The sequence below is a fragment of the Lacibacter cauensis genome, assembly GCF_007830055.1.
Lineage (GTDB): Bacteria > Bacteroidota > Bacteroidia > Chitinophagales > Chitinophagaceae > Lacibacter > Lacibacter cauensis.
This window is the reverse complement of the sequence record NZ_VLLE01000003.1, coordinates 230687-346029: the sequence shown is the minus strand read 5'-3', so window position 1 is coordinate 346029 and position 115343 is coordinate 230687. Positions and strand designations below refer to the sequence as shown.

Below are 115343 nucleotides of genomic sequence, written 5' to 3'. Positions count from 1 at the left end.
TGCTTCCGTTAAAGTCTCATTAATATGCTTTCTGCATAATTCAAATTGGACGTCATTGTCACTTCTTGATTGTAACAGGTCAAATGAATTATTTATTTTGTTGATAATTTTGATTGCATAGTCTATCCGTGAGGATAAAATAGCTAGTCTTACCAGTCTTGCATAATACTTTTGGTAAACATCAATATTCAAGGGTGTAACTACAAAATCAAGTGAAAGATCAAGAAATTTCGTTAATCCGTCTTTCCAGTAATGTGCATTTAGCGAGTGAACAATTGCTTCAAAGTTTCTTAAATGCAAAGCGAATTTTAGGCGTTGAATACTTAATCCATCTGACTTTCTGATTGAATTGACGTGTTCCGAACTATCGGTTGTTGGAGAAGCCATCTCTTTTGTTAACGCCTCCAGATCCTTATCTGTATCAGGTAACATTCTCCATTCACTACTGTTTTCATTAATAGAGTCCTGTACGCTTTCAATAAATGCTTCGCCGCTTTTTCCGGCTAATACAAAAAATCTTTGCTTTTTTGGAGAAAAAATAACCTCGCTCTGTTTACTATAGTATATACTTAATTTATAGTTATCCTCATCAATAACTTTCTCTATTTTATCTGTTCCAATTCTTTTTTGAATAAAATTCCAAAAATCTTCGCTATTGGTGATTTCGCCTGTATTGTTAATAATTAAAAAAATATCATCAACATATCGTCCGTAATAAGGCGGGTCAATATGCTTTTCAATTAATTTGTCAAATTCAAATAATAAAAGATTGGCAATTATCTTCGATGCACTATAACCAATAGGAATTCCACAATGCCGAATTCTCAACATATCAAAATCAAAAATTCCTTCATCAATAACTTTCTTTGTCCATATTTCAAGCCTCTTAAGGAGTAAGATTGTGTAAGGATCGTTGTACAAATCAGCTTCCCCAATCAAATCAAGGAACTCTTTAGAATTAATAAAATCAGGATTAACCCTGTGATAAAACCTCTCAATGTCCAGTGTAATGGCTATTACATCTTTGCCGTTACGAATTTCATGCTTCAGAGTATCTATCCCTTTGTTCTGCCAGCTTTTGTAATCTACAAAATAGGGTCTGAAGTTGCCCTTATCAAATTCGCTGTATTCCGTTGAGCCTGGTTTAAAAAAACACTCCTTTTGATTTGTTCTCCTAAGCCTGCAACCATAACTATTCTCGCTTAAATGTCTTTCCAGTTTATGCCCTGTTTTCATTATCCATAGTGAAGCAATTACATGCATTTCTACTTCAAGTTGTCCAATAACTCTATACTGAATTTCGATCTGCTCATTTTCAAGGTTATTCCAATCTTCATCAGCATTTGAATAATAAAAATTTGTTAGTGACTCCTTGTCTCGCTTTATTGATTTAATCATGTAAGTGAAAGAACCTACACTTTTTTCAATATCATTGTCAGCTTGATCTAATAAAATATTCAGTAAAAGACTATTCAGGTTTTTATCCAACTGAAGTTCATAATCAATAAACTTCCTGACGCTATTATCGCCATTTTCGTAATACGCATCAATTTTAGCTTTTCTGAATGCTAAACGTAAATCATCTAATGTTAAATCCATGATGTTATTCATATAGTTCTTTTTTACCCCTCCGCCACCATCCTCAACTCCTCATCCTCATCAATCTTATAACTCTTCCTACGTTTGGCTTTGAGGGCAATAGTTTTGGGCTGTTTAGAAATAGTATGTTTTTCTTGTTGTATACGTTTCAATAATTCACTTGCCGGTTCATCACTTTCATCCTGCGGCACAAGTTCTCCACGAAATGCTTTCGCAAGTATTGCCTGTGGTAATTTATCAAACCACGCTTTGGCTTTTTGGTAACGTGCTTCAATGCTGTCAGCAAAATGAAATAATTCTTCTACTTTTCGGACGATTTCATTTTGCTCTTGGATTGGTGGCAATGGAATCGGAAATACTTCAACTCTACCCAGTGCTAACTTACCTTGAGCTGCTGATAAAATTGTTTTCTGTATAAATCTTTGTGCAATTGGAGACTGCAACCAAATAGATAAATAAAGATTTATTACTCCATCAAGGTTACACATTTTTAAAGCATTCTCTGTAAGATTTGCGCCATCCATATCATCTGGAATAACACCTGCGTCACCAATTTTCGCACCTACATTTGTTATATACACATCCCCTTTTGAAACTATATATCGCTTAATTATTTTTTGTGTTTCAGGTAAAAGAAATTCAAGTTTATCTTTTATAACTGTTCCTTTCTTTAAATCTCCTGCTTTAATGTATGGGAGGCCAGTATCATAAGAAACTAACTGATGCCCTTTTGGAATTCTTTTACCGCCTTTTACGTCTGATATATCTGAAATTGTTTTCCAATTCCATTTAGCAGGCAATTCAAATAACTCGTAATCGTCAACCTTGTCATCAAGTATATTCTTCCGTTCTTTTTTATTAGTTTTTGTTTTTGCTTCGGTTATATTATCATTCTCCTCCCTCCATTCCTTTGTCAACTCTCCATTTACTGCATCAGCCAATACAGACTGACGGAAATTTTTAAGCAGTGTTGGTATTTTTTCCAGCCTTTCTTTGCTGTTATTAATTCTGGTCATCAATGCATCCAGCTTTTCAACTATGCGTTGCTGTTCGGGAAGTGGTGGAAGAGGAATTTGTATTCTCTCTAGGTCATCTTTATTGAAACCATCTTGTGCACTTCTTTCATTAGCCAGTATAGGTCTTTGAAATATTTCAGACCTCAATAAATGATATACAAATTTCTTATTAATTTCTTCGGGAATGACAACTTTAGCAAGAGCAACATTGTAAGCTCCTTCCATTCCTGTTACAATTCTCCCTAATGATGCTCCATATCTTGCAATAAGTATGTCTTCTTTCGTGCAAGTTTTTAATTGTGTTCTGAAGGGAATAAATGTTGGATGAGGTTTTTCTCCAAAATCTCTAATTTGTAGCAATCTTATGTAATCTTTCTTTGGAACATATATAAAAGTGCTTTTAGGAGGTTGAGTTCCTCCTTGCACATCTAACAATTCAGTAAATGAAATTTCAATCCAACCTTTAGGTAAGTTACTATCCATGCTCAATAAAATTACTGCAGTACAAGAGTGCAACGCAACTGAAGCATCATAGTAGTCCTGCAGTTAAGTACATAATTATTCTTCACTTTCTGTTTCCAGTAAATTCAAAATTTCTTTCAATTCATCTACTACAAATTCAAGCTCAGTAATGGCTTCAGTTGCCAACACCTGTGGTTCGGGCAGGCTATCACTGTCTTCCAGCGTTTCATCTTTCAGCCATGTAATATCCAGCTTGTAATCCCGTTCTTTTATTTCACTAATATGAAATTTGCGGAAGCGGCCTTCAGGCCCAAGGTCTTTCCGTTTGCTTTGCCCGTTTGGGTCTTTACCATAGCATTGTTCAAACTCTTCAAAATGTTTGGCAGTGAGTGGCCGGTCCTTTTTGGTAATCCCTTCCACATTACTCCGGGCATCATAAATCCACACATTTTCAGTAGGCAACCCTCTCTGGATAAACACCACATTCGCCTTTACACCTTGTGCATAGGGCGTAAACGTACCTCGGGGCAAACGTAAAATGGTATGCAGGTTACAATCCTGCATCAATATCTTAAACACTTCGGCAGCCTTGTCTTCAAACAACACATTATCGGGCAACACAATGGCAGCCCTGCCTCCGGGTTTCAAGGCACTTAAATAATGCTGCACAAAATTCAACTGCTTGTTACTGGTGGCAATGGTAAAGTCTTCCCGTTCCGGTGCCTGGTTGGCACCCTTGGTACCAAATGGTGGATTGGTAAGAATACAATCGTATTGTTTTCCGTCAAACGGTTCATAGATGGTATCACCAATTTTTATTTCGGTGGTTACGCCATGCAGAAACAGATTCATCATCGCCAAACGGGCAGGCCGTGGCACCAGCTCATTACCAAAATAGGTTTTGCTTTTTATACGCTTCGCATCTTCACGGTCTAAGGCACCGCCCTTCGTTACATCCATCAGCCAGTCGTAAGCCAGCACAAGAAAACCACCGGTACCACAGCTGGGGTCGCAAATGGTAAAATCTTTTTTTGCTCTCGGGTCGGGCTTCATCACCCTGATAATGCTGCGGATCAGTTCCCTTGGTGTAAAATATTGTCCGGCTCCTTTCTTCCCTTCATTGGCACTCTTTTCCAGCAAACCTTCAAACGCTTCTCCTTTTACATCCACGTCCATACTGCTCCAGTCCTCCTCATCAATCATATTAATGAGGCGCTTCAGGTTTACAGGGTTGGTAATACGTGGCATGGCCTGTGTAAAAATTTTCCCGAGTATACCCTTGCCTTCACGGAGTTTGCGTAAGGTTTCTGCATAATGGTCGGTCAGCTCTGTACCACTCAAATCTTTTAAACTGTTCCAGTTGTATTTCTTATCAACATCAATTTCTTTTTCATCGGCCATTTTCAAAAACAGCAAATAGGTTAGCTGTTCAATATAATCGCCATAGTCCACACCATCATGCCTTAATGTGTGACAAAACCCCCAGAGTTTATTTACAATATCTGCCATAATATCCTTATTGTATTCTTGTTTTACTTCTTGTATGTGCCTTTAAAAACTGTTCAACTTTAACAGATAAATCATCCTCGCTATCAAATGCAATAATATCCATATTCAGCAATCCAATGCTGTTAATTCACCCGCAGGATAAAGATTGGTAACAAACAGGAAGTATCTTTTGTCATTTTCGTTTGTGTTAACGTATTTCCTGAATCCATTAACATGCGGTTCATTAGTTGAATAAATAAAATTCAATACATACTCTCTGCCATGAATATAAAAAGTAACTCCCCGCTTTAAATCGTTGTCAGGTTCAGCGGCTAGAGGAATAATAAAATGTTTGGCAAGTGCATCATATACTATTTTTTGTGCCCTTAGTTTTGCTGCACTAAAACTTAATTGCGGCTCATTTTTTATAAAGTATTCAATGGCATTATGAATAATATAGTAGAATAGAATCAGAAGTCCCAGTCCGATAAAAAAATACACATATATTTCATTGGGCCAGTAAATATAGGCGCCTGTTAAAAAGAAGATAAATAATGAGGCAGTGTATAATTGCCAGATGTTTTCAATAAAACTGCCTTTCAAGTCGATTATTTGTTCTTTACTTTCTTGATTTGAAAAAATATCGACGATACTATGAAATAAACTGAAGTTTTTTCCTGGCATTATTTTTTTTATTGTTTCATCGTATTTAATAACGCCGGTAATCTTAAGTATCAGGTTTAACTCCTGCTTTTCAACTTTTGCAAATTTGATTTTACTTAGCAACTCAGGAATAAATGAACTGATCGGGCTGAATACATGAAATAAAAAAATCTCGCATACAAAATACAGGAAAAGATAAACAAATAATTTACCCTGTTCAAAGAAGCTGATCCAGTTATTCGAAAGCCGGATATCAAAAAATGGAGTACTGTGAAATAAGTACCTGTAAAGAAAATCGGTCAACAGGATGCTTAGAATAATTTTAAATAACCGGATAAATATTTTGGATATTTTTTCTGGCTCATCAGCTAATATTTTAAGAAGTTCTCCAAGCATGCTTAACTAATCATTTGGCTGTTTTCGATTGCTTTAAATAAACAGTATAAGGCCTTAGTTTCATAGTCGCTAAGAATATGTTCGTTCTTTACATAAAGAACAGCCTCGCCCGCATCTTGTATTTCAGGCAAAACACTTCTTAGCTCAGGCAATTCCTTATTGTTAATATAACTTGATATTGCTTTTTGCTCCAATAGTAGGGGCATAAACTGCAAAAAAGCCAACACTATTTTATTTGTAAAACCCAGGCTGCTGAAAAAAGCTGCCTGTCTGTCAATTTCTTCATCAATCAACCCTTCAGAAATCGTAAACATTCGCTTAGCCCAATCCGTTTTTAATTCTTGAGTGGCTGCAATATCAGCCCAGATATGTTGAGGTAAGTAAGTCATGATTATGCAGCAATGGCAGTATTTATTTCACGTATAATCGTTTCCGCTTCAGCACTAAACACCTTCTTAAACTTACCCCAGCCACCATGCCTTTCAAGAATTGGCGAATAATCAAAATCCTCTTTATCCAATGTAAGGTTCTGGATCAAATGCTCTTTAATATACGCTATCCATGCATCCTGTTCTGCATTCAGTTGCTTGACGGCAAACAGTTTTTCAATAGCCTTGCCCACACGTTCATGCACTTCTAAAAGCTCTTCCTTATTGGCGGCTGTTTTTATCAGCGAAATAATATCCGGCAAATGCTTCTTGTGTACCAATTGAGCAGCATGCTTCAGACTCGCCTCGGGGAAATGATGCCGAAGCAACTCTGTTCGTAATTCCTTTAATACTTCCGTTCGCCATTCTTTTGGTTTCTCCAGTACAATCTTCATAGCCTCAATACGCTCTTTGTTCTCTTCCACAAACGCTGCAAAGGCTTCCAGGTATTCCACCGGCTTCAGGTATTGCTCACCTGCTTCAAACACCACTTCCGAACTTACTTCATCCTGCACATTATGCGCCACTACAAAATAAGGTTTCGACTTTTTATAATTGTACAGCAGCTTCTGAAATTGTTTGTCGTTCAATATACGCATCGTATCACCGAATTGATTGTCGAGCAGCTTCCGGAAACCACCGGCAAATTTGCCAATATCACCATCCTTGATCCACGGTTCAAATTCTCTTCTTCCTTCACTGCTGATGCGTTTTTCAATTCGTCGCAGCCGCTTAATGAATACAGTTACATGATGATCACGGTCTTCATTATTATCAATCCGTCGTATCACTTCCTCAATTGGTAGGGGATCGCTGCCGGGTTCATCAAAAGCAAAATTGCTCACATTTTTAAAGTACTTGATGAGTGTGCCATCAAAACAATCAAAGACCGTAAACTTTTCTTTATTGATATCCGGACAAAGTCTTGTCCCACGCCCAAGCATCTGTTCCCACAAAATTCTCGACTTAACAGGCCGTAAAAAAACAATAAACTCCAGTTGCGGTATATCCACACCCGTACTCAGCATATCCACCGAAATCACCACCTTTGGTTCAGGCCGGTTGCGGAATTTCCGGATCTTTTCAAGTGGCCGGTCAACATTTGCATTACCAGTGATCTTCATCACGAAATCATCACCCCGGTTAAAGGTTTGTTTGCAAAACGTAACCAGGTTATCGGCATGCGAAATATTATTGATATCGTTACTCGCAAAAATTAATGTCTTGGGAAAACGGCCATACTCTTCCTCAAATGCAAAACAATACTTCGCTAGCTCCTCCACAATTTTTTTATTGGTATCGGGTACCGTTATCTTGCGTTCTACCTGGCTCGCATCAAATTGCCGTTCATCTTCCAGTCCTTCAATGGTAAGCTGTCCGCTTAGCGTATCTACTTTACCTACTTGCTCGCCCTCTTTTAAAAACACCCCATTGATGAGTACCCCCGATTTAATTTTCACGGCATCATAACCAACGAGGTATCCATCCAGCTCAGCTTCTTTCACAGTGTATCTGTAAACAGGCTCACCAAAATAACTTACCGTATGCATAGCCGGCGTAGCGGTTAAACCAATTTTTACCGCATCAAAATACTCCAGCACAGCCCGCCACACATTGCTTTCTTTCGAAGTATAACCACGATGACATTCATCTGCTATAATCACATCAAAAGCATGTACAGGTATATCCAGTTTTGCAGCATCGCTCTCATCATCGTTATCGTTATCATCATTTCCCATCACAGCATCTTTGCCTAACAGGTTAATCGCCATCCGCTGAATCGTGGCAACATACACAAATGTTTTGCTGGCATCAGGTTTGGTCAGGTATTCATTGGGCAATACATTCACATCAAACTTCTCGTTCTCATCAAGATCTTCTTTTTTAAACCGTTGACTGTACAGTTCATACTCCTGGTTCAGTTTAAGACCGGAGGCCGTTTCAAATGATGCAAAAGCAGTTGCTGCCTGTGCAGCCAATGCCTTACGGTCAACAAGAAACAGAATACGCTTTGCCTTTTTTGATTTCAGTAGCCGGTAAATCTGGTTTACAGTAGTAAAGGTTTTACCTGTACCGGTTGCCATAGCCAGCAGCATTTTCCGCTTTCCGGCAATTATTTCTTTTTCTACCGCAGCAATAGCTTTTATTTGATAAGGACGCAGGCGGGGGTTATCAATCGGAGTTTGTTGAAACCATTCATTGGCAGCTGTTTCATTTCGTTGAAAAAACTCCGAAAGAGCATGTGGCGAATAAAAATCCTGTAAAGACCTGCTAAGGTTTTGGGGCTGTCGTACATCAAGAAAATAAACCTGTTCACCACTCGAAGAAAAAAGAAAGGGCACCATGTACTCACCCCACCGCCCGATTGAGTGCACTACACCACGGGCATAGCGCTTGGCCTGCTCTAAAACATTCTGTGCACCGATTCCGTATTTTTTGGCTTCAACAATACCGAGCAGCTGCCCGTTTACAAACAAGGCATAATCAGCAGGTCCGTTACTGGTAGGGTATTCTTCTACTGCGTGTTTTGTAAGCGTACTCGTATTTAACCCGGCTTCGTAGGGCACAATATTCCAACCCAAATTTTTCAGGTTAGTATCAATGCGCTTTTTGCGGGTTACTTTTTCGGGTTCGTTGTGGTTCATGGGCGTTAGCTCGTCGCTAAAAATAAGAAAAGAAACCTGATTTTGTAAACCATTGCTTTTATCTGTATCGATTCAATGAGCTACTGCGTTATTTCAACAATAGCTGCTCTTTTCGCTTCAATACAATCTGCGGTTTCTCCTTATACAATTCCACCTTTCCAACAATACAAACTTCTTTGTCTTTGAATAATTCCTCAGGCGCCTGTTCAAACTGCTTACGCACATCACCCCAGATAACAACGGTCAACTGTTGATTCGGAAATGCGGCACCGATATTTAAAAGTGTTGGACTGTTCTTCGCCTGTTCCAGAAAACGCCCTCCCCGCACAACACCACAAACTTTTACACTGTCACCAATATGCTTCGATACCTCTTCTAAAGAAATAGTTTGCTGTGCATAAGCAGTACCGGTTAAGGCAACAAAAAATAAGAATACAGTCAGTAATTGCATATCATAAGTTTTGCTGAAGAAAAGAAGAAATATCCGAAAGCAACTTGACAAACATCAATTTATCTGAGAAGAAAAAAAGACAACAAAAGCATTCCCGGTTCAATAGTCCCAAGCTTCGCCTTTAGTAGTACAAGCCCCCTCGCCTTCTGCGCCTTCACCGTACTTACAGCAATGCCCATCTCATCAGCTGTTTCACGCACCGTTTTGCCTTCAACATAAAGTTGTGTAAACACAGCTTTGCATTGTGCAGGTAAACTTTCAATAGCTTGGTATAAATGCCGTAAGGTTTCACTCTTAATCAGTTCAGCATTGTAGTCAAATGCATCAATAGCTTCAGACGGCAACTCATCAGGTATGGCAACCTGTTTTGCTTTCAGGCAATCATGGTAAACAATCTTATACAGGTAACTCCGGAAGTGAGAAAGAGAATTGAACATGCTGCGTTTCTCCCAAATTTTATAAAAGGCTTCATTTACAATTTCTTCTGCTATTGCCTTGCTTGTAAACTTACAGGCAAACACTACCAGCACAGGATAATACACCCTGAACAGGAAAGCAAGTCCTGCTTCATCACCCGCAGTAAATGCGGCTAAGGCGCTCTCTTCGTTAGCCGCCATCCCCTTCAGCATAGCTTCAGGTTTAATGGTGAACAAAAAGAGTCTCTGTAAGGAAGAAAAAGGCGTAGGTCTCCGCTTACCGTTCTGAGGCCGTCGAAAGCCCGTACACAATAAGGGAGCCCACGCCGGAACGTGAGCCCTTGCTTATCATCTTGTGTACATGAAAATTTCGACGTTTCAGAACAAGACTCAAAGCGAAAGCTTCAAATGCGTTGAAGAATTCGCAAATTATTTTAACGTTAATAAAAATACATAAAAATGTACGTTTTGTAAGTTTTAATTTACGTAGTGTAATTATTAAAAGACATTTAAAATTCTCCAGAATAACTTTCGGTACAATACATTATTAACTTGCCGAAAGCTTCCAAAAATAATTTTATAGCTGTAAGAGCAATGTTTCTTGCGAACACAGTTTCTAAGATGAAAGACATCGAAGAAATCGAGCCAACAAACATAGCAAAGGCTTTAGGCATTAATCACAGCCGGTATATCGCCAAACTAAATAATCCGGAGGAGTTTAAATTTAAACACATCCAGGGCTTAGCCAATCTGCTAAACATTGATATCCAGATCATCATTGATGTAATCAAGAAAGAGTTGGCGCAGGTAAAGAAAAAAGCTAGGTAAGAACCTTTCTACAACGTCCGTCCTATTTTATAACTTTTGATATAAACAGAAAGTGGCCTAAGGTCTTGCATTTGCACGCTACATTAATTACCTTAATGCTGTAAAAATCAAAACCCAATTTTTCGTCATTATTTACATGTCAAAAAAAAGACCGTCTTACTTCGCATACCTATGGAAGTCAACTAAATGGATTATTTTAAATGCCGTTTTTGCAACCGCTCCTCTATGGATATTATGTGTTCTTTATTTTGCTTCTGAAAAAAAGATTGGAGGAGATGAAATTGATTTATTGATATACGATGGAGCAATTTTTTTCGTTTCTATATCGTTGGTTGGTGCAGTTCTTGTAGATTATATTCTTTCGGGATTTAGACCAATGGGCGTAGCAAGATTCGTTATTTACCTGTTCCCACTGGTTGTTTTATTTGCAGCAGGTACAAATTTTTTGTTAATTAAATTTAACATAATAAGTAATTCGAGATTTCTATTAACATCCAGTACAACTTTATGGACAGTTTCGTTGTCTATCTTGTACATACTATTCGTAAAAACTGATTTATACATAAAGGAGGATTTAAACAATGACCCCCGATTATAACATACTAATCGCTCTGGTAATAATTTCAATTGGAATTTTTATTGGATATTTTGTAAGCAAGGAGTCTAGGCGAAGCTTACGTTCACTCAATAAGAAAAAAGAGGAATTTGAGAAAAGTGGAAAAAACATGCACAGGGAGCCGAAAAGATCCAAAGAAGTTGTACATGCATAATTTCTCTTAAACCTTTCTAATAAAAAAGGGCAGTACATAATACTGCCCTTTTTTATTTCTACGCCGTTGTTGGTAGCCTTACCAATCAACAAGTACATCACACAGCAGCAAAGTATTTTCATTCGTGCTTGTCTTCCGTAGCGTTAAGCAAAGGAGGTATTCGTCGCTAATACCATCAAAAATCGTCTGTGTTATCTGTTAGCAACCTTTCCAATCTGCTAAATAGATATCCAAATCATTATAGATGTAATTTAAGAAAGAGCGGACGCAGGTAAAAAAGAAAGTGAGGTAATAAAACAGCCTAATTTTCTACAATAGTTGTTAGTTTCTCTTCAAATAGAGCCAACTGTTCTTTAGTACCACTATACACTGCTGTATTAAACTCCTTATCAAGCTTCATTGTTTGTACATCATAAAGCCGCATCTTGTCAGTTAAAACAATGTCGCAAAATGGCAAAGCTGTGCAAAGTCGTATAATATCAACATGATCATTTACTTTTTCAGCTTGTTGTTTAACCATCATCATTGCTTCAATAGCAGCACGTATATATTGAGTAGGCATAACTTTTTTTAATCCCTCCCTTTCAAATAACAAAACAGCCTTTTTAGCCTCGGCCTTTGTAAGCTGGTACTCACCTATCATTAGTTCCATAAGCACATCTGCCCAAAAGTGTATGGTCTTAAAACTGAATTCTATTTTCCGCTTCTCGTAGAATCCATAACGGCTATATTGTCTAAGGCGTAAGACCAAGTTCTGTTCATAGTTTGCAATAAGCATCTGCAAAGAGGTTTCTACCAAGTTCTTATCTGGCTTCTTACCATCTCTGGTTATAGTACGAAAAGCATTAAGCTGGGAAGTGCCTTCATTAATCATTCGCTCATAAGTTGCCCTTCGTTCAGCAAATTGCTCTTGGGCTTCTTTTGTTCCGAAAGCTTTATGGGATGCTACTTTTTTAAAAATCGTAACCCCAATCCTTTTACACCTGACAAGGTGCATGATATACTTTGCCGCAATCTTCGCTTCAACATCAAACATAAAACCGCTGCTTAAATTAAAAAGAAAAGAATCTTCCTTTTCAGCAAGCTCCATATTAGAAGTAGAGGAATCCATCGAATGGTCAAGCGAATAAGGCACAATGATTTTCTCCTGCTCAACGCCTTGCTCCAACAATTGTCGTAACCGCTCCCAAATTGTTCCAGGCTCAGATGTTACCAGCCTGCTCAATGCAAACTGATCAAGATAAATAAGATGTTTGTCAGGAATATATTTACCCATAGCAGTTACAAAACAATAAAACTCCTGGTAAAATACAGTAACAGAAGTTCTATATTGGGTATTAATTTTGCAGTACGTAAATATGACGACAAAGACCAGACATGTTTTTGCCTCCATTAAGGGTGAAAAACGAGAAATAAATAAAGATAACTTGCTCCTGATAGAAGAGCCGGATTACAACGTATTTGCAGTCTTTGATGGAGTAAGTTCAGCCATCGGTGGCGGTGAAGCTTCTAAAAATGCAGCCGACTTTATAAAAGCAAATCATAAAAAATACCTCGGCAATGAAATAAAACTGAAACAGCTCATGTATGATACAAATTCCCACCTGTTAAAAACAGGCACCAAAGAGCCGTTTACAACTTTTTGTTTAGTATACCAGAATAAAACAAACAGCAGCTTTACGTACTCCTGGTTGGGCGATTCAAGATTGTATATCATTAGTAATCAGTTTATGGAGCAAATAACATTAGATGATAACTATTCAGAAAATGTACTCACGAAATATTTGGGAGACCCCCAGTTGCATATAAGCGATTTTAGACAGGAAGAAAAACTGAAAAATAACCTGCATCTGTTACTTTGTACGGATGGCTTTTCACGTGTATTGGAAAAAGATAAGCTTGCTTTTTTTGAGGTATTCCAGAAAAAATCGCTGAAAACGATAAGCGAAAAAATAAATTCTTTGATAAAAGGCAAGAACATTGATGATTCCACGTTTATTTTTGTGAAATAACTGCCATGTTCACATCCGAAAAAGAGCTTGTTAACTCACTGAAAGCCAATTACGCATCAATTTGTGATTGGAAAACAAAAACTTCCAATACCAGCGTACTGGAGGAAGTTGATTTGGGTTTTGGAGTGGCTGATTTGGTAATTGCAAAATTGCAGAAACAGGCAGCACAAACAACGGAAAAACTGACTTATTTCGATACCGTTATCTACAGAATTATCGAAACTAACAGAACTGTAACTTTAAATCAGTTAAAAGAAATAACGAAAGCCGATACGGTTGCGCTGAATAGATCACTGAATAAATTGATCAAAGACAGCTATATCAACAAAACTGATTCATTAATTAAATTCCGTAAATCGTATAAGGGTATTTCTACAAATACGATTGCAATTGAAGCAAAACTGAAAAATTGGAAAAGAGCCTTAAATCAGGCCTTTCGGTATAAATGGTTCGCAGAAAAATCAATTGTCGTTCTCGACAGTCACTATATAAACCCTGCACTTAAAAACATTCAGGAGTTTAAACAATTGAACGTAGGCCTTGCAGAAATAAATAAAGATGGAAAGCTCATCCTTCATTTTAACCCGCAAAAGAGCAACCCTGTCGACATGAAAATGTGGATTTTATTGAATGAAAGTCTTAAGAAAAATTTACTGTGTAAGTAAAAATGATTTCCACATGCCGAGGTGGTAGTTTTTACTTTCATCTGTTAAAGTGATATGTAACCGTTCAAGTTGCTCATAATTTTTTACAGCCTGATCAATCTTGGCAATCAACAATTTTTTCCGTTTTTCCAGGTCTTTTTCAGAAGCGAGTTCTTTTAACAACCTTGTTATCGTTAAAAGATAATTCTTATGCACCTCAGGCTTTTGATTACTCCATGGATACCCTTCAACAAGTATTGCATCTGAAAAAACATTACGCTCATTTTTTATAATATCAATCCCTTTCTGATTACGAATCAGATCCAGGAACTGCGCCTTTACAAAATTGAGTAATGCTTCAGAGAAATACCAGCCTTTTGAAGGACCGCCGTCTTCCTGTGTTGTAAATCGTTTAATAGTAAAATTCCGTAAGTTCTCATAAGTACCGATTGTGATATAGTCAATATCAGTTAATGACAGAAATACCAAGGCATCCCAATTGGCATAAGCATAAATAGTTTCAAACTTTTGCTTTTTTAAAGTCTTGAAAATGGTTGCAAGATTACGCAGGTATTTGAAATCGGTGCTTATTTTTTGCCTTGCATCGGGCTTAGCTTCACAAACAATATAATACCCATCAAAAACAATTGGAAGATCAGTTAAATGAAATAAAAGTTCATCAATCTTTGCCTCATCGATGATTGTATGGTTAGCTATTGGTAAGGTCATAAAATATTTTATTCCATCAACCTTATTAGCTGTCAGCCATTTATTGATACTTTTAATTATTGCAATGAAATCATTGGGTCGCTCATTTTCATAATAATTTGGAATGATAACATTCTTTAACCCAAGGTTGTCAATTTGATAAGTTATCCCCTGCTTAATCAGGCTTTCGATTAAAACGTTTGTCTGCTCTTCACTTTCAGCGTTTGCTGTAGGGTGAAAAGGATAGGTTCCAAGCTTTCCCTTTTGAATATTACCGCCTTCCTTCTTTCCATAATATTGCAGATCAAAAAATGAATGTGCCAAAATTTCATCGGTTACATAGCCGTTTACCTTGTCCTTTGCAAAAAAACCTTCTTCAAAGCTATAAGCGCAGAATACAAATCCATCACCAATTGAATTTTGAAAATAAGAATCCAGATTCCATTTCTGAAAATGGCCGGTCAGGTGCAGTACTTTCATTTAAATAAGTTTTACAAGTTCTTCAATACTTCTGGGGCGGTTTGCAACTTTAAAGTGTAAGGTTTCAATTAAAAAGTCAGCAAATGTACAGTTCGCATCATGATTAAATGTTTCATCACCACTTGTGAACTTTTGGTTGATTTCATCAATTGTTTTTCCAAACGGAAGGGCTTGATGATATAGGTAGTAGGCTAAAACGCCCAAACTGAAAAAGTCTGTCCTGTAATTGATCATCTCCTTTTTAGCTGCATATTGTTCGGGAGCTGCCCATTTCCAAGTTCCTGGCTGCAAACCTCCGGCAGCGGTGATTGATTCCTCATTTAAATCCCGGGCAACACCAAAATCAATTAAAACAGGGGTTCCATCAGGTCTTACAATAATATTTGCGGGTTTTATATCTCTATGTACAACTCCATCTTTCCATATAGGGGTCATCAAATCAAAAATTGCACGTAAAAGTTGTTTAATCTTATCATTATCGCCCTTGTAAGTGCTTTCAATTTCATCTAAGCTATGTCCTTCGATGTATTCTTCAAAAATCACAGTTTCCTTTTGATACTCATGTACTTCATATACGACTGGTATACATGGATGCTCCTTGTATTTTTCATATATTTTCATTTCACGGGTAAATCTTGCATCAATACCCCCAACAAGTATCTTCATTACTTGCTTGCTGCCATCTGCTCTTACAACAAAATAGACGTTCTTTTGCCCGCCACGTTTTTCGTTCTTAAAAAAGGATTGTATACCAAAATGGGTTAGAAATTCAAACGTCAGAGAGGATGATCCCATAAGCAGGTGTTTTCGAAAATTGGGTAATTATGCTTTTCACTATTATAAGCAAGTCAAATATAATTTATTCTTATTTAACTTATAGCATCTTCTAACTGTTTGTTACATTTTTTTGAGGCTTATAATTGACCTTTATCAAATTCCAACGGCACCGTACACACGAAATAAAAAACCATCCTGATTTTTTTCTATCTTACCCAAAGAATAGAAGGTCCACTTGCTTATGACCATCAGCTATGAAGCACGCAACCTGGGAATACTTGCACCCGCTACAGCTTTACCCAACAACATCAAAGGAACCCTGCTGTCGGAGGCAGCACTATATACATTCACCAACGCAGAAACTTCAATCGTTGTACAGCAAATCAAAACCACTTCCTGTACCTTCCTCCTCAAACAATGCAGCTCAACTGTTCCCGTTCAGCTGTATACAGCACAGCATACGCACAACTGGTTACTGCAGGCCCTCATCGAAGGCGATAAAACAATGACAGAACAACTGCAGCACCCCGGTACTCTTTTAAAAAATCAGGTATGCTTTACACCGTTGCTGCAACAGGCTTACATTACTTCCTTTCAAACACCCGGCAATTACACACTGGTAGAAATCCTTCCGGCTGAAACATTGGTCAACGAATTCACTGCACTCTTCCCCTCAATCATAAAACAGGCTGCTGAACAAACAACCGCAATCGATACAGAATTGCAGCAGAACATACACGCAATACGCACTGCAAGAATGTCGGGTAATCTATGGAACTACTTTCTCCAGGCCCGCATCAGAGATATACTCTTTCATACCTGCAACAACCTTACTGCTGCAACGCATAAGCACCACCACATAAAAGAGGCCGATATCATAGCCATCAACAAAGCAGCAGAAATAATTACAGCCGATCTGGCTGTGCACCTAACCATACCCGAGCTCGCCAGAAAAGTACAGCTCAACGAATTCAAACTGAAAAAATACTTCCGGCAGTTGCATGGTAAAAGTATCTACGAATTCCTCGTGTACCAACGGATGCAGAAAGCAAAAGAATTACTGCTGCAGAATAAAAGCGTAAAAGAAGTAGCTGCAATTGTTGGCTATCGTCCATCTGATCTAACCATGGTCTTCTTTCAGCATTTCAACATGTATCCCAGCGAATTTCGAAACAGCAATAAATAACAGGCCCGTTATCGAAAGAGATAATCCCGTTATCAAAAGCCTTTCATTTGGAAGCAGGGCAAAAATTATAGCAACTTAGTGGTAACAAAAAAACACTACACTAACCGTTACGACTAAACGCTTTATTGCAATAAACAGGAGATGCTGAACACCTGTAGAAAAAAGTAAGCACACACATCATTTAAATTAAACAAAATGAAAAAATTACTGTTGGGCATCTTCGCCCTCTTATTCGTCATCTCACTCAGCGCCTGGCACCTGGTGAACAAACCAAAACCGGCAGCAAAAGAAACCGTGTACACCTGGCACAAATACAATACAGCAGGCACTGCGGAGTTATCTCCGGCAGTTGTATACACGGGCTCCGATGTACAGGCCCGCAACTTCTTCGGTTGTCCCGAAGACAATGAAACAATCTGTGCCCGGGCCTACGATGAAGAAGGCCAGCCACTTGATATTTATATCATGAAGGCGTTGCCTTAAGTAAAACAGGGTGGACCGGTGCAATCAACAACACCGGTCCTTTTTTTATCTGTCCCTGATAACCAAAATATCAACCAATCTTCGTTCAAGACTTAACGTAAAGCCATAGCGTTCTAAACTTTCCTTTACGGATGCAGCATTAAGAAACCGGCTTTCCTTACCACTACCTTCTTTGATAGTTACGTCCAGATCCACATTGTAACCAATGCCCGTTTCATTCACTACAGGATACTCCAGGTTCCAGTTAAAATAATCACACACAACTTCCATAGGCTGGTTGATGAATGCCTGCACAATTCCCTTCTTCCATTTTATTCCTTCAGTTCCTTTTGATGCTGTCGGGTGTTTTGTTGCATCAACAGCTTTCACTACCCAACACAAGCGTTCTCTTTTTTCAATACTTCCCTTATATGGCAGACATCGGTTCAGATCATTGAGCAGCCACGGAAAAAAGTCAGCAGCAGTTACTTTCTCAGGCAAGGTCAGTTCAAAACAATACAGGTATGGCTCAATCATCACCCTTGTTGCATCTTCCGCTCTGTAAGGATTCACCGCCATGCTGTCTTTCACAGATAACTCTATTCGTTGCATCTGCACCGAACCCGATCTTCCTTTGGAATAACAGTAATAATAATAGGATACCACGGGAGTATTAATGCCGATAAACCGTTTGTAAACCGCTCCCTTACTGTAAGCGGACGTATATGCCCCGATAATAGACTGCAGCCCCGGCTGGTATTTTGTAAGAACCGATCGGTACACATAGCTACCCTCTTCCACCGGCAAAGGATTTTGCGGATTATAATCCACATTGTCTTTCTTCTCCCTTAAAACAGGTAGTCGGTTATCAGCAAAGGCTGTTAAGTTAACTGCATTCATTTCCTCGGCATACGTAATCGCTTGCACAACTCCATCCGTACCAATCCACACCGCATGAGGCAATGTCCGGAAAGCAAACAGCTTACCCATCAATACATCGTCACTAACGGCAAAGGGCAAACGAAGTCCTTGCATTGATTTCTGCCGGCCGATAAATCGTCTCACCGTTGCTTCATCTTCATACGTAATCGGCAACACGTTAACAGCAGCACCGGTACGTTGCAGCAACGAATCCGCCTTCGTCATACCCTTAATACAGGCCGCACACCAGCTCGCCCAAAAGTCAAGGATCAATGGCTTCTCCCGGTAGTAGTCAGCAAGCTTCACTGTTTTCAATCCGTTTGCTTCCAGCAAGTGTAGGCGAACGTCAGGTACTGTATCACCAATACCCAATGGCTTTATTGTTTGTGCTGTACTGTTCACATAAGCAAACAATACACACATGGCAAAGAATATCCCTTTCATAAAAAATGAATTAAAAATTTTAAGAATAAAAGTTGTTGAAACCCTGAGCGACCTGCTCTCCGTAACGAAGTGCAGAGTAGAGTCGAAGGGTCGCTGGTTATTGATTTAAATCAGACTCCATCTGTGGACTATAAAAATTTATCTGTGCGCATCTGCGTTCATCTGTGTTAATTCGTGGCCATAAAATCCTGAGCGAAGCCGAAGGATCGTGTCTATTCGTGCAATTCGTGGTCATAAAACCCTGAGCGACTTGCTCTCCGTAACAAAGTGCAGGGGAGAGCCGAAGGGTCGTGTCCATTCGTGCCCTGCCCTCAGAAGTTTTAACGAAGGAGGGAATTCGTGACCTAAAAAATCTGCGTTCATCTGTGTTAATTCGTGGCTACAAATCGTTCGTGTCTATTCGTGCAATTCGTGGCTTAAAGAAGTCTGTGTGCATCAGTGTTCATCTGCGGCCATAAAATCCTGAGCGAAGCCGAAGGGTCGTGTCCATTCGTGCAAATCGTGGCTATAAATCGTTCGTGTCCATTCGTGCAATTCGTGGCTACAAAACCCTGAGCGACTTGCTCTCCGTAACAAAGTGCAGGGGAGAGCCGAAGGGTCGTGCCAATTCGTGGCACTAATACCCCGGGTTCTGTACCAGGTTCGGATTATTCAATAACTCATACTGTGGCAATGGAAACAAAGCAGCGGATGATTTCCACCCCGGCTTCAAAACACCCAGTACAGCAGTTAATCGTTGTCTTCGTTTCAGGTCAATAAAACGTTCGCCCCATTCACAAAACAACTCCAGCGAACGTTCCTGTTCAATGGCAGCCAACAAAGCTTCACCTGCCTGTAGCGATAAAGCCGTTAAACCGGCCCTGCTGCGTACAACATTAAGATCAGCGAGCGCATCAGCAAGAGTTCCCTGCATGGCCCTGGCTTCACTCCGGATAAGATATAACTCAGCCAACCGAAGAAAACCAAAATACTCGCCGTTCGTTCCGCTGGTACTCACCCGGTTCTTATACTTAAATGGATACAGATAACTCTGCCCGTTAATCACAGCTGTTTTAATCCAGTTGCTCTTTCTGGTATCACCTGGTTCAAATCGTTCAAGAAGTTTCGGATGTAGCAGGTACACAGGTAAAGCCGTTCCGCTGGGAATACAGGAAACACCCATCTGTGTAAAACCGTTTTGTGTCCAGAATTGCAAAATCGTCTCACTACTCCCTTTAACAAAAACAGAACCGGTAGTGGAAGCCAGTGAAAACAACCCCGATGAGATCACCTCGGTTGCATGTTGTTCAGCAGCTTGAAAATTTCCGCCAAGTAAATACAACCTGCTCAGCAGCACACAGGCTCCCCAGTAATTCACCCGTACACGTTCTGCATCACTGTAGGTTTTGGGCAACAGCAACTTGGCTTCCAGCAAATCAGTAAGCAATCGGCTGTGGATAGTACCCACCTGCATACGTGCTGCAATCGAACTGTAGCGCACATCAGTAGTTGTCAGAAAGGGTACATCATCATACAACTGGGTAAGATAATAGTAGCACGCAGCACGTATAAAAAGTAACTCACCTTTAAAACCGTTCTTCGCTTGCTCACTCATCCCTGTACCTTCTTCTAGTCCTTCAAGAAAATGATTGCATTGATAAATCACACCATAAAGCCCCCGCCAGATATTTAAGTTAACCCCATTACTTACACCAATGGTACTTTGTGCAAATTCAAGTGTTGGTTGCGAGGCACTGCTTGTCTGCAGTTCATCAGCATACAGTCCGCCAAACAAACTGATGTTTAATCCGATGGAACTGTTAAACTGACTGTAGATTGCTGCCATTGCTGCATTGGCAGTTTCAGCATTGGAGAATAGTTTATCTGTACTCAATTGCGTTTTAGGTGCATCAACATGTATAAGTTTTTTACAGGCGCTGAATCCTAAAACGATGCTTAGTAGAAGTAAAAGACCAAACAGGATTTTTTTCATAATAGCAGTTTTAAAAAGTGAATTGAAAGCCGGCTGCAAGTGTACGCAGCGGTGGTATACCCGTATTCGCCGTTTCAGGATCATACAGATTGCCTCGCTTTCGCCAGGTAAATACATTTTGCCCCTCCGCATAAATTCTTCCGGTGCCAAGCTTCATACGCTGCAACAGCTTCTCAGGTAAACGGTACGAAACATGCATCGTTTTAAAGCGCACATAACTGGCATTGTAAAAAGCAGCATCCGATAGAGAAAGTAAACTGTAGTTGCCCGATGGCACAGTAGTGGCCTTTGGAATCCATCGTTCTTCACCGGCCTTCGTCCATCTGTCAATGGCTGTGCTGAATTTATTACTTCTTGTACCGGGTATGGTACTTGTTCCCTGTGCAGACTGACTGCTGTATTGAAAGAAAACAGAAACCTCAAATTGCCGGTAACGCACATCGCAGCCAAATCCACCGTAACAGATGGGAGAAACTTTACCGATGATAACATAATCTTCAGGTAAGCTGATAACACCATCACCATTAACATCTTCAAAACGGGGCAGACCGGTTTGCACATCAGCGCCGAGATACTTCAACCCTTTACGGATCGAGATATCTTCGCCTTCAACATAAGTGTTCGCAAAACTCGATGCCGCTAAACCCGGATAACTGAGCAGTTTGTTTTTCGGCAAACTGATATTGCCATGAACCTGTACCTGCATCGCTTCTTTTTGCAATACAGTTCCGCTGAACTCAAACTCCCATCCATAATTCAAAACCTTGGCAGGCAGGTTAGCAAGGTAAGAGCCAAACGGACCGCTCATATAAGGAAGCGGATAATCAATCAGCTGGTTACCGCTTAATTGATGATAATAAGCAGCGGTAAGCAGCAACCGGTTATTCAAAAAACCTGTTTCAAGCGCAAGCTCCGTTTTCTGATTGCTTTCCCAGCCAAAAGCAGCGTTGGCAATTCTCGAAGGCGTCAAACCCGCAACTCCCTGATACAATACGCTGCTGTTGCGGTAAGTCGATAAATATTGATACTCGGGTATCTGGTCATTTCCGGTAATACCAAAACTGCCACGCAGCTTACCAAAACTCATCCACGCAACATCCTGCAGGAAACGTTCTTTGCTGAAGATCCATGCTGCACCAACAGCTCCAAACATGCCGGTCCGTTTACCAGGTCCAAACCTCGAAGAACCGTCAAGCCTTCCCTGCATATTCAATATATAACGTTCACGATACGCATAAGTAACTCTCGTAAATGCAGATGCATATTTATAAGTGCTTAGCTGATTACTGCCGGTAACCGTTCCCGCTGCACCGATCGACTCAAGCAATCCTTCATTACTGTAATTTCTGCCCGTAAATAAATTCCGCCGGTTGTCGTTCTGTTGCCAGCTGCCACCGCCCAGTACATCAACACGTTGTTGCTTTCTGCTGAAAGAATATTCTACCTGTGGCTCCAGCACAATCCCCTTGGTGCGCAAATCACCATAATAAGCATAACTCTCACTCGCACTGCTGGGGTTCAGACTGGCTTTCGGAAACAGCATCAGTTGATCCATATCAGTCATGGTATAACCGGCACTGAATTTTAAACGAAGTCCCGGAAATAATTGATAACGTATTTGCAGATTACCAACATAGTTCATCGTTTCATTGCTGGCTTTACGTTTTAAAACCGCTTCAGGGTGCACATCCGAAATCCCTGTCCAGTTCGTGTTGCCGGCTGCATCATACAATGGAAAATTAGGAGGCAACGTAAGAATGCTGAAGATCGAAGAACTCAGCGTACGGTTTTGATCAGCACTCAGACTGAATGTAAAATCCATATTGAATTTATGATTCGCACTTTGCTGATGAAGTGATACATGTAGACCGCCACGTTGGTATTGTTGCTTCCCCGGAAGGATAGAACCTTCTTTGCGGTAATTACCACTCAGTAAAAATTGAACAAGAGGCCCACCGCCGCTGATACTGATCTGGCTGCTGATAAGTCCTGCTGTACCGCCCAGCATATACCTGCTCCAGTCTGTATGCTTGGTCGTATCCCATACAAGAAGATCAGGCGCATTCGTTACGGTTGGCACTAAATTATCATTGAAGAAACCTTCACGTCGCAGTAAAAGATACGCTTGCAGATCAAGCATTTCAGGAAAATCATTCAGCGTTTGAACACCACCGTAAATGCCAACATCAACCTTGGGTTTTCCCGCCTTTGCTTTCTTGGTTGTAATCAGCACTACGCCGTTTGCAGCACGTGAACCATAGATAGCTGTGGCATCAGCATCTTTTAATATCTCAATACTTTCAATATCACTGGGGTTAATACTGTTCAACGGACTGATACTACCCGTAATAGTGGTGGTCAGACTCCCGAAACTGTTGTTCAGCGGAGTGGAATTAAAAGGAACGCCATCTACAACAAACAAAGGTTCTGTTCCGGAATTAATAGAACCCTTTCCCCTGATCAATACACTGATATTGCCACCGGGTAATCCGTTCTGTGTGGTTACAAACACACCGGGTGCTCTTCCCTGGATGGCAGCAACAGGATTCAGCACGGGTTGTTGTTCAATTTCATTGCTGCCAATCTTACTTACACTTCCTGTATTCAATCGCTTTGTTGTACTGCCATAGGCAATCACCTGTACTTCATCCAGCTTATTTACTTTTCGTTGCAGCCTTACCGTTAGTTCAGTAGCACCTTTTAGCGCAACACTTTTCTCTTCCACATTCACACCGCTGAAAACAAGTACAGCATTGGGTTCAACAGCTTTCAATTGAAAATAACCTTCTGCATTGGTGCTCACCGCAACTGTACTTCCCTTCACCTGTACTGTAATTCCTGCAGCAGGTTCTCCTTCTTCATCCACTACATAACCCGTCACATCATGCGTTACAATAGTAGAAGTAGTTACGGACTGGTTGACTGGTTTACGCTTCACAATAACATACGTTCCTTCGATCACATAGGTAAACATCTGCTCCGCAAAACATAAATCCAATACTTCTTTCAGAGACGCATCTTTTACATCGATGCTCACAGGTTTTGCCTGTTGCAGTTCGTCACGTACATAAATAAACCGAAAATCTGTTTGCTGTTTAATCCGCTGAAATACCTCGATCAGCGATACATTCGAAACCTTCAACCGGATGCTTTGGGCATATCCTCCGGCATTCACTTTAAAAAGAAAAACAAAAAGAAAGAGAGAAAGCAGTCGCATGATGAAAAGTGTTTTTCGTACGGGCACTACTTTCCTGTACCACAGGAATAAAAGCGGATACATTTCCATAACTTTACGTTGTTTGGGTTACTAAACAGTTTTTGCACACACAAATAATTGATTGGGTTAACCCAGACCCCGCTTTGCGGGTTGCAGGAAGTGTTCCACCACTTCCTGTTTTGTTGGGTAACCGCCTTAGTTAGCCGTCACGGTAATACATAAATCGTTTTGTTTTTAATCGTAAAATGAACACCGCCTGTTTGTTCAAGCAGCGATAATAATTTTTCAATCGATTCACTGCGCAACACTTCTGCATCAAACTTCTTTTCAATCGCAGCAGTGTAAACAACACTGTCAATGTTATACCACCGCTTTGCCTGTTGCATAATTTGCTCAATCGATGCATTCTTAAAATCAAACCATCCGTTCTTCCATGCAACAATTGCTTCTGTTGATTGCACTCGCTCAACACGTAGTCTTCCTTTTCCGGCAACAGCCTGCTCGCCTGGTTGTAAGATCACTTCATCCTGTTCCGATCCCCGCACAACCTTTACTTTCCCTTCAAGTAAGGTTGTTTTAATCGCCGCTTCATCTGCATAACCATGTACATTGAAATGTGTTCCCAATACTTCCACTTCAACATTATTAATACGCACAATAAAAGGTTGCAGTGATGCTTGTTTGCCTTCTGCCAACAGCTTTGCGGCCGGTACAATTTCAAAATAGCCCTCTCCAATCAATTCAACACGTCTTTCCGGTCCATCAAACCGAACTGGAAAACGAAGCGAGGAGCCTGCATTCAGCCAAACAAGACTGCCATCAGGTAACACAAGCCGGTACTGTCCGCCAACAGGTGTGCGTAAGGTATGGTACACGGTCGCAGAATGTTGATTGTCCAGATAGCTTAATTGTCCATCCGTTGTTTTTAATACTTCAACGCCATCCAGCGAATCAATCAATCCGTTTTTTAAACCGGCAAGTGTTACACGCTTTCCGTTGTCAGTAATCAGCTCTGCATAATTTCCACCGGGGGTAATCCCTTCAGTAACTGCAACAGGCATCAATGGTTTGGTTTTTCTGTAAGTCATTTGATAAAACACAAGAACGCATACAACGAACACAATGGATGCGGCGATAGAAATAAGCTGCATGCGCCTGATGCGTACTGTCTTTGGCGCAGAACTTTGTTGTATACGTTGTTTTAATTGATGATAAGCTGCTTCCGCATCAACAGAACGATAGGCAGCTGTTCCTTCTTCAATAAAACCAGGTGAAAGAAGTTCTTCAAATAAACGCTGATGATCATCCGATGCTGTAATCCATGCATCAAGCTCATCCCGCTCCGCTTCGTTCAGCCGTTGCTGTATAAAGCCTGCAACCAGCCAGCCGATCCGTTGCGCCTCTGCCTCTGTCTTGAAGGTGCTCCCGCTTTTCATACACTTAAATTATCTTTTTTTCAGCGCCTGTTATAATCATATAATCCACAAAACAGGTAAAAGGACTAAACAAGTAGAAAATATTTTTTTTTGACGCTGTTGATCTCTGTCAATAAATAGGTCACTTCAAAATTACTCGCACCGTTACCCGGTCGGTCATGTTAAAGAAAATAATCCCGATATCAAATAAAAAAATCCCGTTTACAGATGTATTGAAAAGAATTGCTCCCTTTCTTTCATTGATCTTTGTAACATGAAAGAACTTCTTTCATTACTCAATAGCATCTGTCCATTATCCCTTGCGCTCCAGCAATACCTGTCAGCAACCCTCAAATCAAAAACAATTACCAGAAGAGATCATTTGCTGACAGCTGGAAATATCTGTCGCCATATTTATTTTGTCAAGAAAGGATTATTTCGCTGTTATTATTTCGAAGCAGGCCATGAAGTATCTTCTAAATTCATGAAAGAAGGAGATATACTTGTGTCCGCAGCCAGTTTCTTTTTGCAGCAATACAGCAATGAATATGTGCAGGCATTGGAAGATGCAGTGGTCTGGTATATCTGTTACGATGAACTGCAGTATATCTATAAAACATTCCCCGAGTTCAATACAATTGCTGCTACCTTAACTACAAAATCATATTTGCTGAGTGAAAACCGGGCAAAGCTGATCCGCATGAAAAACGGAACCGAAAGATATTACTACATGCTCCAGCATCATCCCGATTTGGTATTACGTGTTCCTGCAAAATACCTCGCAACCTATCTCTGTGTAACAGAAGAAACCTTAAGCCGTATTCGTGCAAAACGTTCCTGAAGATTGATGCAAGGCTGAAGCGGCAGTTAAAGACAAAAAAATTGATGTTTATCAAGTTTATCTTAACGCATTTCGATTAGTTTAGTGAAGAAGTAATGCAATGTAGATCCATTCCTGTTAAAAAAACACCCAACCATGAAAGTAAACTCCAACCGCATCCCTGCACGTGTTGTGCTCTATCCCAAAGATGTCGAAAACATTACAGGTCGTCGTGGAAGCACCGCCCGTAAACTGATCCAGCGCATCCGTGAAGCACTCGGTAAATCCAAACACGAATTCATCACCATCCAGGAATTCTCCTACTTCACCGGCATCGACGAAGAACTCATCAAAGACTTCCTGCAGTCCTGAGCGGAGTCGAAGGATGAGGTAGCAAAACACTGAGCGCAGTCGAAGTGTGAGCACAATCCCATAGATTACTTCATCTGTGTTCATCAGCGTCTATTTGTGGCCTTAAACAATCGTAAGCGCAGCGCACGATCCATCTGTGTACATCCGTCCCATCTGTGTCATCCGTGATTCTATTTCTTCATTGCAAGCGCAGCGCAGCAATCTTTCGTGTCATTTCGTGTAGTTCGTGGTACAAAAAAGCCCCGAATAATCTCGGGGCTTTCAAACCGGCTCACTTCTTCCTCCCAAACATCTTCTTCAACACAAACGATACAACCAAACTCACCGTTGCACCCACAGCAGCAAGTACCACTGTCTTCACCAAATCATCTGTGTGAATGTTTGCAAAAAGAATCGTCAGCGTTCCGCCGGCTGTTCCTGTTTTCAAAAAGTACGAGTCTTGCATAGGAATAATTAATTCCGCTCGTTGGTAACAGCCGTCTGGCTCACACTACCGGCAACAGCACCTGCTACAGCTAAGTAACCGGCTACCTTAATCAGCACTGCAGGTAATGCAACAGGCGCTGCAAGAACTGCAGCACTCACACCAGCCAGTGCCACACCAATAGTCCGCACCTGTTTAAAAAACTTTGGTGTGCGTCGCTTCGCACGTTTCAAAATCTTTTTCATTTTTTGAAAATTGTCTTGTAAAAAAATCAGGAGATAAAAAGGGTAATACAATTCCCGTCCGCTCAGGAGTAATGTTATTAGTGCAATAAATGATTGCGTGATTTCTATTAAGAAAAATGGCTCCGTCAGAGAAGAATGAATACCCTTTTTTGACTAGCCCTCTCCTTCAGGAGAGGGTCGGGGTGAGGTTAAGACCCACTCACCTTAACAAGGCTCAACGCATTAAACGCACCATTCTTCAAACTGTATTGGTTACCATTCACCTCCTGGTAAAACTCAATACCCATTGCAAGAAACAAAGGCTTCGTGCTGTTCGCTGTTACCTGGTGACTGAGATTCAAAACAGCCGTAGCAGTAGAGTTAATCGGCAACGAGTTACTGTTACCAAAATCAACCACGTACGTTTTGTTTTCAAAATCAATTTCAACACCTGCCGTAACGATTTTAAAATGCGTGGCACCGCTCGGCGCAGCCACCATGTTCACCGGAACAAAAGAGGGAATGGAAATACTCAGTGCACCACTTACACGATCAATGTTGGTCGTATACGGTGCAAACAATGAAGTACTCAGTTTACTGCCGGCATTAAAATCAAAACCTTCCAGCAGTGTTGCTTCACCATCAATCACATTGCGTAAACCACGTTCATTCACCGCATCTGCCTGGATCACCTTCATCATCTCACGGGTAAGTCGACTCAGCATACGACTGTCGGCGGTGTTCAGTAATAACGAGCGCAGGGCCGTACGCAACACCTTACCTGCTGCCCCTGCCCGGCCAAATTCCGCACCGTTCTCACGGGTACGGGCAAAAGCAGGATCATTGGCAATACGGTCTTTGTTCACGCTTGTTTTTTCTCGGGCGAGGTAACCGTCTTTCGTTTTGTAAAAATTAATGTTACCGATCGTTCCTTTTAATGGCAGGATACCTTTTTGTTGTGCCATCGGATGAAAATTTAAAACTGGAAAAATGGAAATGTTTTCAAAGCTTGTTAAAAAGCTCTTGGGTACATCTTGGTAAAACCCGTCCGTTGCAACGACACTACAAGAGTACAAACACAAAAAAGCGAATGAAAATCAACCGGGCGTTTTTACCGCTTTTGAGCAATTAGAGCGTTTTTGATGGCTGGTAGCAAATAGAGCGAAAAATACATACTGCGTATATAGAGCGTATATACAGGCACCGCTAAATACAACAACAGGACAGCATGCACCACCAGTCAATGAACCACCATTCCCTTACTGTTCATGCGTGGTATTCGCTGCTTAATTTTTCCCGTTATTTTTCACTCCGCAAATACACTGCGATGTGGCCTTCTACTTTCGATGCATAAACTAAAATGTTATGCTCTTACTTGTACAACTCACCGCCGCCACACCCGAACTGAAACTGCTGGTACCGGGTGCAACCGTTAACGCCGTTTTGCTGAGCAGCTTGCTGCAAACAACGGCTAAAGAACAGGCGCCGCTCAGCATCGGCTGGCGCATGATCGACCGTTCGCACACAGCTGCTTCACCCGATTGCCTCGTACTGGCCGATGCCGATGCAACCGACCCGGTATACCAGCTGCAACCACTCACGGCGGTACAGCAAAAGGGCACGCACAACCTCAAGGAAATTTGTGTACACACGGGCAACTATGTGTTACAGCCCGATGAACAGGTAACGGTGTTGCTGGAGATTGATACGCCTGCCTGACGACACGGTATAACCGAATGAACTGTTGCGTAACTTGCCGCCTGCGGTGTATGATTTATTACCAACATTTTTACCCGGAGTTCATTACCCCTGCCCTGCTGGATGCTTACCTCAGCAAAGGCTGGTACCGTATTCAGCAGATGTTGATCACCACCGATCTCATTACCAAAGAAAATGAGTTCCTGGCTGTGTTCTGGCTGCGGTACCGCCTGGCAACCTATGCACACAGTACAAAAAGCAAAAAGCTGTTGAAGGCGGCTGCACATTTCAGCATTGCGATAGAAGACCTGCAGCTGAATGAGGAACTGGAAGCATTGTTTACCCGTTACCGCAGCGCCATTGCTTTTGATATGAGTGATACGGTGCAGGGCTATTTACTGGGCGACCGTTCGGCATCGGTGTTTCCCACCAAGGCAATTACCATCCGCCACGAAGGAACATTGATTGCTGCCGGCTGTTACGATGAAGGGGAACAAAGCACCATGGGCATCCTCAACATCTACGATCCGGCGTATAAAAAATACAGCCTGGGCAAAGTGCTGGTGCTGCTGAAACTGGAAGAAACACTGCGGCAGGGCAAAACGTTTTTCTACCCCGGCTATATCAGCATCCACAACAACAAGTTCGATTATAAATTATTTCCCGATCTGCAGTGTACCGAAGTATACAACCGGTTAGCCGATGAATGGCTGCCTTATGGTTCGATGGATTTGCAGCAATTGCATGCAGAAATGTTGCAAGCGTTTTTTAAGGCACAAAGTGAATGATGCAGATGTGTGTTGGTTGGTCGGCGACCAACAACGGCGGCAATGGATGCGGCGCTGCGCTTGCAATGTGATTGCTCACGGATTACACAGAGAACACAGATGGATCGTGCGCTGCGCTTACAATTTTAGAGGACGCAGGTGGTTGCGACCGGACTTAACTTGTGGACCACGAATAGCACGAATGGACACGAACGAGATACAGATAAGTTCTCGAAGAAAATTTGTGTTGGTCTAAAGACCAAAAAAGATGAAGAAGATTTAGCCACAAATGGACGCAGAAAAACACAGATGAGGAATGAACTGAATGGACCACGAATAACACGAATGGACACGAACGAAATACAGATGAGGTATTGAAGGAATTGTTTGTTGGTCTGCAGACCAACAACTGCTGCAGTGTCCAGAAGCAGACGTCGTCGTTCCTCCTCCGTCGCTTCAGGACACAGTGAAGCGAAAAGCCCGGATAAACAAAAAGCCTGAACGAAATTTCGTTCAGGCTTTTCTGCTTCACTGTGGTGTGGGCCGGGATCGAACCGGCGACACAAGGATTTTCAGTCCTTTGCTCTACCGACTGAGCTACCGCACCATTCCTGAAACACGCTATTTGGTAAGTGGAAGCCTATCCTCCTTTTGTGCTTCGGGGTTGCAAATATAGAGGTATCTCTGCAAACGATGAAATATAAGATTGAAAAAAGACCGCTTAATTTTGCTAACCTTAATTTAAAGTAAGGTTTTCGCTTTCTTTTCTACCTTGCAATACCTTTGCCGCCTTGTAAAAAAAACTGCTAACGTATAAAAATGCCCGGCGGCAGCATCCCATTACCCTTCAGCAGTACAAATGCGGGGTAGTACCTGCCGGCCACTCATTTATTATTCAACCAAAAAACGTAAACATGAGAAAATTGAGTGTTCTCTTTACACTTGCTTTCAGTTTCTTCCTGTTGCTTGCAAATGCACAGGTAACAACCAGTAGTATTACCGGTTTGGTAACCGGCGATAACAAAGCACCGCTTGAAGGTGCAACGGTAACCGCCCTCCACGTTCCATCGGGCACACGTTATGTTACCACCACTACCAAAAACGGACAGTTTATTTTACCCAGTGTACGGGTAGGTGGTCCTTACCGGATTACGGTTTCGTACACCGGCTACAGCGAAGGGGTGCAAAATGATGTGTATGCTTCGCTGGGTAACACGGCCAACGTAGAGGTAGCGCTCAGTGCCAGTGCACAGGAGCTGAGTGCCATTACTGTTACGGCCAACCGCAACCCGGTGCTGAATACCAAAAACACGGGTGCATCGGCCACCATTAACAAAGAAGCATTGAACCGTACGCCTACCATCGGTCGTACAGTCAACGATATCACCAAGTACAATGCGTACAGCAACGGCCGTTCTTTTGCAGGTCAAGACAGTCGTCTGAACAACTTCACCATCGATGGTTCGGTGTTCAACAATGGTTTTGGTTTGGGTAGCCAGGCACAGGCCGGTGGCCGTACCAACTCGGGTGCTATTTCGCTCGATGCCATCGAAGAACTGCAGATCAATATTGCACCGTACGATATCCGCCAGTCGGGTTTTGTAGGCGCAGCCATTAATGCGGTTACACGCAGTGGTACCAACGACTATTCCGGATCGGTATTTCACTTCCTCAACAACCGTAACCTCGCCGGTAAAAATGCCAAAGGCGGTAAGGTACCGGCTACACCGTTTGAAGTAAACACAACCGGTTTCCGTGTGGGTGGTCCCATTATTAAAAACAAACTCTTCTTCTTTGTGAATGGCGAGTTCAGCAGCAGCACCCGTCCGGCTCTCGACTGGGTAGCCAACCGCCCCGGCGCAGCAGGTAACGTAAGCCGTACCACCGCTGCCGACCTGGAAGATCTGAAGAACTTTATGAAGACCAACTTCGACTGGGATATGGGCGCTACCGATAACTTCAACAACGAAGCTTTCAGTCGCAAGTTTCTTGCCCGTATCGATTACAACATCAACGATAAACACAAGCTTACCGTGCGTTACTCGCATCACAACTCACAGAGTGATGTGATCATCAGCAACAGCAGCTCGGGTAATACAGCAGGTAACGGTAACCGCCAGAACCTGGCCCTGGCTATTTCGGGTCAGAACACCGGTTACAAAATCCAGGACAACACCCGTTCGATTGTAGCCGAGTTGAACTCAAGCTTCCGCAAACGTGTATCGAACCAGTTTTTGATTACGTACAACAAACAGATCGAAGACCGTGCTTACCGCACAGGCGTGTTTCCAACGATTGATATCTTAAAAGATGGCAGTACGTACACGTCTTTAGGTTTCGATCCGTTTACGCCGAACAACCGTCTCGATTATTATACGTTCAACATCACCAACAACCTCACGTTTGTCAAAAACCAGCATACGTTTACAGCAGGTGCATCGTTTGAAGCATTCAAATCGAACAACCTGTTCTTCTATGCATCCAACGGTGTGTGGACGTTTAACAGCATCGACGATTTTAAAACAGCAGCGTTGGCGTACAAGACAAACCCTAACTTAACAACATCGCCTGTTGTACTCAACCGTTTCAACTATCGTTATACCCTTTTACCTGATGGTAAATTGCCCTGGCAGGTATTTAAAACACAAACCTACAGTGTGTATGGCCAGGACGAATACAAGATGACCAACCGCCTGCGTATTACTGCCGGTTTCCGTTTGGATTACATTGCGATTCCGAACACCGCTACCGATTATACCAATACGTATGTGGCCGGTTTAAGTTTCCGTACACCGGAGTACAGGGAGTATAAAGTGAATACCGACCAGATGCCGAAATCACGTTTGTACATGTCGCCCCGTTTAGGTTTTAACTGGGATGCGTATGGCAACCGTAAGTTGCAGGTGCGTGGTGGTACAGGTTTGTTCCTTTCACGTATGCCCTATGTACTCATCAGCAACCAGCTGGGTAATAACGGTGTAAATATTGGTTTGGTGAATGTAACCGGTACCGCAGCCAATGCGTATCCGTTTACGCTCGACCCTACCCGTTACACACCTACCTCTACGGATGTTACGTTGTTACGTGGTTACAACGTAAACTATGGCGATCCGAACCTGAAGTTCCCGCAAACATGGAAGAGCAATATTGCGGTTGACTACAAATTACCATGGGGTGTTGTGGCAACTGTAGAATACATCTACAACCAGAACGTAAATGCCCTGAACTATGTAGATGTGAATATGAAACTGCCTTCGGGCAAATTCAGCGGTGCCGATAACCGTGATATTTATCCTGCACTGGATTTAAGCGGAAGTGCTGCTACCAATGCACGTTTCTTCAACAGCGGTATTGGTAACGTATTTGTGTTAACCAACAACAATGATGGTTATTCGTATTCGTTTACCGGTAAACTGGAAAAACCCATTACGAAAAACTGGGGTGGTTTGTTAGCATACACGTATGCGAAAGCAACGGATGTAGCTTTTGTAGCCAGTACGGTAAATGCCAACGTGCCTTCTGTTTATGGTTTAAACTATGTGCGCAACAGTTTCAGCGATAACGATCTCCGTCACCGTTTTATCGGTAACATCAGCTACCGCATCCTGTATGGTAAAACATACGGTGGCGGAACAACCATTACCCTGGGTATGGTTTCTGCAAGCGGCAGCAAATTATCGTACACTGCCAGCAACGATATGAATGGCGATGGACAGATCAACGACCTCATTTATGTTCCGGCAAAAGGAAGCAACCTTACCTTCCAGGATTATACCACCAGTGGTGTAACCTTTACAGCTGCACAGCAACAGGCTGCTTACGATACCTACATCAACAACCATCCTTACCTCAAAACACGCAGAGGTACGTATGCAGAACGGAATGGCGCACAACTGCCCTGGTTAACCCGTTTCGATTTAAGTGCAGAGCAGGATTTCTTTGTGAAAGTGGGTAAGTCGAAAAAGATGAACATCATCCGTGTGCGTGCCGATATCTTAAACTTCGGCAACCTCATCAACAGCAAATGGGGTGTAGGTTATGCGTCTACTACCACACAGCCTTTGAACTATCGTGGCAGAACTGCAGGTGGCGAACCCATCTACCGTTTAGCTACACAGGTGGTAAACGGTTCTACTGTTTTGCTGCGTGATGCGTTCATTAACTCCTTAACCATTGATGATGTGTACCAGGTACAGCTTGGTATCCGTTATATCTTCAATAACTAAGCCTTACGCTGTTGCATACTGCAACACATAAAAAAACCGATCGTTATTACAGCGATCGGTTTTTTATTTTCAGTTGGGTTTTGCACTGTTAAGGCTGTACGTCTTTGCCAAACTCAGCCAGCAGTTCATCGTCTTTATCGGGTTTGCTGCTCAGGATCTGCCGCACAATAAAATACCCCAACAAGCCGGAGAGTGGTCCTAAAAAGAATAACGCCATTTGTTCAACACCGTTGAGGGTAAGCAACACCGCAACAGTAATTTCTGTAATGAGCCAGGCAAGCACCGCCATTACTTTCCAACCGGTAGCGTTGACGCCTTTCCGATCGGCAATGGGACCGATCTGGCGAGTAAAATAAATAAGTCCGAGAATTTCAAGCATACAGTTAAGTTTGGTTTCGTTACTAAATATAAAACTCCGCTGCATAAAAAAAGCAGAAGGAAAGAACCTTCTGCTTATGTGTGTTGATTTACTTGATAACTGTTCGGTTCTGCGAGTAAAGAGCTGGTGTCTTTTTTCCTGAAGCTTGTTCATTGGCTCGTTGCGCTAGTGCTGTTGCTCACAGATTGCACAGATTTACACAGAGAAAATTCGCTTCGCTCGTTTTTGTTACACGCAGAGGTTATAGAGAACGCTGAGCTTTACTCTTGTACCTTGGATTTTGGTACTTGGGTTTTCAACCTTGTACCTTGTTCATTGGCTCGCTGCGCTCGTGCTGTTGCTCACAGATTGCACAGACTTGCACAGACTTGCACAGAGAAAATTCGCTTCGCTCGTTTTTGTTACACGCAGAGGTTATAGAGAACGCTGAGCTTAACTCTTGTACTTTGGATTTTGCTCCTTGGGTTTTCAACCTTGTACCTTGTTCATTGGCTCACTGCGCTCGTGCTGTTGCTCACAGATTGCACCGATTTACACAGAGAAAATCTGCTTCGCTCGTTTTTGTTACACGCAGAGGTTAGAGAGAACGCTGAGCTTTACTCTTGTACCTTGGATTTTGCTCCTTGGGTTTTCACTTTGTGCCTTGTTCATTGGCTCGCTGCGCTCGTGTTGTTGCTCACAGATTGCACCGATTTACACAGAGAAAATTCGCTTCGCTCATTATTGTTACACGCAGAGGTTAGAGAGAACGCTGCGCTTAACTCTTGTACCTTGGATTTTGCTCCTTGGGTTTTCAACCTTGTACCTTGGATTTTGTGCCTTGGTTTTTCACCCCTTGTGCCTTGTACTTTTCCTTCGGGCTTACATGCCGTATTCACTCAAAAACTTAATGCGCATAATCTTCAGCTGCTCCCAGTTATAGCCACCATCTTCCAGTTCCTGCTGCGCTACTTTTAAATCGCTGGTGCTGCAGGTTTTGAAGTAGTCCATAATTTCTTCCTGCTCGTATTCATCCAGCCATTCATCTATCGCATAGTCTAAACGCAGCTTGGTACCGCTGGCTGCAATGGTTTCCATTTCTTCCAGCATTTCATCCATGCGCCAACCTTTGTTTTTGGCAATGGTTTCGAGTGGTATGCGCTTATCGATATTCTGGATGAGGAATACTTTGTTGCCGCTCTTGTTCACCACACTTTTCATCACAAACTCATCGGGCTTTTCAATTTCGTTCTCCTCTACATACTTCGCCACCATTTCAACAAACGGTTTGCCGTAACGGATGGCTTTGCCCTTGCTTACACCCTGGCATTTTTCCAACTCTTCTAAAGTGGTTGGATAAAGGGTTGCCATATCGAGCAATGAGTTTTCGAGGAAGATTACAAAAGGAGGTAAGCCTTTTTTCTTGGCCTCTTTCTGGCGAAGCTCTTTCAGCATCTCAAACAATTTCTCGTCCGATGCCAACCCGCCAGCACCTGCATCTGCACCTTCATCATCATCGGCATTGGCTTCTTCGTATAAATTGTTGAGTACAATCTTAAAGCTCTTTGGTTTTTTCAGAAAGGCTTCACCTGCTTTGGTAAACTTGAGCAAACCGTATTCTTCAATATCTTTCTGGATCAACCCATGCAGCAACATTTGCCTAATGATTGAGTTCCAGTAATGCTGGTCTTTTTCTTTACCGCTGCCGTACTCTGCCAGCTGGTCGTGGCGATACATCTGTATTTGCGGAGTAAGCTTACCCATGATTACAGGGATCACATACTCTGTAGCAAAACGCTCATCGAGTGCTTTGATCACTTTCAGTGCAATCACCGCTTCGTCTTTTGCTTCGATCTGTTCTTTCGGGTGCAGACAGTTATCGCAGTTGCCGCAATTCTCTTCCTGGTATTCTTCACCAAAATAGTGCAGCAGTATTTTACGGCGGCACACCGAGCTCTCGGCAAACGCTACGGTTTCCTGGATCATCTGTGCTGTTACTTCCCGTTCGCTGAGTGGCTTATCACGCATCAGGTGTTCAAGTTTGCTTACATCTTTATGCGAGTAATACAGGATACATTTTCCTTCCATACCATCACGCCCTGCACGGCCTGTTTCCTGGTAATAGTTTTCAATACTCTTGGGAATATTGTAGTGGATCACAAAACGGATATCGGGTTTATCGATACCCATTCCAAAGGCAATGGTGGCCACAATGACCTGCACATCTTCGTTCAGAAACTGATCCTGTCTGTCGGCCCGCACTTTGCCGTCGAAACCGGCGTGGTAAGCAACGGCCTTGATGCCGTTGGCCATCAGCAGATCGGCCAGCTCTTCGGTGGTTTTACGGTTGAGGGTATAGATGATACCGCTCTTGCCTTTGTTTTGTGCAATGAACTTTACAATATTTTTTACCGTCTGATCTTTTTTGATCTTGGGTTGAATTTCGTAGTAGAGATTTCCCCTGTTGAAGGAAGAAATAAAAATATCGGGATTACGTAAGCCCAGGTTCTTCACAATATCGCTCTGCACTTTGGGTGTAGCTGTGGCCGTTAGTGCAATGATGGGAATATCTGGATTAATCTGGTCCATCATTTCTTTCAGTCTCCTGTATTCCGGACGGAAATCGTGTCCCCACTCACTGATACAATGTGCTTCATCCACAGCAAAAAATGAGATCTGCAGATCGCTGAAGAATTCGAGATTCTCCTGTTTGGTGAGTGTTTCAGGTGCTACGTAGAGCATTTTGGTTTTGCCCGTAAGCAAATCATCATGCACTTCTTTGATTTCTTTTTTGGTAAGAGTGGAGTTGAGGAAATGCGCCACATCGTCTTTACTGCTGTAGCTGCGTACCAGGTCTACCTGGTTTTTCATGAGGGCAATCAGCGGGCTAACAATAATGGCCACCCCTTCGCTCACCAATGCCGGCAACTGGTAGCACAAACTTTTACCGCCACCGGTGGGCATAATTACAAACGTATCACGGCCGGCCAGCAGGTTGGTAATCACCTGTTCCTGTGTGCCTTTAAACCCATCGAAGCCGAAATGCTCGTTTACGGCGGCATACAAGTCGATGCCTGCAGTGGTAGCTGCTTTTTTCTTACCGGTTGATTTAGCGGGGGCTTTTTTAACGGTTTCCTTCTTCTTTGTTGCGGTTGCCTCTTTTGCAGGGGCTTTTTTCTTTGCTGTTGCCATCACTTAATTTCCTTCACGCTTGGTTTAACTAACTGGATTTCTGAAAAGCAAGTAGTTGCGAAAGCACAGACTGTGCTTTTTTGCTAAAGGGGCACGAAGTTACTGAATTGAACGGGGTTTACCTTTTGCAATTCGCCAAAAACCTGCTAAAAAAGTTCAACAAATAAGATAAATCATTTTTACGGATTTGCCAGACCGAAATATGCACAAATGGCCGGGTTTCGTTTTTTGCAGTTTAGCTTTTCTGTTCTGCTGAATTGCACTAGGTTTGCCCCGCTGATGGAAGAGAATAAGCATATTGACCCCCTGCAGATTGCCCGCCGCACCATTGCACTGGAAGCCGGTGCTATTGAAGGACTTGTGGCCTTACTGACCGATGATTTTACCCGTATCTGCAGTACCATTCTTGCTGCCAAAGGCCGCCTGATTGTGAGTGGTATCGGCAAAAGTGCCGTCATTGCGCAAAAGATCGTGGCTACACTCAACTCTACCGGTACACCCGCCGTGTACCTGCATGCAGCCGAAGCCATTCATGGTGACCTGGGGATGATTTTGCAGCACGATGTGGTGATGATCATCAGCAAAAGCGGTGAAAGTCCGGAAATTAAAGTGCTTGCCCAGCTGGTGAAGAACTTTGGCAACCCGGTGATTGGTATGGTTGGTAATACCGAATCCTACCTCGCCAAGCAGAGCGATTTTGTACTCAACACTACTGTCAGCCAGGAAGCCTGTCCGAATAACCTGGCCCCCACCAGCAGCACCACCGCTCAAATGGTGATGGGTGATGCCCTGGCTGTAGCGTTGATGGAGCTTCGTGGATTTAAGAGTGAAGATTTTGCCAAGTTCCACCCCGGTGGTGCACTGGGCAAAAAACTCTACCTGCGGGTGGCCGATCTGTACATCCACAACGAACAGCCGAAAGTAGCGGCCGATACATCGTTAAAAGAGGTGATTGTTGAAATATCGAAGAAGCGGCTCGGTGCCACTGCCGTGGTGAACGAAACCGGCGAACTGCTGGGTGTGATTACCGATGGTGATCTGCGCCGTATGCTGGAAAAAAACAGTTCGTTCAACGACGTACAGGCCCACCAGATTATGACCCGCAACCCCAAAACGATTGAAGCAGAGGCCTTGGCCATTGATGCCATGGAGTTGATGCGGAAAAATAATATCAGCCAGTTATTGGTGGTTCAGCACAACCAATACCTGGGCATCATACATTTGCACGATTTAATTAAAGAAGGATTGATCTAAAAGGTGAATGGTGAATGGTGAATGGTGAATGGAACTCACCACTCAGCACGCACTACTCGCCGCTCAGTATGCACCATGAATAAGAATCATTTTGTAGCCATCATGGCCGGCGGTATCGGCAGCCGGTTCTGGCCCATGAGCCGCACCGCTTACCCCAAACAGTTTTTAGATATTTTACATACCGGTCGTACGCTTATCCAAAGTACCTACGACCGCTACCTGCAGTTTATTCCCAACGAGAATATTTACGTGGTTACATCGGCAGAATATGCTTCTATTGTACAGGAACAGCTGCCCGATTTACCGGCAGCCAATATTTTGTGCGAGCCCAGCCGGAAAAACACAGCTCCCTGTGTGGCGTATATTGCCCACAAGCTGCAAAAGATCAACAACGATGGGTTATTGATTTGTGCACCGGCTGATCATCTGATTCTCGATGCACCTGCTTTTACCAAAGTATGTACCGATGCGTTCGATTTTGTCAACAACATCAACGCACTGGTTACACTGGGTATTAAGCCAACCTACGCCAATACCGGTTACGGTTATATACAGCATGAAGCCATGCCTGTTGCCGACAGCGTGTACAAGGTGAAGACCTTTACCGAAAAGCCCAATCTTGAACTGGCGAAAACCTTTTTAGCCAGCGGCGACTTCTTATGGAACGCCGGCATTTTTGTGTGGAAGGTGAAGAACATCATCAAAGCATTTGAAAAGTTTTTACCGGAAATGAACGAAGTGTTTGTTGCCGAGCAGGAGCATTTCAACACGGCTAATGAACAGGAAGCTGTTGAACGCATTTATCCGCAGTGTACCAATATTTCCATCGACTATGGCATTATGGAAAAAGCCGATAATGTGTATGTGATGCCATCGTCTTTTGGCTGGAGTGATCTCGGTACCTGGAACAGTGCGTATGAAAACATGGAGAAGGATTACTTTGGCAACGCCGTGGCCGGTAAAAATGTGATGATCATTGATGCCACCAAAAACGTAGTGCATGCCAACGATAAAAAGTTGGTGTTGCTGCAGGGTCTCGATGATTTTATTGTAGTAGATACCGCCGATGTATTGCTGATCTGTAAAAAAGAAAAAGAACAGGAGATTAAAGAATACGTAGCCGAAGTGAAGCGGAATAAGGGTGATAAGTTTCTTTAAAGAAGAATATAGAAGCTAGCATTTAGCAGATAGAAAAGGGAGATGGCTTACCATCTCCCTTTTCTGTATTCTATCTTCTATATTCTGATTTCTTAGTTCTTATTGTTGATGAATTCGAATGCTTTGAAATCCCTGCGGAGCACCGCCATCTTTACCTTACCGGTTTGCCTGTAAATTTTATACCGGTTCAAATCAATTACCTCGTGTGCCTTGCAGAAGTTTTCCAGTTCTTCCACATGGTACAACAGTTCGTGTAACCATTCCACTTCGTGATCGATGGCTTCCTGGCTGCGTTGGTGATTATTGAGCAGCACCAGAAGATCTCTCCGCTGATTCCTCTTCATAACTAACAGATAACAATTTGTTTAATAACCCACCATCCCTTTTTTGTTGGGACAGCCGCAACTGTTTTTCTTTGATGCACTACATCCTGTTCCGAAAAACAGTGCCACAGTAACTAACAATAGAAAAATAATTTTAGTTGAACGCTGCATCTGCAAACTCACAAAATTTTTACGGATCATTGGATATTTGTTTAATCGGTGATTTGTAAAATAACTACTTTCCCGCACAATTATTGTTTGGCACCCGATGAACGGTTTAAAAAATACACGGATTCTGCTGTCGCCCCTCGATTGGGGGCTGGGCCATGCTACCCGTTGTATTCCCCTCATCCGTTTTTTACAGGAACTTGGCTGCGAGGTGGTGCTGGCGACCAGTGGTGCCCCTGAAAAACTGCTGCTGCAGGAGTTCCCCAACATCGAAGTAAAACAGCTGAAGGGTTATCATATCCGTTATGGTAAAGGTGCTTCCCTGTTTCTGAACATTGCACAACAGCTGCCGTCGATTTTCAACAGCATTCGTTACGAACAGCAATGGCTGCAAAAACTGTTGCAACAGGAACAGTTTGATCTTATCATCAGCGATAACCGGCCAGGCTTTTACAGCAAGGCTGTTCCTTCTGTTTACATCACGCATCAATTACTCATTCATTCGGGCAAAGGCAAATGGATGAACCGTATCCTGCAGCGCTTGCATACGGTGTACATGAAAAAATTTACTGCGGTATGGGTACCCGATACAGCCGCTGCCACCAATCTTGCAGGCGAACTTGCGCACCCTGCCAAACCATTGGTACAACCTGTTTACATGGGTTTGCTCAGCCGCATGCAGCGTGTAGAGGTAAAGGAAGAAATTGATCTGCTTATCATGCTTTCAGGCCCCGAACCGCAACGAACAATTCTTGAAACACAACTGCTGCAATCATTACACAGCTTCCAGGGAAAGACGGTACTTGTTCGGGGCTTACCCAATGAAACAACTTCCTTCAACGTTCCTGCTCATGTAACGGTGCATGCGCACCTGTCTGCACAACAGTTACAGGAAACCATCTGTGCTGCAAAGTCGGTTGTGTGCCGCAGTGGTTATACGAGTTTAATGGATCTTGTTCATCTGCAAAAGAAGGCGGTGCTTATTCCAACACCCGGCCAGCCCGAACAGGAATACCTTGCACAACACATGCAGTTGCTGCAGCTCTTTCCTTACCTGCAACAAAAAGAAGTTACACTACAACGTGTATTACAAACGGCTGCTGCATTTAACTATCAACACCCTTTTGCCACTACCAGTTTTGAAGAATTTAAACCAGTTCTTATCAGACAACTGGATTTGTTGCTTGCAAAGCAATAATCACAGTTCACATGGTGTTGCATTCTTCTCTGTTTCATTTTGCTTTCCGTTACTTTTGCAGCTTCATTCTTCAACCAGGTTAATGAAGCAGGAAACCATCAAAGCACATTGGGCAGTATTAACCACCAACTTATTGTTTGGCATTAATTTCAGCGTAGTAAAATATATTTCACCTTCGTTGGTGAAACCGTTTGGCCTCAATCTCATTCGTGTAGGTGTAGCCGTTTTGTTATTCTGGTTATTGTTTGCATTAAAGCCACTCAAAGCCGGTATTGAAAAAAAAGATATTGGTCGTTTTTTGTTGTGTGCATTTACCGGTGTTGCTGTTAACCAGTTAATGTTTATTAAAGGACTGACCTTAACCACACCTATTCATGCAGCACTGCTAATCCTTGCAACACCTGTTTTTATTTTACTGCTGGGGTTTGCTTTACGATCTGAAAAGATTACTGTTCTGAAAATCACCGGTCTGCTGGCAGCCATTGGCGGAGCTGCCTTACTGATATTAGGCAGAGAACAGAACGATATCGGCAGCAATATGCTGCTGGGTGATATTTATATTCTCATCAATGCTGTGTTTTATGCTTTCTATTATGTGCTGGTAAAACCGCTGATGCAAAAGTACAGTCCTGTACATGTGGTACGCTGGGTGTTTACTTTCGGGCTGGTCATGATTTTTCCTTTTTGCTGGAACGATTTTGCAGCCATTGCCTGGAGCAGTTTCAACGTATCGCATTTTGCTGCTCTCGCCTTTGTGGTGATCGGCGCAACCTTTCTTGCTTACTATTTTACGGTGTATGGTTTGCAGCATCTAAGCGCTTCTGCTGTTGGTGCCTACATTTACCTGCAGCCGCTTTTTTCAGCTGTTATTTCCATTCTCTATTTTCACGAAGCACTTACTGCAGCCAAACTCATTGCAGCAGTACTCATTTTTACCGGCGTATTTTTCGTGAATAAACGAAAAGCAACAACCGAATAATCTACCTGCTACCGCTTGTTTAACCAATACCGGCGTTCGAACAACCAACGGAACGGCCGTTGTTTTTCCGGACGAAGATGGAAACGTTTGATACTTTTTTCTTTCAGCACCTGTATGGCTTCTTCTACCGAGTCTGTAACAACAAAGAGTTGATCATCATCGGGAGAAATGGTTCCCCGTTGCTTCATTAATTGTACATGCTCCATCATTTCTTTATGAAACTCTTTACCCATTACAATTACCGGAAAGTCTTTGATCTTTTTTGTTTGAATAAGTGTGATGGATTCAAACAACTCATCCAACGTACCAAACCCACCGGGCATACAAATAAAAGCGTAGGAATATTTTATGAGCAGTGTTTTACGTACAAAGAAGTAACGGATATCCACCCAACGGTCGAGATATGGATTAGGCTCCTGCTCGTGTGGTAATACAATGTTACAGCCAACACTTCGTCCGCCAACATCTTTTGCACCACGATTGGCTGCTTCCATTAAACCGGGGCCACCACCTGTCATCACCGTAAAACCCATCTTTGCAACTTCGGCACCTACCTTGCGGGTAAGGTCATAGTATTCATGTCCCTCGTTATAACGTGCCGATCCGAAGATGGTAACGCATGGACCTACAAATGTGAGGCTGCGGAACCCTTTTACAAACTCCATCATTACTTTCCATGCAAAGCGGAATTCACGTAAACGGCTTTGTGGACCTTCTAAAAATTTTATTTCGCTGATTGACTGCTGAACTTTCGGTTTTTCGTTTGTTGCCATCGTTAATGCTTTTTAGGTAACCAATTCATCTCCGGAATCAAAGCCGGTTCTTTAAAATAATTTGTGCGCAAGCTATCGTTCCATCCGTTTGGATTTTTATTGAATGTTTTACTGCTGAAGAAAATCATACCGTGCATATTGGGTGTGTTGCGCAGCAGTTCGATCTGTCGTGGAATAAGCGTACTGTCTTTCCATGCATCGTTACTGCCTGCACGATAAATACCCAGTCCAATGTAACAATGTTTACCATAGGTATGTTTACTCCACCAATCAATTAACACTTCGTAAGGAGCTGCTTTATGACCAAACTCCCAATAGAGTTGCGGTGCTACATAGTCGATCCATCCGTTGCGCAACCATAAGAGAATATCTGCATACAGATCGTCGTAGTTGGTTTGTCCGGCATTGGTAGCACTGCCCAGCGGATCTTTATCCTTGTTGCGCCAAACACCAAACGGACTGATGCCAAACTTTACAGCAGGTTTTGTTTGTTTGATCATCCGACTCAACGCCACAATGATCGAATCGACATTGCTTCGTCGCCAATCGTCTTTCGACAAGCTGTTACCAGATTGTTTGTATGTAAGTGCATCGGGAAATTCCAAGCCTGCAATACGATAGGGATAAAAATAATCGTCGAAGTGAATAGCATCTACAGCATAACGCTCTGTTATATCACGAATCACTTCCACCACAAACGCCTGTGCTTCTTTATTCCCGGGATCGAAATATTTCTTGCCTCCGTAATCTACAAACCAGGCAGGATGCATGCGTGTAATATGCGAGGGTGCAATAGAGGCTTTGCCAATACTGAAATCGGCACGATAAGGATTGCACCATGCATGAAACTCCATTCCACGTTTGTGTGTTTCCGTTATCATAAACTCCAAAGGATCGTAATAAGGCGAAGGTGGTTTACCCTGTACACCGCTTAACCATTCGCTCCATGGTTCGTAAGGCGATGGATAGAATGCATCCGTTGCAGGACGTACCTGCATTACCACAGCATTCATACCATTGCGTTTGTGCAGATCGAGTATGCGGATGAACTCTGCTTTTTGTGAATCGACAGGTAATCCTTTTTTCGAAGGCCAGTCGATATTGTCAACAGTAGCGATCCATACAGCACGAAACTCCTGTTTTGTTTGTGCAGAAAGATAAAGAGCAAAGCAAAGTGCTGCGAACGATAAAAGGCATCTTAGCATGGTTAAATTTAAACAGAACCACGCACTTTATCGAGCAGGCGGTTCAATTCTCTTGCATCTGTTTCAGAAACATTCTTCAAAACGTTGTCGATGTTGTTCGCCGTTTGATCGAGTTTTTGTAACAGCCGTTTTCCCTTTGCTGAAATTTTCACATCAACCAATCGCTTGTCTTTTTTATTAATGCTTTTGAGTGCCAGGTTTTTTAAAATCAACCGGTCTACAATACGGCTGGTATCGCTCATTTTGTCGAGCATACGTTCACGTATCTGCAAGGTTGAAAGGGGTGTATCGCTGCCACGTAAAATGCGCAGGATATTGTACTGTTGTAATGTAAGTTCTTCTTCTTCCAGAACCAGTTTTAACTGTTCGGTTACCCAGTTGTGTGTGTAAATAAGATTCACCACGCATTTATGATGTTCGTTCCGGAATTTCCGGGTTTGGAGGATGTCTTTTTCAATGCTCATAAGCAAGTATGGTTAGTACGTTGATGGTTGGTTTACTACTCGGATAAACGTGGTTTTGTTGCAAAGATTGTTTTAATTGCTTGTACCATTTGTATTTAACAAAGACAACTCATTTTGGTTTTCGATTGTATCTGTTTTATGCGGTTGGCAGCAGATTGATCATGTTCAACAGGTACAAGAGAACATGCAGTTGCATTAATTGCCTGCAAATTTAGAAGCGCCTACCAATAAAATTCCGGTAATGGAGTCGAGTTTAAAGTTTTTCAGCTGCTCATCGCTTTCGAAGCCTTTGCCGAAGATGGTTTTGGTACGCTGACGAATCTCCACATCCCTGGTGGTATAGAGTTTATGCAGGTTCTGCTCCCAGAACAGTTCATCTGTTTTTAAGGTATCGCCATCAATACTTATTACCACCACACTGTCACGCAAAATAACACGGCCCTGCTGCTCGTAGTATTCGGCCTTTTTGGCGTTGAGGTAGCTTTTAATGCGGGTGCTGTCGTCGTAAAAATCTACATGCAGCGAACGGGGAAATTCAACCCTCGGCACGCTGTCGAAATAACGGAGCATATAGGGCGCCGTTAGTTTTGCTTTTACCACACCTGCCTGGCTCAGAAAACTGGTTACGCCTTTTACTTCATCTACCGACAGCTTTTGTTGCTGCATCTGGCGAATCTGGTCGAGACTGTTTTCGCAGGCCATGAAAAAAAAGCAGCCCATGATTAGTGCTGCTGCTTTTTTTAATGCGGTGATATGGTGTAAACGATTACTCATATTTACGTTTGATGAACCAGATATCGCTGAGTGAGAAACTTACCGAAAAACGGAAATAGTTTTCACGGAGCAACATGGTACGGTTACCACGCTGGCCAAACTCTACTGCTGCATTGACAATGTTATTCTTGTTGTATTCAGCATACGAATAACGGCGGATAGGTAAGCCTACGCCGAACGTAATACCATAGCTGTTCATATCGCCATTTACCTTGTATGGCTCAAGACCATAATTGAAACCGGTACGGTACATTACCTGGTTCCAGTACGATTTTGAACGGCCTGTAATATCGGGTATAAACTGTGCACCGGTTTTTACCTGCCATCCGTTCTGGAGGTTATTATCCTTTGCACCATTGTATTGGTAATCGGCCCATTTGCTCAAGACCAGATCGGCACCAATACGCAAGCTGGTCTTTCCTTCAAACTCGTACATGGCACCAAAACCATAAGTAGATGGATACAGCTGCGTAGTAGGCATATTGGCTTTTGAAACAACCGTATCGTTACCAACAGAAGTACCAATTACAAAAACACCTTCCAGTACCTCGTCTCGGGTGCCTCTCATTTTACCTTGTAAGCTTGTATACGCACCCAGTTGTAAAAAGCTTGCACGTTTTCTGGCAGTATCGAGACCGAGTTTAATGCGGTATTGCAGACCCACTTCTAAAAATGCTGCACCAAATTTATTACCGATTTTCTTTTGACCGTTCCGGTACCTGTCGGGTACGGTATCGTTGAGTATACTTACTCTTGTAATGTAATCGGCTGTACCAAAACGGTAGCCGGTATTGAAACCAATGCTTAAGTTTTTAATACCGATAGCCGAACCAACAAAAGCCTGGTAGCTGCCGCCACTTCCTTCGTAAATGGAAAGAACGCTGTCGCCTGCATTTAAACGGCTGCCCGAAACAATATTGTAACTCACTTTGGTTAACGGTCGCAGACCAAAAGCCAGGCCCCAGTCGTATTTTGCCTTGGGAGGTTTTATTTGAAAACCGGCTGCGAGGTAAGGAACCACCGCATTGTTAGAGGTATAGGAGCTTCCTTTGTTATCGCTCAGCTTACGGCTGTTGATGTCGATACCGATATCGAGAATAGAGCGCTGCAGGCCAAAACGACTGTAGGATGCGGGGTTTACGAAGTTGATAGTTTGGTAATCGCTGTATGCAGCACCAATGTGGCCCATGCCTCTGTTTACAATGTTACCTGACGGAACAATATCGCCTAAACCATAGCGGCTCCAGGGCGAATTATCCTGCGATTGTACCTGAGAAACGATTGCTAATGCTAGCACGAACAACAACGAAACACGCTTACCGATTAAACTCACTGATTGCATACAGTCCTTTAAAGATTAGTTGAGGGTCTGCAAATATCTGGTTTTTGAGCAGAGGAGCAAAATGAAGCGTATCGCCCCCGGTTAATTGCACGTTAAAGTTCCCGTACTTTTCGGCGTAGGCATCAATGATACCATCAATTTCCTTGGCCATACCCCAGGCCACCCCGCTGAGGAGGTTGGTTTTGGTATCGTAGCCAATTAGGGGGAAATTCCACTCCATATTTACCAATGGCAGTTTGGCTGTGAGGCCATGCATGGCTTTAAACCGCATTTCGAGCCCCGGCGATATACTGCCGCCTAAAAACTGGTTCTGGTTATTGATGAAGTTGTAGGTAATACAAGTGCCCAGCCCAATAGCCAGGTTATTACTGTTGGGAAAAAGATGTACGGCTGCTGCACAAAGTGCCAACCGATCGGCACCAATGGTTTCGGGCTTACCCACCGGTGTGGTAAACGGCAGCTTCGTTACATGCGATAATTTATGGAAGTTGCTGTAATGCGCCAACACATGCTCCACTGTTTCGCTGTGGTTGATGACCGATGACAGAATGGTAAACTGCGGCTGGTATTTCTGCAGCAGGGCTTCGATTGTTGTACGCTCGTCATCCGGAAGAATGCTGATTTCTTTGAGCTCCCGCTCATGGAACACTGCCGCTTTTAAACGGGTGTTCCCGAAGTCGAAACAAATGGTGGTGGACATAGAGCGAAGTTACAGGTCAAAATCGAACGACTGCAAATTCCTGAAATGGCCGTTGAGTTTTACTTTTTCTTTGAGGCCTTCCATTTCCGAAAGCAAGGGAATAACCTTGTTGAGGTGGCGTTTTAAATATTCCTGCCGTTGTGCTTCTCTGAAGAGGCCCAACAGTTCGTATTCTTCATTTGCGTTGAGGCCAATGTGGTGTGCTACGTCGAACGACTTTAACTCGTCTTCCGGCTTTTTAAAATCTTTACTTACCTGTAAAAGTTTGTGCAATTCCTTAATGCCCTGCACTACTTTTTGCATTTGCAGGCGGCTGCCATCATCAAGATCATCGGGGTAGGTTACTATTGCTCCGCTGTAGAGTTTATCGGGTATAGTCCGCACCAGCTCCAGTGTACGAAATACTTTTATACCACGTGTTGTAATATCCATCTTGCCATCGTCGTACACTTTGCGTATTTCACTTACTTCCACCAATGTACCCAGCTCTTTCAGTTCTTTGTTTACCACTGCCGGTATACCAAATGGCTTCTTTTGTTCGAAGCACTCGGTAATAAGCTGTTTGTACCGGGGTTCAAAAATGTGCAGGTTTAAATTTTCGCCGGGAAAAACAATTATACTTAAAGGAAAGATGGGAATAAAGTTGGTCATACAAGTGGTTCTCTGTACAAAATAACAAAGAAACGCATTACGGTTTCTGCTGCTTTTGTAAACGCTGCAGTGTTTTGTATTTTATTTTGGTGTATTTCGAATTGGTAAGCGCAATAATCAATCCTTCTCTGCCATCCAGTATACCCAACCGCAGAATGTAATTATGAAAGAAGTTAAACAAATGCGAGAACAGGAGTTTAAACGAAACGCCTTTTACCCCATCTTTAAAATACTGCTCACCACTTTTAACTGCATAGTTGTTCATCTTTTCCCTGTACTGCTCTACCGTTTGTACTGTTTTATGCAGCAGGGCCCCTTTCAGCTTTTTTACTTCACAGCCTTCTTCATAAATCAGTTTTTCATGTATCGCATCTTCATTCCAAATGGCTTGGTTGCGGTTAAACAGCCTTATCGGTTCATCGTGCCGCCATTGGCCAAAACGTATGAGCTTTTCTGCAAAAAAGTTTTTCCGCCGTACAGTAAACACCAGTTTTTCATTCGATAAATCAAGATGCAGCAACGAATCGAGCAGTTGTTGATCTACGATTTCATCGGCATCAATCTGCAATATCCAATCATAATCGGCCTGTTCGTTGGCAATGTTTTTGGTAAGCCCATGCCCCCGCCACTTTTCTTCAATTACCCTGGCGCCGTTTTTTTTGGCAACGGGTATGGTCGCATCATTGCTGCCTGTATCGCACACAATAATACTGTCTGTTAACTGCCTTACACTTTGCAGTGTGGGCGCTAACAGGTGTGCTGCATTTTTTGTAATTATTACAACGGAGATGGGTTGCATTTCAGTAGTTCGTTTTTCTCAAGGTTGATCGTACAATTCCAATATAGGATAAAAAAACAATATACAAACACACCCAACTGATCATCAATTGTGCTTTCGTACAAAAACACCAGATTCATGAACAGTACAAAGGCCAATGCCTGTTGATGTTGTTTCCATTTTTTTAAAAAGAAAGGCAGTAATGCAACAGTACCAAAGAGCAACAAAGCAGTAATACCGGCACCACTTCCGCTCATTAGCCATTGGTTAAGCGGTAAAAACTGTTGCGTTGCTGCAACAGCAGGTGCATGTGTTGCATACCACGCAGCAGTCTGCGATTTTACATCGCCATAACCCACGCCGGTAAGCCAGTTGTGTGTAAACAAATACCAGCCGCTTTGTATACTTCGCCAGCGGTTTTCGTCGCTGAAGTTTCCTGCAAACGCCTGTGTACTCCAGTTCAACCGTTCAAACAGCACATAGTGTACACGCAAACGAAATGTAGGGAGAACTGTATAGGCCAGTAGCGGCAGGAATAATCCCATCGTGGTTACAAGGGCTGCAATTTTTCGTTTACCTGTTTTATACAGTTGCGTAATCAACAAAGGAAGTACAACCACGTACAGCCCAAGTAACCCTGTTTTAGCGCCGAGCAGATGTAAATAAACAATAAACCACAATGCAACAGCACGTACCAATAGCGTAAGTAACCGGGTAGTTATTTTCTTTCCTTCTTCGAGTTTTAACCAAAACAACAAAGCTATAACAATACCCATACTGAAACGTATATGATCGTTTGCCGCAGGCGTGGGAATTGTTTGCGAAAACCGGTACGCTTCATTGAAATGCGTCAATGCTGTCAGGTACTGTATAGTGCTCCATACCGAACCTGCAAACATCGCCCCTATCCAAAGCAGTTTAAACCATACAAGCTGTTGCTGTTTTATTCCTTTTTGCAGTACTAACGCAAACGGAAGTAATAATAACGGGAGCTTATCCTGCATCATTGCAGCCCATTCTTCTTTGTTGCTGCTCCACAAACCGGAAAGAAAAGGCAGCACAAACAAACAACTGATGGCGACAGATAGCTTATCGGAACTGAATTTGCGGAAACGTTCGTTTAAATCGCCCTGAATAAATGCATTTGTAATGAGTACAATTGTACCAATACTGAGTAAAGCACGGCTGCATAAAAAACCAATTACCATGAGTAATACGGCAGCACAAAAAATGAACAGATGTATGTTGGTTCGGTTAAACAGCATGCTGGTTGTGCAAATAAACAAACTTTACGTTGTTTCACTGCTGATCTTTCTAACTGCGTGGTTCAGTAACATAAGCGTGTGAGTGCCGATGATACAACTACAGACTTTTACTTAGTTTGAAGGAACCATTATTTCATTTAGGTTTGTAACATGTGGACGACTTTACAGGAGGAATTACAAAAAGGCAATACAAAAAGTCTTGCCCGCATTATTTCATTGATTGAAAATGAGGTAGCGGGTTATGAAATTTTTTTGCAAAGTCTGCCTGCAGCCACAACGCCTGTTATTGGTATTACCGGACCACCCGGTGCAGGAAAAAGCACACTTACCGACAGCCTGATTGGATTACTGGTGAACAAAGGCAAAAAAGTGGCGGTGCTTTGTGTTGATCCATCATCTCCCTTTAACCTTGGTGCATTGCTTGGCGATCGTATTCGCATGAGCAATTGGTACAATCATCCCGATGTCTTTATCCGTTCGTTAGCCACACGTGGTTCGCTGGGAGGATTGCATCCGAAAATTTTAGAGATCACCGATACCTGCAAAGCAGCAGGGTTTGATTATGTACTTGTTGAAACAGTAGGTGTAGGACAAAGTGAAATTGAAATTGCAGGGTTGGCTGATGTCACAGTTGTTGTGTTGGTGCCTGAAGCCGGCGATGAAGTGCAAACGATGAAAGCAGGACTGATGGAGATTGCTGATATTTTTGCAGTGAACAAAGCCGATCGTCCAGAAGCAGATTTGTTTGTGCGTAATCTCCGGTTAATGTTAGCTCCTGCTTTTGCCACACACAGCAATGAACTACCGGTGGTGAAAACCATTGCTACCCAACAAAACGGTGCCGCTGAATTACTCGAAAAAATTGAAGAACTGTTACAGCAGCAACATACCAACGAACGCAGAAGCTGGTTGCTGGCAGAAAAAGCCTATTACCTTATTCAGCAGCAACGCATGAAAGATGTACAGAAGAACAGCATGAAACTGCAGATTGAAGAAGAGCTGAAGAAAGGAGATTTTAATTTGTACCGGTTTGTACAAAGGTTTAATTGAGTTTTTGCCACGAAGACACCAAGACGCAAAAATGCACGAAGAGAAAATACAAGAAAAAGAAAGGAGAGCAATGCTCTCCTTTCTTTTTCTTTGCGCCTTAGTGTCTTTGTGGCAAATCAATCCTCACAACCAATCGGTGCACCCGGCGGGGCTTCTTTGTGAATGGTTGGTTTCGCAGCAGATGGATTCTTCATGCGTTCGGCTGCTAATTGCAAATGGCCGGCATACGTACCCGTTGCTGTTTTGCTTTGCAGATCGATATACTTTTTCAAATCGTTTAACACTTTAGTTAATACCGAGCGCACTGTATACGAATTGTTTTCATCAACCGATGCAGCCAATAAATACGTTAACAACACCTGTTCTGTTTGTTGTTGTATCAATGCTTCCATACCGGTGCGGCGTGGCGCTTTAAATGTTTTATCAATCAACACACGCAGCATTTCTTCTACTCCTAATCCACCCTTCAATTCCAACTGCACCATGCGGCTCAAGCGTTCGCTGTTGAATAAAAACGAGAAGGGAAGATCAGCTCCTGTTTCTGCAGGTGACAACTGATCGAATGACAACCCTGTGCGTTTACGGAACAATTCTCTTGAACCAATATAACCCGATGGCCGTGGTGGAATTAACGCAGCAATACGATCGGGTATCTGCAATACTTTCGGATCAATACAATCAACAATCGCATACAATGCCGCCAGCTGTTCGGCTTTGCTCATTTGCTTGGTCACAAGCTGTCCATCGCCACGCAAAGCATAGGAGTAATACATACCCCCCACTAATTTCGTTGCGGCTTCAAGTTGATAACGATGATAAAAGTACACCGGCACCAATGCATCTTCCAGCATGGCCATGGGCATACCCACCCGAATATTCTTCTCTCCAAAATCATTCAAGGCTTTGGCCCGTACTTTCATTACTTCTTTCAATTCTTCGGTTGCGCTTACACCGTTATCCCACAAATGCGCCTGCGGATGCAAACCACCCGGTGCACGTGCATCCCGATCGCTGATGAACTGCAGACCACGTTTATTCGCATCAGCTAGAATGTTATTTAAAGCAGTTGCTTCATTTGTGCCGGCAGGAAAATCCTGGTAGCCCCAGGTAACGGCTACTTTATCCCACTCCCCAATTTTATCATCATACACATTCGAAAAATCCATTTCGCCTTGTGCGTTGAGATGAATGGTTGGATGCGGATAATCCATTACACTGGCACGGTTACTTACGCTGGCAGCATAGTTGTGCATCAAACCAATTGTATGACCAATTTCGTGTGCCGATAACTGACGTAAACGAGCCAGTGCTGCTTTCAGCATCTGATCATTTGCGGGAATACCTGTTTCGTAGGGCGATAGTAAACCGGAGAAGATGAGATAATCCTGGCGCACACGTAAGGAACCAAGCGATACCTGTCCTTTAATAATTTCTCCTGTACGTGGATCAACGACTGAGGCGCCATAACTCCAGCCACGAGTGGAACGATGCACCCAGTTGATCATGTTGTAACGGATGTCCATCGGATCTGCACTGTCGGGCAATATGCGTACATCAAAGGCGTTGGTATAACCGGCTGCTTCAAAAGCCTGATTCCACCACTTGCCACCTTCGAGCAAGGCCGAACGGATGGGTTCAGGTGTGCCATTGTCTAAATAATAAATGATGGGCTTCACTGCTTCACTTTTAGCAGCAGATGGATTTTTCTTTTGCAGGCGATGGCGGATGATGTAATATTTTTCGATGGGGTCACTAACGGGTGATGCATAGTCGTAAAATGAAATAGGAATGTAACTGCTGCGTGGATCGAACACCCGTGGTTTATAATTATTATCGGGCAGCTGCACCAATGAATGATGAATACGCAATGTAATTGCTTCAGTAGATGGCGCAACAGCCTGCACGTAGTTGCCTACTTCACCATCGTTGTTTACATAGGTAACTGTTACTTCCAGTTCGGAGTTAAGCGGAAAGTTTTTGGTACGTGGCAAATACATGGCGCTGCGTGTTTTATCGAGTGCATAATTACCCTGCCGCATCCGGCGAATGGTATTGCTCACCTTCATGGCATCACGCAACAGGAAATCAGTTGCATCTACCAATACACTGCCATTGCTTTCTGCTTCTACGGTAAAACCAAATACGGTTGTTTGTGCAAAGGCCTGTTCTACTGCACGGCGCTCGGCTGCATCGTTCGATAATGCCCGGTAACCGTAGTTGGGCTGAATGAGTAATACTTTGCGCCCTGTTTTCGTAAACTTCACCACACGGTCTTCGCCGAGTAACCCACGATCAAGTCCAATATCATTACTGCCTAAGCCTGCAGGCAAGGATACCACATATAGAAACTCTGTATCGAACTTATCTACTTCAAGCCAAAGTTTGCCCGTGTTTTCATCCCAATAAAAAGGAAAGTACCCTTCGTACTTTTTTAACCCGTTTGTTTTTTCTTCAATGGTTGGAAGTTTTTGTGCTGTTGTAAATAAAGGGAACAGCAAGAGGACTACTACTAATTTTCGCATATGCAGTTGATTGATGCATACAAGTTAAGCAGTGCTGTTGATTGAGAAAAGAGAATGTGATTAGTGGTTTTGAAAACCCTGAGCGAAGTCGAAGGGTTTTTGGCGAAATGTCGAGCGCAGTCGAGATATGCGCATTTAAACTCTACTGAAGGACCTGACAGGTTGATGTATCTATTGCAGATTGTGAATCTTGCAACGATCGGCCTGATGGACTTAACCTGTCAGGTCGTACATACAATTTATTGCTGCTCTTCTGTTTGCTGACTCTTCCACCAACGCCAGCCAACGAAACCAATAATGAGCAGGGGAGCACTCATGAGGTAAATAATAGCGCCATTCAATGCCTTTGCGGGCTTTTCGCCTAACTGCGATGCTGTTTTGGTACAAATAGCACATTGTGCCTCTGCATCAACAGTACCCAGCAACAACAAAAAAGCTGTAAAAACAAATAACAGTCCCCACTTTTGCATAACGAAAGATTGAGCTGCAAAGGTAAGGCAGGAATAAAGATTAAATCCAGATTCAAGTAAAGCCTTGCTTATTTATGCTTTCTCCAACACAACGGCGTAGCCTTGTCCCACACCAATACACATCGTACACAGCGCATATTTACCCTCCACTTCCTGTAACTGCTTCGCTGCAGTAAGGATAATACGTGCACCACTCATGCCCAACGGATGACCAATTGCAATGGCTCCGCCATACCGGTTGATCCTTGCATCATCATCGGCCAAACCCCATTGCCGTATGCAGGCGAGCGATTGTGCTGCAAACGCTTCGTTCAGTTCAATCACCGCCACATCGTTCCAGCCAATGCCTGCTTTTGCCAAAGCTTTGTTGGCCGCTTCTACCGGGCCAATGCCCATAATACGTGGCTCCACACCTGTAACATGCGAGCTGATAACTTTTGCCAAAGGCTTTAATCTATATTGTGCAACCGCTGTATCGCTGGCCAACAGTAAAGCTGCAGCACCGTCGTTTAAACCCGATGCATTACCGGCAGTAACGCTGCCGTTTGTACGAAAGGCAGGTTTGAGCTTTGCCAAAATCTCGGGTGTGGTAGAAGGCTTTATAAATTCATCTTTTGTAACAACAACTGCCTCTCCTTTCTTTTGTGGAATCGTTACGCTGCAGATTTCTGTTGCCAGCTTTCCGTTGGCTGTTGCAGCTGCTGCCTTCATTTGGCTGTTGTACGCAAAGCGATCTTGATCTTCACGTGCAATGTTGTACAAATCAACCAGGTTCTCTGCTGTTTCGCCCATGGCATCGGTACCATACATTGCTTTCATTTTCGGATTCACAAAACGCCAGCCGAAACTGCTGTCGAACAGTTCCTGGTTACCATCAAAAGCAACACTTGCTTTGCTCATCACCAAGGGGCTTCTCGTCATGTGCTCTATACCTCCGGCAATCAACACATCTGCGTCACCACTTTGTATAGCACGTTTGGCCTGCACCACTGCACTCATACCCGATGCACATAAACGGTTCACCGTTTCACCGGGAACGGTATAGGGCAATCCCGCCAGTAACAGAGCCATGCGTGCCACGTTGCGGTTATCTTCTCCTGCCTGGTTTACACAACCGAGAATCACATCTTCCACTGCCTGTGCAGGAAGTACAGCTTTATACTTTTCCATCAGCCCGGCTAACGGCACAGCCGCCAGATCGTCGGCACGAAGACCCGAATACATTCCTTTAAAACTTCCTACCGGCGTGCGCAGACCATCAACTATAAAACACTGTTTCATTTGTAAAACTTTAAAAAGCAAGCAATCGTTAAAAAACGAATGTAAAGAAGAACGCCGACAACTGCTGCATCATTCAAACGCTTCATTACAGCAACCACAAAAAAGATATGATGAGTGGAGTTATTACATCCAATCAATTTCGGAACTTTAAAAGCACACATTTTTTAACCCTTATCTTTTTTGTATGAAACATGCAATCAGCTGGTTTGAAATACCGGCAACCAACATTGACCGTGCCCAAAAGTTTTACGAAGAAATTTTTCAAATACAAATGCAGCCGCTGGATATGGACCAGATGAAAATGCGGATGTTTCCGCTCGATGATCCGATGGAAGGCGTTGGCGGAACAATCATTCAAACCGATGGCTTTCATATTCCTTCGGCTACTGATGGGCCGTTGCTATACCTCAATGGTAACCCGGATGTAAATATTGTACTGAACCGTGTAGAAGCGGCGGGAGGTAAAATTATAGTTCCGAAAACAGAGATTGGCCCGGAGTATGGCTACATGGCCGTGTTTATTGATACAGAAGGCAACCGTATTGCCTTGCATTCGGTTCCTGAAAAATATCTGCAGGGATAATTAAAAAAGCAGATCGTGGAAACGACCTGCTTTGTATTCTTAACCAAAACTAACTCGGTGTAGAAGGCCAGCTCATCATCATGAGAAAATCGAACTTGTACAAACTATCAAAAAGTTTATTGTTCTGTCAGGGGTAAAGCAAAAGGGCCTTTTTTGTGTACTGTTAACTGCAGCAGATCGTTTTCAACTGATGCCGATATACGTATACAGGCATCGGTGGTTTGTACAATCTCGTTGAGTACAATTCTTTTTACTGCAGCAGCAAGCTTTTCAGCATCGGCAGATAACTGCAGCTCGGGCGAAACATCGTTTATAAAAAAGCTATGCTTTAAAACGGCTACGGGTAACAATGCAGCTGTAACATGGCTTACAATGGATTTCAGGTAAATCTGGTTTTTCATACGAGAATGTTTTAACTGTTTGCACAATTGTTTTCAGCACTTATAGCTGTCATTTCGGGTACGGATTAAAATGCGTTTGTTTCATGTGGTTGGATAATGGATTTTGGGTAAACAGCTTTCTGCGGGGTTCGGATCAAAAACGGGCTTTTCGTTTACAAAAATGGATTTGGATAAACAAGGTTCCAGTGGGTACGGATTAAAATCTGGTTTTCATCGGGATCATGGGTGTTTCGGTCAACAGGGTTTTCAAGGGTTTGGGCGTTCGGTACTTTTCATTGGGTACGGATCAACTTTGGTTTTCATCAGGATCGTTGGTTTTCAAGGTTGATTTTGGGTGTTTTTTCAATGGGTTCGGATTAAAAACGGGCCTTTCTAAATCTGGATCTTGGATTAATTTGTTTTCAATGGGTACGGATCGTTTTTGGTTTTTTTTATTGGATCTGGATTTTTTGTCTTCAGTTTTTCATCACCGTTGACAACACAAAGAAACAACCGAAACAAGCCGTAAAAAATAGAAGACGATGGCATTCGATTGTACATTTTTCCTACTCGTTTTTGTAGTTTAAATTCGGTAGGCATTAGCAGAAACCTTTAGTTTAATTTGTTCCTGTTAACAGGCAATAAAGCAAAACCCTTACAATATGCAATCGAAAGCAACGACAGTAGAAGAATACATGGCAGCATTACCTGCAGACAGGCAGAAAGCAATGGCTCAACTACGAAAAGTAATTAAGAAAAATCTGCCCAAAGGGTTTAAAGAAACCATGAGTTATGGTATGATCGGGTATGTGGTGCCGCACAGCAAGTACCCTGCAGGCTATCATTGTAAACCCGAAGAACCATTACCGTTTCTCAACATTGCTTCGCAGAAAAACTTCATCTCCATTTACCATATGTGTGTATATGGCGATGCAAAACTGCACAAATGGTTTGCCGATGAACATGCCAAACGATCGACCAAAAAACTGGATATGGGCAAGAGCTGTATTCGTTATAAAAAGGAAGAGGATATTCCTTACGATTTAATTGGTGAGCTGGCTTCGAAAATTACACCCGATGAATGGATTAGTATTTATGAAAGCAAGTATGTACGGTAACTGCGATTTGAATCAACAAGGTACATTCGTTTCAAAAATGTCTTTACACATAAACAGAAGAGTTGGCTGTTAACATGGTCAACCTTTTTTACTACCTTTCTATCTATATTATCAAAACCAACTGTTATGAGTCCTTTCAAAATTTTCAGCACAGCATTGCTGCTCTTTTGTGTGTTTACACTACAGGCACAAAAGAAACCAACAGCCCCTGTAAAAGAAGCACCGAAAGATTTACTGAGCAGCGGTTTGTTAAACGGTCTTCAGTTTCGCAGTGTTGGCCCTGCTATTACATCGGGCCGTATTGCAGATATTGCTGTAAACCCCGACAACACTAGTGAATATTATGTAGCATCGGCAGCAGGTGGTGTTTGGAAAACAAACAATGCGGGCATTACCTATTCGCCTATTTTTGATGGTGAAGGTTCTTTTTCGATTGGCTGTGTTGCAATCGATCCAACCAATACCAATGTGGTGTGGGTTGGTACCGGCGAAAACAATAACCAGCGTGTGGTTGGTTACGGCGATGGTGTGTACAAAAGTGAAGATGGTGGCAAGAGCTGGAAAAATGTTGGCTTAAAAAATTCGGAACATATTGGTCGTATTGCAATTGACCCTAAAAACAGCGACATCGTTTATGTTGCAGCATACGGTCCTGTTTGGAACAGTGGTGGCGAACGTGGTATTTATAAAACAACCGATGGCGGTAAAACATGGAAGCAGGTATTGTTTGTAAGCGAACACACCGGCTTTAATGAAGTAATGGTCGATCCCCGTTATCCCAACATTGTATATGCAGCAGCCCATCAACGCCAGCGGAAAGTGTTTACATATATTGGTGGCGGTCCGGAATCTGCCTTGTATAAAAGTACAGATGGTGGCGCTACCTGGAGCAAGATGATGAATGGATTACCAGGTGGTGATCTTGGCAGAATTGGTTTGAATTATTCACCTGTTAATCCCGATGTATTGTATTGTGTTGTGGAAGCAACCGAAGGTAAAGGCGGTGTGTTTAAAAGTACCGATCGTGGTGCCAGCTGGGAAAAGCAAAGCAGCTATTCCACATCCGGCAACTATTATCAAAAGATTTTTTGCGATCCGAAAGACATCAATAAAATTTTTGTTACCAATGTATACTTTGGTGTAAGCGTCGATGGAGGAAAAACATTTTCAATCGTAGGCGAAAAGAGTAAACATATCGATAACCATGTTATCTGGATCAACCCAACAAACACATCGCATTATTTAGTTGGTTGCGATGGTGGTGTGTACGAAAGTTTTGACAGTGGTGAAAACTGGAACTTCAAAGCTAATTTGCCGGTTACACAATTTTACAAAGCAGCAACCGACAATGCATTTCCGTTCTATCACATACACGGTGGCACACAGGATAATTTCAGCTTGGGTGGACCATCACGTACACTCAGCGCCAACGGTATTATGAATTCTGATTGGTACTTTACCAGTTTGGGCGATGGTTACGAATCGCAGATTGATCAAAGCAATCCTGATATTGTTTATTCGCAGGCCCAGTATGGTGCATTAACACGTTACGATAAAAAGAGTGGTGAGTATTTATTCATTCAACCGCAGGAACCCGAAGGCGAAGCCTACCGCTGGAACTGGGATGCACCATTGGTGATTTCGAAGTACGATAACAAACGGCTTTACCATGCAGCAAATAAAGTGTTCCGTACCGATGATCGTGGTAACACCTGGAAAGTCATCAGTCCTGATTTAACAAGACAAATTGATCGTAATAAATTACCGGTAATGGGTAAGGTATGGAGCATGGATGCAGTGGCGAAGAATGCTTCAACAGATATTTATGGTAACATCACCACTATTGCAGAATCGAAGTTTGATGAGAACACGATCTATGTTGGAACTGATGATGGTTTAATACAGGTAACCAACGACGGCGGTACAACGTGGATGAAGATCGATAATATTGCCGGTGTACCTGAACGTACGTATGTCAATCATATCATTACATCGCAGCACGATAAGAATGTAGCGTATGTCACCTTTAATCATCACCGCTATGGCGATTTTCACCCCTATGTTTACAAAACAAGTGATGGCGGTAAAACATGGAAAGCCATCACCAATAACTTACCCGAAAGAGGAACATCGTACACCATTGCAGAAGATCATGTAAACAAAGACTTGTTATTTGTAGGCACTGAGTTTGGTTTGTTTGTAAGTATTGATGGCGGTGCAAAGTGGGTGCAGATGAAAGGCAACCTGCCTACGATTGCTGTAAAAGATTTAGAAATTCAGAAACGTGAAAACGATTTGATTCTTGCAACATTCGGTCGTGGTTTTTATGTGCTGGACGATTATACGCCACTGCGCAATTTAAAACGTGAAGACCTCGAAAAAGAAGCACTCATCTTCCCCGTGAAGGATGCATGGATGTTTATTGAATCGAAGCCCTTGGGCGTAAGAGGCAAAGGTTTCCAGGGCGAAAGTTTCTTTACTACGCCTAACCCCAAAGTAGGTGCAGTGTTTACCTATTATCTCAAAGAGGATATTAAAACCATCAAAGAGAAACGTAGAGCTGCAGAAGCGGAGAAAATAAAGAAAGGTGAAGCACCAACGTATCCTTCTCCTGATTCACTGCGTTTGGAAGATGAACAACCTGCACCGCATTTGCTGTTTACTGTAACAGATGAAGCAGGTAATGTTGTCCGCCGCATCAAAGCTCCGGCGAAGAAAGGATTGAAACGCATTGTGTGGGATTTCCGCACTGCTCCTTTCGGTCCAATTGATTTTACACCGTTTGATGAATCGATGGCATTCAGCGAACCCGATCAGGGCTATCTGGCGTTACCCGGCACATACAAGGTTTCACTCAGCAAATTTGAAGATGGTGTGTACAGTGATTTAGCAGAACCGCAAACATTCAAAGCAATGTCGTTGAATGCAGCAACGCTTCCTGCAACAGATAAAAAAGCATTGGATGAGTTCTGCAAAAAGCTGGGCGAGCTGAGCAGAGTTGCAGCCGCTGCCGATCAATACCGTGGCGAGTTGGTAAACAAAGTACGTTATATGAAACAGGCCATTATTGAAACTCCCAAGCAATCGCTTGAGTTGTCGAAAGCATTACAGGATGTTGAAAAACGATTGCATGCAGTAAACCGCCAGTTGAATGGTGATGCATCGTTGGCAAGAAGAGAGTTTGAAACATCGCCTTCTGTTAACGGACGCATTGGTTACATTACGGGTTCGTTGTGGAATACCACAGCAGCACCAACGCAAACACAAATCAACAATTACCAGATTGCTGCCAAACAGTTTACACCTGTTTACAGCGAACTGAAAGTAATTGCAGAAGAAATAAAACGCATTGAAAGTATTTTAGAAAAGAACGGCGCACCTTATACACCGGGCAGGTTGCCGGACTGGAAAGGGAATTGATAGAATAGAATCGTTGTGACACAAATTGAAATAACCTGTACTGATTTCTCTATTCAATAATTAAGGAGCCGTTTTAAAAAGCGGCTCCTTTGTTTTATTTGTTTATATCTGAATAAACCATTTCAATCTGTATTCTATCAACTCATTCCTGCAAACAATCTTTCTGCATCTGCTTTTTTAAACAGCTGCGTGCCTTCGTTCATGGTTGCAGCACTGCCACAGGCAACACCAAATGCAATTACTTCTTTGAGCGAACGGTTCTGTTGCAGCATATACGTCATACCCGCCACCATACTATCGCCTGCACCAACTGTGCTTTTCTTTTCAACCTTTGGAGCTGCAGCATAATGTTTTTCATCGCTGCTCATCAGCCACGCACCATCGGGGCCCATACTTACTGCAATCAATTCTGCAAAACCATCACGTATGGCCTGTTGTGCCGCATCGGGTACTTCTTCTTTATCGAGCCATTCTACATTCAGCATCTTGCACAACTCACCAATATTGGGTTTAATGAGATACGCACCTTTGCCCTGCAGTGCCTGTAATGCCGGACCACTTGTATCAACAATACAACGTGCACCAACCGCTTTTGCATTCTTCACAATCAAACCATAAAAATAATCGGGTAAACCCGGAGGTAAACTACCGCTTGCAATCACATAACTCGGTGTAAAACTGCGGATATGTTCTACCAATGTTTTAATCGTTTCTTCCTGTACTTCTCTGCCTGGAAAGGTAAAACGGAATTGATTATTGGTGGATGTTTCCAGTACTATCCAGTTTTCTCTTGTTTCTACCTGCGTATCTACAGCGTGGTAGGTAATTCTTTCTTCGGTAAGTAAACTGCATAACATATTACCGTTGTGGCCGCCGGATGGAAACAACGCCACCGATGCTGTTTCTAAACGCTGCAATGCTTTGCTTACATTAATACCGCCACCACCGGGTTCGTTCACCACTTCGGTACAACGTAATTTGCTTTCGGGTTTCAGTTTATCAACTTTCGAACTTTTATCAATACAGGGGTTCAGGGTTACTGTAAGTATCATGTAATTCGTTTGTGCTAATTGTAAGAGTTGTTTTCTGCTTCGGTTAAAACAAGATGTATGCGCTTGGCCAGTGTTTCATAATCAGTATAACCTTTTGCCAATAAATGAAACTTCGTTTCGGTGATCTGCATTAACACCTGCGGAAACCCTGTTACCTGTAGTTGTTTACAGAGTTGAAATTCATAGTATGCTTTCTCTTTGTATTCTTCCGATGCCAATTTGCTGTAAAAATCATCTGCAGGAATAGTATATTTTTCCAGCAAATGACGGTAGGCTTCGTTATCGGTTAAATCTCTTCCTTCGTAATGCAGACTGTACTGCAAATCGGAAGCAAAACTCACCTGCTTATCGGGAAACAGTTCTTTAAAGATACACAGTGCAATGGCAGGTTTTTCTGATGAGGGAAACCAATCGCTTTGATCGGGATTGTTAATGTGCCAGAGATAATCTTCGCCGAATTTTATACCGGTATACTCTTCTACTGTTTTATAAGCGCCTTTAATGTATTCGGCCGTTGCGCCAATGTGTACCGGCTGTTCAGGCAATACCATACCGCCGCTTAATACTTCAATCTGTAAACGGTCTTTGTACGCTTCTTCAATTTTTTTCATTACAGGGCTAAAGCCATAACACCAACCGCAATATGCATCGTAACAATAAATTAGTAAAGGTTGCATGCTGCAAATTTATGCAGCCGATTGCTTATCTGTACTCGGATTTACAGATACCGGTAATTTTACTTCCAGCAGGCAACCATTACCCCTGGAAGAGGTAATGCTGACTTTGCCGTTATATTGTTCTGCACGGCTGTAAATATTTTTAAACCCGAGACCCCATTTGCTGTTTTCTGTGTCAAAGCCTACACCATCATCTTTTACACTTAACTCTACCATATTATTCACTACAGAAAGTTTTAGGTATGCATATTCTGCGCCTGAGTGTCGGATTATATTCCGCACTTTCTCCTGAATAATACGCAACAATGCAAGTTGTACAGGATAATCAATTTCTACTTCGTAATCAAACGCACTCAAATCGAGATGAAAGTGAATATCGGAAGTGATAGATACGCTTTCAATAAAATCGGTAATGGTTTGTGTAAGCCCCAGCATTTTTAATGAAGAAGTATTGATATTCTGACTGATGAATTTGAGTTCGTTCACCACCTCTGTAATTTTTTCGCTTACTATACGCAAATCTGCAACCGCATTTGCAGGATCATTCGTCGCTCTGTCTAAAACTATTTTTACAGAAGCCAGCACCTGCGCCACACCTTCGTGCAGCTCGTTGGCAATATGCTCCCGTTCGTTTTCCTGCGCCTGTAAAACTGCCTCCACAATGTCTTTTCGTTTCTTCTCTTTTTGTGCCATCAACTCCAGTTGCATTTCTTTTTCTTTACTTACATCGGTATGGGTTCCTACTATGCGAACCGGTTTACCATCTGCATCCCGTTCTATAACCACACCTCTGTCAAGTACCCACCTCATCGTACCATCTTTATGAAAAATGCGGTATTCCAATGAATGGCTTTCTCTTATACCTGCACGATACTCTTCATCATTTTTAATCAGCAGAAATTTATCATCGGGGTGAGTTTGCTGCCACCATTTGTCATGATTTTTAATTTCGGTTAAATCCTCAGTTGTATAGCCGAGAAAATGATTATTAGTGGCAGAAAACCATACAGAGTTGGTTTTAAAATTATACTCCCATGCATTATCGCCTGTTTTATCCAACGCCAAACGTATTCTGTTTTCCGATTCGGATAAACTGCGAAATGCATTGTGTTCTATTGTGATGTCGGTAAAAATGGTAACCGTAGCAGCAACGGTATCGGAGTTTGCCTGTTTTACCGGATTGGAGTTGATGTTGATCCATGTTATTTCTCCATCGGGTTTGTAAACACCCATAATCACATTGCTAACAGCCTGGCCGGTCTTCAGGCAAACCATTGCGGGATGTTCACCGCCTGGAAAGGGCGAATAATCTTCCCGTACACAACGCCAGCTTGCATCTGCCGAGCTTACACCAATCATTTGCTCTTTGGTTAAACCCAGTATTTGCTCAGCTGCCGAATTACAAAACAGTATTTCGCCTTTGTTGTTTTGTATTACAAGGCCTTTGGCAAAAGCTTCGAGGTAGTCGTCCTGCACATGATGTGTAATAAACAGGCTCTTTTCATCAGCTCTTAAACCGGTAATATCCCTGTTTACAGCTACGTACCCAATTACATCATTCTGTTCGTTGCAGATGGCGGTTACGATGGAAAGTAAATTGATTTTCTGCTGATCATTTTGCCGAATGAAAAACACTTCGCCTTCCCATTTCCTGTTTTCGAGCAATTGTTTTGCCGCCAGCTCGGTACTGGTTTGCTCAAACTGATGCAGTAGAATATCGGTACGCTTACCAATTGCATCTTCCTTTTTAATTTGATAGATCTTTTCAGCCGCTCTGTTAAAACTTACAATACAAAAATTGGCATCTGTTGCTATTACTGCATCGCTTATCTGTTCCAGTAAGCCCGATTGCAGATACGATTCCTGATCGTTCTGTTTCGCAACCGTAGTATGATTTCCCAAAACAAAATAACCTGTTATTTCTGCCTGTTCGTTAAGTATGCCTGTAAGCTCCCACCGGATGGTACCGATAGCAGAGTAATCGTTGAGGACGATTTTAATTTCATTGGCGGATTGCTGTTGCAATGCAGTCTGCTTAAATAAATTCTTCGATTTAAAATAACCGGTTGCGTTTTTACCTAATGTTGACCGGAACAAAGCGTTACATTTAAGAACATTCAGTTCTTTATCCGTTAAAGCAAAAAGGAACAATGCTGATTGCAACAGTTGATGTTCTACATCCACATTAAAACCCGGGGCCTGCATGTACTAAGTATTATTAATGATAATCTGTGCAGGTATAATTCATTTAGAAAGAGAGTGAAAGCTATTACTTTTTTGCGATTTGTAAAAAAATTGTCACAAAAACTATTTACCAAAGAAGCACTCCCTGCTTTACCCGGAGCTGAATATTGAAAAGTTGACTGAAATCTGCAGTTGGGTCTGTCTTTAATAACAAAAAACTTGCTTCATAACCTTCCTGCAATTTTGCAATTTTTCTTTGCGGAAAAACAGCAGCAGGCGTCAGTTCACACCACATTTTCAATAATTCCAGATCGCTGTAAACTTTCAGCGCATGCAGATATTCCATTTCGATTTTAGCAGTAAGGTTATAACTGTCGCAGCCAATTGTTACGGGTACTTTGTACTTACGTAACAGTTGCAGATTATGGATTTGTACATTTACCTGTGCCTGGTACTGCTCACTGCTCATGGGTTTCAGTTCTGTTTTCAACAACGAGTAAGTAGGATCAACATGTACCCGCTTTTTCTTGAGCAGGCGTACCAGTTTTTTATCGATTTTATAATAATCGGCTGTGTAACCGCCCCGCCAACGCACCTGGTAACCCGGCAAGTGATTTATTTCATCCACACCTGCCTTCAACGCTACTTCCAAATCATGCGGTGTTTCTGCATGCGCACTTACCAACAATCCTGCTGCGTGTGCCTTCTGTACAATTATTTTAGCCAAAGCAGGATCAATGCCTTTCTTTCCGTTAAAGGCAGTATCATCTTTTCGCTCTTTATACTCTTCCGAAAAAATTAAATAGAATTTAATGAAGCCCGGTTTTTGTGCAAGGATGAAGGGCCATTTCTTTTCCAGCTCTTCTTTGTTGTTGATGAGATAATAAGCTTCACCTTCGAAGCTTTTTCCAGTCCACCCGGGTAATGCTTTTTTATAGGTGGTTGTAAGCAGATAATTATACAATGTTACCGGATGTCCTCCATTGGCTGTTATGCCGCCATTGGCAAACAACACATCCACGCTGTTTGGTTTGTTTAAGCGGTGTTTGATTTTATTGGTTGCAAACGGAATACTGTTGGGATTTTTGATGTAGAAGATACCATCGGCCAGGTAACGTTCAATATACACATCAAGATCCTGGTCTGTTTCGGGTGAATGGTTATGTGCTTCGCCATAGGGTGGAATAACGTATTGATTCTTTAAATCAATAACCGTGTCTACCACAGTTGGTTTGCTTTTGGTAAGATAGCCGTTGACACTGTAAAACTCCCCTGCAGTAAAACCATTTCCGTTAAACCACTGTCCGTTGATGAAGTGAATAGTTTTCTGTTGCGCCGATAACGCAGCAGTTACGAACAACAAAACATACACGAAAAGCAAACGCATAACCAACCATTCAACGGGTTAACAGATGATACAGTAATTTATAGTTTGTTTTTCATTTCAATCACTTTTATCTGCATGACCGTGGCAATACTTGTTGCCCTTTGTCTTGCCAGTTCAGCCTTTTCACCTTCAAACAATTCATTTACTGTTGCTATAAAATAGCCGAGCCATGTTTTAAAATGATGTGCTTGCAATGGCGATTGCTGATGCAAATCTACATGCGGCTTCATGGCATTTTTCTGATAGGTATCAGCCTGAAACAGGATTGAATCCCAAAAATCAACCAACACCGGGAAGTGTTCATCCAGATTAATCTTCGCTACATCGGTAAACAAATAGCTGATGCTTTCATCGGCCAGGAGCTTATCGTAAAACCGTTCCATTAATAAACGAATGTCTTCCCTGTTACGGATATCCTGTTTCATTTTTCTAATGTGCTTCTAACCAGTTAACACCTGTACCTGCTTCAGCAATAACAGGAACACCGTTTGTAAGCGGCATAGCTGTCTGCATACAGTCAATAATCAATGCCTTCATTTCATTGGCTTCTTCTTTCACTACATCAAAGATCAATTCATCATGCACCTGCAGAATCATTTTACTTTTTAGCTTACTGTTTTTTAAGGCTGCATGTGTTTTAATCATGGCCAGTTTAATCATATCTGCAGCTGTTCCTTGTATGGGTGAGTTGATGGCATTTCGTTCGGCATAACCACGCACTGTAAAGTTGCTGGAGTTAATATCACGCAACCAACGTTTACGGCCCATGAGCGTTTGCACATACCCATGTTCCCGTGCAAAGTTCACTGTATCGTCCATGTACTTCTGAATGCCTGCAAACTCCCGTTTATAGTTATCGATAATTTCTTTTGCTTCTGTTCGGCTGATGCCCAAGTTATCGGCGAGGCCAAATGCACCCTGCCCGTAAATGATACCAAAGTTGACGCTCTTTGCTTTGTAACGCATTTCTTTGGTTACATCTTTTTCTTCTACTTTATATACTTTGGCGGCAGTAGCGGTATGAATATCCTTGCCCTGAATAAACGCATCGCACATCGCAGGATCGCCACTAATAGCAGCAACAATACGTAATTCAATCTGCGAATAGTCGGCACTCAGTAACACATGATTTTCATCCCGTGGCACAAATGCTTTGCGTATTTCCCGTCCACGTTCGGTACGCACAGGAATGTTCTGTAAGTTGGGATTGTTACTTGCCAAGCGACCGGTTACAGCCACTGCCTGTCCATAGGTAGTGTGTACACGACCTGTTTTGCGGTTGATCAGTTGCGGCAATGCATCCACATACGTTGATTTGAGTTTTGTCAATTCACGAAATGCAAGAATGTCTTCAACAATAGGACTGGTATGTGCCAATTTCAGCAACACATCTTCACCCGTTGCATACTGACCGGTTTTTGTTTTCTTGGCTTTCGGATCAAGTTTTAAATGATCGAACAATACTTCGCCCAATTGCTTCGGTGATGCAAGATTGAATTTCAATCCCGATGAACTGTACACTCTTTCCTCTGCTTCTTTCGCTTCTTTTTCTAACTGCCTGGAATAATCGTTTAAAAAATCAACATCAACACGTATACCTTCAAACTCCATATCCGTCAACACTTTCACCAACGGATTTTCCACTTCGTAAAACACACGCTCTACTTCTTTCTCTTTCAGTTGCGGAAACAGTGCATGTTTTATTTGCAAAGTGATGTCGGCATCTTCTGCTGCATAATCTTTGATTTGCTCCAATTCCACATCACGCATGTTGCCCTGCGTTTTTCCTTTCTTGCCTATCAGTTCTTCAATATGCACCGGCTCGTATTGCAACAGCTGCGCACTCAATACATCCATGCTGCGTTTACCATCGGGTTCAATAACATAGTGCGCTAACATCGTATCGAAAAGCTGACCCTTTAATTCTACGCCATACCATTTCAACACCAGCAGATCGTATTTAATATTCTGTCCGATCCATATTTTGCTTTCATCAGTAAACAAGGGCTTGAATACTTCAAGAATTATTTTTGTTTCATCCTGGTTGGCAGGACAAGGCACATACCATGCTTTGTGTGGCTGGTACGAAAAACTCATGCCCACCAGTTCGCAATCGTTCGCATCAATACCGGTTGTTTCTGTATCGAAACAAATCTCTGTCTGTTGCTGCAGCTCGGCAATTAACTCCTGCATAGCAGCTGTTGTTGTTACAGCAATATATTCGTGTGCCGTATTGTTGATGTTGTTGGAAGCAATTGCGAACTCAGCAGAGTTTTCTTCTGTTGTTGCTGTTTCACCTGTTTCGTTTTCATCTGTTGCAATTTGCGCATCAGGTTTTGCTTTCGCTGCAGCTTTTGCATCTTTCCGCACTTCACCCATTGTTGTGTCAATCACGTTACCAAACAAATCACGCTGTACAGCTACGGGTGCAGTTGAAAACACATTGAAGTCGTCGCCCAGAATACGTTTGCCGATTGTTTTAAATTCAAGTTCAGCAAACACATCTTTCAACTCTTCTTTGTTCCATTCTTTTAAACGGAAATCTTCTTCGTGAAACTCAACCGGTGCATTGGTAATAATGGTGGCGAGTTTCTTACTCATAATGGCGAGGTCTTTTCCTGCAGCAATCTTTTCGCCCATTTTGCCTTTGATGTTTGCAGCATTGGCCAATACATTTTCCAATGTTTCGTATTCGGCTAAAAGTTTGGCTGCTGTTTTTTCGCCCACGCCGGGTATACCCGGAATATTATCTACCGCATCGCCCATCATACCCAGTATATCAATTACCTGGCTAACAGTTTTAATATTCCATTTTGCACAAACTTCTTCGGGCCCCATAATTTCTACATCGCCACCCTGGTAAGCCGGTTTATAAATTTTTACTTTTTCTGTTACAAGCTGACCATAATCTTTATCGGGCGTAACCATAAACACTTCGTAACCTGCAGCCTCACCTTGTTTGCTTAACGTACCAATTACATCATCTGCTTCGTAACCATCACATTCTATTACAGGAATATTAAACCCTTTAATGATGCGCTTAATATCGGGAATAGCAGCCAACAGATCTTCAGGTGCTTCCTGTCTGTTGGCTTTGTAGTCTGCAAAATCGGTATGCCGTTCTGTTGGTGCAGCCGTATCGAAGCAAACAGCCATGTGCGATGGCTTTTGTTTGGTAATGAGTTCAATTAACGCATTGGTAAAACCAAACTGTGCATTGGTGTTTTTTCCTTTGGATGTATTACGAGGATTACGGATAAGCGCATAATATGCACGAAAGATGAGTGCAAATGCATCGAGCAGAAATACTTTTTTATCATTGGCCATGGCGCTAAGTTAACACCCTTACCAAAGAGAGAACGAGAAATTTTTATAAACAACGAAAGCCCCGTTTTTTCAACGTGGTTGACATGTAAGCAAAAAAATACTGGAGGTGGTGGACACCACCTCCGCAAAACTTACATTATGAGAAAATTCAACACCGGCAGCAAAAAAATATAGGGTACGGATCGCCGGTTCGTTGACGTGCTTAACGAATTGATACTTGTTATACGATATATACTACGGAATTACTTAGCTGAGTTTTCAGCCAGTTCATTTTCCAAAGGCTTTGCTTCCTTTGTTTGCTGTTGAGCTGTTTGTTGTTTGGAAACTTCTGTTTTACCAGCAACGACACGTGCCAGGAAAGAATCTTCTTTGTAGAACACGTTTAAATAAATTGCAAAGAGGAAAAATACGAATGAGAAGAAACGCAATGGTTTTTTCATGACACTTGGATTTAGTTTTTTCAAATGAATTGGACAATTCAAAAGTAGAAACAGTTTCTGAAATATGCAACTGTTTACAGGCTATTTTGCAAAATTGGGGGTTAGTACTTAGAGCCGTTTTGGTAATTTTACGGTCGGCTGAAAACCGCTACAGTATTGCATTACAGCACACCCTCTTTAATCTCTTCCCACAGGTCACGATAGCATTGTGCAGCGTAACTGCTGCGTGCAAATTCTTCAAGCGGCGCTTTGTGTACACCCATTTTTTCTACATCACTTAAGTAGGGAATATAGTTTTCGAAAAAGCGTTTGTCTTTATATAATTCTTCCATCACTTCGTTATGCATGGTGCGGCGCAAATCAGTCATTGTAAAAAAGCAAGTCATCTTTTTCTGATCAATTGCTTTCTCTTTAAAAAAATCTTTTACCATGTTGTAAGTGCGTACAGATAGTGTTGTTGGTATAATCGGCATCAACACAATATCTGCTGCATTAAAAATATTTTCTGCTAATGAACTTAAACCCGGAGGACAATCAATAAATACAAAATCATAATCGTTCTTCAACTGTTTTAATATTGTTGACAAACGTTTCTTGGATGATTGCATTTCATCAATCATTACATCGTGTGCTTTTGCCGTTATATCGGCAGGAATAATATCCAGGTTTTCGTATTCAGTTGCCATGATGCTGTCGGCCAGTTCGGCATCTTTACCAACCAGGTCTTTCATCGCTACTTTTTGTTTGGGCTTTACTTTGTAATAAAATGAAGTAGCGCCTTGCGGATCGATATCCCATAACAAGGTTTTGTAACCGTCTTTTGCGGCGAGGTACGCAAAGTTTACACAACTGGCTGTTTTACCAACTCCACCTTTAAGGTTGAATAATGCAAATGTGAACATGGCTGATCTTTTGATGAACAGCTATCAAGTTAAGAAAAGATGCGGAAACTACACAAACAAGGGGATCGAGTCCTGAGCGCAGTCGAAGGACGGGTAAAAGAATCGAGCGGAGTCGAGATTCGGTTAGAACGAGCCGCCGTCAGGGTTTGTAACCGCTGACGGGGCTCCCGGTTATTTCTTCATTTCATCCAGTTCTTTCTGCAGGCGGAACATTTCATCACGCAAGCGTGCCGCTTCCATAAAATCGAGGTCACGTGCTGCTTTTTCCATTTGTTTTTTGGTGCGTGCAATAGCTTTCTCCATTTGCGGAATGGTTTGGTAGGTTTCCTGGTCTTCGGCGGCAATTACCAACTCCCCATCGGGCGCCAGTGCGTACGATTTGGCAGGGTCGTAGCCTTTAATATCCAGCACAGCAGTTTGTCCCATTACCTGTTCAATGGATTTTGTTACTGTTCGAGGTGTAATGCCATGCTCAATGTTATAAGCAATCTGCTTTTCCCTCCGTCGGCTGGTTTCTTCAATCGTGCGGCGCATACTCTCGGTCATCTTATCGGCATAAAAAATCACTAATCCATCCACATTTCGGGCAGCACGGCCGGCTGTTTGTGTTAAACTCTTTTCATTCCGCAGAAAACCTTCTTTATCTGCATCAAGAATAGCCACCAATGAAACTTCGGGCAAATCCAATCCTTCACGCAATAAGTTCACACCAACTAATACATCAATCACACCTAACCGCAGATCACGCAAAATTTCGATGCGCTCCAAAGTATCTACTTCACTGTGGATGTATTTTGATTTGATGTTGATGCGGTGAAGGTATTTATCCATTTCTTCAGCCATGCGTTTGGTGAGTGTTGTTACCAATACACGATCGCCTTTTTTTACACGCTTATCAATTTCATCCAGCAAATCATCAATCTGGTTGACGCTGGGACGAATTTCAATAGGTGGATCTAACAAACCTGTTGGACGAACCACTTGCTCTACCACCACACCACCTGTTTTTTCCAGTTCATAATCATCGGGTGTTGCACTAACAAAAACCACCTGGTTGAGTAAACTTTCAAATTCATGAAAATTCAACGGGCGGTTATCTAACGCACTCGGCAAACGGAAACCATAATCCACCAATACCATTTTACGGCTTCTGTCGCCACCATACATGCCGCTCACCTGCGGAATGGTTTGATGGCTTTCATCAATGATCATCAAATAATCTTTCGGAAAATAATCGAGCAAACAGAAGGGACGGGTACCGGGTATACGTCTGTCGAAGAAACGGGAATAGTTTTCAATACCATTGCAATAACCCAGCTCACGAATCATTTCAAGATCATAATCGGTGCGTTCTTTCAACCGTTGTGCTTCAATGTATTTTCCTTCACGTTTAAAATATTCTACCTGTGCAGCGGCTTCATCCTGTATTTCGTAAATGATCTGCTGCATCATATCCTTCGGTGCAATGTATAAGTTGGCGGGGAAGATGGCTGCATTATCGACCTTACCAATGCGTTTGCTTGATTTTACATCGATGGTTTCAATGTCTTCAATCTCATCGCCAAAGAACGTAATGCGGTAACCAAAATCAACATACGGCAGATTGATATCCACCGTATCACCCTTCACCCGAAAATTGCCTCTATTGAAATCGCCCTGCGAACGGGTGTACAAACTGTTCACCAGTGAATGCAGAAAGCCTTGTCGTGAAAGCACCTGGTTCTTTTGAATACGGATGATGCCGTTTTCAAAATCTGTAGGATTACCCATACCATAAATACAACTTACACTCGCTACCACAATAATATCTCTTCGACCGCTTAACAGTTCGCTTGTAGCCTGTAAACGCAGTTTGTCCAGCTCTTCGTTAATGCTCAGATCTTTTTCAATATACGTACCGCTTACAGGCATGTAGGCTTCGGGTTGATAGTAATCGTAATAGCTTACGAAATAACCCACTGCATTATCGGGAAAGAACTGCTTGAACTCGCCATACAACTGCGCCACCAATGTTTTGTTGTGCGTAAGTACCAGTGTTGGCCGCTGTACATTCTTTATAACATTGGCCATGGTGAATGTTTTACCGCTGCCGGTAACACCCAACAAGGTTTGGTATTTCTCACCATTTATAATTCCTTCGGTGAGTTGCTGAATGGCTTGTGGCTGATCGCCGCTGGGCTGATAAGGTGAATGAAGTTGAAAAGGCATAGTGTAAAGTTAGGGACTGTACAGCTTTCCCTGTTGATCTTTGACTCTTCAGGCGACCAAAAACAACTTACTACATGCGTTTTGTATTGCTGTTAAGTATTTAGGGATGTCTCGTTCCTCGACATGACGGCAGTTTTCGTCATCCCGACGAAGGAGGGATCTCTGCAACATGCAAGTGCTGTTGTATTTGCAGTGCTGTGTGTGTTTGGCAATTTTCAAAACGATAAACAAGCTTAATTGCTACCCGATAAAAAAAACCGGCTTTCGCCGGTTCTTTCAGTATTATTTATTTCCTCCACCTTGTCCGCCGGGGCCACCGCCACCATCTCTTCTACGCTGCTGCATCTGTTCCTGCATTTCTTTTTGTTTGGCTTTGTACTTTTCCTTTTGCTCAGGTGTAAGAATTGCTTCGATTTCCTCATTGTACTTTTTACGCATGTCCATCATCTTCGTACGCTGTTCTTCACGGCTGAGAGAGCTGTTACGGAGTGTTTCCATTTCGGTACGCTGTTTGTCCTGGATGGCCTTTACTTTTTCCTGTTGTTCTTTGGTTAAGTTCAGGTCTTTGAACATGTCTACACGTGGACCTCTGCCTCTGGTTGAATCAGCCGGCGGTTGTGCTTTTGCAATTGCTCCCACAAACATGAAAAGCAATAAAAATTGGAGTACTTTCATTGTAATAATATTTTGTTTGAAAAGAGTTTGACGACAACCTGCGAAAAAGTTTACGCCGCCGGTAAAAATTTTTTATGAATTATCTCGCCCACGCATACCTCTCCTTCCGGCAGCCTGAAATACTGGTGGGCAATATGATCAGCGATTATGTAAAAGGCAAACAAAAATTCAACTATGCCCCGGGTATTCAGCAGGGTATCGAACTGCACCGCCTTATCGACTCTTTTACGGATGACCATGCTGCAACCAAAGAAGCGAAAGAGATTTTCCGCCCCCATTACCGTTTATATGCCGGGGCGTTTGTAGATGTGGTGTACGATCATTTCCTTGCCACCGATCCGTTCATTTTCAGCAGTGATACACTTGAAGCGTTTGCGGCCGGCACTTACACAATGCTGGAACCGTATACTGCTGTTTTCCCCGAACGATTTGCACGCATGTTCCCTTATATGCAAACACAGAACTGGCTTTACAACTACAGCAATAAATGGGGAATTGAAAACAGTTTACACGGTGTTGTACGCCGTGCAACTTACTTAACCGAAAGTGCAACGGCTTATGCTTTGTTTGAAGAACATTATACAACACTGCTGCAATGCTACCAGGCTTTCTTTCCGGAAATGGTAGCTGTGGTAAAAAAATGGATAGATGAAAAACAGGTATGGAATACCTGACAACAGTTTAATGTATATATGAATCGTACACCAAAAATTGTTTGAAGCGATCAACACATGCTTTCTCCAGCATTTCCCGATCGTCGGGGTGTGCAATATCAATGAGGGCTTTTGCACGCTGGCGTAAATTTTTACCATACAACGATGCAACACCATACTCTGTAACTACATAGTGAATATGTCCACGTGTGGTTACCACACCGGCACCTTGTTTTAAAAATGGCACAATACGGTTAATGCCTTTTGCAGTCCGGGATGTAAGTGCAATGATGGGTTTTCCGCCTTCGCTCAATGCCGCACCACGCATAAAATCCATCTGTCCGCCAATACCACTATACTGTGTTGTACCAATACTATCGGCACAAACCTGCCCGGTAATGTCCACTTCGATCGCACTGTTGATGGCGATCACTTTGGGGTTACGGCGAATTACATGCGGATCGTTTACATAATCAATATCCAGGAAACCAAAAGCCGGATTATCGTTTACATAATCGTACAACTTTCTTGTACCAACTGCAAAACCGGTAACCGTTTTATATGGATGAATTTTTTTGTTGGCATTGTTGATCACATCTCTTTCTACCAGGTCAATAATACCATCGCTCAGCATTTCGGTATGCACCCCCAGGTTTTTATGATTGTGCAACGAACGTAATACCGCATCAGGAATGGTACCAATGCCCATCTGCAGGGTACTGCCATCTTCAATCATCCCGGCAATGTATTGGCCTATCTTCAGTTCATCTTCTTTTACTTTTGAACCGTAGTCAACTTCCGGTAATGGTTCTTCGCAATACACCATCGATGTAAACCGGTCGGTATGAATCAAACTGTCGCCATGCGTACGTGGCACATTGGGGTTTACCTGCGCAATAATATGCTTGGCAGTATTAACTGCACTGCGGGCAATATCTACACTTACGCCCAATGAGCAATAGCCATGTTTGTCGGGAGGCGATACATGCACCAGCGCCACATCAATGGGCAAATATCCTTTTTTGAACAGATCGGGAATATCGCTGAGGAACACCGGAATAAAATCGGCCCTGCCTTCATTTACTGCCTGCCGCACACTGTTGCTCACAAACATGCAGTTGATGTTGAAGATACCTTCGTACTCCGGACGGTCCACCGTAATATCGCCCTGTACGGTGATGAACACCAGCTCTACTTTCTCCAACCGGTGCGACTGCTTAGCCAGCTCCCGCAACAAGTACAACGGTGTTTGGGCACTGCCATGTACAAATATGCGTTGGCCACTTTTGATTACAGAAAGCGCCTGTTCTATTGACTGGTAATGTATATGCCTGTACATAACGAACAAATTAGAGTGTAAAAATAAATTACAACATTCCGCCCGAAACTGCCAACAAACAGGATAAATGGTGATTAAAGACAGCCTTCCTTGCTATAAATTTGCCACCTGCAAAACAACTTTTCGGCACTTAAACAAGTCATAAGGTTGCAGCAGCAATGGCAGAGGGGTTGCTACACGCAACCTGTTACATTATTTATTTAAAATTCAAGAACGAAAATGAGAAGTACACTTTTATTATTGGCTTTTGTATGCATGGCGATGGCAGTAAGTGCACAAAACGGATCTAAGCTTCCACCGTTAGATAAATCACCCATGGATATGTCTTACTACCCGGTAAACTATCCGATCCTCCGTATTCAGCCCAATAAGCCTACCGAGCCGTTAATTGCCCGTGTTATTTACAGCCGCCCTTCAAAAAGCGGACGTAAGGTATTTGGTGAACTGGTGGAAGATGGTAAAGTATGGCGATTGGGTGCCAATGAAGCCACTGAAATTGAATTTTACCGTGATGTAAAGATTGGTGGCAAAACCGTGAAAAAAGGACGTTACACTTTGTACGCATTGGAAAGTGCTGCAAAGTGGACGGTGATTATTAATAAAGACACCGACGTGTGGGGTGCTTTTAAATATGATGCCGGTAAAGATGTAGCACGCATTGATTGCCCGGTTATTAAAACCCCGGATATAACCGAATCGTTTACCATGGTGTTTGAAAAAGTAACCGACAAAAGTATTAACCTGGTAATGGATTGGGATGATGTGCAGGTGAAGATGCCGATTTCGTGGTAAGTACGAACAATGAAGTACGAGGTACGAAGTAAGAAGTGTACTACGTTTTCATCAACTTAAGTAATAGCAAAAAAGCTCTGCAGCAATGCAGGGCTTTTTTATGCTGTAGAAAACATGATGTACCGTCTGGCGCCCTCGTCTGACGGATTATAAAGTGGGCACCAACACATCTTGAATTTTAAAAACAAAGTTGAACAGTCATCCTTCAAGATACCAGACAACTTCTTTTCTATTGGTTTGTTTGCTATGAAAGTTCGACTTTTACAGCATGTGTGGCATAGCAGGAATCATCTCCCGAAACCCGAACCAAGTATCAACAGAGCGGTTACAACAAATGACCAATGCCCTTGCGCATCGTGGACCCGATGGTGAAGGTTTCTGGATTAACGCAACGAACAATGTTGGTTTCGGTCATCGTCGGTTAGCCGTTATTGATTTGAGTGAAGCAGGTAAACAACCCATGCATTATCTCAACCGTTACAGTATTACATACAACGGCGAATTGTATAACTATGTTGAGCTGAAAGCAGAACTGCAGCAAAAAGGTTATCACTTTCGTACACAAACCGATACAGAAGTATTGCTGGCAGCTTACGATTGCTGGAAGGAGCAATGCCTGCAACAGTTTGATGGTATGTTTGCATTTGCAATTTGGGATGAGCAGGAACAAAATCTGTTTGCTGCACGTGACCGTTTTGGCGAAAAACCATTTTACTACAGTTTCGATGGAGAACAGTTTGCGTTTGCCAGCGAAATGAAAGCTTTGTGGGCAGCAGGTATTGAGCGTTCGGTTGATCACAGTATGCTGTTGAATTACCTGGCATTGGGCTGGGTTAAAAATCCGGCCAACCTGTCGCAAACATTTTATCAAAACATCAGCAGTTTACCACAGGCACATTACTTACAATTAAATCTGCGTGACGGAGCAAATGAAATAGTACAGTACTGGGATCTGGATAAACAAACAACAGCATCCATCAGCGAAGCAGACGCTGCTGAACAATTGTTGCAGTTGCTCAATACTTCTGTAAAAAGAAGATTGCGCAGTGATGTAGAAGTGGGCACTTCGCTCAGTGGTGGATTGGATAGTTCATCCATTGCTGCAATTGTAAAATCCCAAATTCCAAATAACAAATTCCAAGTCTTTACAGCATCTTTTCCCGGCTTTGAAAAAGATGAAACCAAATATGCCAAAGAAGTTGCTGCACACTTGCAATTGCAGCAGCATGTTGTTACACCCACTGCTGATGCGTTGTTGAGCGATATGGAACAACTCATCTTCCAGCAGGAAGAGCCCTTTCAATCTTCCAGCATTTATGCACAATACAAAGTGTACGAACTGGCAAAGCAAAATGGCGTTAAAGTAATACTCGACGGACAAGGTGCCGATGAACTACTTGCAGGTTATCACAAATACATTCATTGGTTTTTGCAGGAGAAGATTCGTGAATCGTCAGTCGTAAGTCGTGAGTTGAAGGCATTTGCTGATCACAATATTTCAGTTGAGTGGGGTTGGAAAAATAAACTGGCGGCACGCTTTCCGGAGTTTGCTGCAGTACAGCTGGAGAACAAAGCCAACAAAGCAGTCTTGAACCATAAGTTCATCAACAATCACTACCGTAAGCAATACTTCAATAAAAAAAGTATTTACAAACCGGCTGTAAGCAAGCTCAACGATCTGCTGTATTACAATACCATGCTGGTTGGACTGGAAGAGTTGCTCCGTTATGCCGATCGTAACAGCATGGCACATGGCGTGGAAGTGCGTTTGCCTTTCTTATCGCACGAGCTCGTACAGTTTATTTTTTCATTACCATCGCAGTATAAAATCAACAACGGTTTTACCAAATACATTTTACGTGAAACCATCAAACCCTATCTGCCAGCATCGGTTGTGTACCGCACCGATAAAGTGGGTTACGAACCGCCACAACAGCAATGGATGCAGTCGCCTGCTTTTGCAGCACTCGTGCAGCAAAGCCGCCAGACACTGGTAAAAGAAAACATCCTGAAGCAAAGCATCCTGCAACAACCTGTTCATGCACAACCTGCACATGCTGTTAATAATGATGACTGGCGGTATTTCTGTGCGGCACATCTGTTGTAATTTACCATCTTTGCAATCCGTCTGACGTCATCGTCCGACGGATTAAGCATTAACTTACTCGTCAGACGTGGGCGTCAGACGATCAAAAACTTAGATTATGAAACTCGATACAAAAATGATTCATGCGGGAGCACATCCCGATCCTTCTACCGGTGCTATTATGACGCCGATCTATCAAACAAGTACCTACGTTCAGGAAGCACCGGGTGTAAATAAAGGCTACGAATATGCAAGAAGCCAAAACCCTACACGTGCAGCGTTAGAAGAAGCAGTGGCAGTTATTGAAAATGGAAAGTTTGGTTTGGTGTTTGGCAGTGGCGTAGCTGCAACCGATGCAGTAATAAAATTATTAAACCCCGGCGATGAAGTGATTGCTGCCAATGATATGTACGGCGGCACGTACCGTTTGTTCATGAAAGTATTTGAAAAGTTCGGTTTCAAATTTATTTATGTTGATACAACAGATCCTGCTAACGTTAAAGCAGCTGTTACTGCCAACACCAAACTCATCTGGCTGGAAACACCCACCAACCCGTTGATGAATATTACCGACATCAAAGCCATTGCTGCTATTGCAAAAGAAGCCGGTGCTTTATTGTGTGTTGATAATACGTTTGCATCACCTTACTTACAAAACCCGTTAGATCTTGGTGCTGATATTGTGATGCATTCAGCTACCAAATACCTCAGCGGACATAGTGATGTGATACAGGGTTGCCTGGTGATGAACGATGCAGAGCTGCGTGATAAATTATACTTCATCCAAAAAAGCTGTGGTGCGGTACCCGGACCAATGGATTGCTTTCTTGTACTGCGTGGTATTAAAACATTAGCAGTGCGTATGAAAGCGCATTGTGCCAATGGTGAAAAAATTGCGCATTGGTTGAAAGCAAATCCTAAGGTGGGCAAAGTGTATTGGCCTGGCTTTACCGATCATCCGGGTTATGCCGTTGCACGTGAACAGATGCGTGGTTTTGGCGGTATGATCAGTTTTGAACTGAAAGACGACAGTATTGAAGAAGCAAAACGTGTATTATCATCTACCAAACTGTTTTCCTTAGCTGAAAGTTTAGGTGGTGTGGAGAGTTTAATCAATCATCCGGCAAGCATGACGCATGCAAGCATTCCGAGAGAGAAACGCATTAAAGATGGATTGAGTGATTCACTCATTCGTTTAAGTGTGGGTATAGAAGATGCAGATGATTTGATTGAAGACTTGGCGAAAGCGATTGGATAGTCCTGAGCGAAGTCGAAGGGTGTTCTGTGCAGTATCGAGCGCAGTCGAGATACAAGCAGCCTAGAGTTACATTTGCAGTCACTCTTTTTTTGTAACTTGTAACAAACATGCTGGTATGCCTTACAACAAAGAAGAACTACTGAAACTTTCAGTTGAAGAGCGAATCAAACTTGCGGAAGAGTTATGGGAAAGTGTAGATGAAGAACAACTTCCAGCTACAGATGTTGAGATCAGCATTGCAGAAGAGCGTTATGAAGCCTATATCAAAAATCCGAAAGATGGGATGAGTTGGGAGGAGTTCAGGAAAAAGATCAACGATAAGTATGGCTTTTAAACTCATCGTAAGATCAGATGTATGGACTGATGTTGAAAGTGCTGTTGATTGGTACGACCATGAAGTTTCGGGTTTAGGTCAGCGTTTCTTTCATAGTTTCGAAGAGTCTGCAAAGAAAATAGTACAAAATCCGTATCACTATTCCTTTATTACAAAAAATGTCAGGCGCTGTCCAATCAAAAGATTTCCATACAGTATTTTATACATAACCGAAGAAAGCAACATTTTTATATTGGCAGTTATTAACAGAAGAAGAAGTAATGCGTACATCAGAAAAAGGGTTAAATGATAAACGACAACTAAAAAAATTGCTCAATGCGAAGGTTGATTACTACAATCAACCTTCGTTCATTAAAAACGATCCCATTTGTATTCCGCACCTGTTTACGAAACAGCAAGACATTGAAATTGCCGGTTTCTTTGCCGCCATTTTTGCATGGGGCAACCGCACCACCATCATCAATAAAAGCAAAGAATTAATGCAGCTAATGGAAATGCAGCCGCATCAATTCTGTCTGCATCATACTGCCGGCGCATTAAAAAAATTATCCGGCTTTAAACACCGCACATTTACCGCAGATGATCTTTATTACTTCATTGAGTTCTTTCACCAGCATTACAGCCAACACCATTCATTGGAAACTGCTTTCTTTCCCCGCAAAGGAATGACGGTGGAGGAAGGGCTCAATCATTTCAAAAACTATTTCTTTTCGTTCGAACATTTAAAACGAACTGAAAAACATATTTCGTCACCTAAACAGAAATCGAGCTGTAAGCGATTGAATATGTACCTGCGTTGGATGGTGAGAGATGATAACAAAGGCGTTGACTTCGGCATCTGGAAAAATCTTTCGCCTGCCGATCTTATTTGTCCGCTGGATGTACATGTAAGCCGTATTGCCCGGCAGTATGGGCTGCTTTACCGCAAACAAGACGATTGGGAAGCTGCACTTGAACTAACCGCTAATCTGCGTACCTTAGATAAGCAAGACCCGGTGAAATATGATTTTGCATTGTTTGGCACCGGTGTAATGGAAAATAAACTTTCATCAGTAAATGAATCCGGTTAAGCTTATTCAGTTTTTCATTCTGCTCATCATCAATTTTCTAATTGTCGCAGGTGTAAATTTTTTAGTTGCAAAGACAATGGCAAAATCCGGAGAAGTAACCTTTTATTCTATACTGCCCAAAAGTCTGCTGTTAGCTGTGTTTATGACCATTCTTTTTACACTCTTCAATAGAAAAAAAGATGAGTGATCACCTGCAACAAATCATTCCATCAATCAACAATGAGCTGGCACTGGCGTTGCCGGAAAAATTATCGATGATAGAACTGGAAGAACAACTCACTCAACACATCAACCACCTTATTAATACCGATTTTGAAAAGTTGGTGTATTACCTCTACCGTATTGATGTGAATGAAACAAAAATGAAACATCTGCTGCAACAGCAGCAGGGCGAAAATGCTGCCCAGCTTATTGCCCGCCTCATTATCGACAGGCAATTACAAAAGATCAAATCAAGAGCCGAACATAAGTCAACCCCAACTGACGATGAAGGTGCTGAACGTTGGTAAACAAGCCTGCGCAATCGTTTAACCTGTTCATGTTTGGTAAACAGGAAACCGTTAACTTTAAGAGTCAACTCAACTACCTCACATGAAACGATTGCTTAAATGGATCTTCATCCTGTTATTGGTCTTCACGGTTATTTATTTTCTTGGCCCGAACCCTTCCACACCCGTTTACAACAACATATTACCTGCAGTACCCACCGAAGCTACTGCACTGGAACAATACATTGCTGCCAACGAAGCACAGCATAAAATAAAACCCCGGAACGAAGCCCGCATTGTTTGGGCAAACGATTCAGCCAAACAAAAAACAGCATACGCTATTGTATACCTGCATGGTTTTTCTGCTTCGCAGGAAGAAGGTGCTCCTGTGCACAAAGCCATTGCCAAAAAGTTCGGTTGCAATTTGTACCTGGCACGTTTGGCCGAACATGGTATTGATACAACCGAAGCCATGCAAAACCTTACGGCAGAAAAATACTGGGAAACGGTAAAGCAGGCTTATGCCATTGGCAAACAGCTCGGCAATAAAGTCATTCTCATGGGCACATCAACCGGTGGCAGTAATGCATTGCAACTGGCAGCCAACTTTCCAGATGTGTATGCACTCGTATTGCTGTCGCCCAATATTGAAATTAACGATCCCAATGCGTGGTTGGCCAACAACCCCTGGGGCTTGCAAATTGCACGACTTGTAAAAAAATCAGACTACGTTATTACCAAAGATCAACGGGATATTTATAAAGCCTACTGGTATTCGAAATACCGTTTGGAAGCAGTGGTGAATTTGCAGGAGTATTTAGAAACAGCAATGACAAACGAAAACTTCAGCAAAATAAAACAGCCAACTCTCCTGCTTTATTATTACAAAGATGATGTGCACCAGGATAGTGTGGTAAAGGTGAGTGCCATGCTGCAAATGTTTGATAAGCTGGGCACGGCTGCTGAGCAAAAACGCAAAGTAGCGATGCCCAATACCGGCGATCATGTAATTGGGGGTTACATTAAATCGAACGATTACCAGGGCGTTGAAACAGAAATCACAAAATTTATGATGGAAGTATTACATCTTCCGTTACAATAATAAATCATTGTCAATCGTAAAACAGATCAACATGAGTTCATTATCACGCAGAGATGCATTAAAAGCTTTAGGTATTTCGCTTGGCGGTTCGGTGCTGCCGCTTTCATCGTGGGCAACCAACGATAAAGGAGAACGGATTATTCTTCCCGAATTTGAAAACAGTTTCCGCCCCGATAAACCCATAACCGTTATTACCTGCGGTGCTGGTGCAAGAGGAAACGTATATGGCAACTATGCCGCTGAATATCCTGCGCAAATGGATATAGTAGGTGTAGCCGAACCTATTGCCATCCGTAATGAACGTTATGCAAAGAAGCACAACATTAAAGACGAAAACCGCTTTTCCACCTGGGAAGATATTTTTAAACGTCCAAAGTTTGCAGATGCAGTGCTTATAACAACACCCGATAATCTGCATTACGGACCATGTATGAAAGCATTGGAAATGGGTTACCACGTATTATTGGAAAAACCAATTTCGCCCAGTGAAAAAGAATGCAGGGATATTTTAGCCCTTGCAAAGAAAACAGGCAAGATCGTTGCGGTTTGCCATGTACTCCGTTATGCACCTTACTTTGAAGAACTGCGGAAAATTATGCAAAGTGGTGTTTTAGGTAAAGTGGTAAGTGTACAACACCTCGAACCCATTGAGCACATACACATGAGCCATTCTTATGTGCGTGGCAACTGGCACAACAGTAAAGAAACTACACCCATTATCCTCGCTAAAAGCTGTCACGACCTTGATATTCTGCGTTGGATGATTGGTAAGGAAAGCAAAAGCATCCATGCCTTGGGCGATGTAAGCTGGTTTAAAAAAGCCAATGCACCCGAAGGCAGTACAGCCCGTTGTACCGATGGTTGTAAAGTTGAAGCTACATGTCCGTATTCTGCATTAAAAATTTACTACAGAGAGCGGCAGCGAACCTACGTGTTTGATATGCCCGATGATAAAGAAAAACATGCTGCACATATTATGGAGAAGTTGAAAACAACTAACTATGGACGTTGTGTATACAGGATGGAAAACGATCAGCCCGATCATTATACCACCAACATCCTGTTTGATGAGGGTGTTACGGCCAGCTTCAGCATGGAAGCCTTTACATCGTACGAAGGAAGAAGAACAAGAGTGATGGGAACCTTGGGCGATGTAGTGGGTGATATGTACAGCTTTACACATACCGATTTTTTAACCGGTAAAAAAACAGAATGGAAAAATGCAACTGATATGCATGGTGGTGGGGACTGGCGATTGGTTGCCAATTGGCTGCAGGCTGTTTCGAAAAATGATCCTTCCTTACTTACATCAACCATTGATGCGTCGATTGAAAGTCACCTCATGGGCTTTGCTGCAGAAAAAAGCAGGAAAGAACAGAAAGTGGTGGAGATAAAATTATAGTTGATCGTTATTAACCTGACAGGTTGATCAGAATCTGATAAAAAAGTGGGCCCCGATAGAAATCGTGGGCCCTTTTGCTTACCTCTGAAACCACAAAAAAATAGATCTTTTATGTTCAGAAAGAGGTATACCAAGGCATCGCTGCCAAAAATGAATTCGGATAGACAGATAAGAACAGGAAGGTTAAGGACTAATTGTTCATCAGCTGGATATAGTGGAATCGGGGCGCTCTACAAGGGAATTGGAATCAGGTTAGCTCGAATAAAATGGCTGCAGTAAATATAGAGCAGTCTTTTGGTTTTTGCAAGCGTGATTTTACTTACAAATCAGTTATCAAAGCTGACGGTCTGCTGCAGCAAAAGCCTTCTTCTTTTTATAAGCATACCACCACTGGGGAGCTGTTTTCTTTAGCAAAGTATCAATACCACGCATACCAAACAAGTTCCATACGCCATGGAGCTTCGCACCAACACCTTCCTGCAATGCCCGCAGGCTCATGGCAAAGCCACTATCAAGATATTCCATATGGTGCCAGTACCCGGCCGGCATAAACAGGGTATCGCCATGTTCCAGAATTACTTCGTAGCCATTGGCTTTTCTCAAAGCGGGGAATGCTTCGTAATCGGGCTTACCGGTATTGAGATGATAATTGCTGAAATCGGCAAGACTCAACACCTCAAATGGTTTGCGGTAAAGTTTATGCTGCTCTTCGTACGGAAACAGCAACACCCGCTTCCGGCCTACAAACTGCGTATGCAAAATGTGCGACAGATCAATATCGAAATGCATATGTGTAATGGACGTTGCACCACCCACAAACAACATGGGATATTTTTTTACAAAGCCTTTCAGGTATTCTTCGGGCCAGGTAAAATCGTTGGTAAGTTCGGGCGAATGATCGAAAATATTGAAGAGGAAAATACGCCAACCTGCCGGCCCCTGCGAAATCATATCGATGTATTCGCCAAAAGTTTTGTAATCATCGGCCGTGTTAATGGGGGTATATGCATCGCTTTTTACATTATTATAAATGCCCACTTGATGATGGCCTGCTGCCTGTTTCAAAAAATCCCAGTTCCATTTTGTATATGCCGGCCATTGGTGTGCCAGCGATTTAATGATTACGGGTTTGCCCTGCAGATAATAGTCCTTGCGGAATTGTTCGGGACTGATGGTTTCAAATGTGTCAACAGGTTTCAGTTGCATATCAATCAAGCGGTTTGGAACACGTAACCAAATATAAACGAACAATTGGAGATAAACTCTCTGCCCAATCATAAAATTCGGTTGTAACTTTAACCATGTTATTGCATGTACATCCGCAAAACCCGCAGGCAAGACAAATCAAGACCATTGTTGAGCATCTGCAAAAAGGTGGTATCATCATTTATCCTACTGATACCATCTATGGTTTAGGTTGCGATATTTTTCAGCACAAAGCCATTGAGCAAATCTGCCGCATTAAACAGGTAGATCCGCAAAAAGCACAATTGTCTTTTATCTGTCACGACCTCAGCGACCTCAGCACTTATACCAAACAGATTTCAACACCCGTTTATCGTATGCTCAAGCAATACCTGCCGGGACCATATACCTTCATCTTACCTGCAAGCAAAGAAGTGCCGAAAATTCTCAAGAGTAAAAAGGACACCATTGGTTTGCGTGTACCCGATAACGAAATTGCAAGAACCATTATTCGTGAGTTGGGGCATCCCATCCTCAGCGCATCGTTACCCGGCGACATGGTGGAAGAATATACCGACCCGGAATTGATGCACGATAATTTTCATAAGCTGGTAGATATTGTGGTGGATGGTGGTATTGGCGGCATGATTCCTTCTACCATTGTTGATTGTACCGATGATGAGCCGGTAGTGATTAGACAAGGGTTGGGTGAGTGGGTGGGCTAAGCCAGATTTTTAATGAGTAATTTGTATCCCCAATGTTGCAGGTAACGACAGTGTATACTTATAAAAAACCAAATAGCTTACAAAAGATAAAACAACACTAACCGACAAAACATTTGCTGCTTCTTTTTTTAATTGACTCTTAGAAAGATTTAAAATAAATACTATAACAGCAGGACAATACACCTGAACAAAAGGAAAAAGGAAAAAAGAGCCAAACGCATATGCTTCCTTCTGAAACATATAAAAGGCAAAAATGGAAAAATAAGAAAGCAAAAATATCAATGTTCCTAAGAAAAGCGTAATCATTTTGACTTCCTTATCAATTACCAAATACACCAACTTATGTGAAATTATTCCAAAAGCTGCAAAAGCTCCTGCCAAATAAAAAAGAATTATTACTCCCATTTAAACCTGTTTAATCAAAACAACTCCTGCATTTTCAACGGATCAATGTTAAACGACTTGCGGTGATGTTCGCACAAACCATGTACCTCTATTGCTTTGCGATGTTCGGATGTACCATACCCTTTGTTCTTTTGCCAGTTGTACTGCGGAAACTGTTGGTGCAGCTGCAGCATATATTCATCACGATAGGTTTTGGCTAAAATACTGGCAGCTGCAATGGAAGCAAATCGTCCATCGCCTTTTACAAATGTTTTATGTGCCGTGCGTTTGTATTTGATAAAACGGTTGCCATCGATCAACAACAACTGCGGCCTTTTCTTTAACTGATCAATAGCTAAATGCATGGCCTTGAACGATGCTTTTAAAATATTGATCTGGTCAATTTCCTCTACATCAACTTTTGCAACAGCATAAGCAACAGCCTGCTCTTCTACAATCAACCGCAAAGCATTGCGGTTTGCTTCGTTTACCTGTTTACTATCGTTGAGCAATGGATGATAAAACTCTTTCGGCAATATAACGGCCGCTGCAAACACAGGTCCGGCATAACAGCCACGGCCTGCCTCATCGCAGCCGGCTTCAATCAATTCTTCCTGGTAAAAAGACAGTAATGCCATAGCTTCAAAAGTAAGTTAACAAGCCATTGTTTCTTCAATCCAAATAAAATTTCAACATTTGCAATATGGCAATACAGCAGGTACAAGACGATCTACTACGCAAAAGCTATCCGTTATTCGAAGACAACCTGGTAAGCGAAATTGAAGAACAGGGCGAGTTTAAAACCTTTCCTGCCAACGAAGTGCTCATGCGCAAAGGTCAATACATCCGCAGCACGATGCTGGTACTAAGCGGCCTCATAAAAATTTACCGGGAAGATGATGAAGGCAACGAATTCCTGATGTACTACTTGCGTCCGGGCGAAGCCTGTGCACTTTCGCTGGTATGTGCTGCCAAACATGAAGCAAGTCCTATTATGGCAAAAACTGTAACCGAAACTGATGTGATGATGGTGCCGGTTGATACCATGAGCGAATGGATGAGTAAATTCAAAAGCTGGTACCAGTTTGTAATTGAAACCTACCGCACCCGTTTTGATGAATTGTTGGCTACATTGGATAATGTTGCTTTCCGCAGTATGGACGAGCGTTTGGAATTTTACCTGAAACGTGCAAAAGAGGCCCAGCAAACCAACCTGCTCAACATCAGCCACCAGGAAATTGCCAACGAGCTCAACACCTCCCGTGAAGTAATTTCAAGGCTATTGAAAAAAATGGAGCAGAAAGACATGGTGAAGCTTAACCGCAATACCATCGAACTAAAAAAATTCTAATTCACTGCTATGTGATTTGAATCACCGTTCGGTGCAAAAAAGTACAGCACATTTGCTGCATGGAAATTATCGGCTATCTCGCATCTGTTGTTATTGGCATTTCATTAGGCCTTATTGGTGGAGGCGGTTCTATTTTAACTGTACCCGTACTTGTTTACCTTTTCGGCGTTGAACCTGTACTTGCCACAGCTTACTCCTTGTTTATTGTTGGCTCTACTTCGCTGGTAGGTGCTTTTCCCAAATACAAACAGGGTTTGGTTAATCTAAAAACGTCACTCATTTTTGGTGCACCCGCTATTGCTGCCGTTTATGCTACCCGAAAATTTATTGTACCGGCTATACCGCAGGAAGTGTTTACAGTTGGCGACCTGGTTATTACCAAGTCCATTTTAATGATGTTGCTGTTTGCCGTGTTGATGGTATTTGCATCATACTCCATGATCAAAGGAAAGAAAGAAGAAGGCAATGGCAACACTGGTGAACAAAAGTTTAACTATCCGCTTATTTTACTTGAAGGAACTGTTGTAGGTATGCTCACCGGTTTGGTTGGTGCAGGTGGCGGCTTCTTAATTATTCCTGCATTGGTGTTGCTGAGTAAATTACCCATGAAGCAGGCCGTAGGTACTTCGTTGCTCATTATTGCCGCAAAATCGTTGATCGGTTTCTTAGGCGATATTGGCCACCAGTTGATCGATTGGAAATTACTCATCATTGTTACGGCATTGGCTATTGCCGGCATTTTCGTTGGTAATGCGCTCAGCAAAAAAGTATCGGGCGATAAACTGAAAAAAGGATTCGGCTGGTTTGTTTTGGTAATGGGTATTTACATAATTGTGAAAGAATTGTTTATTAAGTAATACGTACTCACTGAAGCTCCGGCTCTGTGACAAAAGTCATAGTTCTGCCCTGATTGAAAACACAACTTTGCATCATTCAATTCAAAAAAATAAAACAGAGAAAAGCATATGAAAATTGAACAGATTTATACCGGTTGTTTAGCACAAGGTGCTTACTACATCGAAAGCGAAGGCGAAGCAGTGGTAATTGATCCTTTGCGTGAAGTAAGACCGTATGTTGAAAAAGCCGAGCGCAACAACGCAAAAATTAAATACGTTTTTGAAACACACTTCCATGCAGATTTTGTGAGCGGTCATCTTGATCTGGCGAAACAAACAGGTGCAAAAATTGTGTATGGTCCTAATGCTAAACCCGATTTTGATTTTCATGCAGCAACAGATGGTGAAGAGTTGAAAGTAGGTAAGCTTACGTTTAAGGTGCTGCACACACCTGGTCATACCATGGAAAGCACGTGTTACCTGTTGAAAGATGAAAACGGAAAAGACGTTGCCATCTTTACCGGTGATACATTGTTTATCGGCGATGTAGGCCGTCCCGATCTGGCACAGAAAGTGGTAGCCGATCTTACACAGGATAAATTAGCAGGTCACCTGTTCGATTCATTGCGCAATAAGATCATGCCGTTGGCAGATGAGATTATTGTGTATCCTGCACACGGTGCCGGAAGTGCATGTGGTAAAAACATGAGCAAAGAAACGTCCGACACATTAGGTCATCAAAAAGCAACCAACTATGCGTTGCGTGCAAACATGACCAAAGAAGAATTTATTAAAGAAGTAACCACCGGTTTGATTGCTCCTCCACAATACTTCCCATTAAACGTAATGATGAACATTCATGGTTACGACAGTATTGAAGAAGTACTGAAGCGTGGTACACAAGCGTTAAGTCCTGATGCATTTGAAACTGCAGCTAACGAAACAGGCGCACTCATTCTTGATACTAGAGATGCAGAAACCTTCAGCAAAGGGTTTGTACCAAATTCAATCAATATTGGTATCGATGGAAGTTTTGCACCATGGGTAGGTGCCATGATACCCGATGTAAAGCAGGAAATTTTACTGGTAACCGATGAAGGCCGTGAAGAAGAAGTGGTAACACGCCTGGCCCGTGTAGGTTACGATTATTCGTTGGGTTATCTCAAAGGTGGTTTCAACGCATGGAAAACTGCGGGTAAAGAAGTAGATGAAATCAAGCGTGTAACAGTTGATGAGCTGGCAGAAATTCAAAAGAAAAACCAGGATATAAGTATTCTTGATGTACGTAAACACAGCGAATACATCAGCGAACATTTGGTGGATGTTGAAAATGCGCCGCTCGATTTCATCAACGACAGCATGCTCAAGGTTGATAAGAACAAACCAACCTATGTGCATTGCGCAGGTGGTTACCGATCGATGATCTTTGCATCTATTTTACGTGCACGTGGTTACGATAACCTGATTGATGTACGTGGTGGTTTTAAAGCATTAAAGGAAAGCGGCAACTTTCAAATTACCGAATACGTTTGCCCTTCAACTCTTTTATAAACAGTGGTGATGGTTAAGGAAAAGGAGGTTAACTCGTTCGCCTCCTTTCTTTCAGCAACCACAAAAAATTAAATACGATGTTATCAATGATAAAAAACTTGTTTGGCCCCGGTACCGATTATAAAGCTTTACTTAGCAGCGGTGCTGTAATTGTAGATGTGCGTACGCCCGGTGAATTCCGTAGCGGTCACATTAAAGGCTCTGTAAATATTCCTGTTGACAGTATTCGTCAACACGTGAATGAGTTAAAGAAAAAAGGGAAACCTGTTATTACTTGTTGTGCAAGTGGCATGCGCAGCAGCTCTGCCGCTTCTATTTTAAAAGGTGCAGGTATTGAAGCGCATAACGGCGGTTCCTGGATGAGCCTTCAACAAAAAATATAACAGCATGCTCAGTTATTTTAAACAATGGACCGGTATGCGCCTGCTGCGGTTGGGCATGGGTATTGCTGCAATTATACAAGGTATTGCATCGCCCACGCCTTTGCTATGGGTGATTGGTGCGGTGTTGCTGGTGCAGGCCTTCCTTAACGTTGGCTGTATGGGTGGTTCCTGTGCTGTTCCTACACGACAAAATACTTCGGTAAACAATGAAAAAGCTTCTTAAAAAATCGGTATGGTACTTACCGGGTGCTGTAACTGGCGCAATCGGTGGTTATTTTTACTGGAAATATTTTGGTTGTAACGGAACCTGTTTAATTACATCGAGCCCTGTACGCAGTATTATCTATTTTGCAGTAATGGGCACGCTTGTAAACAGCATGTTTCAAGGCAATCGTAAAAAAGCAACTGAAAATCCGTCCTCATAAAAACAGGAACTGTTTGTTGCCTGCCTTTTCGAAAAATACCTGTTATCTGTAAACTGTTTGTTATTCCGGCAATCACAAAAACCAATTTTCATGAGTTTCATCGAATTCATTAAACAGCCGTGGCCCTGGTATGTTGCAGGCCCGCTTATCGGATTAATTGTACCAACGCTTTTGCTGATTGGTAATAAAACGTTCGGCATCTCATCATCGCTGCGTCATATTTGTGCAGCATGTGTGCCTGCCAATATTCCATTTTTTAAGTACGACTGGAAAAAAGAAGTCTGGAACCTGTTCTTTGTTGCAGGTATTACACTGGGCGGTTTTCTTGCTTTCTGGTTATTACAAAACCCCGAACCGATCCAGGTAAATGCAAAGCTTGCAGCAGAACTTAACCAATACGGTATTAACGATTACAGCGGAATGGTTCCTGCACAGCTCTTCAACTGGGATACGTTGTTTTCTGTAAAAGGATTATTGCTGATGGTAGGTGGTGGTTTCCTGGTTGGTTTCGGAACCCGTTATGCAGGAGGTTGCACCAGTGGGCATGCTATTATGGGTTTATCGAATCTGCAATGGCCTTCGCTTGTAGCAACGATTTCGTTTATGGTGGGTGGCTTTATTATGGCCAATCTTCTTTTACCTTTTCTTTTAAAACTCTAATTGTACTCAAATGGAATCAAAAGATATCTTACAGGAAACTGAACTGGAAAAAAAGCATCACGAATTTCTGGAGAACAACACCGATTTCGAAATGCGCTCACTCGATTCTGTTTGCTTTAACGAATCGGAGTTAAAACATCCGTGGTGGTATAACTTAAAATATGCAGCTGTTGGTTTGCTGTTCGGAATTGTGTTTGTAAAAGCCGAAATCATTTCGTGGTTTCGCATACAGGAAATGTTTCGCTTGCAGAGCTCTCACATGTACGGTGTAATTGGTTCGGCGGTAGTGGTGGGACTCATCTCTGTACTCATCATCAAAAAGTTCAAAATAAAAACCATTTACGGCGAGCCCATTGAGTTTGTTGACAAGAAATTCAACAAAGGTCAGATCTATGGTGGTTTGTTATTTGGTTTAGGCTGGGCTATTACCGGCGCATGCCCCGGTCCGTTGTTTGCACAAATAGGCAGTGGTGCTACAGCAGTAATTGTAACCCTGCTCAGTGCAATTGCCGGTACCTGGGTTTATGGTAAAGTAAGAGATCGTATACCGCATTAATCTGCATTGCTTATATGAACAACAGAAACATCATACTACTCTTTGTTCTACTTATTGCGCTTATCGTTGCCGCAACACAAACCGGTTGTTCATCGCAGCAGGATGAAAAAAAGTATGCTGCTGATTCAACTATGCAGCAATCGGTATGGGTAGGAGCACCTGCAAACCAGATACCTTATTACTCCCGTAAAGATGGTGAGCTTATCTGGTACGGGCACGAGTTGGTTGCCAACACAGCAAAATACCTCGGGCCCAAAGGTTCGGTATTGCAGATCAGCAATGGGATGAACTGCCAGAACTGTCATTTAGATGCTGGTACAAAACCGTGGGGTAATAACTATGGTGCTGTTTATTCAACCTATCCAAAATTCAGAGATCGCTCGGGTGGTATTGAAACCATTTACAAACGTGTGAATGATTGTTTCGAACGCAGCTTGAACGGTACAGCACTCGATACAACCGGTAAAGAAATGCAGGCCATCTATGCCTACATTAAATGGCTGGGCGAAGATGTGCAGCGTGGTGAAAAACCAAAAGGTTCGGGTATTGCCGAATTGCTTTACCTCAACCGTGCTGCCGATGCACAAAAAGGAAAAGAAGTGTATGTGCAGAAATGCCAAACCTGTCATGGAGCAAATGGTGAAGGTGTAGCAAACCTAGAAGGCAACGGTTATGCCTACCCGCCTTTGTGGGGAAAGAACAGTTATAACAACGGTGCAGGCTTGTTCCGCTTATCCCGCTTTGCAGGTTATGTAAAAAACAACATGCCCTTTGGTGCTGATTATCATGCACCACAGTTAAGCGCTGAAGAAGCATGGGATGTAGCTGCGTTTGTAAACTCGCAGCCACGACCAACAAAAGATTTGAAAAGCGATTGGCCTGATATTTCGAAGAAACCTGTTGATCATCCGTTTGGCCCGTATGCTGATCCGTTTACCGAAGAGCAGCATAAGTTTGGCCCTTATGGTCCGATAAAGGATTACAGGGATCAACATAAAAAATCCGGTACAAAATAAACCTACACAACGATTCGCATGCCAGAAACAAACATTACGCATCTGCACAGTTGCACCTGCAGCAATTGTACAGATGAACAACAGCATTTGCCTGTTACTCAAAACTCACGCAGGGATTTTTTTAAGAATGCTTCACTGTTAACAGCCGGAGCATTTATGCCACCATCGCTTGCCAATGCAGTAAGCGGTGATGCCTACCATCAAAACGAAATATTCAGTAATAAGGCGGTTAAAAAAGGAAAAGCAAATGTGTTTACATTGTTGCATACATCCGACATCCATGCACAGCTGTACACACACGATGAGTTCTTTTGGGAAAACAATCAACCGGTTTATAAAAAGCGTGGCGGCTTTGCGGTATTAAAAACAATGCTGCAAAAACTGAAAGCAGAAAACCCTGCTAACACGGTTATTATTGATGGAGGTGATTGTTTCCAGGGGAGCGGTACGGCTTCACTATCGCAAGGGCAAGCCATCATTCCGCTCATCAACAATATTGGTTACGATCTTATTTTACCCGGTAACTGGGAAGTGGTGTATGGTAAAGAAATGATGCGGAAAGATCTGGGTGGCTACAACAGTGCCAAGATCTGCGCCAACATGTTTCACGATACAACCGATGAGCATAGGAACGAAATGATCTTTCCGCCTTACTGGACGAAAATTGTTGCCGGCGTAAAAATCGGTTTCATTGGTTACAATGATCCGCTTACACCTAAACGCCAATCGCCGGCATACAGCAAAGGCATTTTGTTTACAAAACCGGAAGTGAATGTGCAGAAGTACATCAAACTGTTGCGTGATTATGAGCAATGTGCCATGGTGTTTTTAGTAACACACATGGGGCTTGCGCAGCAAATTGATCTTGCAAACAAAGTTGATGTAAAGGGCGTGGATTATATATTGGGTGCCGATACACACGAACGTGTACGCAAACCCATACAAGGAGCTTACGCAAAAGTAACCGAGCCCGGTGCCTTTGGTTCGTTTGTTGCACGACTGGATGTGGTAATTGAAGACGGAAAGATCATCGATGAGAATTATCATCTGCTGGATGTTGATCCGGAAAAATACAAACCCGATGCAGCAATGAATGAACTGGTTGAAAAAGTACGTCAGCCTTATACACAGCAACTCAATAAAGTGATTGGTAAAACAGCCGTACCACTGGTACGTTATTATGTGCTGGAAAACCCGATGGATAATTTGATTACCGATGCCATGCACTGGAAGTATAAAGACAAAGTAGATTTTGTTGCCAGCAATGGTTTCCGTTTTTGCCCGCCATTGGTGCCCGATGCGAAGAAAGGATACGCAGAAATTACCAATGATTTTTTATGGAGTATGATGCCTGTTGAAGCAGATTTGAAAATAGGAGAAATAAGCGGTAAGCAATTAAAAGAATGGTTAGAAAAAGAACTGCATAACGTATTTGCAAAAAATCCCGCTCAACGTTTTGGCGGATGGCTGGTACGCTTCAAGGGCATTACCTTAAACTTTACTGTAAATAAAGAAGCAGGCCAACGCATTAACGAAATTAAAATTAATGGTCAAGCACTTGACGAAACAAAGATGTACAAGATGCTTGGTTGCGAACGTGATGGCGATCCCGATGATACGATTTGCCGGATAGAAAAAGTAAACAACCCCCGCAAAACAGGTGAGCATATTCACAATGTAATTCGGGAGTACCTGGCTGCACATCCGTTGGTAAGTCCGAAGATTGAAGGAAGAGTAACCGCTACGGATGCGCCTGCAAATTTATTATCGCAACTGGAAGGATATGATTATATCTTTAGGTAAAAAAACACATGAAAAAATATAAACTGCTTCTTGTTACAGTAATGCTGCTTGCTTTTTCGTTTGCTAAAGCGCAGGAAAAAATTGTATGGGAAATTTCATCGGGCGATACGGCACAACAACGTATTCTCTTTCGGCAAATCAACAATGTACTTACTGCCGCACCCGATACTAAAATTGAAGTGGTGTTTCACGGCTTTGCCATCTTTGCTGTTCTGAATGATACCGGCTATTTTCACCAACAGATTTTACAAGCACATAAAAAAGGAGTTGTTATTGCAGCCTGCAATAATTCGTTGAAGAGTCGCAACATCAGTAAAGATCGTGTTATACCGGAGGCAACCATTGTTCCCGTTTCTATTTTGGAAATAGCAGCCAAACAACGGGAAGGCTGGAGTTACATTAAAGCAGAGTAATTCTGTCTAAATAATAGCAGCAGCCTTGCAACAATTGCATGTTGCAGGCTGCTGCTGTCAAAGAAACGCTCACAATCAAACTCGAAATTTCTTTTAGATAAAGAGCATGTGTACGCCTTCGCCTTCGCTGCGTTTATAAAAATCGCCAACGGTTATAATATCTTCCACGCCTTCGTACAAATCGTCTTCCTTGTAGTGGAACATATCAAACGCCAGTTTGCATGCCCACATACGTACACCCGATGCATATAAGATGTCTAGGAATTCTGGCACTTCCGGCATATCTACTTTTTCCATTTCTTTTTTCATCATGGTTGTTGCCAATGCTTCCATGCCGGGCAAACCACCGATCATGGTTGGCATATGCATAGCAGGGTTACCTACTGTTGCAACGTGTAATTTTTCCAGTTTCTTTTTATGTACAGCTTCCAGTCCGAAAAAAGTAAAGAACAATTCAGCTTCGATGCCTTCCATACGTGCACCGTTCGCCAATACAAAAGCTGCATACACATTTTCCAAAGATGCTTTGGATAAGATGATCATCATCTTTTTAATTTTTCCTTTATCCTCGTTCATGATTGACAAGTTTTAAATGTTTTAGATACAACTGGCAGGCTTGGGTATACCCGCAATTTTTGTGGATGTTTTCAATGGTGCGTTGGGGAACAATGAGTAGAACTCTTTAATATCCACCACACCACTCTTGCCTACACGACGGATGCTGAGTGCTACCTGGTTCTGCTGCTCTTTCTGCAGGTATTTCAATACTTCCCAATGACGGGGAGTAAGATTGATGTTGGCTTCTTTTGCCAGTTCTTCACCAACCTGTTCGTTCCATTGGCTGAAATCAGTTAAATATCCTTCTTCGTTTACGGCAATGGTTTTGCCGGCGATTGTCTTTTCCATAACATGTATTTAATAAGTGAATGATTAAGCATAATGTTTTCCGCTTTCGCTCATCGTGGCCGATACAAAAGGAATATGTGTTCCTTTCAGTAATACGTTCCAGTAAATCCAGCGAAAGGCGAGTTTGCCCATGTGATTCATACGGCTTTCTTTCAACAAACGCAACGGACCAATGCCTGCAAAAGGAAATGTTCCTTCTACCGGTTCGTGTGTATAGTTAAAATCGATGAGCAATGCTTTGCCGCCACCTGTTTCAATGAAACAGTTAGCATGTCCATCGAATTCTTCTTTCAATGGTTCGTTGTTGACATAGCGTAAAATATTTTCTGTTAAGATCTCTGCTTCGAAGTGTGCAACAGATCCTGCTTTTGATGCAGGGATATTGCTTGCATCACCCAATACAAATACATTCTCATAGTTGAGTGATTGCAGTGTGGCTTTGTTCGTAGGTACATAGTTCAAATCATCGCCCATACCCGAACGTTCCATCAACGCATCGCCTTTGTTGGTGGGTACAGTTACCAGGATATCGAAAGGAATTTCTCTGCCACCATAATCAATAATGGTTTTGCTTTCATTATCTACCTGTTCAATGGCAAAATCACTTTCAATATGAATATTTTTTTCGTGCAGTAAATGTTCCAGAGCCTCTGTTGCTTTTGGTTTTGTAAACGCACCGCTCAACGGCGTTACATAGGTAATTTCTACTTTATCACGCATGTGTTTATGCTTGAAGAATGAATCGGCAAGGAATGCAAACTCCAATGGAGCAACCGGACATTTGATGGGCATTTCTGTTATGTGTACCACCAATTTACCGCCTTGCCAATCTCTCAGTTTATTGCGCAACGCCAATGCTCCTTCAAATGTGTAGAAATCGAAAACCGATTTTTGCCATTCTTTTCCCTGCATCCCTTCAGTTTCTTCGGGAGCAATTTTTGCACCGGTGGCAACAATTAATACATCGTAGTTCAACGCTGTTCCGTTTGCCAGTTCAATTCTATTTTCTTTTGGAACGATACGATCAATTTTCTTCTTTACCAGAGTTACATCTTTCGGAATAAACTCTTCAATGGTTTTAATAATATCTTCCGGCGTATAAATATCAAAAGGAAGAAACAAGTATCCGGGTTGGTAGTGATGTTCTTCACGCTCATCAATAATTGTAATTTGCCAGTCGGGTTGTTTCAGTTCGTTGTGCAGATGATTTGCCATCATGGTGCCTGCAGTACCGGCTCCGAGTATAACCAGATTTTTCATCGCTTAATTGTTTTGTTGTTTGATTTATGACACAGTAAAAGTCGATCAGCAACAGCTCTTGTTTAATGACCTGCATGCGCATGTAAAATGATCCTTATCAAGAAAAAAGTAAGATTTGTTTAAACAGCATTCGTTGTGTGATTTTTGTCACAACAAAAAATGCTGAAACCCTTGTTGTGTGTGACTTTTAGCACAGAATTACAGCCTTTCCAATAACAGGTTTTTGTATGATTATAATCACAAAGTGCGGCTATTGCTTCTGCTACTTTTGACCTGTTATAAAATCACAAAAAATATGAAGTACATTATTGTTGGAGCAGTTGCAGGTGGTGCGAGTACTGCAGCCCGTTTAAGAAGATTAGATGAACATGCTGAGATCGTTATTTTCGAAAAAGGTGAATACATCTCCTATGCTAACTGCGGATTGCCTTATTACATTGGTGATGTAATTAAAGACCGCAACAAACTTTTTGTACAAACTGCTTCAGCCTTCAACAAACGTTTTAATATTGATGTACGCATATCAACCGAAGTAATTGCGATCAACCCATCTGCAAAAACTATTACAGCACGCAAGCAGGCAACCGGCGAAGTTTATGAAGAAAGTTATGATAAACTCGTGCTCTCGCCCGGCGCAGAACCTGTACGTCCACCATTACCCGGCATTAACAGCGAAGGCATTTTTACATTGCGTAACGTAAACGACACCGATTATATTAAAGCATACGTACAGCAGAAAAAAACAAGTAAAGCTGTTGTTATCGGTGCCGGCTTTATTGGTTTGGAAATGGCTGAGAATTTTCATGAGCTGGGTTTAGATGTTACCATTATTGAAATGATTAACCAGGTAATGGCGCCGGTCGATTATCCAGTTGCGGCGTTTGTGCAACAGCATATCCGTTCAAAAAGAGTAAAACTTCGCCTGAACACTGCCGTGACTGGCTTTACCAAAAACGGCGATCAAATTGAAGTTGCTTTAAATAACGGTGAAGTATTAATAGCCGATGTAGTGATTCTTTCCATTGGTGTTCGTCCCGATACAAGATTAGCTGCGATGGCCGGTTTGCAACTCGGCCAAGCAAAAGGTATTCAGGTGAACGAATTCCTCCAAACATCCGACCCCGATATTTATGCCGTAGGCGATGCTATTGAATTTGAAAATCCCATCACGCATCAATCAATGATTACCTACCTGGCAGGACCAGCCAATAAACAAGGTCGTATTTGTGCAGATAATGTGGTGCTGGGCAATGTGCGTTCGTACAAAGGCTCAATCAATACCGCCATTGTAAAAGTGTTTGACATGACAGTGGGCACCACAGGTACAGCATCCAAACATTTAAAAGCAGCAGGTATCGAGCATATTGTATCAACCACACACAACGGTTCGCATGCCGGTTATTATCCCGGTGCAAAACAAATGACGATACAACTTGCATTTGCACCGAAGGATGGAAAACTGTTAAGCGCACAAATTGCCGGTTATGATGGTGTAGATAAACGTCTCGATGTTTTTGCTTCTTACATCAAACAAGGAAAAACCGTATACGACCTTATTGAATTTGAACATGCGTATGCACCACCTTATTCCTCTGCAAAAGACCCGGTAAACATGGCGGGTTTTGTTGCTGAAAATATTTTGCTCGATCACTTGCGTGTGTTTTACTGGAACGATTTGGATCAACTGCAGCCCGATGATCTGTTGATTGATGTTCGGCGTAAAGATGAATTTGAAGCGGGTAACATTGAAGGAGCCATTAATATACCTGTTGATGAATTAAGAAACCGATTACATGAAATTCCATCAAACAAAACCCTTTACATCTATTGCGAAGCAGGGCTGCGTGGTTACCTCGCACAACGGATTCTGCGACAAAACGGATACGAAGCGGTGGCTAATCTTTCGGGAGGTTATTATTTATGGAATGCCTGTACAACAGAAATGCGGTTCTTAAACAAACCCGAACCGATTTTAGTATAGAGGCGAATGTTTTCCTCGCCTACCTTTGCAGGCGTTATGACGCAAACATCCTCCTCGCAAAAAGCTGTTGCCAACTGGCTGCTATTCGGTGTATTTATGTTAATCGTTCAGATTTTACTGGGCGGTATTACCCGTTTAACCGGTAGTGGCTTAAGTATTACCGAATGGGATGTTGTAACAGGAACGTTGCCGCCATTAAACGAAACCAAGTGGCTGGAAGAATTTGCAAAGTACAAAGGCACACCGCAGTACCAATTACTCAACACCGATTTTACACTCAGCGATTTTAAATTCATTTTCTTTTGGGAGTGGTTTCATCGTTTGTGGGCACGTGTAATGGGGATGGTGTTTGCAGTTGGATTTATTTACTTCCTGGTTCGCCGGTATTTTAAAAAAGAAATGATCAAACCATTGATCATCCTGTTTTTGTTAGGCGGTTTACAGGGTGCTGTAGGTTGGATTATGGTAGCCAGTGGTTTAGTGGGCGATGCTGTGTATGTAAAGCCTACACGTTTAGCATTGCATTTTATTCTTGCAATGGGTTTGCTTTGTTATACATTCTGGTTTGCATTACAACTAAGAGTCAAGAAAAGCGAAATAACTGTTCATCGTTCAATCAACAACTTTACGTTACTGTTGCTGGTACTGTTGATTGTTCAATTACTGTTTGGGGCATTGATGGCGGGCCACAAAGCTGCGACAGCTGCACCATCCTGGCCGATGATCAATACAGAATGGATTCCAGCATCACTTTGGAAAGATTCTCCGCTGCTGATCAACTTCATCGAAAACAAAATTACCATTCACTTTGTACATCGTGGCTTAGCTTACTTGCTGAGTATATTGATTGTTTTATGGTATTACCGTGCTACAAAAGTTGAAGGCAGCAACCTGTTTAAGGCAACCCGTTTTCTTCCGTTGTTTCTTGTGGTGTTGCAGGTATTACTCGGTATTTTTTCTGTACTTACTTCCACCAAAATAATTCCCAACCGCTGGGGTTTGTTCGAGTGGGTAGCACAACTGCATCAATTGGTAGGTATGTTTTTACTGCTGAGCTTTATTTGGGTATTGTACCTGGTTCGCCGAAAAGAAACCAACTAAGTAATATTTTACAAGCAGCGTTACGTTCGTAAATCTTTTCTTTTCCGTAACTTCTGCTTCATGAAGAAATACCTGCTTGGCATATGGTACTCCTTTCCTGTACAATTAATTTTTCTGCATTTCAGAAAATACCAACTGCTGCTGGTATTTTGGTTTTTATTAGGCAGTGCCGTGAGCGGAGGCTTCATGCACACCTATGGTGCCAACTCACTTTTTCTATCGCCTGAATATTTAGGACGTGTAAATTTTCTTAGCGCCTTTTTTGTAGGCACCGCTTTTGGAGGTTTTGTGATGAGCTGGAATATTGCCAGCTTTATTCTCTTCAGCAGTTATTTTAAATTTTTAGCAACTACATCAAAGCCTTTTTCAAAATACTGTATTAATAATGCAGGTATACCACTTATTTTCCTCATCAATTTTTTAATACAGCTCATTCGTTTTAACCGCTACAAAGAACTGTTGTCCGTTACGGAAGTATTATGGATTGAATTTGGCTTTTTAGCAGGACTGTTTCTGTTTTTGTTTTTCTCCATGCTTTATTTCTACGGGTATGAAAAAGCGATCCTTAAAACGATGCATCCGGTGTTGCGTAACCCGCAGCAGTTTATGCAGCAATACAAACCCGACGGGAAACCTCACAACCACGAACAGCTTATAACAGTCAACTATTTTTTAACCAGTTTCTTCAGTATTAAGAAAACAAGAAACGTTTCACACTACAGCAGTTTGTTTCTTGATGTTATTTTTAAGCGTCATCATTTTGCTGCTGTAATGGCAATTGTATTGGCGTTTCTGTTGTTAATGATCTATGGATTGTTTCTGGATTATCCGCAATTACAGGTTCCGGCGGCAGCAAGCATTTTTATCTTTTTTGCAGTACTTATTGGTGCAGCTGCTGCGTTGGCACACTGGCTTGATACCTGGAGCATTCCTGTTTCGATACTGCTGGTGCTAGTTTTTAATTTGCTGTTTCGTTACGAATACATCGACATTCGTAATAAAGCTTTCGGTTTAAATTATGAAAACAGACAAAAGCGGCCGCAATACAATCTTCCAGCACTTAGCGTTTTGTGTAGTGCAGAACAAGTGCATACTGATAGTTTAAACATGATTCGCCTGCTGGAAAACTGGAAACGAAATCAGGGGGAAGAAAAGCCTCTGTTTTATGTGCTTAATGTTAGCGGTGGCGGAAACCGATCTGCAACGTTTACTGTAAATATGCTCTCACGTATCGACAGTTTTATGAACGGACAACTGATGAAAAAAACAGGTTTGTTCTCCGGTGCCTCTGGCGGTATGCTCGGCTTAACATATTATCGTGAACTGTATCGTGAGCAACAAAAAGGAAAAGCTGTTGCGATTGCAAGAGAACAAATCACCGCTAATATTTCCAAAGATCTGCTGAACCCGATTTTCTCAGCCTATGTAACAAGAGATCTGCTTACACCTGCACAGAAATTTTCTGTTGGTCCTTACCGTTTTGTGAAAGACCGTGGTTATGCATTTGAACAACAGCTTAACTATAATACCGGATCTATTTTAAATGATCGCTTGACCGATTACCGGACCGATGAATTTAATGCAACTATTCCGTTGGGCATTTTCAGTTCTACTGTTTCGCAGGATGGGCGTAAGCTCATGATCTGCAGTCAGCCAATCAGTTTTTTAATGCGGCCCCGTTCCGATAGTGCAAAAGGTATTACTGCCGAACCCGATGCCATTGACTATGCCGCATTTTTTAAAGAGCTCAATCCCTATAATATCCGTTTGCTGACAGCGTTGAGGATGAATGCAACTTTTCCTTATGTATTACCAAATGTGTGGCTACCCACTAAACCAATTGTTGATGTAATGGATGCCGGTCTTAGAGATAACTATGGCCAGGAAATTACGCTTCGGTTTTTGCATGTATTCAACGATTGGCTAAAAGCAAATACATCCGGTGTGGTGTTTATACAGTTACTCGATCGTAAAAAAGGTGAGTGGAATGATGATTTAAAAGAACCCGGCATCGGCGATATTTTATACAAACCCGTAACAACACTGCAAAACAATTTTTATAAAGTACAGGACTATATGCAGGAAAGTATGCTTAGCTACTCCGTAGATGATATGCCGATGTACCGCTTTCATTTTATGTATCGTCCGGAAAATGCAAAACAAGGTGCTGCACTCAGCTTTCATTTAACCAAACGGGAAAAGAAAGATATTGCAGCAGCTGTAAGCGATTCGTTTAATAACCAGGCTTTGCAACAACTTTTAAAGCTCACATCGGCAACTCAGGGCATTAATAAAGAGTAAGCAGAGGGAATCACTTTTATGTGAAAAGCAGTAGCGCCTTCTTTTCCATCGCCATCAATATGTAACGGAGCATTTTCTTTGTTTGTGATGGTTAATTCTTTCGATTGAAAATAAGTGATCCCGTTTCGATTTGCAAAGTCAGTTGTAAACGTACCAAAACGGATATGCCATATTACACGAACTATCAATGCTAATAAATTCGCTTTTTCAACTGCCACAATATCCAACAGTCCATCCTGCAAACTCGCTTTTGGCGCAATGGTAAACTGGTTGCCAAACTGGTTACTGTTGGCAATGCTGATGAAGTAGGCGTCAAGTTCAATATTTACTTCAGGAGAAGAAATAGTAAAGGGATATGTTTTAATAGAAGTAATATTCTGCAGCGTAAGTTGAATGTACTTCATCAAGCCACGTTTTGACTGCCGGTCAAAATCATGTGCCACTTTTGCATCGAAACCAATTCCGCTTAACATACAGGAAAATTTTCCATTAATTTCAAATGCATCAACCCGTTGTGCGCTGCCGTTAAAAATAATATCAAACGCTTTATCGATCGTTTTCGGAATGCCTGCTGCAAAAGCCAATCCGTTTCCCGAACCACGGGGTATAATACCAATGTTTACAGGTAAGTGATAAATAGCGGCAAGGATGGTACTGATGGTTCCATCGCCTCCTGCAATTATTACATCGGTTACAGCTGCTGTTTTTATTTTTTCGATGAGGAAAGAATAATCAGCATCGGCTCTGCTATGTTCAATAGAAAATTCAACCTTCTCTTTTTGGCAACGCTCTTCAATAAGTTGTTGTAACGGCTTACCTTTTTGTACTCCGGAGCGTGGATTGAATAAGAAAATAAAACGTCGTTGCATTATTGTAAAACTACTGGCGAAAAATGAAATGATAAAGCTTATCGCTTAGGATACAATACATCTCTGTTATACGTCCATACCGCATCCTGCAAATGATTAGCTGCTTTTTTGCGAAATAAAGATGCCACAAGGTTTATTGTATTGCCACTTAAAATAATTATGTTACCGGGTGCCCTGTTTTTCTGTGCTATAAGAATTCCGCCAATAACTGCAGCCGTACCTATTAAAGGAAGCGTATTACCAACATTACGGCTTTTGAGATATTGTTTATAATAACCTGTTGCTTCTGGCGACAAGAGCATCAGATTTTGTACAGTAGTTTTCTCCAGCACAATACCATTCATGCTGATGCGGTTGCCAAGCCTTATGGTTTTTTGATTGTACTGCAAACGCATTGAATCGGCATTAATTTGCCCGACTGCATAAATACTGGTCAAAAGAAAGGCTATAAAAAGAAATACCTGTTTCATTACTATACTATAAAACGAAGATAATGTTGAATTGAAATAGCTGCTACCCGTTTTTCCATTCAACAACTAACAGTTGTGCATATCGAAAAATACAGCTTCACAATTTATTCATTAGTTGTTTTAATCATGTTAAACTACATTTGCACGTCAAACAACAATATGAAGCATCAAACATTACGCATTTATTTTTCTGTTTTATTACTATGTGCTTCTGTATTGTTTGCGGTACCTCTTTTTATGTACAAGTACGGTACTGACGAGCAATTCCTACTTGTTGTTGAGGTGCTTTTATTCGTATTTCTTTCTTCTGCAAATTATTCCGATCGTAAAGAAGTATTGGTTGGCAGACGCAAAACACATTTCGTAATCATTATTCTTCTTTCAATTGTATTATCAATTAATGGACTGCTTTTAATCAATAAGGTAAAAAACACTTCTACCTCGTTTCGTTCTTCAAACGAAAGTTCCGCTATTTATAATTAATCTTTTACCATTTCAACAGTGCGCTTGCCCAGGTAAAGCCACTGCCAAAAGCTGCTAAACAAACAAGATCGCCTTCGTTTATTTTGCCCGCTTCCCATGCTTCGCATAATGCAATAGGAACAGATGCTGCTGTGGTGTTACCGTACTTTTGAATATTATTAAACACCTGTTCATCTTTCAACTTTAGTTTCTGCTGCACAAACTGTGCAATACGCAGGTTCGCCTGGTGGGGGATCAATAACTTCAAGTCAGATGCTTGATAGCCGTTTGCAGTCAGTGCCTCCATAATCACTTCCGGAAATTTTACCACCGCTGTTTTAAAAACTGCCGGACCATCCATATTTGGAAAGTTCTGTGCTTCATCAATCATGGCATGACTCATAAACATATCGCCCAGTTCTGCTTCATTAAATGTTGCCGCATCAGCCTTCCAATGATTAGCATGGGTGCCGGGATTAAACATTGCCAGTATTTCAGCATCTGTACCATCGCTGTGCAAATGCGTACTGAGTACGCCTCGGTTTGCATCCTGTGTTGGTTGCAGCACAACAGCTCCTGCGCCATCACCAAAAATTACACTTACGTTACGGCCACGTGTACTAAAGTCTAAACCGAAAGAATGTTTTTCTGCACCAACCACCAATATGTTTTTGTACATACCGGTTTTAATAAACTGATCGGCAACAGAAATAGAATACACAAAACCACTGCATTGGTTACGAATATCCAACGCTCCCACTTGTTTCATTTGCATTGCCCGCTGCAATAGCACACCACAGCCGGGAAAGTAATAATCGGGACTAAGTGTTGCAAAAACAATAAAGTCGATATCCTGTGCAGTAATGCCGGCCCGTTCAATTGCAACTTTTGCAGCTTCAACCCCCATTGTTGTGGTAGTTTCTTCTGTACGGTGAGCATACCTTCTTTCTTTAATACCGGTACGCTCCTGAATCCACTCATCGCTTGTATCCATGTATTGAGTGAGGTCGTTGTTGGTTACAACATGCGATGGCACATATTTACCGATGCCGGCAATTTTACTCCGAATCATATAGCAAATCGTTTAGAAAAGTAAGTTAGGAATTTGCATTGATTTGTAACGATTACAACTCCAACTATTGTAACTGCAATAAAAAAGGGGCAAAAGCCCCTTTGAATTTTTTAGTTTGCAGATGTTAAATGATTTCCCACACTTCATTTCCACGCAAAAGCTTATCGAGGTTGCCAACACCTTTTGTACCGATAGCTTCATCAATCTGTAATTGAAGTACATCTTCGTAACATGCACGTTCTGTTTCGTAAAATACACCAAACGGTCTTGGTAAATGTCCTGCAATCCGTGGATCATCGAACATACGTACCAATATCTGCGCTTTGTAAAAATCTTTTTCGTTGTGCACCCACAAATCATCCTTGCTGTGGCCTTCATTCAAGTCAACAATCACGGGGTTAAAGCCATCCAGCTTAACACCCTTGTCTTTATTAGCACCAAACACTAAAGGCTCGCCATGAGTTAGAAACAGTGTTTCGTCTGCCTTGCTCGATTTTTCCGTAAACACTTCAAAAGCACCATCGTTAAAGATGTTACAGTTTTGATAAATCTCAAGGAAAGAAGCGCCCTTGTGTTGCTGACTGCGGAGAAGCATTTCCTGCAGATGTTTAGGATCACGATCCATACTACGTGCAACAAATGTTGCATCGGCACCCATTGCCAAAGCCAACGGATTGAACGGATGGTCGATACTGCCCATTGGTGTACTCTTTGTAATCTTCTTTTGCTCAGATGTTGGAGAGTACTGGCCTTTTGTTAAACCATAAATCTGGTTATTAAACATCAATATGTTGATGTCGAAATTGCGACGTAACAGGTGAATGGTATGATTACCGCCAATACTTAAACTATCTCCATCTCCGGTTACAACCCAAACGCTTAGCTCAGGTCTTGCAGCTTTCAATCCACTGGCAATTGCAGTTGCACGTCCATGGATCGAGTGCATACCATATGTGTTCATATAATAAGGGAAGCGGCTACTGCAACCGATACCACTTACTATCACAATATTTTCTTTAGGAATGCCTAATGTTGGCATTACTTTTTGCACTTGTGCAAGAATAGAATAATCGCCGCAACCAGGGCACCAGCGTACTTCCTGGTCGGTTGCAAAATCCTTGGCTGTAAGGGCAGGGGCTGTAGTTACTTCACTCATATAAAAAAGTTGCATCAAATTTACGCAGAAAACTGACTGGTTCGCACCTAAAAAATACTGATGATGGTTAGTTGCCCGCAATCAGTTCTTCCCAGTACTCTGCAGCACGGCGGGTATGCGGAATTACAATGGTTCCGCCCACAATATTTGCCACAGCAAAAATTTCATACATCTGCGCTGTAGTTACGCCCAATTCGTGGCATTTTCCAAGATGATACTTTATACAATCATCGCAACGCAATACCATGCTGGCAACCAAACCCAACATTTCTTTGGTTTGTGTAGAAAGTGCGCCTTCGGCATATGTATTGGTATCGAGGTTCCAAAGACGTTTAATAACAAGATTGTCTTTACTAAGAATTACCTCGTTCATTTTGGTGCGGTAGTCGTTAAATTCCTGTACCAGATTACTCATATCGTTTTGTTTTTAAACAAAGATACCACCTGAACATTGTGTAAAACAAAAGCCCCGCTTTTGCGGGGCTTTGCTATCTGGTATTTAAACAAGATTAGTAACGGTTGTTGCTGAAGCTTCTGTTACCACCAGAAAAAGAACGACGGCCACCATTGTTGCCACCTGCACGCTCTTCACGGGGTTTAGCTTCTGTTACTTTAATAGCACGGCCTTCTACCATACCACCATCGAGTTCGCTGATAGCTGTTTTTGCAGCTTCATCATCACTCATTTCAACAAAACCAAAACCGCGGCTACGGCCAGTGAATTTGTCGTTAATTACTTTAGCGCTGGTTACATCACCATAGCTTTCAAAAAAACCTCTTAAGTCGTCATCTGTTACGTTGAAGCTTAAGTTAGAAACATAAATGTTCATGTTTGTTAATTAAAACATTGATAAATAAAGACTGAGCAAATACGGAGCTTAAAGAAGAAGACTAACTATTAGCAGATTGTGCGTAGCAGGTAATACGATTCACTTACAAAACACTGTATAACTCAAAATAACGCCGCAAAGATAGGGGTATTACAGGGGTTTTTACCTATCAGAAGGCGGTTTACAATCCTCTCCCAAAAAAAATTTGACTTTTTTTAGGCTTGAAAAATTTCCATTAATGCATTATTCCACAAGCTCTTAGCTGCACTTAATACGAACCCTAACTCGTAGATTTACGATTACAATTAAAAAAAATACTGTAAAACATTATGAGATTTCAAAACTAGCATATACTTTTGCTATGTAATTACCCTTAGAGAACGATACATACTTTCTAAACAGTTATTTCCAGACTGTTTTATTTACCATCGCCTTCTTGGGGTTTCTACCTGAAAACTATAAGTAACCGTACCATGAAACAGAAATTTTACCCCGTAATTTGTGCAATTGTTATTGCCCTCAACTTTTTCTCAACTTCAACTTCTGCTCAAACAGCTCTCGTAGCCGGAAATTATCCAGGTTCATCAGAGAATTTGTTAGGCACCCGTTACAGAAAAATCAGAATTGAAAACGACGAGCAGAATAGTGCTATTTATGCCGGTATCCCGGATTTAGGTAATAATCGCAATAACAGCAAAAACGAGCGTGATTTCAATTATGGCAGAACTGGAACTTTCACATTCCAGATTACTTACAACTTGAGTAATAATACTTTTACAACGGTTACCACTGTTGGAAGTAACTCAACAACTACAACATTCTCCAACGTATCGAATAAATTATCGGCAGACGGGAAAAACGTTTCTGCTGCAAACATTAACCTTTTAACTTTAAAAGTTAAATCGTACACCAACAATACTATCACTGTATCAAATCTTACAATCGAGGGTATGCCTGTTCCCGGCACATATGGCCGTTCAAACTCACAGGGCACATCAAATTGGCATTTAACATCGGCATTATTAAATGGCGGGTTTGTAGTTACCGGCACTGTAACAATGAGCGGATCTATGCATGAAGGAAGTGAATCACAACTGATCGAGTTTGGTTTTGCTAACTCAGCATCAGCTCCTGGTCCGCTGCCTGTAGTTTGGGGTGGTTTTGCCGGAAAGCGTGTAAATAATTCAACTGTTGGTTTACAGTGGAGAACAATGCAGGAGCAAAATGCTTCTCACTACAATATTCAACGTTCAGAAGATGGTGTTCATTTCCGTACAATTGGTATGGCTATGGCACAGGGTACTACTGCTTCTGTAACAGATTACAATTTCGAAGACAAACAAGCAACCGGCAACATGTACTACTACCGTTTAGAGCAGGTTGATCTGGATGGTACAAGCAACTTCTCTTCGATCATCAAACAAGGTAACGGCGGTAAAAAGACATTGGTTGGCGGTCTTGGAAGCAACAAAATTCTGGTTCAGTTCTTCAGCAACGATAACCGCAACATCCGCATCGTTAACAACAGCGGTGTTGTTGTAAAGCAAATGAACAGCACTACACAAACACAAGTGTTTGATGTAAACAATCTGCCTATGGGTGTTTACGCATTACAAATCATTAACAGCGATGGCACTTCTGAAGTACACCGCTTTGTAAAATAATTCTCTGAGTTCTCTTATGGTACGGATCTGAGGACAGCAGTTTCCACTACAGTCCGACTTGGATCTAAAGAAAAAGCCCCACATTAAATATGTGGGGCTTTTCTTATTTCATAAAGAATATCCTTTTAGCTTAAGCCGATACTGCCTCGCCGTACAGCTCCTGCTGCAGCTGCTTAACCCGTGCATCCTCCAGGTATTCGTCGAAGGTGGTTAAACGATCGATGATACCACCCGGGGTCAACTCAATTATACGATTAGCAGTCGTATGCATAAACGTATGGTCGTGTGATGTTAACAGCACAACTCCTTTGTATTCAATACACTGTTCGTTAAAGCTTTGGATACTTTCCAGGTCGAGGTGGTTGGTTGGCTGATCGAGTACAATTACATTGGGGTTTTGCATCATCATTTTACTGATCATGCAACGTACTTTCTCACCACCACTCAACACGTTCGTCTTCTTCATAATATCATCACCACTAAACAACATCTTGCCCAGGAATCCACGGAGGAAAGGTTCATCGGCATCGGTAACATGGGTTGGAACGTATTGCCGTAACCATTCCATCAGGTTCAATCCTTCGGTAAAAAAGCTGTTATGCTCAACCGGTAAATACGCTTTTGTAATGGTTGACCCCCATTCGTATTTCCCTGCATCTGCTTTTTCTTCATCATTAATAATATCAAAGAAGTGGGTTACAGCGAGTGGATCTTTACTTACAATGGCAATTTTGTCGCCTTTGTTAACCGTAAAGCTTACTTTATCGAACAGTACACGACCGTCGATGCTTTTCTTCAGGTTTTCAACATTCAGAATCTGGTTACCTACTTCACGCAAAGGCTGGAAAATAATGCCGGGATATTTTCGGTTCGATGGTTCAATTTCTTCAATAGTAAGTTTTTCCAACGCCTTTTTACGGGACGTAGCCTGCTTACTTTTTGAAGCATTAGCGCTGAATCGGGCAATAAAGTCGATAAGGGCCTGACGCTTCTCCTCAACCTTCTTGTTCTTATCACCTAATTGGCGTGCCATTAACTGACTGCTCTCGTACCAGAAAGTATAGTTACCCGTAAACACCTTGATCTTTGAACGATCCACATCAGCTACATGCGTACAAACAGAATCTAAAAAGTGACGGTCGTGACTCACTACCAATACAATATTTTCATAGTCGGCAAGGAAATTTTCTAACCAGCCAATAGTTTCAATATCCAATCCGTTGGTAGGCTCATCCAGCAACAGAATGTCGGGGTTGCCAAACAAAGCCTGCGCCAGTAACACACGTACTTTTAAGTTTGAGGGAATATCCTTCATCAACATCTGGTGGTAATGGTCTTTCATACCAAGGCTGCTGAGGAAAGTAGCTGCATCACTTTCGGCAGTGTAGCCACCCATTTCGCCAAACTCGGCTTCCAGCTCGCCAGCCTTCATATAGTCATCTTCGGTAGCATCTGGATTAGCATAGATGGCATCTTTTTCATGCATCACATCCCACATTTTTTTGTGGCCCATCAACACCGTGTTCAACACCGTTTGTTCATCGAACTCGAAATGGTTCTGTTTCAACACAGCCAGGCGTTCGCCGGGTGTAATTTCCACTGTTCCCTTGTTGGGCTCAATTTCGCCACTCAGGATTTTTAAAAAGGTACTCTTTCCTGCACCGTTGGCGCCAATTACGCCGTAACAGTTTCCTTTGGTGAAGTTGATATTCACTTCATCGAACAATACCCGCTTACCATAAGAGAGGGTTATATTTCTTGCACTGATCATAGTTGTGATTGTGTTTCAACAGTTGCTGCCCGAAGTTTAACACTTGGACGCAGCATACTCATTTTTTGAAGCCGCAAAGGTACGGGAAAAGAGGCAGGGAAGGGGTTTGAAAGAAACAACGTTTACCGCATTAAAAAGCCCTCCATTTTGTGGAGGGCTAACTTGAGCAGGCTCAAACAAATCTGTTTATTACAATTCTTTGATCTTAATATTCTTAAACCAAACATGGTTACCATGATCCTGTAATGCAATACGTCCTTTTTTATAGGTACCAAAGTCGGGCCATGCTTTAAACTTGCTGCCGGCAATCATTTTTTTCCAGCCTTCGTCCCACATGGTAGTGGTTACTACTTTAACACCATTGAGATAAAACTCAAGTGTTCCGTTTTGCGATTTGATTTCTGCCAGATTCCATTCCAAAGCAGGTTTCACTGTTTCGGGAGCTGAGGTAATCAAATCATACAAATCACCTGCACGATGCTTGATGATCTTTGCATCGGGATGGCATTTGTTATCGAGCACCTGCATTTCCGGACCGGTCATCCACGGAAACTCATACTTCGCTGTGTCTTCATGAATATTAAAAATAATACCGCTGTTGCCGCAAGTATCAATCTTCCACTCCAGTTTTAAATGAAAGTTTTCGTATTCCTTATCACTTACAATATCACCACCATCTTTTATTTGCCAGTTTTCTTTTTGATTGGCATCTAAATGCAAAACACCATCTTCTACTTTCCATGCACTGCCAACAGGAGCGCCGCCGTACTTGTGCCAGCCCGCTGTTGTTTTGCCATCGAAAAGAGATACCCAACCTTCTTTTACTTCCTCATCGGTTAATAAGGATACAATCGGTGTTACAGATGTAGAAGTATCTGCATCAGACACTTTATCTCCTTCGTTATTGCAGCTAATGGCCATTGCAATCGTTGTTGCGAATAAAACAGAACGAATCATGTAATTTATTTTTTAAGTAAAAGGATATATTTCACCATTTGTTCTGCATCAGCTTGCGTAACAGTTGGGTGAGCTGTCATAGCCACTTCGCCCCAAACACCGGTGCCACCTTTTATTACTTTCTCTGCAAGCATTTTCACATTTGCTTCGGTGTTTTCGTATTTGTTTGCCACATCACGATAAGATGGTCCAATTACCTTTTCATCTACTTTATGGCAGGTTAAGCAATCGCTGCCCGCAACCAATGCCAGGCCTTTTTCGTAATCGGGATTAGCAGATGGATCAGGTGCTGTTGCAGCTGCTTCTGCTGCTTCCGATTTTGTTTCAGTTGTTGCAGCATCCTTTTTTTCTTTATCTGCACCACCGCATGCTATTAAAGCCAACGCAACTACTGAACTAAATAAAATCTTTTTCATAATTATTAGTTTAAAATTGAAAATTAATCGAGGCCTAAAATACGACGGTTCGAAGCAACATCGCTTCCTCCGCCTGCAAAATCATCAAATGTTTTATCGGTTACACGGATGATGTGGTTTTTGATAAACGCTGCACCTTCTCTTGCACCATCTTCGGGATGTTTAATGCAGCATTCCCATTCCATTACCGCCCAGCCATCGTAACCATATTGTGTAAGCTTACTGAAGATGGTTTTGAAATCAACCTGTCCATCACCGGGCGAACGATAACGGCCTGCACGATTTAACCAGCTTTGATAACCACCAAAGGTTCCTTGCCTTCCGCTTGGATTAAATTCGGAATCTTTTACATGAAATGCTTTGATGCGCTCGTGATACAGATCGATGTATTCAAGATAATCGAGTTGCTGCAATACAAAGTGCGATGGATCGTACAGCAAACATGCTCGCTTGTGATTGTTTACTTTTTCCAGAAACATTTCATAGGTAATACCATCGAACAGATCTTCACCAGGATGAATTTCGTAACACACATCAACGCCACATTCGTCGAAGTAGTTGAGAATAGGCAACCAGCGTTTCGCTAATTCTTTAAATCCTTCTTCAACCAAACCATCGGGGCGCTGCGGCCATGGATGAAACGTGTGCCACAACAATGAACCGCTGAAGGTGGCATGTGCTGTTATTCCTAAATTCTGCGATGCTTTTGCGCCATACATCAACTGCTGCACAGCCCATTCCTGTCTTACTTTGGGATTTCCTTTTACTTCATCTGCAGCAAATGCATCGAACATGGCATCATAAGCCGGGTGCACCGCAACAAGCTGACCTTGCAGATGTGTACTGAGTTCAGAAATTTCCAAACCATAACTGTTGATTTTTCCTTTCAACTCATCGGCATAGGTTTTACTTTCTGCTGCGAGTTTTAAATCGATCAATCGTTTTTCCCAGGTGGGAATTTGTACTGCTTTAAAACCAAGTGATGCCGCCCATTCGCAGATTGTTTCCAAACTGTTGAATGGTGCTTTATCGCCCATGAACTGGGCTAAGAAGATGGCAGGTCCTTTAATCGTTTTCATACCCCAACCCCTAAAGGGGCTTTTTTGCTTTTGGTTAATAATAATACTGTTGAATTTCAAATTTAAAGATCAAGGTAAATTTAGAGGGTAAACTCTTTCCACTTCACCTCACTCTTTCCGCTTTCAATTACATTATCTACAAATGCCATTCCACGCACACCTTCGTTTACACCGGGAAAATCGAGCCACTCTTGCTTAGGTTGCTCTCCGTTCATTTTTGCACGAACAGTTAAAATAAAGTTGCGGTATAAATTACCGAATGCCTCGAGGTAGCCTTCGGGATGGCCTGCAGGCACCCGTGTATTATGCGCAGCAAATGAACTGTTGTAACCGGCACCTGTTCTGTAAACTTCCGTTGGCTTATCTAACCATTTTACCAGTAAACTATTGGCTTCTTCCTGCTTCCATTCAATACCACCTTTTTCGCCATATACACGAATCTTTACATTATTCTCTTCACCTGCTGCAATTTGTGTTGCCATGAGCACACCTGTTGCACCATTGTTGAATTTTAAAAAGGCTGCACCATCATCATCCAGCAAGCGTCCTTCAACTACGGTATTAATATCAGAGCAAAGATGTGTTACTTCCAACCCTGTAACATATTCAGCTAAGTTGAACGCATGTGTACCAATATCGCCCATCGCACCGGCTTTACCACTCTTCTTCGGATCGGTGCGCCAGCTGGCTTGTATATTACCTGTTCCTTCTAGGAATGTACTCAACCAGCCCTGCGGATACTCCACATATACTTTTCTGATCTTTCCTAACGCTCCGCTTTTTACCAATTGCTTTGCCTGTTTTACCATCGGGTAACCGGTGTAAGTATGACAAAGCAATAAGCTCAATCCTGTTTCTTCCACTTTCGCCTTTAATTGCTTTGCTTCATCTAATGTAAAAGTGATGGGCTTTTCAATTACAACATTGAATCCTTTTTCCAATGCCATCATTGCCGGATCAAAATGCACAAAGTTGGGTGTAACAATACTTACAAAATCGATGCGCTTGTCGGCAGGCATAGCTGCTTCTTTTTCCAACATCACTTTG

The 115343-nt window shown here is 42.2% G+C and carries 108 protein-coding genes and 1 tRNA gene (2 of these 109 running past the window's edge); 46 read left to right on the top strand and 63 right to left on the bottom strand.

The genetic code is table 11. From position 1 onward, the window contains the following. From IQ13_RS06755 to IQ13_RS06720, 8 genes are all read right to left on the bottom strand, one after another. Positions 1–1611, bottom strand: partial view of an RNA-directed DNA polymerase gene (locus IQ13_RS06755; RefSeq protein WP_144885346.1) — the 5' portion only. Its footprint begins 1416 nt before the window's first position; the window shows 1611 of its 3027 coding nt (coding positions 1–1611); it begins with the start codon at positions 1609–1611; the stop codon falls past the left edge of the window. 11 nt (positions 1612–1622) lie between these two features. Next, on the bottom strand, positions 1623–3098 hold the full coding sequence (locus tag IQ13_RS21350) for a restriction endonuclease subunit S (RefSeq protein WP_158637339.1): 1476 nt from the start codon (positions 3096–3098) through the stop codon (positions 1623–1625). A gap of 75 nt (positions 3099–3173) precedes the next feature. Beyond that, the gene (locus tag IQ13_RS06745) at positions 3174–4586 is read right to left on the bottom strand and encodes a class I SAM-dependent DNA methyltransferase (RefSeq protein WP_144885345.1); all 1413 of its coding nucleotides are present in this window, start codon (positions 4584–4586) and stop codon (positions 3174–3176) included. 105 nt (positions 4587–4691) lie between these two features. Beyond that, positions 4692–5351: a hypothetical protein gene (locus IQ13_RS06740; protein WP_144885344.1), complete on the bottom strand. Its 660-nt coding sequence runs from the start codon at positions 5349–5351 to the stop codon at positions 4692–4694. Positions 5352–5626: 275 nt separating this feature from the next. After that, positions 5627–6013, bottom strand: a complete 387-nt coding sequence (locus IQ13_RS06735) for a hypothetical protein (RefSeq protein WP_144885343.1) — start codon at positions 6011–6013, stop codon at positions 5627–5629. Positions 6014–6015: 2 nt separating this feature from the next. Beyond that, positions 6016–8697, bottom strand: coding sequence for a type I restriction endonuclease subunit R (locus tag IQ13_RS06730; protein WP_144885342.1), 2682 nt, complete (start codon positions 8695–8697; stop codon positions 6016–6018). 88 nt (positions 8698–8785) lie between these two features. Then, positions 8786–9148: a hypothetical protein gene (locus tag IQ13_RS06725; protein WP_144885341.1), complete on the bottom strand. Its 363-nt coding sequence runs from the start codon at positions 9146–9148 to the stop codon at positions 8786–8788. 59 nt (positions 9149–9207) lie between these two features. Further along, positions 9208–9777 (bottom strand): RNA polymerase sigma factor, encoded by a 570-nt coding sequence (locus IQ13_RS06720; protein WP_144885340.1) that lies wholly within the window; start codon positions 9775–9777, stop codon positions 9208–9210. A gap of 408 nt (positions 9778–10185) precedes the next feature. Between IQ13_RS06720 and IQ13_RS06715 the strand changes: the two genes are divergently transcribed. Together IQ13_RS06715 and IQ13_RS06710 are read left to right on the top strand one after the other, a co-directional pair. Further along, the gene (locus tag IQ13_RS06715) at positions 10186–10392 is read left to right on the top strand and encodes a hypothetical protein (protein ID WP_144885339.1); all 207 of its coding nucleotides are present in this window, start codon (positions 10186–10188) and stop codon (positions 10390–10392) included. A 136-nt stretch (positions 10393–10528) separates the two neighbouring features. Next, positions 10529–10990, top strand: a complete 462-nt coding sequence (locus IQ13_RS06710; RefSeq protein ID WP_144885338.1) for a hypothetical protein — start codon at positions 10529–10531, stop codon at positions 10988–10990. A gap of 473 nt (positions 10991–11463) precedes the next feature. Here IQ13_RS06710 and IQ13_RS06705 read toward each other — a convergent pair whose 3' ends face one another. Then, positions 11464–12438, bottom strand: a complete 975-nt coding sequence (locus tag IQ13_RS06705; RefSeq protein WP_144885337.1) for a hypothetical protein — start codon at positions 12436–12438, stop codon at positions 11464–11466. Positions 12439–12520: 82 nt separating this feature from the next. Between IQ13_RS06705 and IQ13_RS06700 the strand changes: the two genes are divergently transcribed. Together IQ13_RS06700 and IQ13_RS06695 are read left to right on the top strand one after the other, a co-directional pair. Continuing rightward, positions 12521–13174, top strand: coding sequence for a PP2C family protein-serine/threonine phosphatase (locus tag IQ13_RS06700; protein ID WP_144885336.1), 654 nt, complete (start codon positions 12521–12523; stop codon positions 13172–13174). A 5-nt stretch (positions 13175–13179) separates the two neighbouring features. Then, entirely contained in the window at positions 13180–13839 is a 660-nt protein-coding gene (locus IQ13_RS06695) for a hypothetical protein (protein WP_144885335.1), read from the top strand. Here the strand turns inward: IQ13_RS06695 and IQ13_RS06690 are convergent. Together IQ13_RS06690 and IQ13_RS06685 are read right to left on the bottom strand one after the other, a co-directional pair. Beyond that, entirely contained in the window at positions 13825–15006 is a 1182-nt protein-coding gene (locus tag IQ13_RS06690; RefSeq protein ID WP_144885334.1) for a hypothetical protein, read from the bottom strand. The two genes, IQ13_RS06695 and IQ13_RS06690, sit on opposite strands and share 15 nt — an antisense overlap. After that, positions 15007–15801 (bottom strand): serine/threonine protein kinase, encoded by a 795-nt coding sequence (locus tag IQ13_RS06685; protein WP_144885333.1) that lies wholly within the window; start codon positions 15799–15801, stop codon positions 15007–15009. A 223-nt stretch (positions 15802–16024) separates the two neighbouring features. Here IQ13_RS06685 and IQ13_RS06680 point away from each other — a divergent pair, with 223 nt between their 5' ends. Both IQ13_RS06680 and IQ13_RS06675 read left to right on the top strand, forming a co-directional pair. Then, positions 16025–16969 carry a helix-turn-helix domain-containing protein gene (locus tag IQ13_RS06680; protein WP_144885332.1) on the top strand — a complete coding sequence of 315 codons (945 nt, stop codon included), beginning with the start codon at positions 16025–16027 and terminating at the stop codon, positions 16967–16969. Positions 16970–17164: 195 nt separating this feature from the next. Continuing rightward, positions 17165–17452, top strand: a complete 288-nt coding sequence (locus tag IQ13_RS06675; RefSeq protein WP_144885331.1) for a hypothetical protein — start codon at positions 17165–17167, stop codon at positions 17450–17452. A 45-nt stretch (positions 17453–17497) separates the two neighbouring features. On the opposite strand, the gene IQ13_RS06670 is transcribed toward IQ13_RS06675, so the two are convergent. The 4 genes from IQ13_RS06670 to IQ13_RS06655 form a co-directional block, all read right to left on the bottom strand. Beyond that, positions 17498–18796 (bottom strand): TlpA family protein disulfide reductase, encoded by a 1299-nt coding sequence (locus IQ13_RS06670; protein ID WP_144885330.1) that lies wholly within the window; start codon positions 18794–18796, stop codon positions 17498–17500. A 616-nt stretch (positions 18797–19412) separates the two neighbouring features. Next, on the bottom strand, positions 19413–20768 hold the full coding sequence (locus tag IQ13_RS06665) for a RagB/SusD family nutrient uptake outer membrane protein (RefSeq protein ID WP_158637337.1): 1356 nt from the start codon (positions 20766–20768) through the stop codon (positions 19413–19415). Between the two features lie 10 nt (positions 20769–20778). Continuing rightward, a complete protein-coding gene (locus IQ13_RS06660) occupies positions 20779–23985 on the bottom strand; it encodes a SusC/RagA family TonB-linked outer membrane protein (RefSeq protein WP_158637336.1) in 3207 nt (1068 codons plus the stop codon). 206 nt (positions 23986–24191) lie between these two features. Beyond that, entirely contained in the window at positions 24192–25421 is a 1230-nt protein-coding gene (locus IQ13_RS06655) for a FecR family protein (protein WP_144885327.1), read from the bottom strand. Positions 25422–25674: 253 nt separating this feature from the next. Here IQ13_RS06655 and IQ13_RS06650 point away from each other — a divergent pair, with 253 nt between their 5' ends. Further along, the gene (locus IQ13_RS06650) at positions 25675–26241 is read left to right on the top strand and encodes a Crp/Fnr family transcriptional regulator (protein WP_144885326.1); all 567 of its coding nucleotides are present in this window, start codon (positions 25675–25677) and stop codon (positions 26239–26241) included. 135 nt (positions 26242–26376) lie between these two features. Continuing rightward, complete coding sequence (locus IQ13_RS06645) at positions 26377–26592, top strand: hypothetical protein (protein ID WP_144885325.1); 216 nt, start codon at positions 26377–26379, stop codon at positions 26590–26592. A gap of 271 nt (positions 26593–26863) precedes the next feature. On the opposite strand, the gene IQ13_RS21470 is transcribed toward IQ13_RS06645, so the two are convergent. From IQ13_RS21470 to IQ13_RS06635, 3 genes are all read right to left on the bottom strand, one after another. Next, positions 26864–27037, bottom strand: coding sequence for a hypothetical protein (locus tag IQ13_RS21470; protein ID WP_199758201.1), 174 nt, complete (start codon positions 27035–27037; stop codon positions 26864–26866). Positions 27038–27045: 8 nt separating this feature from the next. Beyond that, a complete protein-coding gene (locus tag IQ13_RS06640; RefSeq protein ID WP_144885324.1) occupies positions 27046–27261 on the bottom strand; it encodes a hypothetical protein in 216 nt (71 codons plus the stop codon). A 188-nt stretch (positions 27262–27449) separates the two neighbouring features. Continuing rightward, positions 27450–28205: a hypothetical protein gene (locus tag IQ13_RS06635; protein WP_144885323.1), complete on the bottom strand. Its 756-nt coding sequence runs from the start codon at positions 28203–28205 to the stop codon at positions 27450–27452. Positions 28206–28605: 400 nt separating this feature from the next. Here IQ13_RS06635 and IQ13_RS06630 point away from each other — a divergent pair, with 400 nt between their 5' ends. Both IQ13_RS06630 and IQ13_RS06625 read left to right on the top strand, forming a co-directional pair. Next, positions 28606–28959, top strand: coding sequence for a hypothetical protein (locus tag IQ13_RS06630; RefSeq protein WP_144885322.1), 354 nt, complete (start codon positions 28606–28608; stop codon positions 28957–28959). 50 nt (positions 28960–29009) lie between these two features. Beyond that, positions 29010–29726, top strand: coding sequence for an arginine-tRNA-protein transferase (locus IQ13_RS06625; protein ID WP_158637335.1), 717 nt, complete (start codon positions 29010–29012; stop codon positions 29724–29726). Between the two features lie 513 nt (positions 29727–30239). Here the strand turns inward: IQ13_RS06625 and IQ13_RS06620 are convergent. After that, positions 30240–30312 (bottom strand) — tRNA-Phe (locus IQ13_RS06620). 307 nt (positions 30313–30619) lie between these two features. Here IQ13_RS06620 and IQ13_RS06615 point away from each other — a divergent pair. After that, positions 30620–33931, top strand: a complete 3312-nt coding sequence (locus IQ13_RS06615; protein ID WP_144885320.1) for a TonB-dependent receptor — start codon at positions 30620–30622, stop codon at positions 33929–33931. An 88-nt stretch (positions 33932–34019) separates the two neighbouring features. On the opposite strand, the gene IQ13_RS06610 is transcribed toward IQ13_RS06615, so the two are convergent. Together IQ13_RS06610 and recQ are read right to left on the bottom strand one after the other, a co-directional pair. Next, complete coding sequence (locus IQ13_RS06610; protein ID WP_144885319.1) at positions 34020–34310, bottom strand: hypothetical protein; 291 nt, start codon at positions 34308–34310, stop codon at positions 34020–34022. Positions 34311–35171: 861 nt separating this feature from the next. After that, positions 35172–37481, bottom strand: a complete 2310-nt coding sequence (gene recQ / locus IQ13_RS06605; protein ID WP_144885318.1) for a DNA helicase RecQ — start codon at positions 37479–37481, stop codon at positions 35172–35174. 279 nt (positions 37482–37760) lie between these two features. Between recQ and IQ13_RS06600 the strand changes: the two genes are divergently transcribed. Next, complete coding sequence (locus tag IQ13_RS06600; RefSeq protein ID WP_144885317.1) at positions 37761–38735, top strand: KpsF/GutQ family sugar-phosphate isomerase; 975 nt, start codon at positions 37761–37763, stop codon at positions 38733–38735. Between the two features lie 75 nt (positions 38736–38810). Further along, positions 38811–39893, top strand: coding sequence for a mannose-1-phosphate guanylyltransferase (locus IQ13_RS06595; protein ID WP_144885316.1), 1083 nt, complete (start codon positions 38811–38813; stop codon positions 39891–39893). A 92-nt stretch (positions 39894–39985) separates the two neighbouring features. On the opposite strand, the gene IQ13_RS06590 is transcribed toward IQ13_RS06595, so the two are convergent. Next, positions 39986–40237 carry a hypothetical protein gene (locus IQ13_RS06590; RefSeq protein ID WP_144885315.1) on the bottom strand — a complete coding sequence of 84 codons (252 nt, stop codon included), beginning with the start codon at positions 40235–40237 and terminating at the stop codon, positions 39986–39988. Between the two features lie 247 nt (positions 40238–40484). On the opposite strand from IQ13_RS06590, the gene IQ13_RS06585 reads away from it, so the two are divergent. Both IQ13_RS06585 and IQ13_RS06580 read left to right on the top strand, forming a co-directional pair. Continuing rightward, positions 40485–41582, top strand: coding sequence for a glycosyltransferase (locus IQ13_RS06585; protein WP_144885314.1), 1098 nt, complete (start codon positions 40485–40487; stop codon positions 41580–41582). An 82-nt stretch (positions 41583–41664) separates the two neighbouring features. Next, complete coding sequence (locus IQ13_RS06580; RefSeq protein ID WP_144885313.1) at positions 41665–42561, top strand: DMT family transporter; 897 nt, start codon at positions 41665–41667, stop codon at positions 42559–42561. Positions 42562–42569: 8 nt separating this feature from the next. On the opposite strand, the gene IQ13_RS06575 is transcribed toward IQ13_RS06580, so the two are convergent. From IQ13_RS06575 to IQ13_RS06535, 9 genes are all read right to left on the bottom strand, one after another. Next, positions 42570–43334 carry an LOG family protein gene (locus tag IQ13_RS06575; RefSeq protein WP_144885312.1) on the bottom strand — a complete coding sequence of 255 codons (765 nt, stop codon included), beginning with the start codon at positions 43332–43334 and terminating at the stop codon, positions 42570–42572. A 2-nt stretch (positions 43335–43336) separates the two neighbouring features. Continuing rightward, entirely contained in the window at positions 43337–44539 is a 1203-nt protein-coding gene (locus tag IQ13_RS06570; RefSeq protein ID WP_144885311.1) for a glycoside hydrolase family 10-like protein, read from the bottom strand. An 8-nt stretch (positions 44540–44547) separates the two neighbouring features. Next, positions 44548–45003: a MarR family winged helix-turn-helix transcriptional regulator gene (locus tag IQ13_RS06565; protein ID WP_144885310.1), complete on the bottom strand. Its 456-nt coding sequence runs from the start codon at positions 45001–45003 to the stop codon at positions 44548–44550. 195 nt (positions 45004–45198) lie between these two features. Then, complete coding sequence (gene lptC, locus IQ13_RS06560; RefSeq protein WP_144885309.1) at positions 45199–45777, bottom strand: LPS export ABC transporter periplasmic protein LptC; 579 nt, start codon at positions 45775–45777, stop codon at positions 45199–45201. Next, a complete protein-coding gene (gene bamG, locus IQ13_RS06555) occupies positions 45770–47119 on the bottom strand; it encodes a BamG family beta-barrel-assembly machinery protein (RefSeq protein WP_144885308.1) in 1350 nt (449 codons plus the stop codon). Before bamG ends, lptC begins: the two co-directional genes overlap by 8 nt. Next, positions 47094–47819, bottom strand: a complete 726-nt coding sequence (locus tag IQ13_RS06550) for a type III pantothenate kinase (RefSeq protein WP_144885307.1) — start codon at positions 47817–47819, stop codon at positions 47094–47096. The genes bamG and IQ13_RS06550 overlap by 26 nt, the downstream gene beginning before the upstream one ends. A gap of 9 nt (positions 47820–47828) precedes the next feature. Then, positions 47829–48470, bottom strand: a complete 642-nt coding sequence (locus tag IQ13_RS06545) for an LON peptidase substrate-binding domain-containing protein (RefSeq protein WP_144885306.1) — start codon at positions 48468–48470, stop codon at positions 47829–47831. Between the two features lie 37 nt (positions 48471–48507). Beyond that, the gene (locus tag IQ13_RS06540) at positions 48508–49269 is read right to left on the bottom strand and encodes a glycosyltransferase family 2 protein (RefSeq protein ID WP_144885305.1); all 762 of its coding nucleotides are present in this window, start codon (positions 49267–49269) and stop codon (positions 48508–48510) included. After that, on the bottom strand, positions 49248–50513 hold the full coding sequence (locus IQ13_RS06535) for an O-antigen ligase family protein (protein ID WP_144885304.1): 1266 nt from the start codon (positions 50511–50513) through the stop codon (positions 49248–49250). Before IQ13_RS06535 ends, IQ13_RS06540 begins: the two co-directional genes overlap by 22 nt. A 150-nt stretch (positions 50514–50663) precedes the next feature. On the opposite strand from IQ13_RS06535, the gene meaB reads away from it, so the two are divergent. Next, entirely contained in the window at positions 50664–51563 is a 900-nt protein-coding gene (gene meaB / locus IQ13_RS06530) for a methylmalonyl Co-A mutase-associated GTPase MeaB (protein ID WP_144885303.1), read from the top strand. Between the two features lie 116 nt (positions 51564–51679). On the opposite strand, the gene IQ13_RS06525 is transcribed toward meaB, so the two are convergent. The 3 genes from IQ13_RS06525 to IQ13_RS06515 form a co-directional block, all read right to left on the bottom strand. After that, positions 51680–54085, bottom strand: a complete 2406-nt coding sequence (locus tag IQ13_RS06525; protein ID WP_144885302.1) for a zinc-dependent metalloprotease — start codon at positions 54083–54085, stop codon at positions 51680–51682. A 239-nt stretch (positions 54086–54324) separates the two neighbouring features. After that, the gene (locus IQ13_RS06520; protein WP_242009491.1) at positions 54325–54555 is read right to left on the bottom strand and encodes a CAMCR motif-containing small membrane protein; all 231 of its coding nucleotides are present in this window, start codon (positions 54553–54555) and stop codon (positions 54325–54327) included. 72 nt (positions 54556–54627) lie between these two features. Beyond that, positions 54628–55836, bottom strand: a complete 1209-nt coding sequence (locus tag IQ13_RS06515; protein ID WP_144885301.1) for a 3-oxoadipyl-CoA thiolase — start codon at positions 55834–55836, stop codon at positions 54628–54630. Positions 55837–56020: 184 nt separating this feature from the next. On the opposite strand from IQ13_RS06515, the gene IQ13_RS06510 reads away from it, so the two are divergent. Then, positions 56021–56419, top strand: coding sequence for a VOC family protein (locus IQ13_RS06510; protein WP_144885300.1), 399 nt, complete (start codon positions 56021–56023; stop codon positions 56417–56419). A 116-nt stretch (positions 56420–56535) separates the two neighbouring features. On the opposite strand, the gene IQ13_RS06505 is transcribed toward IQ13_RS06510, so the two are convergent. Then, positions 56536–56820, bottom strand: a complete 285-nt coding sequence (locus tag IQ13_RS06505; protein WP_144885299.1) for a HAMP domain-containing histidine kinase — start codon at positions 56818–56820, stop codon at positions 56536–56538. 641 nt (positions 56821–57461) lie between these two features. On the opposite strand from IQ13_RS06505, the gene IQ13_RS06500 reads away from it, so the two are divergent. Then, positions 57462–57917, top strand: coding sequence for a DUF1801 domain-containing protein (locus IQ13_RS06500; protein ID WP_144885298.1), 456 nt, complete (start codon positions 57462–57464; stop codon positions 57915–57917). 126 nt (positions 57918–58043) lie between these two features. Continuing rightward, positions 58044–61337, top strand: a complete 3294-nt coding sequence (locus tag IQ13_RS06495; protein ID WP_144885297.1) for a VPS10 domain-containing protein — start codon at positions 58044–58046, stop codon at positions 61335–61337. 137 nt (positions 61338–61474) lie between these two features. On the opposite strand, the gene IQ13_RS06490 is transcribed toward IQ13_RS06495, so the two are convergent. The 10 genes from IQ13_RS06490 to IQ13_RS06445 form a co-directional block, all read right to left on the bottom strand. Further along, the gene (locus IQ13_RS06490) at positions 61475–62389 is read right to left on the bottom strand and encodes a 1-phosphofructokinase family hexose kinase (RefSeq protein WP_144885296.1); all 915 of its coding nucleotides are present in this window, start codon (positions 62387–62389) and stop codon (positions 61475–61477) included. Between the two features lie 14 nt (positions 62390–62403). Then, positions 62404–63066, bottom strand: a complete 663-nt coding sequence (locus tag IQ13_RS06485; RefSeq protein ID WP_144885295.1) for a DsbA family protein — start codon at positions 63064–63066, stop codon at positions 62404–62406. 9 nt (positions 63067–63075) lie between these two features. Next, a complete protein-coding gene (locus IQ13_RS06480) occupies positions 63076–65271 on the bottom strand; it encodes a PAS domain S-box protein (protein ID WP_144885294.1) in 2196 nt (731 codons plus the stop codon). 106 nt (positions 65272–65377) lie between these two features. Beyond that, a complete protein-coding gene (locus tag IQ13_RS06475; protein ID WP_144885293.1) occupies positions 65378–66637 on the bottom strand; it encodes an amidohydrolase family protein in 1260 nt (419 codons plus the stop codon). Positions 66638–66675: 38 nt separating this feature from the next. After that, positions 66676–67062, bottom strand: coding sequence for a group III truncated hemoglobin (locus tag IQ13_RS06470; protein WP_144885292.1), 387 nt, complete (start codon positions 67060–67062; stop codon positions 66676–66678). A gap of 4 nt (positions 67063–67066) precedes the next feature. Further along, positions 67067–69964 (bottom strand): DNA polymerase I, encoded by a 2898-nt coding sequence (gene polA, locus IQ13_RS06465; protein WP_144885291.1) that lies wholly within the window; start codon positions 69962–69964, stop codon positions 67067–67069. A 242-nt stretch (positions 69965–70206) separates the two neighbouring features. Continuing rightward, positions 70207–70428: a hypothetical protein gene (locus IQ13_RS06460; protein WP_144885290.1), complete on the bottom strand. Its 222-nt coding sequence runs from the start codon at positions 70426–70428 to the stop codon at positions 70207–70209. A 137-nt stretch (positions 70429–70565) separates the two neighbouring features. Then, a complete protein-coding gene (locus IQ13_RS06455; RefSeq protein WP_144885289.1) occupies positions 70566–71306 on the bottom strand; it encodes a ParA family protein in 741 nt (246 codons plus the stop codon). Between the two features lie 171 nt (positions 71307–71477). Then, on the bottom strand, positions 71478–73514 hold the full coding sequence (uvrB, locus tag IQ13_RS06450) for an excinuclease ABC subunit UvrB (RefSeq protein ID WP_144885288.1): 2037 nt from the start codon (positions 73512–73514) through the stop codon (positions 71478–71480). Between the two features lie 282 nt (positions 73515–73796). After that, positions 73797–74189, bottom strand: coding sequence for a Spy/CpxP family protein refolding chaperone (locus IQ13_RS06445; protein WP_144885287.1), 393 nt, complete (start codon positions 74187–74189; stop codon positions 73797–73799). A gap of 74 nt (positions 74190–74263) precedes the next feature. On the opposite strand from IQ13_RS06445, the gene IQ13_RS06440 reads away from it, so the two are divergent. Then, a complete protein-coding gene (locus IQ13_RS06440) occupies positions 74264–74863 on the top strand; it encodes an acyl carrier protein phosphodiesterase (protein ID WP_144885286.1) in 600 nt (199 codons plus the stop codon). Positions 74864–74870: 7 nt separating this feature from the next. On the opposite strand, the gene IQ13_RS06435 is transcribed toward IQ13_RS06440, so the two are convergent. Further along, entirely contained in the window at positions 74871–76181 is a 1311-nt protein-coding gene (locus IQ13_RS06435) for an acetyl-CoA hydrolase/transferase family protein (protein WP_144885285.1), read from the bottom strand. Between the two features lie 219 nt (positions 76182–76400). Between IQ13_RS06435 and IQ13_RS06430 the strand changes: the two genes are divergently transcribed. The 9 genes from IQ13_RS06430 (at position 76401) to IQ13_RS06390 (ending at position 84713) form a co-directional block, all read left to right on the top strand. Continuing rightward, positions 76401–76973: a DUF2911 domain-containing protein gene (locus tag IQ13_RS06430; protein ID WP_199758200.1), complete on the top strand. Its 573-nt coding sequence runs from the start codon at positions 76401–76403 to the stop codon at positions 76971–76973. 268 nt (positions 76974–77241) lie between these two features. Beyond that, entirely contained in the window at positions 77242–79080 is a 1839-nt protein-coding gene (gene asnB / locus IQ13_RS06425) for an asparagine synthase (glutamine-hydrolyzing) (RefSeq protein ID WP_144885284.1), read from the top strand. Positions 79081–79177: 97 nt separating this feature from the next. Next, positions 79178–80317, top strand: a complete 1140-nt coding sequence (locus IQ13_RS06420) for a cystathionine gamma-synthase (protein ID WP_144885283.1) — start codon at positions 79178–79180, stop codon at positions 80315–80317. A gap of 115 nt (positions 80318–80432) precedes the next feature. After that, positions 80433–80651, top strand: a complete 219-nt coding sequence (locus IQ13_RS06415; RefSeq protein WP_144885282.1) for an addiction module protein — start codon at positions 80433–80435, stop codon at positions 80649–80651. Further along, positions 80641–80940, top strand: a complete 300-nt coding sequence (locus IQ13_RS06410) for a type II toxin-antitoxin system RelE/ParE family toxin (protein ID WP_144885281.1) — start codon at positions 80641–80643, stop codon at positions 80938–80940. Before IQ13_RS06415 ends, IQ13_RS06410 begins: the two co-directional genes overlap by 11 nt. Beyond that, entirely contained in the window at positions 80912–81721 is an 810-nt protein-coding gene (locus tag IQ13_RS06405) for a TIGR02757 family protein (RefSeq protein ID WP_144885280.1), read from the top strand. Before IQ13_RS06410 ends, IQ13_RS06405 begins: the two co-directional genes overlap by 29 nt. Before the next feature lie 179 nt (positions 81722–81900). Then, complete coding sequence (locus tag IQ13_RS06400) at positions 81901–82230, top strand: hypothetical protein (RefSeq protein WP_144885279.1); 330 nt, start codon at positions 81901–81903, stop codon at positions 82228–82230. Positions 82231–82312: 82 nt separating this feature from the next. Continuing rightward, entirely contained in the window at positions 82313–83311 is a 999-nt protein-coding gene (locus tag IQ13_RS06395; RefSeq protein WP_144885278.1) for an alpha/beta hydrolase, read from the top strand. 31 nt (positions 83312–83342) lie between these two features. Beyond that, entirely contained in the window at positions 83343–84713 is a 1371-nt protein-coding gene (locus IQ13_RS06390; protein ID WP_144885277.1) for a Gfo/Idh/MocA family protein, read from the top strand. 333 nt (positions 84714–85046) lie between these two features. Here IQ13_RS06390 and IQ13_RS06385 read toward each other — a convergent pair whose 3' ends face one another. Then, positions 85047–85919 carry a cupin-like domain-containing protein gene (locus tag IQ13_RS06385; RefSeq protein WP_144885276.1) on the bottom strand — a complete coding sequence of 291 codons (873 nt, stop codon included), beginning with the start codon at positions 85917–85919 and terminating at the stop codon, positions 85047–85049. Between the two features lie 95 nt (positions 85920–86014). Between IQ13_RS06385 and IQ13_RS06380 the strand changes: the two genes are divergently transcribed. After that, on the top strand, positions 86015–86623 hold the full coding sequence (locus IQ13_RS06380) for an L-threonylcarbamoyladenylate synthase (RefSeq protein WP_144885275.1): 609 nt from the start codon (positions 86015–86017) through the stop codon (positions 86621–86623). A 9-nt stretch (positions 86624–86632) separates the two neighbouring features. On the opposite strand, the gene IQ13_RS06375 is transcribed toward IQ13_RS06380, so the two are convergent. Together IQ13_RS06375 and rnhB are read right to left on the bottom strand one after the other, a co-directional pair. Continuing rightward, positions 86633–87028, bottom strand: a complete 396-nt coding sequence (locus IQ13_RS06375) for a hypothetical protein (protein ID WP_144885274.1) — start codon at positions 87026–87028, stop codon at positions 86633–86635. A 14-nt stretch (positions 87029–87042) separates the two neighbouring features. Further along, entirely contained in the window at positions 87043–87645 is a 603-nt protein-coding gene (rnhB, locus tag IQ13_RS06370) for a ribonuclease HII (protein ID WP_144885273.1), read from the bottom strand. Between the two features lie 65 nt (positions 87646–87710). Between rnhB and IQ13_RS06365 the strand changes: the two genes are divergently transcribed. The 11 genes from IQ13_RS06365 to IQ13_RS06315 all read left to right on the top strand — a co-directional run bounded on the left by IQ13_RS06365 (position 87711) and on the right by IQ13_RS06315 (position 96001). Then, positions 87711–88358: a Crp/Fnr family transcriptional regulator gene (locus IQ13_RS06365; RefSeq protein WP_144885272.1), complete on the top strand. Its 648-nt coding sequence runs from the start codon at positions 87711–87713 to the stop codon at positions 88356–88358. Between the two features lie 59 nt (positions 88359–88417). Then, a complete protein-coding gene (locus tag IQ13_RS06360; RefSeq protein ID WP_144885271.1) occupies positions 88418–89215 on the top strand; it encodes a sulfite exporter TauE/SafE family protein in 798 nt (265 codons plus the stop codon). Positions 89216–89323: 108 nt separating this feature from the next. Further along, a complete protein-coding gene (locus IQ13_RS06355) occupies positions 89324–90745 on the top strand; it encodes an MBL fold metallo-hydrolase (protein WP_144885270.1) in 1422 nt (473 codons plus the stop codon). An 86-nt stretch (positions 90746–90831) separates the two neighbouring features. Further along, on the top strand, positions 90832–91128 hold the full coding sequence (locus IQ13_RS06350; RefSeq protein WP_242009490.1) for a rhodanese-like domain-containing protein: 297 nt from the start codon (positions 90832–90834) through the stop codon (positions 91126–91128). Positions 91129–91132: 4 nt separating this feature from the next. Further along, positions 91133–91351 carry a hypothetical protein gene (locus IQ13_RS06345; protein WP_144885268.1) on the top strand — a complete coding sequence of 73 codons (219 nt, stop codon included), beginning with the start codon at positions 91133–91135 and terminating at the stop codon, positions 91349–91351. Continuing rightward, entirely contained in the window at positions 91335–91553 is a 219-nt protein-coding gene (locus IQ13_RS06340; RefSeq protein ID WP_144885267.1) for a hypothetical protein, read from the top strand. Before IQ13_RS06345 ends, IQ13_RS06340 begins: the two co-directional genes overlap by 17 nt. Positions 91554–91643: 90 nt before the next feature. Next, positions 91644–92213, top strand: coding sequence for a YeeE/YedE family protein (locus tag IQ13_RS06335; protein ID WP_144885266.1), 570 nt, complete (start codon positions 91644–91646; stop codon positions 92211–92213). A 10-nt stretch (positions 92214–92223) separates the two neighbouring features. Beyond that, complete coding sequence (locus IQ13_RS06330; protein WP_144885265.1) at positions 92224–92769, top strand: YeeE/YedE family protein; 546 nt, start codon at positions 92224–92226, stop codon at positions 92767–92769. A gap of 14 nt (positions 92770–92783) precedes the next feature. Next, on the top strand, positions 92784–93785 hold the full coding sequence (locus IQ13_RS06325) for a c-type cytochrome (RefSeq protein WP_144885264.1): 1002 nt from the start codon (positions 92784–92786) through the stop codon (positions 93783–93785). 18 nt (positions 93786–93803) lie between these two features. Continuing rightward, positions 93804–95588 carry a bifunctional metallophosphatase/5'-nucleotidase gene (locus tag IQ13_RS06320; RefSeq protein WP_144885263.1) on the top strand — a complete coding sequence of 595 codons (1785 nt, stop codon included), beginning with the start codon at positions 93804–93806 and terminating at the stop codon, positions 95586–95588. Between the two features lie 8 nt (positions 95589–95596). Beyond that, the gene (locus IQ13_RS06315) at positions 95597–96001 is read left to right on the top strand and encodes a DsrE family protein (RefSeq protein WP_144885262.1); all 405 of its coding nucleotides are present in this window, start codon (positions 95597–95599) and stop codon (positions 95999–96001) included. A gap of 93 nt (positions 96002–96094) precedes the next feature. Here IQ13_RS06315 and IQ13_RS06310 read toward each other — a convergent pair whose 3' ends face one another. Genes IQ13_RS06310 through sqr form a run of 3 tightly spaced genes read right to left on the bottom strand, consistent with a single transcriptional unit; the run spans position 96095 to position 98167 of the window. Continuing rightward, positions 96095–96577, bottom strand: a complete 483-nt coding sequence (locus IQ13_RS06310) for a DsrE/DsrF/DrsH-like family protein (protein WP_144885261.1) — start codon at positions 96575–96577, stop codon at positions 96095–96097. A gap of 21 nt (positions 96578–96598) precedes the next feature. Beyond that, positions 96599–96907 (bottom strand): TusE/DsrC/DsvC family sulfur relay protein, encoded by a 309-nt coding sequence (locus IQ13_RS06305; RefSeq protein ID WP_144885260.1) that lies wholly within the window; start codon positions 96905–96907, stop codon positions 96599–96601. Between the two features lie 24 nt (positions 96908–96931). Continuing rightward, on the bottom strand, positions 96932–98167 hold the full coding sequence (gene sqr / locus IQ13_RS06300; protein WP_144885259.1) for a type III sulfide quinone reductase, selenoprotein subtype: 1236 nt from the start codon (positions 98165–98167) through the stop codon (positions 96932–96934). Between the two features lie 295 nt (positions 98168–98462). Here sqr and IQ13_RS06295 point away from each other — a divergent pair, with 295 nt between their 5' ends. The 3 genes from IQ13_RS06295 to IQ13_RS06285 are packed head-to-tail and all read left to right on the top strand — an operon-like array spanning position 98463 to position 103550. Beyond that, positions 98463–100148 carry an FAD-dependent oxidoreductase gene (locus tag IQ13_RS06295; protein WP_144885258.1) on the top strand — a complete coding sequence of 562 codons (1686 nt, stop codon included), beginning with the start codon at positions 98463–98465 and terminating at the stop codon, positions 100146–100148. A gap of 36 nt (positions 100149–100184) precedes the next feature. Next, a complete protein-coding gene (locus IQ13_RS06290; protein WP_144885257.1) occupies positions 100185–101249 on the top strand; it encodes a COX15/CtaA family protein in 1065 nt (354 codons plus the stop codon). A gap of 60 nt (positions 101250–101309) precedes the next feature. After that, the gene (locus tag IQ13_RS06285; RefSeq protein ID WP_144885256.1) at positions 101310–103550 is read left to right on the top strand and encodes a hypothetical protein; all 2241 of its coding nucleotides are present in this window, start codon (positions 101310–101312) and stop codon (positions 103548–103550) included. Here IQ13_RS06285 and IQ13_RS06280 read toward each other — a convergent pair. Both IQ13_RS06280 and IQ13_RS06275 read right to left on the bottom strand, forming a co-directional pair. Next, positions 103529–104419 carry a diacylglycerol/lipid kinase family protein gene (locus IQ13_RS06280; protein ID WP_144885255.1) on the bottom strand — a complete coding sequence of 297 codons (891 nt, stop codon included), beginning with the start codon at positions 104417–104419 and terminating at the stop codon, positions 103529–103531. The two genes, IQ13_RS06285 and IQ13_RS06280, sit on opposite strands and share 22 nt — an antisense overlap. A 38-nt stretch (positions 104420–104457) precedes the next feature. Then, the gene (locus tag IQ13_RS06275) at positions 104458–104889 is read right to left on the bottom strand and encodes a hypothetical protein (RefSeq protein WP_144885254.1); all 432 of its coding nucleotides are present in this window, start codon (positions 104887–104889) and stop codon (positions 104458–104460) included. Between the two features lie 159 nt (positions 104890–105048). Between IQ13_RS06275 and IQ13_RS06270 the strand changes: the two genes are divergently transcribed. Then, a complete protein-coding gene (locus tag IQ13_RS06270; protein WP_144885253.1) occupies positions 105049–105372 on the top strand; it encodes a hypothetical protein in 324 nt (107 codons plus the stop codon). A 4-nt stretch (positions 105373–105376) separates the two neighbouring features. Here the strand turns inward: IQ13_RS06270 and IQ13_RS06265 are convergent, their stop codons facing one another. The 4 genes from IQ13_RS06265 to rbp all read right to left on the bottom strand — a co-directional run bounded on the left by IQ13_RS06265 (position 105377) and on the right by rbp (position 108409). After that, positions 105377–106423, bottom strand: a complete 1047-nt coding sequence (locus IQ13_RS06265; RefSeq protein ID WP_144885252.1) for a 3-oxoacyl-ACP synthase III family protein — start codon at positions 106421–106423, stop codon at positions 105377–105379. Positions 106424–106547: 124 nt separating this feature from the next. Next, positions 106548–107579 (bottom strand): 2-oxoacid:ferredoxin oxidoreductase subunit beta, encoded by a 1032-nt coding sequence (locus IQ13_RS06260; RefSeq protein WP_144885251.1) that lies wholly within the window; start codon positions 107577–107579, stop codon positions 106548–106550. 67 nt (positions 107580–107646) lie between these two features. Then, on the bottom strand, positions 107647–107994 hold the full coding sequence (locus tag IQ13_RS06255) for a carboxymuconolactone decarboxylase family protein (RefSeq protein WP_144885250.1): 348 nt from the start codon (positions 107992–107994) through the stop codon (positions 107647–107649). Positions 107995–108088: 94 nt separating this feature from the next. After that, a complete protein-coding gene (gene rbp, locus IQ13_RS06250; RefSeq protein WP_144885249.1) occupies positions 108089–108409 on the bottom strand; it encodes an RNA-binding regulator in 321 nt (106 codons plus the stop codon). A gap of 473 nt (positions 108410–108882) precedes the next feature. Between rbp and IQ13_RS06245 the strand changes: the two genes are divergently transcribed. Continuing rightward, positions 108883–110073 carry a T9SS type A sorting domain-containing protein gene (locus tag IQ13_RS06245; RefSeq protein WP_144885248.1) on the top strand — a complete coding sequence of 397 codons (1191 nt, stop codon included), beginning with the start codon at positions 108883–108885 and terminating at the stop codon, positions 110071–110073. A 130-nt stretch (positions 110074–110203) separates the two neighbouring features. On the opposite strand, the gene IQ13_RS06240 is transcribed toward IQ13_RS06245, so the two are convergent. The 5 genes from IQ13_RS06240 to IQ13_RS06220 all read right to left on the bottom strand — a co-directional run. Continuing rightward, on the bottom strand, positions 110204–111844 hold the full coding sequence (locus IQ13_RS06240; protein WP_144885247.1) for an ABC-F family ATP-binding cassette domain-containing protein: 1641 nt from the start codon (positions 111842–111844) through the stop codon (positions 110204–110206). Between the two features lie 189 nt (positions 111845–112033). Further along, positions 112034–112801, bottom strand: a complete 768-nt coding sequence (locus IQ13_RS06235) for a 3-keto-disaccharide hydrolase (protein ID WP_199758199.1) — start codon at positions 112799–112801, stop codon at positions 112034–112036. A gap of 5 nt (positions 112802–112806) precedes the next feature. After that, positions 112807–113217: a c-type cytochrome gene (locus IQ13_RS06230; RefSeq protein WP_144885246.1), complete on the bottom strand. Its 411-nt coding sequence runs from the start codon at positions 113215–113217 to the stop codon at positions 112807–112809. Between the two features lie 23 nt (positions 113218–113240). Further along, the gene (locus IQ13_RS06225; RefSeq protein WP_144885245.1) at positions 113241–114296 is read right to left on the bottom strand and encodes a sugar phosphate isomerase/epimerase family protein; all 1056 of its coding nucleotides are present in this window, start codon (positions 114294–114296) and stop codon (positions 113241–113243) included. A gap of 80 nt (positions 114297–114376) precedes the next feature. Beyond that, positions 114377–115343, bottom strand: the 3' portion of a protein-coding gene (locus tag IQ13_RS06220; RefSeq protein ID WP_144885244.1) for a Gfo/Idh/MocA family protein. Its footprint extends 191 nt past the window's final position; only the last 967 of its 1158 coding nucleotides appear in the window; the start codon falls outside the window, past its right edge; the stop codon is at positions 114377–114379.

Bases quoted from the DNA above. Each gene is read 5' to 3' on its own strand.
- IQ13_RS06705 (WP_144885337.1), bottom strand. From the start codon at position 12,438: ATGGGTAAATATATTCCTGACAAACATCTTATTTATCTTGATCAGTTT.
- IQ13_RS06405 (WP_144885280.1), top strand. From the start codon at position 80,912: ATGCGTACATCAGAAAAAGGGTTAAATGATAAACGACAACTAAAAAAA.
- IQ13_RS06485 (WP_144885295.1), bottom strand. From the start codon at position 63,066: ATGCAACCTTTACTAATTTATTGTTACGATGCATATTGCGGTTGGTGT.
- IQ13_RS06330 (WP_144885265.1), top strand. From the start codon at position 92,224: ATGGAATCAAAAGATATCTTACAGGAAACTGAACTGGAAAAAAAGCAT.
- IQ13_RS06430 (WP_199758200.1), top strand. From the start codon at position 76,401: ATGAGAAGTACACTTTTATTATTGGCTTTTGTATGCATGGCGATGGCA.
- IQ13_RS06510 (WP_144885300.1), top strand. From the start codon at position 56,021: ATGAAACATGCAATCAGCTGGTTTGAAATACCGGCAACCAACATTGAC.
- IQ13_RS06725 (WP_144885341.1), bottom strand. From the start codon at position 9,148: ATGCAATTACTGACTGTATTCTTATTTTTTGTTGCCTTAACCGGTACT.
- IQ13_RS06535 (WP_144885304.1), bottom strand. From the start codon at position 50,513: ATGCTGTTTAACCGAACCAACATACATCTGTTCATTTTTTGTGCTGCC.
- IQ13_RS06255 (WP_144885250.1), bottom strand. From the start codon at position 107,994: ATGAGTAATCTGGTACAGGAATTTAACGACTACCGCACCAAAATGAAC.
- IQ13_RS06745 (WP_144885345.1), bottom strand. From the start codon at position 4,586: ATGGCAGATATTGTAAATAAACTCTGGGGGTTTTGTCACACATTAAGG.
- IQ13_RS06635 (WP_144885323.1), bottom strand. From the start codon at position 28,205: ATGGCACAACAAAAAGGTATCCTGCCATTAAAAGGAACGATCGGTAAC.
- IQ13_RS06540 (WP_144885305.1), bottom strand. From the start codon at position 49,269: ATGCAACCCATCTCCGTTGTAATAATTACAAAAAATGCAGCACACCTG.
- IQ13_RS06410 (WP_144885281.1), top strand. From the start codon at position 80,641: ATGGCTTTTAAACTCATCGTAAGATCAGATGTATGGACTGATGTTGAA.
- IQ13_RS06655 (WP_144885327.1), bottom strand. From the start codon at position 25,421: ATGAAAAGCGGGAGCACCTTCAAGACAGAGGCAGAGGCGCAACGGATC.
- IQ13_RS06550 (WP_144885307.1), bottom strand. From the start codon at position 47,819: ATGTCCACCACCATTTGTTTCGACTTCGGGAACACCCGTTTAAAAGCG.
- IQ13_RS06570 (WP_144885311.1), bottom strand. From the start codon at position 44,539: ATGCTAAGATGCCTTTTATCGTTCGCAGCACTTTGCTTTGCTCTTTAT.
- IQ13_RS06455 (WP_144885289.1), bottom strand. From the start codon at position 71,306: ATGTTCACATTTGCATTATTCAACCTTAAAGGTGGAGTTGGTAAAACA.
- IQ13_RS06585 (WP_144885314.1), top strand. From the start codon at position 40,485: ATGAACGGTTTAAAAAATACACGGATTCTGCTGTCGCCCCTCGATTGG.
- IQ13_RS06350 (WP_242009490.1), top strand. From the start codon at position 90,832: ATGATAAAAAACTTGTTTGGCCCCGGTACCGATTATAAAGCTTTACTT.
- meaB (WP_144885303.1), top strand. From the start codon at position 50,664: ATGTGGACGACTTTACAGGAGGAATTACAAAAAGGCAATACAAAAAGT.
- asnB (WP_144885284.1), top strand. From the start codon at position 77,242: ATGTGTGGCATAGCAGGAATCATCTCCCGAAACCCGAACCAAGTATCA.
- IQ13_RS06625 (WP_158637335.1), top strand. From the start codon at position 29,010: ATGATTTATTACCAACATTTTTACCCGGAGTTCATTACCCCTGCCCTG.
- IQ13_RS06575 (WP_144885312.1), bottom strand. From the start codon at position 43,334: ATGGCAACAAACGAAAAACCGAAAGTTCAGCAGTCAATCAGCGAAATA.
- IQ13_RS06700 (WP_144885336.1), top strand. From the start codon at position 12,521: ATGACGACAAAGACCAGACATGTTTTTGCCTCCATTAAGGGTGAAAAA.
- IQ13_RS06290 (WP_144885257.1), top strand. From the start codon at position 100,185: ATGACGCAAACATCCTCCTCGCAAAAAGCTGTTGCCAACTGGCTGCTA.
- rbp (WP_144885249.1), bottom strand. From the start codon at position 108,409: ATGAACATTTATGTTTCTAACTTAAGCTTCAACGTAACAGATGACGAC.
- IQ13_RS06670 (WP_144885330.1), bottom strand. From the start codon at position 18,796: ATGAAAGGGATATTCTTTGCCATGTGTGTATTGTTTGCTTATGTGAAC.
- IQ13_RS06520 (WP_242009491.1), bottom strand. From the start codon at position 54,555: ATGCAAAAGTGGGGACTGTTATTTGTTTTTACAGCTTTTTTGTTGTTG.
- IQ13_RS06480 (WP_144885294.1), bottom strand. From the start codon at position 65,271: ATGCAGGCCCCGGGTTTTAATGTGGATGTAGAACATCAACTGTTGCAA.
- IQ13_RS06325 (WP_144885264.1), top strand. From the start codon at position 92,784: ATGAACAACAGAAACATCATACTACTCTTTGTTCTACTTATTGCGCTT.
- IQ13_RS06610 (WP_144885319.1), bottom strand. From the start codon at position 34,310: ATGCTTGAAATTCTCGGACTTATTTATTTTACTCGCCAGATCGGTCCC.
- IQ13_RS21350 (WP_158637339.1), bottom strand. From the start codon at position 3,098: ATGGATAGTAACTTACCTAAAGGTTGGATTGAAATTTCATTTACTGAA.
- IQ13_RS06680 (WP_144885332.1), top strand. From the start codon at position 16,025: ATGACCATCAGCTATGAAGCACGCAACCTGGGAATACTTGCACCCGCT.
- IQ13_RS06590 (WP_144885315.1), bottom strand. From the start codon at position 40,237: ATGAAGAGGAATCAGCGGAGAGATCTTCTGGTGCTGCTCAATAATCAC.
- IQ13_RS06640 (WP_144885324.1), bottom strand. From the start codon at position 27,261: ATGAAAAAGATTTTGAAACGTGCGAAGCGACGCACACCAAAGTTTTTT.
- IQ13_RS06730 (WP_144885342.1), bottom strand. From the start codon at position 8,697: ATGAACCACAACGAACCCGAAAAAGTAACCCGCAAAAAGCGCATTGAT.
- IQ13_RS06630 (WP_144885322.1), top strand. From the start codon at position 28,606: ATGCTCTTACTTGTACAACTCACCGCCGCCACACCCGAACTGAAACTG.
- IQ13_RS06660 (WP_158637336.1), bottom strand. From the start codon at position 23,985: ATGCGACTGCTTTCTCTCTTTCTTTTTGTTTTTCTTTTTAAAGTGAAT.
- IQ13_RS06265 (WP_144885252.1), bottom strand. From the start codon at position 106,423: ATGATTCGGAGTAAAATTGCCGGCATCGGTAAATATGTGCCATCGCAT.
- IQ13_RS06390 (WP_144885277.1), top strand. From the start codon at position 83,343: ATGAGTTCATTATCACGCAGAGATGCATTAAAAGCTTTAGGTATTTCG.
- IQ13_RS06720 (WP_144885340.1), bottom strand. From the start codon at position 9,777: ATGCTGAAGGGGATGGCGGCTAACGAAGAGAGCGCCTTAGCCGCATTT.
- IQ13_RS06340 (WP_144885267.1), top strand. From the start codon at position 91,335: ATGAAAAAGCTTCTTAAAAAATCGGTATGGTACTTACCGGGTGCTGTA.
- IQ13_RS06385 (WP_144885276.1), bottom strand. From the start codon at position 85,919: ATGCAACTGAAACCTGTTGACACATTTGAAACCATCAGTCCCGAACAA.
- IQ13_RS06615 (WP_144885320.1), top strand. From the start codon at position 30,620: ATGAGAAAATTGAGTGTTCTCTTTACACTTGCTTTCAGTTTCTTCCTG.
- IQ13_RS06580 (WP_144885313.1), top strand. From the start codon at position 41,665: ATGAAGCAGGAAACCATCAAAGCACATTGGGCAGTATTAACCACCAAC.
- IQ13_RS06490 (WP_144885296.1), bottom strand. From the start codon at position 62,389: ATGATACTTACAGTAACCCTGAACCCCTGTATTGATAAAAGTTCGAAA.
- IQ13_RS06645 (WP_144885325.1), top strand. From the start codon at position 26,377: ATGAAAGTAAACTCCAACCGCATCCCTGCACGTGTTGTGCTCTATCCC.
- polA (WP_144885291.1), bottom strand. From the start codon at position 69,964: ATGGCCAATGATAAAAAAGTATTTCTGCTCGATGCATTTGCACTCATC.
- IQ13_RS06230 (WP_144885246.1), bottom strand. From the start codon at position 113,217: ATGAAAAAGATTTTATTTAGTTCAGTAGTTGCGTTGGCTTTAATAGCA.
- IQ13_RS06280 (WP_144885255.1), bottom strand. From the start codon at position 104,419: ATGCAACGACGTTTTATTTTCTTATTCAATCCACGCTCCGGAGTACAA.
- rnhB (WP_144885273.1), bottom strand. From the start codon at position 87,645: ATGGCATTACTGTCTTTTTACCAGGAAGAATTGATTGAAGCCGGCTGC.
- IQ13_RS06395 (WP_144885278.1), top strand. From the start codon at position 82,313: ATGAAACGATTGCTTAAATGGATCTTCATCCTGTTATTGGTCTTCACG.
- IQ13_RS06695 (WP_144885335.1), top strand. From the start codon at position 13,180: ATGTTCACATCCGAAAAAGAGCTTGTTAACTCACTGAAAGCCAATTAC.
- uvrB (WP_144885288.1), bottom strand. From the start codon at position 73,514: ATGCCTTTTCAACTTCATTCACCTTATCAGCCCAGCGGCGATCAGCCA.
- recQ (WP_144885318.1), bottom strand. From the start codon at position 37,481: ATGGCAACAGCAAAGAAAAAAGCCCCTGCAAAAGAGGCAACCGCAACA.
- IQ13_RS06505 (WP_144885299.1), bottom strand. From the start codon at position 56,820: ATGAAAAACCAGATTTACCTGAAATCCATTGTAAGCCATGTTACAGCT.
- IQ13_RS06435 (WP_144885285.1), bottom strand. From the start codon at position 76,181: ATGTACAGGCATATACATTACCAGTCAATAGAACAGGCGCTTTCTGTA.
- IQ13_RS06690 (WP_144885334.1), bottom strand. From the start codon at position 15,006: ATGAAAGTACTGCACCTGACCGGCCATTTTCAGAAATGGAATCTGGAT.
- IQ13_RS06260 (WP_144885251.1), bottom strand. From the start codon at position 107,579: ATGAGTGAAGTAACTACAGCCCCTGCCCTTACAGCCAAGGATTTTGCA.
- IQ13_RS06270 (WP_144885253.1), top strand. From the start codon at position 105,049: ATGAAGCATCAAACATTACGCATTTATTTTTCTGTTTTATTACTATGT.
- IQ13_RS06285 (WP_144885256.1), top strand. From the start codon at position 101,310: ATGAAGAAATACCTGCTTGGCATATGGTACTCCTTTCCTGTACAATTA.
- IQ13_RS06445 (WP_144885287.1), bottom strand. From the start codon at position 74,189: ATGAAAGTACTCCAATTTTTATTGCTTTTCATGTTTGTGGGAGCAATT.
- IQ13_RS06515 (WP_144885301.1), bottom strand. From the start codon at position 55,836: ATGAAACAGTGTTTTATAGTTGATGGTCTGCGCACGCCGGTAGGAAGT.
- IQ13_RS06440 (WP_144885286.1), top strand. From the start codon at position 74,264: ATGAATTATCTCGCCCACGCATACCTCTCCTTCCGGCAGCCTGAAATA.
- IQ13_RS21470 (WP_199758201.1), bottom strand. From the start codon at position 27,037: ATGCAAGACTCGTACTTTTTGAAAACAGGAACAGCCGGCGGAACGCTG.
- IQ13_RS06675 (WP_144885331.1), top strand. From the start codon at position 17,165: ATGAAAAAATTACTGTTGGGCATCTTCGCCCTCTTATTCGTCATCTCA.
- IQ13_RS06650 (WP_144885326.1), top strand. From the start codon at position 25,675: ATGAAAGAACTTCTTTCATTACTCAATAGCATCTGTCCATTATCCCTT.
- IQ13_RS06525 (WP_144885302.1), bottom strand. From the start codon at position 54,085: ATGCGAAAATTAGTAGTAGTCCTCTTGCTGTTCCCTTTATTTACAACA.
- IQ13_RS06665 (WP_158637337.1), bottom strand. From the start codon at position 20,768: ATGAAAAAAATCCTGTTTGGTCTTTTACTTCTACTAAGCATCGTTTTA.
- lptC (WP_144885309.1), bottom strand. From the start codon at position 45,777: ATGAGTAATCGTTTACACCATATCACCGCATTAAAAAAAGCAGCAGCA.
- IQ13_RS06245 (WP_144885248.1), top strand. From the start codon at position 108,883: ATGAAACAGAAATTTTACCCCGTAATTTGTGCAATTGTTATTGCCCTC.
- IQ13_RS06565 (WP_144885310.1), bottom strand. From the start codon at position 45,003: ATGAGCATTGAAAAAGACATCCTCCAAACCCGGAAATTCCGGAACGAA.
- IQ13_RS06400 (WP_144885279.1), top strand. From the start codon at position 81,901: ATGAGTGATCACCTGCAACAAATCATTCCATCAATCAACAATGAGCTG.
- IQ13_RS06735 (WP_144885343.1), bottom strand. From the start codon at position 6,013: ATGACTTACTTACCTCAACATATCTGGGCTGATATTGCAGCCACTCAA.
- sqr (WP_144885259.1), bottom strand. From the start codon at position 98,167: ATGAAAAATCTGGTTATACTCGGAGCCGGTACTGCAGGCACCATGATG.
- IQ13_RS06495 (WP_144885297.1), top strand. From the start codon at position 58,044: ATGAGTCCTTTCAAAATTTTCAGCACAGCATTGCTGCTCTTTTGTGTG.
- IQ13_RS06240 (WP_144885247.1), bottom strand. From the start codon at position 111,844: ATGATCAGTGCAAGAAATATAACCCTCTCTTATGGTAAGCGGGTATTG.
- IQ13_RS06545 (WP_144885306.1), bottom strand. From the start codon at position 48,470: ATGACCAACTTTATTCCCATCTTTCCTTTAAGTATAATTGTTTTTCCC.
- IQ13_RS06295 (WP_144885258.1), top strand. From the start codon at position 98,463: ATGAAGTACATTATTGTTGGAGCAGTTGCAGGTGGTGCGAGTACTGCA.
- IQ13_RS06310 (WP_144885261.1), bottom strand. From the start codon at position 96,577: ATGAACGAGGATAAAGGAAAAATTAAAAAGATGATGATCATCTTATCC.
- IQ13_RS06315 (WP_144885262.1), top strand. From the start codon at position 95,597: ATGAAAAAATATAAACTGCTTCTTGTTACAGTAATGCTGCTTGCTTTT.
- IQ13_RS06275 (WP_144885254.1), bottom strand. From the start codon at position 104,889: ATGAAACAGGTATTTCTTTTTATAGCCTTTCTTTTGACCAGTATTTAT.
- IQ13_RS06365 (WP_144885272.1), top strand. From the start codon at position 87,711: ATGGCAATACAGCAGGTACAAGACGATCTACTACGCAAAAGCTATCCG.
- bamG (WP_144885308.1), bottom strand. From the start codon at position 47,119: ATGCAATCAGTGAGTTTAATCGGTAAGCGTGTTTCGTTGTTGTTCGTG.
- IQ13_RS06375 (WP_144885274.1), bottom strand. From the start codon at position 87,028: ATGGGAGTAATAATTCTTTTTTATTTGGCAGGAGCTTTTGCAGCTTTT.
- IQ13_RS06475 (WP_144885293.1), bottom strand. From the start codon at position 66,637: ATGCGTTTGCTTTTCGTGTATGTTTTGTTGTTCGTAACTGCTGCGTTA.
- IQ13_RS06355 (WP_144885270.1), top strand. From the start codon at position 89,324: ATGAAAATTGAACAGATTTATACCGGTTGTTTAGCACAAGGTGCTTAC.
- IQ13_RS06500 (WP_144885298.1), top strand. From the start codon at position 57,462: ATGCAATCGAAAGCAACGACAGTAGAAGAATACATGGCAGCATTACCT.
- IQ13_RS06470 (WP_144885292.1), bottom strand. From the start codon at position 67,062: ATGAAACAGGATATCCGTAACAGGGAAGACATTCGTTTATTAATGGAA.
- IQ13_RS06420 (WP_144885283.1), top strand. From the start codon at position 79,178: ATGAAACTCGATACAAAAATGATTCATGCGGGAGCACATCCCGATCCT.
- IQ13_RS06685 (WP_144885333.1), bottom strand. From the start codon at position 15,801: ATGGGATCATCCTCTCTGACGTTTGAATTTCTAACCCATTTTGGTATA.
- IQ13_RS06595 (WP_144885316.1), top strand. From the start codon at position 38,811: ATGAATAAGAATCATTTTGTAGCCATCATGGCCGGCGGTATCGGCAGC.
- IQ13_RS06360 (WP_144885271.1), top strand. From the start codon at position 88,418: ATGGAAATTATCGGCTATCTCGCATCTGTTGTTATTGGCATTTCATTA.
- IQ13_RS06600 (WP_144885317.1), top strand. From the start codon at position 37,761: ATGGAAGAGAATAAGCATATTGACCCCCTGCAGATTGCCCGCCGCACC.
- IQ13_RS06320 (WP_144885263.1), top strand. From the start codon at position 93,804: ATGCCAGAAACAAACATTACGCATCTGCACAGTTGCACCTGCAGCAAT.
- IQ13_RS06710 (WP_144885338.1), top strand. From the start codon at position 10,529: ATGTCAAAAAAAAGACCGTCTTACTTCGCATACCTATGGAAGTCAACT.
- IQ13_RS06380 (WP_144885275.1), top strand. From the start codon at position 86,015: ATGTTATTGCATGTACATCCGCAAAACCCGCAGGCAAGACAAATCAAG.
- IQ13_RS06335 (WP_144885266.1), top strand. From the start codon at position 91,644: ATGAGTTTCATCGAATTCATTAAACAGCCGTGGCCCTGGTATGTTGCA.
- IQ13_RS06345 (WP_144885268.1), top strand. From the start codon at position 91,133: ATGCTCAGTTATTTTAAACAATGGACCGGTATGCGCCTGCTGCGGTTG.
- IQ13_RS06225 (WP_144885245.1), bottom strand. From the start codon at position 114,296: ATGAAAACGATTAAAGGACCTGCCATCTTCTTAGCCCAGTTCATGGGC.
- IQ13_RS06415 (WP_144885282.1), top strand. From the start codon at position 80,433: ATGCCTTACAACAAAGAAGAACTACTGAAACTTTCAGTTGAAGAGCGA.
- IQ13_RS06235 (WP_199758199.1), bottom strand. From the start codon at position 112,801: ATGATTCGTTCTGTTTTATTCGCAACAACGATTGCAATGGCCATTAGC.
- IQ13_RS06305 (WP_144885260.1), bottom strand. From the start codon at position 96,907: ATGGAAAAGACAATCGCCGGCAAAACCATTGCCGTAAACGAAGAAGGA.
- IQ13_RS06715 (WP_144885339.1), top strand. From the start codon at position 10,186: ATGAAAGACATCGAAGAAATCGAGCCAACAAACATAGCAAAGGCTTTA.